Origin of the sequence: Rhodococcus sp. 5A-K4 (genome assembly GCF_046097995.1) — a bacterium.
Classification (GTDB): Bacteria; Actinomycetota; Actinomycetes; order Mycobacteriales; family Mycobacteriaceae; genus Rhodococcus_F; species Rhodococcus_F erythropolis.
Genome location: NZ_JBJURM010000026.1, coordinates 1 through 92,192, shown reverse-complemented (window position 1 = coordinate 92,192; position 92,192 = coordinate 1). Strand labels below are relative to the sequence as shown.

General features: G+C 62.1%; 89 protein-coding genes and 3 pseudogenes. 51 read left to right on the top strand and 41 right to left on the bottom strand.

Annotated features, from left to right (window positions below; translation table 11 throughout):
- Positions 1 to 59 precede the first annotated feature (59 nt).
- On the top strand, positions 60 to 278 hold the full coding sequence (locus ACKAMS_RS26880; RefSeq protein ID WP_149357610.1) for a hypothetical protein: 219 nt from the start codon (positions 60 to 62) through the stop codon (positions 276 to 278).
- A 214-nt stretch (positions 279 to 492) separates the two neighbouring features.
- Here ACKAMS_RS26880 and ACKAMS_RS26875 read toward each other — a convergent pair whose 3' ends face one another.
- Both ACKAMS_RS26875 and ACKAMS_RS26870 read right to left on the bottom strand, forming a co-directional pair.
- On the bottom strand, positions 493 to 1,098 hold the full coding sequence (locus tag ACKAMS_RS26875) for a restriction endonuclease (protein ID WP_161121803.1): 606 nt from the start codon (positions 1,096 to 1,098) through the stop codon (positions 493 to 495).
- 32 nt (positions 1,099 to 1,130) lie between these two features.
- On the bottom strand, positions 1,131 to 2,276 hold the full coding sequence (locus ACKAMS_RS26870; protein ID WP_161121802.1) for a hypothetical protein: 1,146 nt from the start codon (positions 2,274 to 2,276) through the stop codon (positions 1,131 to 1,133).
- A 208-nt stretch (positions 2,277 to 2,484) separates the two neighbouring features.
- Between ACKAMS_RS26870 and ACKAMS_RS26865 the strand changes: the two genes are divergently transcribed.
- The 5 genes from ACKAMS_RS26865 to ACKAMS_RS26845 all read left to right on the top strand — a co-directional run bounded on the left by ACKAMS_RS26865 (position 2,485) and on the right by ACKAMS_RS26845 (position 13,446).
- A complete protein-coding gene (locus ACKAMS_RS26865; protein ID WP_161121801.1) occupies positions 2,485 to 2,895 on the top strand; it encodes a hypothetical protein in 411 nt (136 codons plus the stop codon).
- Positions 2,892 to 3,299, top strand: coding sequence for a hypothetical protein (locus ACKAMS_RS26860; protein WP_161121800.1), 408 nt, complete (start codon positions 2,892 to 2,894; stop codon positions 3,297 to 3,299). Before ACKAMS_RS26865 ends, ACKAMS_RS26860 begins: the two co-directional genes overlap by 4 nt.
- A gap of 46 nt (positions 3,300 to 3,345) precedes the next feature.
- The gene (locus ACKAMS_RS26855; RefSeq protein ID WP_158171128.1) at positions 3,346 to 3,549 is read left to right on the top strand and encodes a hypothetical protein; all 204 of its coding nucleotides are present in this window, start codon (positions 3,346 to 3,348) and stop codon (positions 3,547 to 3,549) included.
- A 199-nt stretch (positions 3,550 to 3,748) separates the two neighbouring features.
- Entirely contained in the window at positions 3,749 to 4,432 is a 684-nt protein-coding gene (locus ACKAMS_RS26850) for a hypothetical protein (protein WP_161121799.1), read from the top strand.
- A 254-nt stretch (positions 4,433 to 4,686) separates the two neighbouring features.
- A complete protein-coding gene (locus ACKAMS_RS26845) occupies positions 4,687 to 13,446 on the top strand; it encodes a helicase-related protein (protein WP_161121811.1) in 8,760 nt (2,919 codons plus the stop codon).
- 112 nt (positions 13,447 to 13,558) lie between these two features.
- Here ACKAMS_RS26845 and ACKAMS_RS26840 read toward each other — a convergent pair whose 3' ends face one another.
- Positions 13,559 to 14,284 (bottom strand): hypothetical protein, encoded by a 726-nt coding sequence (locus ACKAMS_RS26840; protein WP_408989809.1) that lies wholly within the window; start codon positions 14,282 to 14,284, stop codon positions 13,559 to 13,561.
- A gap of 274 nt (positions 14,285 to 14,558) precedes the next feature.
- On the opposite strand from ACKAMS_RS26840, the gene ACKAMS_RS26835 reads away from it, so the two are divergent.
- The gene (locus tag ACKAMS_RS26835) at positions 14,559 to 15,665 is read left to right on the top strand and encodes a pentapeptide repeat-containing protein (protein WP_161121654.1); all 1,107 of its coding nucleotides are present in this window, start codon (positions 14,559 to 14,561) and stop codon (positions 15,663 to 15,665) included.
- A gap of 5 nt (positions 15,666 to 15,670) precedes the next feature.
- Here the strand turns inward: ACKAMS_RS26835 and ACKAMS_RS26830 are convergent, their stop codons facing one another.
- Entirely contained in the window at positions 15,671 to 16,240 is a 570-nt protein-coding gene (locus ACKAMS_RS26830; protein ID WP_161121655.1) for a hypothetical protein, read from the bottom strand.
- A gap of 19 nt (positions 16,241 to 16,259) precedes the next feature.
- Entirely contained in the window at positions 16,260 to 16,889 is a 630-nt protein-coding gene (locus tag ACKAMS_RS26825) for a hypothetical protein (protein ID WP_202427380.1), read from the bottom strand.
- Positions 16,890 to 17,145: 256 nt separating this feature from the next.
- Here ACKAMS_RS26825 and mobF point away from each other — a divergent pair, with 256 nt between their 5' ends.
- Entirely contained in the window at positions 17,146 to 21,423 is a 4,278-nt protein-coding gene (mobF, locus tag ACKAMS_RS26820) for a MobF family relaxase (protein WP_408989808.1), read from the top strand.
- A 62-nt stretch (positions 21,424 to 21,485) separates the two neighbouring features.
- On the top strand, positions 21,486 to 23,264 hold the full coding sequence (locus tag ACKAMS_RS26815; RefSeq protein WP_321188102.1) for a hypothetical protein: 1,779 nt from the start codon (positions 21,486 to 21,488) through the stop codon (positions 23,262 to 23,264).
- Between the two features lie 104 nt (positions 23,265 to 23,368).
- Here ACKAMS_RS26815 and ACKAMS_RS26810 read toward each other — a convergent pair whose 3' ends face one another.
- The 3 genes from ACKAMS_RS26810 to ACKAMS_RS26800 form a co-directional block, all read right to left on the bottom strand.
- Positions 23,369 to 23,536 (bottom strand): hypothetical protein, encoded by a 168-nt coding sequence (locus tag ACKAMS_RS26810; protein ID WP_202427381.1) that lies wholly within the window; start codon positions 23,534 to 23,536, stop codon positions 23,369 to 23,371.
- A gap of 64 nt (positions 23,537 to 23,600) precedes the next feature.
- Positions 23,601 to 23,972, bottom strand: coding sequence for a hypothetical protein (locus ACKAMS_RS26805; protein ID WP_161121658.1), 372 nt, complete (start codon positions 23,970 to 23,972; stop codon positions 23,601 to 23,603).
- The gene (locus ACKAMS_RS26800; RefSeq protein ID WP_161121659.1) at positions 23,969 to 24,445 is read right to left on the bottom strand and encodes a hypothetical protein; all 477 of its coding nucleotides are present in this window, start codon (positions 24,443 to 24,445) and stop codon (positions 23,969 to 23,971) included. The genes ACKAMS_RS26805 and ACKAMS_RS26800 overlap by 4 nt, the downstream gene beginning before the upstream one ends.
- Positions 24,446 to 24,577: 132 nt before the next feature.
- Between ACKAMS_RS26800 and ACKAMS_RS26795 the strand changes: the two genes are divergently transcribed.
- The 3 genes and pseudogenes from ACKAMS_RS26795 to ACKAMS_RS26785 all read left to right on the top strand — a co-directional run.
- Positions 24,578 to 25,078: a hypothetical protein gene (locus ACKAMS_RS26795; protein ID WP_161121660.1), complete on the top strand. Its 501-nt coding sequence runs from the start codon at positions 24,578 to 24,580 to the stop codon at positions 25,076 to 25,078.
- A gap of 48 nt (positions 25,079 to 25,126) precedes the next feature.
- Positions 25,127 to 25,384, top strand: a complete 258-nt coding sequence (locus tag ACKAMS_RS26790; protein ID WP_161121661.1) for a hypothetical protein — start codon at positions 25,127 to 25,129, stop codon at positions 25,382 to 25,384.
- Positions 25,381 to 25,563, top strand: a pseudogene (locus ACKAMS_RS26785) (recombinase family protein); the annotation flags it as partial. The gene ACKAMS_RS26790 and the pseudogene ACKAMS_RS26785, both read left to right, overlap by 4 nt.
- Positions 25,564 to 25,906: 343 nt before the next feature.
- Here the strand turns inward: ACKAMS_RS26785 and ACKAMS_RS26780 are convergent.
- The 26 genes from ACKAMS_RS26780 to ACKAMS_RS26655 all read right to left on the bottom strand — a co-directional run bounded on the left by ACKAMS_RS26780 (position 25,907) and on the right by ACKAMS_RS26655 (position 50,549).
- The gene (locus ACKAMS_RS26780) at positions 25,907 to 26,422 is read right to left on the bottom strand and encodes a hypothetical protein (protein ID WP_202427382.1); all 516 of its coding nucleotides are present in this window, start codon (positions 26,420 to 26,422) and stop codon (positions 25,907 to 25,909) included.
- 45 nt (positions 26,423 to 26,467) lie between these two features.
- Complete coding sequence (locus ACKAMS_RS26775) at positions 26,468 to 27,040, bottom strand: thermonuclease family protein (RefSeq protein WP_161121663.1); 573 nt, start codon at positions 27,038 to 27,040, stop codon at positions 26,468 to 26,470.
- 46 nt (positions 27,041 to 27,086) lie between these two features.
- Positions 27,087 to 27,899, bottom strand: a complete 813-nt coding sequence (locus ACKAMS_RS26770) for a hypothetical protein (protein WP_161121664.1) — start codon at positions 27,897 to 27,899, stop codon at positions 27,087 to 27,089.
- Between the two features lie 92 nt (positions 27,900 to 27,991).
- A complete protein-coding gene (locus ACKAMS_RS26765; protein ID WP_161121665.1) occupies positions 27,992 to 30,367 on the bottom strand; it encodes a DNA topoisomerase in 2,376 nt (791 codons plus the stop codon).
- A gap of 1 nt (position 30,368) precedes the next feature.
- Entirely contained in the window at positions 30,369 to 30,731 is a 363-nt protein-coding gene (locus tag ACKAMS_RS26760) for a hypothetical protein (protein ID WP_161121666.1), read from the bottom strand.
- The gene (locus ACKAMS_RS26755) at positions 30,728 to 31,393 is read right to left on the bottom strand and encodes a DUF4913 domain-containing protein (RefSeq protein ID WP_202427383.1); all 666 of its coding nucleotides are present in this window, start codon (positions 31,391 to 31,393) and stop codon (positions 30,728 to 30,730) included. The genes ACKAMS_RS26760 and ACKAMS_RS26755 overlap by 4 nt, the downstream gene beginning before the upstream one ends.
- Positions 31,393 to 33,447 (bottom strand): TraM recognition domain-containing protein, encoded by a 2,055-nt coding sequence (locus tag ACKAMS_RS26750; RefSeq protein ID WP_161121667.1) that lies wholly within the window; start codon positions 33,445 to 33,447, stop codon positions 31,393 to 31,395. The genes ACKAMS_RS26755 and ACKAMS_RS26750 overlap by 1 nt, the downstream gene beginning before the upstream one ends.
- 13 nt (positions 33,448 to 33,460) lie before the next feature.
- Positions 33,461 to 34,036 (bottom strand): hypothetical protein, encoded by a 576-nt coding sequence (locus tag ACKAMS_RS26745; protein WP_321188103.1) that lies wholly within the window; start codon positions 34,034 to 34,036, stop codon positions 33,461 to 33,463.
- Positions 34,033 to 34,611 carry a hypothetical protein gene (locus tag ACKAMS_RS26740; protein WP_161121668.1) on the bottom strand — a complete coding sequence of 193 codons (579 nt, stop codon included), beginning with the start codon at positions 34,609 to 34,611 and terminating at the stop codon, positions 34,033 to 34,035. The genes ACKAMS_RS26745 and ACKAMS_RS26740 overlap by 4 nt, the downstream gene beginning before the upstream one ends.
- 221 nt (positions 34,612 to 34,832) lie before the next feature.
- Positions 34,833 to 36,515, bottom strand: coding sequence for a peptidoglycan DD-metalloendopeptidase family protein (locus tag ACKAMS_RS26735; protein WP_161121669.1), 1,683 nt, complete (start codon positions 36,513 to 36,515; stop codon positions 34,833 to 34,835).
- On the bottom strand, positions 36,515 to 36,820 hold the full coding sequence (locus ACKAMS_RS26730; RefSeq protein ID WP_161121670.1) for a hypothetical protein: 306 nt from the start codon (positions 36,818 to 36,820) through the stop codon (positions 36,515 to 36,517). The genes ACKAMS_RS26735 and ACKAMS_RS26730 overlap by 1 nt, the downstream gene beginning before the upstream one ends.
- The gene (locus tag ACKAMS_RS26725) at positions 36,817 to 38,682 is read right to left on the bottom strand and encodes an ATP-binding protein (protein ID WP_161121671.1); all 1,866 of its coding nucleotides are present in this window, start codon (positions 38,680 to 38,682) and stop codon (positions 36,817 to 36,819) included. The genes ACKAMS_RS26730 and ACKAMS_RS26725 overlap by 4 nt, the downstream gene beginning before the upstream one ends.
- Before the next feature lie 8 nt (positions 38,683 to 38,690).
- Positions 38,691 to 40,169 carry an SCO6880 family protein gene (locus ACKAMS_RS26720; RefSeq protein WP_161121672.1) on the bottom strand — a complete coding sequence of 493 codons (1,479 nt, stop codon included), beginning with the start codon at positions 40,167 to 40,169 and terminating at the stop codon, positions 38,691 to 38,693.
- Positions 40,166 to 41,674, bottom strand: coding sequence for a hypothetical protein (locus ACKAMS_RS26715; RefSeq protein WP_161121673.1), 1,509 nt, complete (start codon positions 41,672 to 41,674; stop codon positions 40,166 to 40,168). Before ACKAMS_RS26715 ends, ACKAMS_RS26720 begins: the two co-directional genes overlap by 4 nt.
- Complete coding sequence (locus tag ACKAMS_RS26710) at positions 41,665 to 42,528, bottom strand: hypothetical protein (protein WP_161121674.1); 864 nt, start codon at positions 42,526 to 42,528, stop codon at positions 41,665 to 41,667. The genes ACKAMS_RS26715 and ACKAMS_RS26710 overlap by 10 nt, the downstream gene beginning before the upstream one ends.
- A 54-nt stretch (positions 42,529 to 42,582) precedes the next feature.
- Positions 42,583 to 43,197 (bottom strand): hypothetical protein, encoded by a 615-nt coding sequence (locus ACKAMS_RS26705; RefSeq protein ID WP_161121675.1) that lies wholly within the window; start codon positions 43,195 to 43,197, stop codon positions 42,583 to 42,585.
- Positions 43,197 to 43,559 (bottom strand): hypothetical protein, encoded by a 363-nt coding sequence (locus tag ACKAMS_RS26700; protein WP_161121676.1) that lies wholly within the window; start codon positions 43,557 to 43,559, stop codon positions 43,197 to 43,199. Before ACKAMS_RS26700 ends, ACKAMS_RS26705 begins: the two co-directional genes overlap by 1 nt.
- The gene (locus tag ACKAMS_RS26695) at positions 43,556 to 44,269 is read right to left on the bottom strand and encodes a hypothetical protein (RefSeq protein WP_161121677.1); all 714 of its coding nucleotides are present in this window, start codon (positions 44,267 to 44,269) and stop codon (positions 43,556 to 43,558) included. The genes ACKAMS_RS26700 and ACKAMS_RS26695 overlap by 4 nt, the downstream gene beginning before the upstream one ends.
- Positions 44,266 to 44,586: a hypothetical protein gene (locus tag ACKAMS_RS26690; protein ID WP_161121678.1), complete on the bottom strand. Its 321-nt coding sequence runs from the start codon at positions 44,584 to 44,586 to the stop codon at positions 44,266 to 44,268. Before ACKAMS_RS26690 ends, ACKAMS_RS26695 begins: the two co-directional genes overlap by 4 nt.
- Positions 44,583 to 44,858: a hypothetical protein gene (locus tag ACKAMS_RS26685; protein ID WP_321188104.1), complete on the bottom strand. Its 276-nt coding sequence runs from the start codon at positions 44,856 to 44,858 to the stop codon at positions 44,583 to 44,585. Before ACKAMS_RS26685 ends, ACKAMS_RS26690 begins: the two co-directional genes overlap by 4 nt.
- Positions 44,859 to 44,866: 8 nt before the next feature.
- Positions 44,867 to 45,145, bottom strand: a complete 279-nt coding sequence (locus ACKAMS_RS26680) for a hypothetical protein (RefSeq protein WP_011331190.1) — start codon at positions 45,143 to 45,145, stop codon at positions 44,867 to 44,869.
- A 24-nt stretch (positions 45,146 to 45,169) separates the two neighbouring features.
- On the bottom strand, positions 45,170 to 45,721 hold the full coding sequence (locus ACKAMS_RS26675) for a DUF6668 family protein (protein WP_161121680.1): 552 nt from the start codon (positions 45,719 to 45,721) through the stop codon (positions 45,170 to 45,172).
- Entirely contained in the window at positions 45,718 to 46,497 is a 780-nt protein-coding gene (locus ACKAMS_RS26670; protein WP_161121681.1) for a hypothetical protein, read from the bottom strand. Before ACKAMS_RS26670 ends, ACKAMS_RS26675 begins: the two co-directional genes overlap by 4 nt.
- Positions 46,494 to 47,642: a hypothetical protein gene (locus tag ACKAMS_RS26665; RefSeq protein ID WP_161121682.1), complete on the bottom strand. Its 1,149-nt coding sequence runs from the start codon at positions 47,640 to 47,642 to the stop codon at positions 46,494 to 46,496. Before ACKAMS_RS26665 ends, ACKAMS_RS26670 begins: the two co-directional genes overlap by 4 nt.
- Positions 47,643 to 47,698: 56 nt before the next feature.
- Positions 47,699 to 48,874: an insoluble domain protein gene (locus ACKAMS_RS26660; RefSeq protein WP_161121683.1), complete on the bottom strand. Its 1,176-nt coding sequence runs from the start codon at positions 48,872 to 48,874 to the stop codon at positions 47,699 to 47,701.
- Positions 48,867 to 50,549, bottom strand: coding sequence for a cutinase family protein (locus ACKAMS_RS26655; RefSeq protein WP_161121684.1), 1,683 nt, complete (start codon positions 50,547 to 50,549; stop codon positions 48,867 to 48,869). Before ACKAMS_RS26655 ends, ACKAMS_RS26660 begins: the two co-directional genes overlap by 8 nt.
- Positions 50,550 to 51,420: 871 nt before the next feature.
- Between ACKAMS_RS26655 and ACKAMS_RS26650 the strand changes: the two genes are divergently transcribed.
- From ACKAMS_RS26650 to ACKAMS_RS26605, 10 genes are all read left to right on the top strand, one after another.
- A complete protein-coding gene (locus ACKAMS_RS26650; RefSeq protein WP_161121685.1) occupies positions 51,421 to 51,903 on the top strand; it encodes a helix-turn-helix transcriptional regulator in 483 nt (160 codons plus the stop codon).
- 295 nt (positions 51,904 to 52,198) lie between these two features.
- Complete coding sequence (locus ACKAMS_RS26645; RefSeq protein ID WP_321188105.1) at positions 52,199 to 53,155, top strand: hypothetical protein; 957 nt, start codon at positions 52,199 to 52,201, stop codon at positions 53,153 to 53,155.
- A gap of 54 nt (positions 53,156 to 53,209) precedes the next feature.
- On the top strand, positions 53,210 to 53,908 hold the full coding sequence (gene fabG / locus ACKAMS_RS26640) for a 3-oxoacyl-ACP reductase FabG (RefSeq protein WP_161121686.1): 699 nt from the start codon (positions 53,210 to 53,212) through the stop codon (positions 53,906 to 53,908).
- A gap of 689 nt (positions 53,909 to 54,597) precedes the next feature.
- Complete coding sequence (locus ACKAMS_RS26635) at positions 54,598 to 55,800, top strand: replication protein (RefSeq protein ID WP_321188106.1); 1,203 nt, start codon at positions 54,598 to 54,600, stop codon at positions 55,798 to 55,800.
- Positions 55,797 to 56,393 (top strand): hypothetical protein, encoded by a 597-nt coding sequence (locus ACKAMS_RS26630; protein WP_408989807.1) that lies wholly within the window; start codon positions 55,797 to 55,799, stop codon positions 56,391 to 56,393. The genes ACKAMS_RS26635 and ACKAMS_RS26630 overlap by 4 nt, the downstream gene beginning before the upstream one ends.
- 522 nt (positions 56,394 to 56,915) lie before the next feature.
- Positions 56,916 to 57,632, top strand: a complete 717-nt coding sequence (locus ACKAMS_RS26625; RefSeq protein WP_161121688.1) for a ParA family protein — start codon at positions 56,916 to 56,918, stop codon at positions 57,630 to 57,632.
- Positions 57,625 to 58,080, top strand: coding sequence for a hypothetical protein (locus ACKAMS_RS26620; protein ID WP_161121689.1), 456 nt, complete (start codon positions 57,625 to 57,627; stop codon positions 58,078 to 58,080). The genes ACKAMS_RS26625 and ACKAMS_RS26620 overlap by 8 nt, the downstream gene beginning before the upstream one ends.
- Positions 58,081 to 58,388: 308 nt before the next feature.
- The gene (locus tag ACKAMS_RS26615) at positions 58,389 to 59,360 is read left to right on the top strand and encodes a DUF2637 domain-containing protein (protein WP_321188108.1); all 972 of its coding nucleotides are present in this window, start codon (positions 58,389 to 58,391) and stop codon (positions 59,358 to 59,360) included.
- A gap of 73 nt (positions 59,361 to 59,433) precedes the next feature.
- The gene (locus ACKAMS_RS26610) at positions 59,434 to 60,096 is read left to right on the top strand and encodes a TetR/AcrR family transcriptional regulator (protein ID WP_161121690.1); all 663 of its coding nucleotides are present in this window, start codon (positions 59,434 to 59,436) and stop codon (positions 60,094 to 60,096) included.
- Positions 60,097 to 60,328: 232 nt separating this feature from the next.
- Positions 60,329 to 61,147, top strand: coding sequence for a hypothetical protein (locus ACKAMS_RS26605; RefSeq protein WP_321188107.1), 819 nt, complete (start codon positions 60,329 to 60,331; stop codon positions 61,145 to 61,147).
- 88 nt (positions 61,148 to 61,235) lie between these two features.
- On the opposite strand, the gene ACKAMS_RS26600 is transcribed toward ACKAMS_RS26605, so the two are convergent.
- Complete coding sequence (locus ACKAMS_RS26600) at positions 61,236 to 61,838, bottom strand: recombinase family protein (protein WP_161121691.1); 603 nt, start codon at positions 61,836 to 61,838, stop codon at positions 61,236 to 61,238.
- 127 nt (positions 61,839 to 61,965) lie between these two features.
- Here ACKAMS_RS26600 and ACKAMS_RS26595 point away from each other — a divergent pair, with 127 nt between their 5' ends.
- Both ACKAMS_RS26595 and ACKAMS_RS26590 read left to right on the top strand, forming a co-directional pair.
- Positions 61,966 to 62,310 (top strand): hypothetical protein, encoded by a 345-nt coding sequence (locus ACKAMS_RS26595; protein ID WP_161121692.1) that lies wholly within the window; start codon positions 61,966 to 61,968, stop codon positions 62,308 to 62,310.
- Positions 62,311 to 62,362: 52 nt separating this feature from the next.
- The gene (locus ACKAMS_RS26590; RefSeq protein ID WP_161121693.1) at positions 62,363 to 63,085 is read left to right on the top strand and encodes a TetR/AcrR family transcriptional regulator; all 723 of its coding nucleotides are present in this window, start codon (positions 62,363 to 62,365) and stop codon (positions 63,083 to 63,085) included.
- A gap of 242 nt (positions 63,086 to 63,327) precedes the next feature.
- Here ACKAMS_RS26590 and ACKAMS_RS26585 read toward each other — a convergent pair whose 3' ends face one another.
- Together ACKAMS_RS26585 and ACKAMS_RS26580 are read right to left on the bottom strand one after the other, a co-directional pair.
- Positions 63,328 to 63,501, bottom strand: a complete 174-nt coding sequence (locus ACKAMS_RS26585) for a hypothetical protein (protein WP_161121694.1) — start codon at positions 63,499 to 63,501, stop codon at positions 63,328 to 63,330.
- Positions 63,502 to 63,594: 93 nt separating this feature from the next.
- Positions 63,595 to 64,497: a MurR/RpiR family transcriptional regulator gene (locus tag ACKAMS_RS26580; RefSeq protein WP_161121695.1), complete on the bottom strand. Its 903-nt coding sequence runs from the start codon at positions 64,495 to 64,497 to the stop codon at positions 63,595 to 63,597.
- A gap of 67 nt (positions 64,498 to 64,564) precedes the next feature.
- Here ACKAMS_RS26580 and ACKAMS_RS26575 point away from each other — a divergent pair.
- The 10 genes and pseudogenes from ACKAMS_RS26575 to ACKAMS_RS26530 all read left to right on the top strand — a co-directional run.
- A pseudogene (locus ACKAMS_RS26575) lies at positions 64,565 to 65,614 on the top strand (transposase); the annotation flags it as partial.
- 137 nt (positions 65,615 to 65,751) lie between these two features.
- Complete coding sequence (locus ACKAMS_RS26570) at positions 65,752 to 67,089, top strand: aromatic ring-hydroxylating dioxygenase subunit alpha (RefSeq protein WP_161121696.1); 1,338 nt, start codon at positions 65,752 to 65,754, stop codon at positions 67,087 to 67,089.
- Positions 67,086 to 67,685: an aromatic-ring-hydroxylating dioxygenase subunit beta gene (locus tag ACKAMS_RS26565; RefSeq protein ID WP_161121697.1), complete on the top strand. Its 600-nt coding sequence runs from the start codon at positions 67,086 to 67,088 to the stop codon at positions 67,683 to 67,685. The genes ACKAMS_RS26570 and ACKAMS_RS26565 overlap by 4 nt, the downstream gene beginning before the upstream one ends.
- A gap of 2 nt (positions 67,686 to 67,687) precedes the next feature.
- Positions 67,688 to 68,014: a hypothetical protein gene (locus ACKAMS_RS26560; protein WP_161121698.1), complete on the top strand. Its 327-nt coding sequence runs from the start codon at positions 67,688 to 67,690 to the stop codon at positions 68,012 to 68,014.
- Positions 68,011 to 68,718 (top strand): type 1 glutamine amidotransferase, encoded by a 708-nt coding sequence (locus ACKAMS_RS26555; protein WP_161121699.1) that lies wholly within the window; start codon positions 68,011 to 68,013, stop codon positions 68,716 to 68,718. The genes ACKAMS_RS26560 and ACKAMS_RS26555 overlap by 4 nt, the downstream gene beginning before the upstream one ends.
- Positions 68,719 to 68,744: 26 nt before the next feature.
- Positions 68,745 to 70,235 (top strand): glutamine synthetase family protein, encoded by a 1,491-nt coding sequence (locus tag ACKAMS_RS26550; RefSeq protein ID WP_408989806.1) that lies wholly within the window; start codon positions 68,745 to 68,747, stop codon positions 70,233 to 70,235.
- A gap of 30 nt (positions 70,236 to 70,265) precedes the next feature.
- Positions 70,266 to 70,586, top strand: coding sequence for a 2Fe-2S iron-sulfur cluster-binding protein (locus ACKAMS_RS26545; RefSeq protein WP_161121701.1), 321 nt, complete (start codon positions 70,266 to 70,268; stop codon positions 70,584 to 70,586).
- Complete coding sequence (locus tag ACKAMS_RS26540) at positions 70,583 to 71,845, top strand: FAD-dependent oxidoreductase (protein ID WP_161121712.1); 1,263 nt, start codon at positions 70,583 to 70,585, stop codon at positions 71,843 to 71,845. Before ACKAMS_RS26545 ends, ACKAMS_RS26540 begins: the two co-directional genes overlap by 4 nt.
- A 64-nt stretch (positions 71,846 to 71,909) precedes the next feature.
- On the top strand, positions 71,910 to 72,650 hold the full coding sequence (locus ACKAMS_RS26535; RefSeq protein WP_161121702.1) for a type 1 glutamine amidotransferase: 741 nt from the start codon (positions 71,910 to 71,912) through the stop codon (positions 72,648 to 72,650).
- Positions 72,651 to 72,966: 316 nt separating this feature from the next.
- On the top strand, positions 72,967 to 73,404 hold the full coding sequence (locus tag ACKAMS_RS26530) for a hypothetical protein (RefSeq protein ID WP_161121703.1): 438 nt from the start codon (positions 72,967 to 72,969) through the stop codon (positions 73,402 to 73,404).
- 308 nt (positions 73,405 to 73,712) lie between these two features.
- On the opposite strand, the gene ACKAMS_RS26525 is transcribed toward ACKAMS_RS26530, so the two are convergent.
- Positions 73,713 to 74,222, bottom strand: a complete 510-nt coding sequence (locus ACKAMS_RS26525; RefSeq protein ID WP_161121704.1) for a hypothetical protein — start codon at positions 74,220 to 74,222, stop codon at positions 73,713 to 73,715.
- A gap of 166 nt (positions 74,223 to 74,388) precedes the next feature.
- Between ACKAMS_RS26525 and ACKAMS_RS26520 the strand changes: the two genes are divergently transcribed.
- Positions 74,389 to 74,580, top strand: a complete 192-nt coding sequence (locus tag ACKAMS_RS26520; protein WP_161121885.1) for a hypothetical protein — start codon at positions 74,389 to 74,391, stop codon at positions 74,578 to 74,580.
- Positions 74,581 to 74,748: 168 nt separating this feature from the next.
- Here ACKAMS_RS26520 and ACKAMS_RS26515 read toward each other — a convergent pair whose 3' ends face one another.
- Positions 74,749 to 75,537, bottom strand: coding sequence for a hypothetical protein (locus ACKAMS_RS26515; protein ID WP_161121884.1), 789 nt, complete (start codon positions 75,535 to 75,537; stop codon positions 74,749 to 74,751).
- Positions 75,538 to 75,771: 234 nt separating this feature from the next.
- On the opposite strand from ACKAMS_RS26515, the gene ACKAMS_RS26510 reads away from it, so the two are divergent.
- The 3 genes from ACKAMS_RS26510 to ACKAMS_RS26500 are packed head-to-tail and all read left to right on the top strand — an operon-like array spanning position 75,772 to position 79,617.
- On the top strand, positions 75,772 to 77,475 hold the full coding sequence (locus tag ACKAMS_RS26510) for a Mu transposase C-terminal domain-containing protein (RefSeq protein ID WP_161121858.1): 1,704 nt from the start codon (positions 75,772 to 75,774) through the stop codon (positions 77,473 to 77,475).
- A gap of 4 nt (positions 77,476 to 77,479) precedes the next feature.
- The gene (locus tag ACKAMS_RS26505) at positions 77,480 to 78,391 is read left to right on the top strand and encodes a TniB family NTP-binding protein (protein WP_408989805.1); all 912 of its coding nucleotides are present in this window, start codon (positions 77,480 to 77,482) and stop codon (positions 78,389 to 78,391) included.
- Positions 78,388 to 79,617 (top strand): TniQ family protein, encoded by a 1,230-nt coding sequence (locus ACKAMS_RS26500; protein ID WP_161121855.1) that lies wholly within the window; start codon positions 78,388 to 78,390, stop codon positions 79,615 to 79,617. The genes ACKAMS_RS26505 and ACKAMS_RS26500 overlap by 4 nt, the downstream gene beginning before the upstream one ends.
- A 254-nt stretch (positions 79,618 to 79,871) precedes the next feature.
- Here ACKAMS_RS26500 and ACKAMS_RS26495 read toward each other — a convergent pair whose 3' ends face one another.
- A complete protein-coding gene (locus ACKAMS_RS26495) occupies positions 79,872 to 80,291 on the bottom strand; it encodes a hypothetical protein (RefSeq protein ID WP_161121854.1) in 420 nt (139 codons plus the stop codon).
- 187 nt (positions 80,292 to 80,478) lie between these two features.
- On the opposite strand from ACKAMS_RS26495, the gene ACKAMS_RS26490 reads away from it, so the two are divergent.
- From ACKAMS_RS26490 to ACKAMS_RS26470, 5 genes and pseudogenes are all read left to right on the top strand, one after another.
- Positions 80,479 to 81,645, top strand: coding sequence for a site-specific integrase (locus ACKAMS_RS26490; protein WP_161121853.1), 1,167 nt, complete (start codon positions 80,479 to 80,481; stop codon positions 81,643 to 81,645).
- Entirely contained in the window at positions 81,642 to 82,733 is a 1,092-nt protein-coding gene (locus ACKAMS_RS26485; RefSeq protein ID WP_321188122.1) for a recombinase, read from the top strand. Before ACKAMS_RS26490 ends, ACKAMS_RS26485 begins: the two co-directional genes overlap by 4 nt.
- A 167-nt stretch (positions 82,734 to 82,900) precedes the next feature.
- A complete protein-coding gene (locus ACKAMS_RS26480; RefSeq protein WP_161121852.1) occupies positions 82,901 to 84,229 on the top strand; it encodes a hemolysin family protein in 1,329 nt (442 codons plus the stop codon).
- A gap of 577 nt (positions 84,230 to 84,806) precedes the next feature.
- A pseudogene (locus ACKAMS_RS26475) lies at positions 84,807 to 85,847 on the top strand (hemolysin family protein); the annotation flags it as partial.
- Positions 85,848 to 85,959: 112 nt separating this feature from the next.
- Entirely contained in the window at positions 85,960 to 86,973 is a 1,014-nt protein-coding gene (locus tag ACKAMS_RS26470) for a hemolysin family protein (protein ID WP_161121850.1), read from the top strand.
- Positions 86,974 to 87,188: 215 nt separating this feature from the next.
- Here the strand turns inward: ACKAMS_RS26470 and ACKAMS_RS26465 are convergent, their stop codons facing one another.
- Complete coding sequence (locus tag ACKAMS_RS26465) at positions 87,189 to 87,563, bottom strand: hypothetical protein (protein WP_161121810.1); 375 nt, start codon at positions 87,561 to 87,563, stop codon at positions 87,189 to 87,191.
- A 594-nt stretch (positions 87,564 to 88,157) separates the two neighbouring features.
- Here ACKAMS_RS26465 and ACKAMS_RS26460 point away from each other — a divergent pair.
- From ACKAMS_RS26460 to ACKAMS_RS26425, 8 genes are all read left to right on the top strand, one after another.
- Complete coding sequence (locus tag ACKAMS_RS26460) at positions 88,158 to 88,295, top strand: hypothetical protein (protein ID WP_321188116.1); 138 nt, start codon at positions 88,158 to 88,160, stop codon at positions 88,293 to 88,295.
- A gap of 51 nt (positions 88,296 to 88,346) precedes the next feature.
- Positions 88,347 to 88,700 (top strand): hypothetical protein, encoded by a 354-nt coding sequence (locus ACKAMS_RS26455; RefSeq protein WP_161121809.1) that lies wholly within the window; start codon positions 88,347 to 88,349, stop codon positions 88,698 to 88,700.
- Positions 88,701 to 88,786: 86 nt separating this feature from the next.
- A complete protein-coding gene (locus ACKAMS_RS26450) occupies positions 88,787 to 90,406 on the top strand; it encodes a ParB N-terminal domain-containing protein (RefSeq protein WP_161121808.1) in 1,620 nt (539 codons plus the stop codon).
- Positions 90,407 to 90,457: 51 nt separating this feature from the next.
- A complete protein-coding gene (locus ACKAMS_RS26445; RefSeq protein WP_161121807.1) occupies positions 90,458 to 90,676 on the top strand; it encodes a toxin HicA in 219 nt (72 codons plus the stop codon).
- Entirely contained in the window at positions 90,673 to 91,062 is a 390-nt protein-coding gene (locus tag ACKAMS_RS26440) for a sigma factor-like helix-turn-helix DNA-binding protein (protein WP_161121806.1), read from the top strand. The genes ACKAMS_RS26445 and ACKAMS_RS26440 overlap by 4 nt, the downstream gene beginning before the upstream one ends.
- A gap of 36 nt (positions 91,063 to 91,098) precedes the next feature.
- Positions 91,099 to 91,326: a glutaredoxin family protein gene (gene nrdH / locus ACKAMS_RS26435; protein ID WP_161121805.1), complete on the top strand. Its 228-nt coding sequence runs from the start codon at positions 91,099 to 91,101 to the stop codon at positions 91,324 to 91,326.
- Positions 91,326 to 91,895, top strand: coding sequence for a DnaB-like helicase N-terminal domain-containing protein (locus tag ACKAMS_RS26430; RefSeq protein ID WP_161121804.1), 570 nt, complete (start codon positions 91,326 to 91,328; stop codon positions 91,893 to 91,895). The genes nrdH and ACKAMS_RS26430 overlap by 1 nt, the downstream gene beginning before the upstream one ends.
- On the top strand, positions 91,892 to 92,065 hold the full coding sequence (locus tag ACKAMS_RS26425) for a hypothetical protein (RefSeq protein WP_202427427.1): 174 nt from the start codon (positions 91,892 to 91,894) through the stop codon (positions 92,063 to 92,065). Before ACKAMS_RS26430 ends, ACKAMS_RS26425 begins: the two co-directional genes overlap by 4 nt.
- Positions 92,066 to 92,192 lie beyond the last annotated feature (127 nt).

The following is a 92,192-nucleotide window of genomic DNA, read 5'->3' as shown; positions in this document are numbered from 1 at the left end:
GGGCTCTCCGATCTTACGAATGACCGGATCAAACCCGCACCTAAGAAAGTAGGACCACCATGAACAACGAGATCACCACCATTGTTGCCCCAGTCGCACGAGCAGGAGCCGGTGCAGCAGTAGCCGGATTCGTACTCGGAACCCTGATCGGCTGGCTGTTCCTTCCGGACGCGATGAAGCCGTGGCAGCTCGGCATGATCTTGGCCTTGGTCTCCTTGTTGCTGGTTCTCCTCTGCGCTGCCCCCTACGTATGGCGCCGGTACAGCGGGCAAAGCTAGCAGCGCAATCCCTCGCGTTAGGCGCGGGATCCATTGAGTGGCTCCTGAAAGGGCGTCACTACTTTTTCGGGGGCATCCTGTGCCGCCGAGTATGAACGGCGTACCGACACCGCCGCACAGAACGCCCACGACACTTTGTTCTGATCCGAGCCACATCGAGTCGCCAGTCTGCCTGCAAGCGGACATCACGGACCCAGTAGGGACGAACAGGCCGCTATTTCTTCAGGAACCCGCCGATTGCGGCGACGATCAACACCAGACCGGCGCATCCGGGCAGGGCGAAAATATAGTCCAGAACTGGCACAGACAGATCGAAGGCAGCGAGGAATGCAACCGGGGAGATGAGTAAGACACCCCAGAAAAGCCATCTCAGATTGTCGTCGACAATGAAGCGGGGCGCACCGAGATCAGCCCCTCTCGATATCGAACGAGCAGCCGAATTGTAGGGCCGCACAGCACCCTTCGCGTCGAAAGTGAACAATGCAATGCCATTCCCCGCAGCATATTCGTCAGCGTGCGACGAGTACCCACCCAACGAGAAGAACAGCATCGACCTTCGATGATCGCGCCCCCGCGCACCATACAAGCGTTGAAGATCCGGGCGCCCGACCTGCGATTTGTGCATCTTCACCTGGGCAATCGCTCTCGACGACAGCACATCGATGCCGCCGTCCGGTCCCCCTGGTGTCGCCCGCGCGTCGGTGAACCCCATCTTTCGCATAGCTGAAGCCATCGCCAATTCAGCCTGTTGATGAGAGAGAGTCACGACAGCAGCGCCTCCTGATAAGTGAAATCCACTTATACACGGCCAGTCTGACATCTAGGAGCAGTTAGCCTGCCACCAGACGGCGGTCAAAGCCACTTCATGAAAATCAAATTCAGGTGCGGTAGATCCTGCGGCAGGATCACCATGAGGGGAATTCCAGTAGATGCAGCCAGCCTTTTCTTGTCGTGCATCTTCGCTGCGTACTCAGGTGACGCCATCATGCCGGCGGCTTCGACCATTGTTCCATCGCTGAGCTGCCAGTCTGCTCGCCGTCGGCCGGATGCGTTGTATTTAGGGTGGGCGGGCCATAGTGGTTCGGGCTGGTGCGCAATTCCATTTCGGGTCATGAAATTATCGATCTCGCACTCGAAGAGTGACCTGCACCAGTGCCCATCCGCTGCCCGCTTCTGTGTGCCCCGATATTGAATTAGCGACTCGCCACCGAAACCTGCGGCGTCAACATAATTGGCCCATGGATTGAGCCCGAGCCGTTTCAGATTTCCCTTATAAGGCAAGGCCATTTTGGCCGCCATGACGTTGTCTCGCTGGACGTCGGGAATGTCATAGGGGACGGATACAGTGGCTTCCCAGAGGGTAGGCACGAAACCTGCCACGTTCACGTAGTGCTGAAGCGCCGCGATCGCCGTCTCTTGGGTGTGTGGCCAGGTTGGCCACACACCCAAGTACGTTTCGCTACACATCAAACACCAGCGGGGTGGGCCGATATAGGTAACTTTCCAGGGAGTTATGGCATTCAAATGTGTGCGACCGCGACATAGAGGGCACCGGCGCTCGCGGAAGCGCTGCAATGGCACATCCTTTCGGTTTCGCCCGAATGCAATGACAGCGGTATTCGGGGCTTTGCATTCGACCATTCGTCCTGTGTCATAGCCGGTGGCTTCTACCAGGGGTTTGCACACGTCTTCGAGCTCGGGGAAAGCCTTAGCGGCGTGATCACCGAAGACATGCGGTGTGTAACCGCCGAAGGTTTGAGCCAGACGGGAGTAAAGCGAATCAGCCGCATCCGGCCATATCCCCGGTGGAAGTTGGTCAGCTGTGGCGCTCAGGTCTGGGGTGCCCCTGCCCTCAGGACCGGGGGAGTTGGACCAGATGGAATCGTAACGACTGCCGGAGATTCGCTCCCTGCGAGCCAGCATTTGGTCAAATCCAGGCGGGAGAATCAACCCAGCGTTGTTTCTGCCTGCGCGGGCGCCGCTATCGACATGTGCCATGCAGAGAGGGTAGCGACCTGCATTTTTCCGTTGCAGAGCCTGAAGCTACGGCAGCGCGTTCGTCGTCTATACGGCGCCAGCTTACTGGACGCATTCCAATTCATCCCCCTCTGATGGAGGGAGAAACCCCACCGCTTCTATTTTAGACTGGTACTAAATAGAGTATGGTCACAGCAGTCGAGTAGAAGGCAAAGGGGAGGGCAGAGCGGTGACCATTTCGTACACGGGCAGCGATCCGATTCAGAGCGCGGGAAAAGCGCTACCGATTCATCGTCCGATGAACGCCGGACACCGCCAGGCGCTCGCCCAGGTGGCGCGCGAGTTCTACGAGCGCACCGACCCGGACGCCGAGACCGATTCCCTGGCCTCGAACATCACCGTCGACGACGGAGACCTCATCTGGCACAGCGGCGGCGGCCACGACATTCTGTTCACCATCGTCGAGGTCTACGGCGAGCACGTGGTCCGCGCCATGGAGAAACGGTCGGGGTCCTGGGTTACCGTCACAGACCAGTGGGTCGACCCGAACAATGCGGCCAGTACAGCCGCAACGATCTGGCAGCTCATATCGCTGGTGACGAACACCAGCACTCCAACAGAGGGGGAAGAAAAGTCATGACTATCGAGGTCCATTTCGTCGGTGACGGCCCGGTTTCTTCGATGCGCTACTACCCAGACGCGGCGAGGCTCGACCAATTGGAGAGTTATCTGAGCAGAATCGCCGAGGGTACGGGCAGCGTTAGTGAATTCGATCGAATGATCGGCTACTCCGAACTCGGAAACTCCAACCGCCTGCGGACCGTGCTCGTCGACAATTGCCTTGAGCAGACCCATGGCGTCAATCTCGATATCGAACATCCGATTGTCGCGATGCTGGAAGATCGAGGAGGTCTCGAGCTGACAGGCGATCACCTTGAGATAGTCCAAGCGCTGCCAAGGTCGTTCAATATCACCGTCCCGTGGTCACAGATTGTCTCGGTTAACCGTTTCGCGACCCGCAAAGCAGTACCCGCCGACGAGTGAGCCAGTGCCCGGGGTACCTAACACCCGCTAGAGAGGTTGGTCCGTGATGGACGGCAACAGTTTCGCCATCGGAGTTTTCATCGCATTCAACGTGCTGTCCGTCGCGGGCGGGTTGTTCTGCGCACGCCGCTCGTACGTGCGTCACCGCCGACCCCTGCGTGCCTTCATGGCGGGTATCGGAGGGTTGTTCATCGCGCCGGCCGTGCTGATGGTGTTCGTCGCTCTGGCTCGTCCTCAGGTGCGTGGTTAGCGTCCCGCAAATTTGATAACGATCGGTACTTATCGCAGGTCAGGGCACGTTTTTGTCCCTACTGTGTAGTAAAATCGACCTCAGAAACTCCCCGTTTTCGTGCGGAGTTACGCCCTGGATGGGCGCAGTCGAGGAGGTCGAGTGGCACGCGAAGACGTCAACCAGGGCGCGTTCGAATTCGAGGAAGAAGGAGCAGACAATGGCACCCGTGAACGAGGAAACAGCGGGACCGCTCAGCGAGGAATCGACCGAGGCGGTCGAGGGGATCGACGTGACGATCGCGGACGAGACATTCCGGATTCTGGTGGAGTGGATCGGGCTGGACAAGGATTCGAGCGCGGACCGGGAAACGATCGATCGGGAAGCGCTGCGACTGCAGGGACTGACCGAGGTCGCAGCTCAGCCGCTGGAGCGGCAGGCGAGCGAGCAGTGGAGCCAGTCGAATCCGGGCAAGACCCCGACGTACTTCGACGTGGTCCGGGCGAAGGAAACAGCGTGGCGGGCAGCGCGGGAGATGGTTCTCTCCCAGGAGCTGTACTCACAGGTGACACCGCAGATCGTGGCTCAGATCGACCAGCTGGCGCAGGAAGCGGACAGCGAGATCGACGCCGAGCAGACCCGAGCGCGGGAAGCACACGACCCGGATCGGTGGAAGAGCCTGAACGTCGCCCCGCGACCAATCGCCGGCAAGATCGTGCACCGGGTCTGGCTGGAGAAGCCAGCGTGGTTCCGACAGTTGGCGAAGGCGCTGGTAGCGCAGCGGATCGAGGACGATCAACGCGTTCCGATGACCGCGCTCGATCCGATCGCGGACGAGTTGGCCGAGATGATCGAGAAGGAAATCCGGCTCAACCCGCCGAAGGATCCGAACGTACCGTTCTAGAGGCTCAAGATCAGTGGGCGCGTTCAAGTCTCGCCCTCGAAGAACTCGAACTCCAGGGCGACAAGCTCACCAAACGGCTCGCTGCAGCGCAGCGCGCTCTGGCGACGGCACGCGAGCGCGGACTCCCCGCCGGCATCGAAGCCAATCTCGCCAACGTCGCCCGAATCACCGGGCGACTCGACAGTCTCCGGACGCAGTGGCGGGTCCAATTCGCCGACGAGAACCGATTACGACGCGAAGTCCAGGCGCTCGGTGTGGACCCGCACGCTGTGCCTCGCGCCCTGGTCCAGGAAGTGTCCGGAGCCGATCGAACCCCGAAACCGAGCTGGCGCAGCGAACCGATCAGTTCCCGACAGGTCACCAAACTCGAAGAACTCTCCCGGCAGGCAGGCAAGCCGTTCGAGGTAGACCTGACGATCACCAAAGGTGAAGCGCACGATCTGATTTCGTCCATCCTGAGCGGCAACCTCAAGGAAGTTCAGCTCGTCGGACGCCCCCAAGGGCCACTACTCAACCCGCCGATCACGCCCACCGTGCAACCGCAGGTGGAACCGGAACCGGATGCAGCACAAGCAGATACCGCCGAAGCGGACATCGCGCTCCCGCCCATCCCTGAGCCTGCCGACCCCAAAGCCGAGGTCACGGCACGGATTCTGGCGATGCTCGCCGAACCGGACGCCGATGCGGACCTGCGCGCCGATCCGAACATCAACACCGCCGAACAGTTCCTGGCGTGGGCCGAGGGACACTTCACCGGCAAAGCGCAGGTAGCTCTGGCGGATCTGATGACCGATCGCCGGTCCCTGACCGACGAAATGTTCCTGGCCTGCCGAGGAGTGCTTCTCGATCGCGCCAGCTGGCATGAACTCGGTACCACCGCCGCGCAGGCGTACTGGCAGACCCGCACCGAAACCCCGGTGGAGAACCCGACGATCACCGCCGTCGTCGAGGCGGTCGTCACCGCACGTGAGAGCGACGAGCGTGAGGTCACCGAGGATTACCTCGAAACCGCGCAGCACGCCGCACAACAGGTGATCGAGGCAACAGAAACCGGCGTCGAGGACACCAACGACGAGGTAGCCGCACAGAGCGAGACCGCGATCGCCCAGCGGGAAAACCAGCTCGAAGCGTTGCAGGAAGCCCTGGACCTGGGTATCGCACCCGAAATCGACGACTGGGAAACCCGCGCCTACAGCCTGTTCAACCCCGATACGCCGCTCGACCTGCCCTATCCGGACTCCGATCCAGGATTCAGTGCCGCCCGCCGCAAGCTCAAAGGCGAAACAGCCCGCAGTGCACTCGATGCACAGTGGTGGCGAGGAGCCCGGCGCGCACAGAACGAGGCCGTCGCCGCCGACATGGAGCAGCTGTTCCAGGAGGCCGCGACCTCACCCGAGCTGATCGCGTCCACCGGCGGCCGCGATGCCCGCGCCGCCAGTTACGCGCACGACTACCGGAAAGTCTTCGCCGAGGTCATCACCGCGCTAGCGGAGAACGGCTCACCGCAGCGTCAGGCCGCAGCTCAGCTGATCAACCAGCTGCCCGAGGTCCACACCCCGGAATGGTTCACCGAAACGCTGGTCACCGCCTGGGAGGCCAACCATGCCGCCGAGCTGACCTGGTCACCTCAGGTCGAGGCCGAGTGGAAGAGCTGGATGCACGACCATCTCCTCGAAGATCCGGTCATTGCCACCTGGGCGGGTAAACCTCCGGTCACGCGGGACTGGATGCTCGGAGCGGGCATCGAGGTCGCTTTCACGGTGCTCGCCGAGGAGCGACCCGACCTTGTCGACGCAACGGCCGACATCCCCAGAGCCGCCCTCGAAGCGGAATTGCGCAGCGACGTCGTTCCGAATCTGTACCCGGCCGACGTCAAGGCGGAAGATCGCCACCCAGTGTTCGAAGAAGGTAGCGCGTTCAGCACACACAGTGCCGCGATCCGGCTGCGCTCGAAGAAACGGTTCTCGATCGAGTTCTTTCCCTCCCGAAACTTCTGGGAGTACCGGTTCGACAGGAGCTACAACACGTACTCCAGCGGCCGAGACCACCGTTTCGCGCTGGGTCGCGTACTCGAAGCAGCCAAACTGCCGATCCCCGAGTGGATCGAACGCGCCTACCGTCCGGTCGACGTAGCACACAAGCAGGTCCTCGCGACCGCGGTGCTCCTCGCTCGTGGACACGAGTTGTACTACATCAGCGCGCACAGCGCCCCGATGTGGAGCAACGGAAACAGCAGTTTCAACGCCATCGGATCGTCCCTGCAGCGCTTCGCCCGCCGTCAGGTTCTCGACGATCTTCGCCGGATGCACCCGGCCGAGATGTCGTTGCTCGAGGCCCAAGGCTTCGACATGGACTGGACCTTGCTGCACGAGGTCGACAAGCCGCTTTTGGAGGCGATGCACGCCGAAGGTGTTCCCGCCCAGCCGATGTTCGGTAACGATGTCATCGCCGGGGTAGCCGGGGCGGTCATCGTCGGTGACCCCGAGGGCACACACATCGAGCTCCGCCAGCCGGGATTCGGCTGGGACGGGCCGGTCACCCTCGACGGCCAGCACTACGGAGGAGTCAACACCTGGCGCGAAGCCATCGACGAGGCCCGCCAACAGCTACCTCGTAAACGCGCCGCAGAGAACCAGAGCGCACCGCTCCAGTCGCAGGTGGAGACCACATCCGAACGGGCAGTGGAGAAGACCACAGAGGTCGAGCCCGAACCCGAACGTGCCACCGGCACCGATTCTGCCGTCAAAGCGGACGCGGAAGCGGAAGTCGAGACGGACGAGGAAACCGCACCGGTTCCGCCGGCGGAAAGTGTTGTCGCCGACGACGGTGTGCTGATCGTTCCGGAAGAGCTGCACGGCGAACCGATCACCAGCCCCCTGTGGCGCAACGGCGGTTTGGTCCAGGCCCGCAAGGAATCCGGCGCAACGATCTGGATCTCCCCGGAGACCGCCGCCGAGTACGGATACCAGCCGACGCAGGCAGTGGCCGAAACCGACGCCGCACCGGTCGTCACGGTCGAGGAGACCGCAGACCTCGAGACCACAGTCGAGGAACCACAGCCACAGCTGCAGGAGCCGGCCCCTGCGCCGGTAGAGGCAGGTGAGGACTTCGCACTCGGCACCGAGGTACTGGTGCCTTCCGGCGCGAAAGCCCGAGTACGCGCGAACATCGCGGCCGCGCAACTCGTGACCGAGCTGACCGAGCAAGGACGTACCGCCACCGCAGCGGAGCAGGACGTTCTGGCTCAGTGGTCCGGGTGGGGCGCCGTCCCGGAGGTCTTCGACAACCGACCCCGCTTCAAGGAACGCTGGGCGAGCGAACGCGCCGACCTTCTCGCTGTTCTCGGTGAACGAGGTTTCGCGCAAGCCCGCGAGACGACCCTCAACGCGCACTACACCGACCCGTCGATCGTCGCCGAACTGTGGCGATCGGTCGAACGCGCCGGATTGCCCGAGAATGCACTGATCCTCGAACCCGGTTGCGGTGCGGGGCACTTCGTCGGAACCGCACCGGCCGGGGTGAACATGGTCGGCGTCGAAATCGAACCGATCAGCGCCCAGATCGCGCACCAGCTGTATCCGTCCCAGCAGATCCGTAACCACGGATTCGAGCGAGCATTCGCCCCCGACGAGACCTTCTCCGGAGCGATCGGCAACGTACCCTTCGGCAAGCACGGCGTCCCGGACCCGATCCACAACGCCGACGGTCACTCACTGCACAACCAGTTCATCCTCAAATCCCTGGCCCTGACCGCACCCGGCGGCTACGTCGCGGTGGTGACCTCTGCCTACACCTCCGATGCCCGCCGGCCCGATGTCCGCAAGAAGATCACCGCCGACGCCGACCTGGTCGGAGCGGTCAGGCTGCCCACCGGCGCGTTCGACCGGCAAGCCAAGACCGCCGTCGTGACCGACGTGTTGATCTTCCGGCGCCGCGAGGCGGGACAGGAGCCGACGCGGGAGACCGCGCAGTGGGCAAGCGAGGCGAAGAACATCGCTCTCGATGTCCGCGGCAAGGAAGGCGAGGAGAAGAAGCGGGCGGAGGAATACGGCCTCAACGCCTATTTCGTCGAACGCCCCGAGCGGGTCCTGGGCACGTTGGCGCTCGGACACGGAGCGAACGGCAACCGCAATCTGATCGTCGAGGCGAACCTGCGGGCACCGTTGGCGCAGCAGCTGCGCCGCCAGCTCGACCCGATCGTCGACCAGGCCCTCGAACAGGGACTCGGATTCACCGCACCCGCGCCGACGAGTCAGGTCGCCGAAGCGTTCACCAGCGCAGGGTTGCTGACCGACGCCGGTCTCGAGTCCGCGACCATCGAACCGGGAACCACCCGATTCGACGAGGTCAAGGGACAGTTCGAGCAGTTCAAGATCGGGCAGGGCTGGACGTACGTCAACTGCACCGGCAAGGACAAAGCCGAGCAGTGGAAGGTACTCATCGCCCTCGGTGAGACCGTCATGAACATCACCGACGCGAGCCGCTCGACCGAGTCCACCCGCGCCGAACGCGATGCCCTGCGCGCCCAGCTGAACAGTCTCTACGACGGTTATGTCGACCGTTGGGGGCCGATCAACCGGTTCACCCTCACCGAACCAGCGCCGCTGACCGAAAAGAAGATCGCCGAACGACTCGACAAGGCGATCGAACGGTGGCGCATCAAGATCGGCAAGGCCGAAGCCCGCGAGGAAGGTCTACCCGCCGATCAGGCCCGTCCGTACACCGGACAGGTACCCGAGGACATCCTCGAGGAAATGCAGGAAAAGGCCGCGACGGAGCCGGTTCCGCAGAAGAACCAGAGCCACCTCAAGGGCGCCATTGCCCGCGATCCCCGTGTGGGCATGGTCCTGGCGATCGAGACGTTCACCTCCCGTTTCGACGGCACCGACGCCGAGGCCGGCAAGTCCACGATCTTCACCGAGGACACCACCCCGTTCAAGGAACGCGCCGAATCGGCCGAGCACGTCGACGAGGCGATGGCGATCAGCTTCGACGAGCTCGGCTACATCTCGCCCGAGCGGATGGGGGAGTTGCTCGACTGCGAGGTCGGCGATGTCGTAGACCAGGCGCGTGGGCGCATGTTCCCGTCCCTCGATCAGCCCGGGGAGTGGGAGTTGGCGGAAACGTTCCTCTCCGGACACGTCCGCGACAAGCTCGCTGCAGCCCGGCGGCTCGCTGCCGAAGATCCCGAGCTGTACGGCGGTGCCGTCGAGGCGTTGGAGCGGGTCGTGCCCGTCGACGTCGATCCGGCGAACATCGGCGTCCGGCCGGGTGCGGCGTGGGTACCGATGGAGTATTACCGCGAATTCCTCGTCAAGGAGTTCGGTCTCGATCCCGCCGCGCTGACCACCGAGTTCGACAAGGTCTCCGGCACCTGGAACTTCAAGACCGAGCAGGACAACCGCCACGTCAACGCTGCCCGCGGCTACACCGACAAGTACGGCAGCTCCCGCTTGGCCGGTGTCGACATGTTCAACCTGATCGCCAACAACCGTGCGATCCAGGTCCTCAAGACGACGGAAGAAGAACTACGGTCACCCAAGCCGCGGTTCCATCCGGAACTGACCGCAGCGGCACGCTCGAACGCGAACGCGCTGCAGGAGCGGTTCGCGGAATGGCTCTGGTCCGACGGTGACCGCTACGTCAAGCTCGCTGCCACCTACAACGAACTGTGCAACTCGTTCGTCAAACCGAAGTACAGCACCGAGTTCAAGTCCTTCCCAGGTCTGAACCCGAAGTTCACGCCGTACAAGTATCAAACGGCCGCTGTACAGCGGTTCCTGCATGACGAGACGATCCTTCTCGATCACGTCGTCGGCGCCGGTAAGACACTGACGATGACGATTTCCTGCATGGAAGCCAAACGGCTCGGGCAGGTCCGTCAGCCGTGGGTGGTGGTTCCGAACCATCTGCTCTCGCAGTGGGGCAAGGACGCCCGCGAGGCGTACCCGAACGCGAAGATCCTCGTCGCGTCCGAGCTGGACGGCATCGAGGACCGGCAACGGTTCATCGGCCAGACCGCAGTCGGGGACTGGGACATGGTCATCGTTCCGCAGTCGGTGTTCGGGCTGGTGGCGATGAAACGAGAAGCGCAGCTCGAATACCTCGACAACGAAATCGTCGAGATGCGGGTCGCGTTGGACGCCGCGAACGCGAACGGATCCGAGTTCTCGGTCAAGCAGATCGAGAACGCGATCAAGGCGACCACCAAACGCATCGACGCGATCGTTGCTCAGAAGTCCTCCGACGAGGGTCTGAGTTTCGAGCAGTCCGGTTGCGACTTCCTGTTCATCGACGAGGCGCACGACTACAAGAACCTCTCGCGGCCCTCGAACTCCGCCGATCTGTCGGTTCCCGACGGGGCGCAGCGTGCCACCGACCTGGAGATGAAAGCGCAGTTCCTGCGCAACCAAGCCCGAGAACGCAACGCGAGGGCAGGGAAGCCGAATGCGCCGGCCAAGGCGATCGGGTTCGCAACCGGCACCCCGATCACCAATGCGATGTCCGAAATCTGGGTGATGACGAAGTTCCTGCGCCCTGATCTTTTGACCCGGACCGGGATGGGCCGCATCGACAACTGGGCCGGCACCTTCGCCAAGCCGGTCACGGCCGTGGAAATGAACATCACCGGCACCAAACTGCGGATGGTCACCCGCATGGCCGAGTACGCGAACGTCCCTCAGCTCGTGGCCATGCTCGACCAGTTCCGGGACGTGGTGACCTCCGACCAGATCGAGGTGCCGCTGCCCGAACTCGACGGGGGAGTGCCGACGATCCTCGAATTCGACCAGGGACAGGACGTCATCGACTTCGTCGCCGACCTCGACGAGCGCTTGGGCAACGTCAAGGGCGATGCGATGCACATCGACAACTCCCTCAAAATCTCCACCGACGGCCGCAACGTCGCCATGCACCCACGCTTGGCGAACCTGCCGTCACCGCCACCGGAGAACTCTCGCGTCGAGGTCGCCGCCGACGCCATCTGGGACGTTCACGCCGAGAACGCCGACGTGTTCATTCCGGCCGACAAGCACGGCCCCGACATGACCGGCGCGTTCCAGGTCGTGTTCTGCGACCGAGGAACACCGAAGGTCGGAGACAGCAGCCGAGCACGCAACGTCTACACCGAAATGCGGGACGCGCTGATCCGGCGCGGCATGAAGGCCGAAGAAATCGCGTTCATGCACAATCACAACTCGCCCAAGGCCAAAGCCAAACTGATGGAAGCGTGCCGCGACGGCAGGATCCGGGTGCTGCTGACATCGACGAAGAAGGGCGGAACCGGACTCAACGTCCAGCGAGCACTCAAACAGCTCGTCAACCTCGACCCCGCCTGGACGGCAGCGGACATGGAACAGCGCATCGGGCGCATCATCCGCCAGGGCAACACCTTCGACAAGGTCAGCGTCGTCAACGTCGTCGCCCGCCGCTCGTACGACGCGATGATGTACCAGTACGTGGCCCGGAAATCCGCGTTCGTCGCGCAGCTGCGCCGCGAAGACCTGCCCCCGACCATGGAAGACGTCGGCGGCGACCTGTCGTTGTCCTGGGCGCAGACCAAGGCAGCCGCCACCGGTGACCCGGTGTTCGTCCAACAGGTCGAAGCCGAGCAGAAAGTCACCATGCTCGAAGCGCAACGCAACGCCATCACCAACAACAACGCCGCTCGGCAGGCGACGATCCGGTCGCTGCAAAGCCGGATCGAGGCCGCGACCGAACGACTTCCAGGACTGCAGGAGCAAAGCGCCAAGGTCCAGGAGTGGCTGGGCATCGAAGACCGCACCAAACGTATCTGGAACTTCCCCAGCGGCCCGGTCCCCGACAGTGAAGTGCCCGACCTGCGCGACGCGCTCAAAGAATCCTTGGCCGCCGCCCGCGAGAAAGTGACCCTCAAACGGGACTTCCTACCGATCGCATCCGTCAACGGTGTCCCGGTGACACTCGGCTACTCGCACGCTCTCAGCGAGTTCATCGTCGACATCGCGGGGGAGGAGCGCTACCTCGCCCGCGACAAGATGACCGACCTCTTCACTCTCGACAGTGCGGCCAACGGCGTCATCCAAACGCTGCGCAACCAACTGTTCTCCGTCAGCAATCGCGGCGACGCCCTCGAACACCAACTGGGCAGCGACAAAGCCAAGCTCGAGGTCGCGATCAGTGAACCGGAACTGGTGTTCACCCACGACGCCGAACTCGAAGCCGCCAAGCTCGAAGCACACGAGCTCGGACTCGAAGTGAACTCCCGAGAGAACTCACCCGATGCTCTGCGGCAGGCACGCCTGGACACCGAACGTCGCCGCGCCGACGGCCAGTACCCAGGCTGGTCACTCGACCTCAACCCCACCGAAGGATGGGCATCCGAGAATGGCATGACCCGCGAAGCGGTCATCGCGACGGTGCCGGCCAAGATGGCCGCAGCGCGTAAGGAGTGGGAGGAGAACGCGCAGGCCCGCGAAGACAACGAACGCGCGCAGCCGTGGCAGAGCATCGACGCCAGCGAAGTCGAATGGCGCTACGGATTCGATCCGAACTCCGGGATGCCCGGTGCGCGTACCCACTGGCACGGCCGCCAATGGCACTGGGAAAGCTGGGATGGCACCGGCCAACACGACCGGGGCACCGCGAACAAGCGCGTCGACGCGTTCGCCCGCGCCTCGAACAGCGTCGACGAGATGGCCCGAGAACGCGACGTCCCGCGGGAAAAGATTCGCGAGGCGAACCTCGAACGCGGCGCACAAACCCGCGCAGCAAACGCAGCCGAGCAAGAGCAAACGAGCGTCGTCGACATCGCACCCAGCGACCAGAGTGCCGCAGCAGACGTGGAACAACCATCGACGGTCGACCAGTCCGTGATCGACGCAGTCAAAGCCGCCGGCGGAAGCCACCCACGCAAACTGCGCGACATCATCAACAACCACACAACCGACACCGAGCAAGGACCAGAAACGAACGAACCGACCTCACAGATCGAGCGCGACTACGGACTAGACGGGGACGGCGAACGCGCAGTCTGACAATGCAACACCCAGCTCCTCCTAGAGGTTACGTCAGCGAATACTGCTGTGCTGACACGGTGGCCGCCAGCTGGCGGCCACCGTGCACAACCACCTGCGGGGGTAGCGACAACTAAGCATTTCTAGCTCGGGAGAGGGCGCCGAAGATATAGTTCGTCCCCCATACCGGGTCGAGCAGAGGAACATCACGCGTAGCCCAATCGACACTCAAGCCAGAAATTAGAGGCTTCAATCGGGCATGATCTTTCTCAGGTGCGAAGACTGCGACTACATCAGTAGTTGCGAAGCGAAAGTCGCCACGATGTCGCCATTCCCGCTCCCAGAAGAAATCTTGTTGCTCAGTCCGTAGCTCCATGAACGGCGTCATCCGAAGAATGTCCATGGATTCAGGCGGATAGTCCGCCGGCGTTTTCGCGCGAGCGTCACGATACGTCTGAATGAGTTGCCGCATCGCTGCCGCAATTGATGGCGCGGGGCCCTGCTCGTCCAAGTACCAGATCGGATGACAACCTTGTGCTCTTGCGAAATTCTTCGCAAACACCACGCCATATGGCTGGAAGTCCCAGGACCTACCCGCAATGTCTCGGACCATCATCCAGGAGTGCTCAATCGGGGTATCCGTAAAGCACACCACACGCTGGGTGACTGTAGGGGATGAAATCGTGACCGAGTCGAAGTCGCGCGCGAGTCCCCACGGTTTGCGCGCGGACAGGCACAAGCCTCCCAGAATGCTCATAAGAGCGGCCTCGGCGTCGGCAGGGGTTCCCTTGGTGAAGTGGTGCAGAAAAGTGCTCAGGTCTGAGCGCCGTTGCAGTAGATCCCTAATCAGGTCGGCCATTCCGAAAAGCTAGCTTGTCGATCGGTGTCGTCTCTTAACGGGTGTGTAACCAAACCAGAAAAGAAACGACGAAACGAAGCGGGGCGTAGTCGAACGGGGCGTAGGTCGTGTTGTGGGAAGCAGGTATTTTGGATCGCGATTGACCGAGGTCACCAGAAATGCTCCCAGCACGTCAGCCGGACAAGGGCAAGCCGATCTGGAGGATTTAACAAGCGAATAGATCGCGGGAGATTTCGTGTCTAGCCCCTCTAGAGGAACGCAAAAGGAACAATCCATGCCGAAAGATACGGACGTTTCCAAATGGGTAACCTACCCCGCACGAGCTGCCGTAGGCAGCGTCGTGGGCGCGGGGATCTTTCTGCTTGGTAGGAGTTTCGAGGTCCCTGGGTCCTCTGAATTCTGGGATCTTGCAGCGCAACCGCTCGCCACAACGGTTGCTGGGGCGGGCGCCATTGCTGCGGGTCTCTTGGCACTCCACAACGGCGCCAAGACCCGGTCGCTCGACGCCTCGCACCATAGCGATACGACCAACCGGAACGAAGTCGCCGATCTGCGGTCGCGGTATACAACCGCTGCGCAACAGATGGGTGACAACGATTCCGCTGCGATTCGTGAAGCCGGCATCTACGCCATTTCAGCGTTGATCGACGATTGGTTCAGGTATGGGGCGGATTCGAACCAGCACGCACTGGCGCTCAATCAGGCGCGGTCTTGTATCGGGCTTCTGTGTTCATATCTTCGAGCGAACCGTGACATGGGCGAGTTTCGCTATGACGACAGCTACGACGTCTTCGATAGCTTTCCACGCGCCGAGCTTTCGGTTCGCAATACAGCAGTGGCAGTCCTGCGGGAGCGGATCGCAGGGTGGCGTGCAATAAACGGAGCCTGGTTCCAGGACGATAGAGGAGCGTCGCTGCCGGTGCTATCACTGGATCTGAGTGGAGCGAATCTACGAGGGGCGAATCTAACTGGAGCGAACCTTCGAGTGTGTCGAATGGTGGGGGTCGATCTTCGACATGCCAACCTGGAACGAACGAAACTTTCGTACGCCGATATGCAAGGCGCCCAACTAGAACACTCTGTGCTGGTTGGTGTTGATTTCGTCCAGACAGACCTCAGGCGGGCGGACTTCTCAATGGCGAGATTGACCGATGTCGACCTCAGTGGCGCACGAATCAATTCCGCGAGTTTCACAGGAACGACCATTGTCGGAGCGAATTTCGAGGCGGTCCGTGGTCTTGAGTGGGCCAAAATTCCCGAAGACCTTGTGTACACGGATGACACCAAGTGGCCGAATGCTTACGACCCGCCAACGTCCGCGATCAGTCGAGCGGCGATCACACAGATGGACGTCAGGCGCGAAAACGGAGCAGTTGACTGAGCTTGCTAGAACAACGTGGATTGCCCTGGCCCTGGGTCGGTCTTTGCGCGGAAGAGCGCCTTTTCGTCGTAGCCATATCGGAGTGCTTCGCGGATAGCGACTGAGCGGTCGTAACGTGCGCGGCCGCTGCCGTCGAGCAGTGTGTGGCCGGACAGTCGGCCGAGTGCGATGGCGAATCGAACATTCTCGGCGTACGTGGACTCGACGAGATGTTTCGGTCCTACCCGTACACAAAGAGGCTCGTTGCACTTGTGCTCGCACACCACGCCCTCGTCGAGGAGGCCGTGTGTCAGCTCCACGGAGAAGCGGTGGGCTAGGACGGTGCGTTGACGATTTTTTCGTTGGTAGTTGAAGCGGCCGTATCCGTCCGGAGCGCTGATGGCGCCTACCCAATACCAACAGGTTGGGGACTTCACGACCTTCGACCAGAAGCGGGCGATGTCCTTCTTGGCCGGTGGCAGTGAGGCGTCCACATACCGGCGCGCGCGGGCCGAAGTGGATGTTGGTTCGTCGACAGGTGTGTGGCCGTCAGATTGTTCTGACGGCCACAATCCTGGTTCCGAGTCTTCGGTCACCGATCACTCTTTTGTTGTGTCACGCGGACGCGAGAGTGGGGGAGTCGGCGGGCTTCTCTGCGGCCGCTTCGCTGTCGGCGGGCGTTGCGCTGGCCGGTGCCGGTTCTTCCTTTTGGTCGGCCGCAGTGGTTGCTGATTCGGTGGGTTGCTTCGCGGAGATGCCGGCCTTTTCGAGTTCTTCGGTCGACGAGGCGATCAGTTCCTTGGCAGCCTTGTTCGTGATTCCGAGAACGGTCGCCAGATCGGCGTTTGATCCGCCGAAGGAGAACTGAACAACCGCTTGCGCATATTCGAGAGCGAGCGCGTCTTCGGAGCTTTGCTGGTTCTTCTGAAGCTCTGCGAGCTTGTCCGCGGTGTCCTTCTTGGTCTGCTCGATCTTCGCTGCGGTGTCAGCTTTCAGCTTTTCGATCTTCTTGTCCAGAGATTCCTGCAGTGACTCGATCCGGCGTTCGCCGGCAGCCTCGACGCTGCTCGACTCACGTTCGAGGCGAGCGAGTTTCTGGGAGACCGCGTTGAGCGGTTTCGCGAGGTTCTCGATGCGCTGTTGCGCCGCGAGGGCCTTTTGACGGGCTTCCTTCACGTTCTGTTCAACATTTTTGACTGTGTGTAGTCGACGGGATCGGGTTGCTGCTTCATTTGTGGACGCCATGCCACGAAGTGTATCGGCTCGCGCCGTCCGTGGCCGAGGTTCTTGCACCGTGCGATGCCTCCTGGTGGTCAAGCAAGATGCGCATCAACAGACTCCGAGCGCATCCCAAAAACCCGAAAATCAAAGACCAAATGCCTAACACCCTCGCCGAAGGCGAGAAAGAACCGATGCCTACGGCATCGAAAAACAAGGGGCTACCTGCGGTAGCCAAACAAACTCTTACACACCTCTTGCACCAGGGGTGCGAACTGGCACAATGGTCATCATGATGACCATCCACAAGCTCTCAGCTGGGGATGGCTATACCTATCTGACGAAGCACGTCGCCGCCGGTGACGCCACCGAGTCGAAGAAGAAGGATGTCGTCGATTACTACAACGCCAAGGGCACGCCGCCCGGGCGTTGGTTCGGAAAAGCGACGACCCGCGCCGGTGTGGCGGTCGGCGACGAAGTCACCGAGAACGCGATGCGCGCTGCATTCGGCGCGGCGCGCAAGCCCAACGCTTTCGACACCATGCCGCCAATCACCGCACCGCAGGCTGATCGCTTGGACTGGTCCGCCTCGACTGCGCTCGGTTCGGCATTCAGCTCGTTCACCGAATCTCAGGAGTACGTGCACGAGGTCGAAGAACGCTGCAGCGACTACAAACGCGCTCACGGTGAATATCCGGATACCGCCGCGAAGGACCTGATCAAGCACGACCTGGCCGTGAAGCATCTGACGAAAGTTCAGGCACCGAAGTCCGGTCTGATCAGCGAACAAGAGGTAATGAAATTCATTACCGACAGTTACAACAAGATGCGTCAACCGGTCGCAGGTTACGACCTGGTGTTCACACCCGCGAAGTCGATTTCGCTCCTGTGGGGACTCGGTGATCCCCGTGTGAAAGAAGCGATCGAGGCCGCCCACAAACAGGCCGTCGACGAGGCTCTTGGCTGGATCGAAGACGAGGTCACTTACACCCGGCGCGGCAAAGCGGGTGCCCGGGTGATCAAAGCCGAAGGGCTGCTTGCGGCTCGTTTCGACCACTGGGACAACCGAGTCGGTGACCCCAACTTGCACACGCACTGCGCAGTGTTGAACCGGGTCTTCGCCGAGGACAAGTGGACCACCATCGACGGTCGCATGTTCTACCGTTCAGCGGTCGCAGCGTCCGAACGCTACAACACCCGCGTCGCGGATTTGGTCGCTCGCAAGCTCGGAGTGACCTTCGCTCCCCGCGCCGATACTCCGGTCGGTAAGCAACCGGTGTACGAGGTCGAAGGCATCCCGATCAGCCTCATCGAAGAGTTTTCTCGTCGTCAGGCCATCGTCGACCGACAGGCCGAATTGGCCAACGAGTACCTGGAGCGACATGGCAAGAACCCGCCGAAGAAGGTCCAGTACGCACAGGCGCAACAGGCCACGCTCGACACCCGCAACGCCAAGAACCCGCCGCGTAGCATGGCGGAACTTCGTGCCGAATGGGACGAGCGTGCCCGTGCCATCGTCGTCGACACATCACCTCAAGAGTTGGTCGACCTGGCCCAGACCGGCCACGACAAGCGGCCTCCCTTCGGGCCGGCCGACCTGCCCGAACTGATCAGCACCGTCGAAGAAGACCTGTCCCGCAAAGTCGGTACATGGACCGTGTACAGCCTGACCGCCGAAGTGCAACGTCAGGTCCGTGCGTTCAGTTTCGCCGACGATCTAGACCTCGACGTCTACGTGAAAGCGGCGGTCGAGACCTTGGTGAAGAACCATTGCATCCCGGTGTTCACCGAGATTTACAACGCTCCCGACAGCCTGTCCGAACGCGTCGAGGGCGGCCTGGTTCGGTTGCACACGGTCGACCGCACCACCATGCGGTACACCTCCGAATCCGTCCTCGCCGCCGAGAAGTACATGCGCAACAAGGCCGACGCCGCGAGCGACCTCACCGTTCCGGATCGCGTCATCCGCCGCCAGATCCGACGCATCGAAAAGGAGACCCGCAAGGAAATCGACGTCAAGGACTTCGCCCTCGGGAACGACCAGATCGCCATGATCGAACACTTCCTGACCGCGAAGACTAAGGTCGCCGTCGCTGTCGGTGCAGCAGGGGCCGGCAAGACCACCGCCGCCAAAGTTGTCGCCCGATCCTGGGAACAAACCAACGGCAAAGTCATCGCACTCGGACCGTCCGCCAAAGCGGCCGACGTGCTCGGCGCCGAGATCGACGTCGAAGGCCGCACCATCGCCGACATCCTCACCCGCGATCAACACGGTCTGGCGACCGGAATCGAGAAGGGCGATCTACTCCTGGTCGACGAAGCCGGAATGGCCTCCGCGCGTAACCTCGCAGACCTCACTCGCATTGCAACCCAATCCGGTGCCGTGGTGCGACTTCTCGGTGACCCGCTGCAGTTGGCATCAGTCGAATCCGGTGGTGTTCTGCGCGATCTGGCCGAACGCACCGACGCACCATTCCTGTCGAAGATCCACCGATTCAAAACTGTCGGCGAAGCAGCAGCCAGCTTGCAGCTGCGCGACGGCGACGAGTCCGCACTCGCCTGGTACCAGAAAGAAGACCGCATCCGTGAAGCGATGAAGCACGAGCTTCCGGACAAGGTGTTCGCCGCCTACGTCGCAGACGTCGAAGAAGAGAAGGTGACCTTGATGGTCGCCCCCACCAACGACCTGGTGCGTGAACTGAACCTCAAAGCCACCGCGTACTACCGCGACAAGGGCACCGTGACCGGCGACGGCATCCTTCTCGCCGACGGGCTCGAAGGATCGCTCGGTGACGTCGTGGTCACCCGTAAGAACAACAGCAAATACGTCGTCAAGGACGATCAAGGCAAGCGCACCGGTCGCGTCAACAACGGCGATCTGTGGACGATCGTCGAAGTCGGTGTCGACGGGTCTTTGCGCCTGGAGAACAACGTCAGCGGCGGCCGCGTCGTCGTCGCGGCCGACTACGTCGCCGACAACGTCCAACTCGGCTACGCCGCTACCGTGCACCGAAGCCAGGGTATGACCGTCGGCGCGTGCCACGTCCTGACCGACTCCGGCATGGACCGCCAAGGGTTCTATGTCGCCATGACTCGCGGCAAGCAGAAGAACATCGCCTACGCCGCATCGGATGAGCTTCCCGACTGGGACTTCGAGCACCGCCCCGACGAGCATCCCGGCGCACTCGGCGTGATCACCGGAATCATCGCCCGCGACGGATCGCAGCGCACGGCGCACCAGATGATGGAAGAAGCACAGGCACACGCGGAGTCCTTCGAAGCGATCAAGCAGTCCTACCTCTCCGCTGTCGGCGCGCTCTACGAAGAGCACACCTCGGCGCTGCTCAATGAAATCCTGCCCGACCGCCAGTTCACCTGGGTCCATACTTTCGGCGGCTGGGACTCCATCGTCGAATCCGTCGCCAAGGCCGAAACATTCGGATGGGACACCCGCCGACTGCTCGTCGACGCTGCCAACGTCATGCGAGAGAAGGGCAAGGCCGGCAAGATCGACGAGCACGACAACGCTCCCGGCAAGATCATGGCCGCAGCCCTCGACTCTGCGATCAAGTCCCAAGAAACACGGCAACGATCCGACGAAGTCGCCCGATACCGCGTCCCCGCGCTCACCGACGCCGTCGCAGCGCAGGACAAGATCCTCGGCTCCTACGCCCGCGCCAACATCGAACAGATGCACGCCTTCGTCGACACCTACGTCGAGAAGGCCACCCGCGAACAAGCCCCATGGATCGTGGCCCTCGGTAACCCCGGAAACGATCCCCGCAAGCAGGCGCTGCTCCACACCGCCGCTACCGAAGTGGGACTCTCTCGCGTCCTGAACAATGTCGGCGACGAGGTCACCGACCCCTACGCACACCTGAGCGAGATCCGCGCCGACATCGTGGGCAAGCAGATCGAACAGATCAAGGCGAAGCCCGCGGCCGCGACCGTGTACTCGTCCTACTCGACCGGTGACCTCGCTACCGCTGCCGCATCTGCAAAACGCCGGATCTCCGACACCCGACAAATGCTCGGACAGGCCAAGCGGGAACTCGCACGTGCAACCGAGGACTCCTCCCTCGGCGCCGTGAACTCCGTGATCGCCGAAGTCGAAGCCGACGCCCAGAAGATCGCCGAAGTCCGCCGACTCCGCGACGCCTACGACCGCATCCAGCGCGATCCCACTGCGACCGCCGCCCAGCGCGATCAGGCCCGCACGGCCATGACCGACGCCGAAGCGGGAGCGCCGGCAGAGCAACGATGGGGAGCGATCGAAATCTCGGCCGCCGCGAACCGCGCCAACCAGGGCCGACGCGAGCGTGCCGGCAAGACCGACGACCGCGTGATCGGAGCACTGAACACCCGCATCGCCCGCCTGGAGAAAGTGCTCGCATCCGATCGTCAGCGGCTCGAACTGCTGGAGAAGGAAAAGCTCGCCCGCCGCAGCAACCCGACCACACAGCCCGACCGGCCACGTCCACGAACCGAGGACACCGACCTACACCCAGAACAGGAGCCGCCCACCATCGACCGCGGAACCGACAACGGACCGGAACTGTAAGAGCAGACCAAACATCAAAGTCCTCGCCCCACACCCGGCGAGGGGGGAACGAGGAAATGATCATGGCCGAGAACAATCCGCTCGACTCCGGGACCGCCGGAAGTGCCGAGCCTGACAGCTCTCAGGATTCCCTGGACGACGCCGTACGTGCCGTCGGCTACGACGGGAGCGGCGATGGTCGGCTTCCCGACCTTCTGCGTGAAGCGGGTTACGACCCGTCAGTGTGGGATCCTGAACCCGAATACGAGGCTGAGCGGTACAACGACTACATCGCGGACCAGGAGATCCCCGGTCCTACCCCACGCGCGGGCGGCCCACTCTGGATTGGCGAGGAGATCGTGCGGCTCGTCGACGAAGCCAACAAAATTCCCGCGCAGCTTGCCGACATCGTGGAAACGCACAACCTGCGCAACGCCGACTGGCTGCTGCTCCCCGGCATCGAAGGCGGCGGGTGGCTCCCCATCGCACCGTACCCCGGCGAGTACGGCAAGCGAGAAGAATCCATGCTCGAAGCCGTCAACGCCATCGTCGAACGCTCCGTCGACGCAGTCGACGCGGCGCGCCTTGTCGACTACGCGTGCGCAACCAACATTCTTCGCGAAATCGACCAAGCTCAGGGAACGAACTATCTCCATTCGGTCGAGGGTTATCGTCAGGCCGCGATTGCTCGCAACCGCTCCGTCGAGGCTGACAGCGGCATCTCTGCCGATTCCGCAGTGCAGGAAACCGTGCAACCGACGGTCGAGATCGGCAACGATCCCGGCTCCGGACTCCCTCCCGCCGATAATCCTTTCGTCGCCCGTGAATTCCGCTTGGATCAGCTCGATCTCTCCTCGGATGATCGCGAGGCCGAAGCCGACGCCGCCGTTTCCGAATCTTCGGTCGACCTCGACAAGGAACCCGCCCGCGAGGTACCTGTCGATTCCGGCGTACGCGTCGACCCGATCGCCGCAGGCGCAGCCCGGCCGGGAACACAATCGGTCCCGCAACCGGATCAGCGAGTCCACGACATCGCGTCGTGGCTGCACAACGCCAACTTGAGAGCCCGCGCCGGCGAAGCCGTCAAACCCCCGAAGCCGATCAAAGAGGTTCTCGGGCACTTCAAGAGCGCACCGATCGACCAGACCCGAATCCAGATCCTCGCCGCTGCCGCCGCTGCCCGGACCCTCGAAGGCGAACAATCCGCCAACGCACAGCGCCTGAACAAACTCGTCGTCGAGACTCAGACACGGCTGAACGCGATCCGCGACCACGAGCGCCGAACAGCCGCACTCGAACATCGGGAGAAGGAAACACCCCGCGAGAAGATCGCCGAGTGGGATCAGAATCGGATCGACCGTGAATCGGCCAATGACCGCAACGTCTTCAACGCCGCGGCCGCTGTGGCCGCCGGTTACGTCGCCGCACGCGGACTACCTGCCCACGATCAGCTCGCGCAGCTGGCCGACGAACAACTCGGACCCGTGCCCGAAGCGCCGGCGCCCGCGCCCGACAAGACCCCACAACCGGAAAAGCACAGCGGACCGTCCAAAGCCGGACAGATCAAAAACGTTCTCGACTCCGCAGGCCGGGGGCTTGCCCAGGCCGTCGGACCGGTCGCCGGCGACGACGAGGTCGCCCCGAACCTCTCCCCGGTCAACCTCCATCAGGTAACCGAGGAGCTCGCGCAACTGGCCGCCTCGATCGCACCAGCGATGAAAGCCGCCATGGGCAGCCACCCGCGATCGGTCAAAGAACTGCTCAACATCGTGCAGACCCCGGACGAGGAAAGCGATCTCGCGTTCGAGCAGCACACCGGACTCGGTGTGGAACGAGAACGCGAAACCGAACACGCGGTGTAACCGAGCGAAAAGCTCTACAGACAACACCAACGCCGTCCCGAACCGGGGCGGCGTTGGCTCTTTTCAGAATGCGACCGAAACACGGCCGTCAGGGCATGTGGAAGTTAAGTGGTGATCGGGCCGCGTTCCCTCGTAGTCTCGAGCGCTGCAAGCCTGACGATCTCCGGCTTCGACCGCCTCTTCAACTTGTCGTCGATGATCAACTTGGTCCGCGCCGCGTTGATCTGCGCGTCAGTGACGCGCGCAGCACCTGAGGGTCGAGAGTCCGTCATGAGTGATCGTCACCTCCGAGCAGGGAGAAGGAACGTGCGTCCGCCATCTGCGCTGTTCACAGACCTACGTCTCGGTTTCCTTCGGGTGCGCTGTTTCGCACCGCTCGAGAAACACTCGCCCGGCCGTCTTCGCCCTTGTACCTTTCGGCGCCGGTTCGACGTAGAACCAAATGCGCCCGCCGTCGGTGACCTTGTACTGATAACGGGCGTACGTCCGTCCATTGCGAGTTAGGTACGCGAAGTCGGCCTTGAGTTGGTACAGACGCGCTGTTTCCGTCAGCGGGTCGCACGTCAGCGTGTTCCACGCTTCGGTCGTGGCATTGCGCGCCGTTGCGAGTAGATCAGTCCACCCCTTCTGCGCCTCACGTGTATCGAAAAAGATTTCCCATTCGGTTCGCTTGAGTGGCCGCGGAACCGGCGACTCACGCTTGCTCACGCGTCGAGGCCCGGTGCCGGAACCACCTCGGGCTCATCGAGATACTCGAGATCCGTGCCGTCCGCACTGAGAGACGGATCAGCGTATGCCTCTGCTGTCGCTTCCCAAGCGTTGAGGAGTGCAGACAAGCGGCCGAAACGATTGACGGCGATGCAGGCGCGGGCTGTGTCGTGGAACTCCGAAATGAACTCCGCATGCACCTTCTTCGGCAACAGTCCGATCCACGGCAGCGTCACCGCCATGTTCTTGGCGACACGCTCCAGTGCCACTTCGTCGAGGGAGGCCGCGAAGAGTTGGCCGACAATTCCGAGCGTGGACAGCTCCTGCTGACTGTCCGATTCCTGAGTCAACCGAAGAGATGGCGCCTGCCTGCGAGTCAACACGACCTCGCCGGCATCTGCGAGAACACTGAGGACATCCTTCGGGGATCGGAGCAGTTCGGAAAACGTGGCGGTTGCTGCTGTCTTACTCATGTGACCATTATATCAGAACTAGTTCAGAACTACCATGGTAAAGTGATGGACGGAACTACCGACGGGCAGCACAAGCGACCCGAGTCTCAGCAATTACCAGGACACTTGTTCCTGCGATCTAGGGTGAATGACATGGCAACAGTGACGGCAATCTCGGGAGAGATCCAGGTTCGCCTCGCTGTGCGCGTTCAAGCCCGCCAGTTCGAAGCGCTGAGGGCAACTCCCGGGTTCGCACGGATGCTGGACACGATCAGGCAGATCCGCGAAACCATCCGGATCCCGGAGACCAGCCTCCTCCAGGCACACCAAGCGGTTCTTGACTCACTTGCGTCGATCCAGCCCGCCAACTTCGTACTTCCTCGGCGAACGTCGGGTCTTGATCCTTGGCGCATTGGTTTATCCGAGCCCAAGTCGGTTGATGGACTTGACGTTCTCCTCGCGGGGTATCGCAATGCACTCCGGGCGAGGCTTGACCCCGGCATCGGCCGAATTCTGGCGCTCCTCACCCTCACCCGCGATCAGCACGGCAAAACGCCGGGCCAGATCGTCACTTCACACCCCGCGGTCACGCGTGGCCCCAACGTCTGCAGGTCGATTCTTCGATCATCTGCGGACTTGGTTGTGGGTGCCTAAGGGCACTTTGTAGTCCGCAGCAAACTCCCTAGCTGCAAAGGAACTACATTGCTCACGCAACTCTCTTCTCTGACCACGCTTCATCCACCCCTCATCTGGATGTCTGTGCTGTTCGCGGCGCGTCCTGTCCTGATGTGTGTGCTGACTGCCCTTCGTCTCGTCGTGGTCCTCTGTCTGACAGTCAAGGCGGTCAATCTGACGCTCTCGACATCAGATCCTGCGCGTGCCGAGCGCGCATCAGTCGTTCTCGCCGCACTCCTCCCCGTTCTCTCCATGGGACTGTTTGGACGTGGGGGCGACCGATGAACACCACGACTGTGGCCGCCAGGCGAGGCCGGAAACGCCTGTGCTCGGATCGCACTCTGGAGTATGTCGTGGATCTCCGCCGCGCCGGCGTGAGCCTGCGTGGGATTGCGGTCAGGCTCAACGACGAGGGCGTACCGACGCCCAGCGGCGGCGACCGGTGGCATCACTCGTACGTTGACCGACTCCTCCACACGCACGGTGGGCGGGCAGTGCTGGAAGCGAGGTCTGCCTTGTACCCGGTACCGCCCACTCTCGCCGACCTCACCCCACCAGGGGCGCAGGCGATCGCGCACACAGAAAGGGTCGCCGCATACTGCCGATCCGAGAAAACTCTCAGACCAGGGAGGATGAAGGACTCTTCGCCCTCCGAGGCAGATGCGGCGACCTCTTTCTTGTCGCCCTCGCAGCATAGGACAATCCGCCGACACGAAACCGGCATCTCCGCCGCTGACCTGTGTCAGTGCGGGGAACAGTTACGCGTAGTGGGAGCGCTATTCAGCTCACGCTCTGCCGGTTTCGGTATCAGTTGTCACCTTCCGTCACATGGAGGCCCCCGCATACCGCCTGGACGGCCGAGGGCTCGAACGAGAGGATCGCGATGTGACGCCCTGGTCGGCGGACAGGTCTCTCCGGCTGGTGGTGCGGGTGCGCCTCGGGGTGGGTGAGGTTGCGGACTCGGACGTTCAAGAGTCGGGCGAGTGCGACTGTTTGGCCCCAATTGGGATAGAGGCGTCCGAGTTCCCAGTTGTCGACAGCGGGTTCTTCGGCGTCACAAGCGATGTCAACTTCGGGGCCGTTATGCCGGCCGCTGTCGAGTCGGCGGGTGATGTACCAGGGAACGAGCTTGCCGGTTCGCCACAGTTCACGTTCTCCGTCGTCTGGCTGTGCAAATGGCTCCGGCGCGGGAATTCCGAACAGGATGTTGCGACACCGTTCGTGTTCGCTCTCTGAGACTGCGGCCGGCCGGTCGTGGGCCGACACCGGCAGATAGGGCGTCGGGCGGGTGCGTTTGCGTAGGAACTTGAGCACGAGTGTCATCTCTCCTAGATGAAGGGTAGGACGGTACGAACGAAGTGGCGGGGGTCAGCTTCCGTTGCACGGAGGACCCCACAGGCCACCCTGACGGGATTGGGCATTCGTCTGTGCGGCAACGATATCCGCGCTTTTGCTCAGCGGCGTGGTGTAGCTCGGGTACTCCCGCGCCATTCCTTCACTCACCGCCAGAACGCCGTAATCGGTGCCGTCCGCAAGAGTGATGTACCGCAGCGCTCGACCGAACTTGTCGACGTCACCGGCCGCCGGATCCATGACGAGCCTGACCTGAGCGCCGTCCAATATCTGGTGTGCCCACTGGCTTGCTTCCGGTCCCCAACATTGCACGGGTGCATCCGGTTTCACCGTTTCCGGGGTGTCGATGCCCAGCACCCGAACGCGGATCTGCGAACCGTCGACGAGTTGGACGTCGGCGGTGTCGCCGTCGACGACATGGACCACCTGCCCAGGGGCGCCCCGCTCCAGCGCCGGAGGCGCGAGACCCGGCATGTCGAGTTGGCAGCCCGCCAGTGCGAGAGCGGCACCGAACCCGGACGCAGCCGCCGTGGCCACCCGCCGACCGGGCCAGCACCGTGCCGGTGTCTGGCCGTTCATGGAAGTCATGGAGCGCCTTTCGATCCGAGGGAATGAGGAGACGGGCCGAGGGCAGTCAGTCGAGGATCCAGAAGTCCCCACCCCACCCGCCGAACTCGATGCCGCCGAGAGTCGCCGTCACCTCAGCGACGAGGTCAGGATGTTCCCCGATTCCGTCGCTACCGATCGCCGCAGGTAGTAAGGCAAGCGCACCGTCCATGTCGATCTCCACGGTGGCATCGAAGCATGCGGTGAGTCCGGCCGCGTCGATCATCCGAAACGCTGCGACGAGCATCTCCCAGGTGAGATGCTCCTTCGTCCATCCGTCGCTGACCAGGACCGATAGATCGTCTGGATGCTCGGCAATCAGGGTAGGCCAGTCGATCGGCTCCCAGACCCGTCCCAAACATAGTGACGGAGAATCCGGATAGATGAGATGTCCTGCGGTGGCCTCCCGAAACCAGGCAGGAACATCAGCGGCAGAAGTGAAGGTGCCGACAGTGAACTTGTCTGCTTCGCGCCACTGGATGTTTTCTTCCAGCGCGTCGAATCGGTCGTGCGCGGCGGGCGACCATCTGCCCCAGTAACTGGTCTCCTCGTCCTGACCGGCGGCGAGCAATTCGAGTACAGAGGCGGCGCATGAGGTGCACGAGTCTCCGCGATGGCGAACGCTTTCGATCCCGTCGAACAGTCGGAATACTCCGTCGTTGTAGGTGACGCGCGGGTCGCGGACCGTTCCTTCTGCAGGATCGACGATGTCGATCATCGTCCTGCTGACTCCGTCTCCGGTCAGGAAGATCCACCAGGCCTTGTCGCCGGCTTTCCAGTGATCGGTGCTGCGCCAGGGTTCTTCCGAACCAAGTGCAGGGATAGCGGGTGAAGTGGTCATAGCGGTTCCTCGTCGGCTCAGAAGCGATTTGTCATCCGGATCGGTGGGGTCGTTTGTCCGCCGGGCAGCGACTCTCTGCCCGGCGGCTGCTGCTACCTGCTGACTTTGCGTTTCCTGGGCTTGGTTGCGGGCGTTCGGTTGTCGAATTTGAGGGTGAAGCCGAAATTCTTGTAACCGTTGTGAGTGCTCACCGCCAGCGCGCCCTTGGCGGTGTACTTCTTGCCGCTCTTCCCGATGGCCTCGAATTCGATGGTTTCGCCGGCCAACAGCTTTGCCAGTTCCTGCTCGGTGAAGTCTTTGCCCGACCAGTGCTCGTTGGCTCCCCAGCCGCGACCCTTGAACTCGACTTTCTTGCCCTTCCACAATCCGCTGACCAGGTCCGTTCGCGGCGGACGTTCCTCGAACTGAGGTTTGAAACCGACGAACGGGTAGCCCTTGTCCGTCACCCCGGCTTCGAGCGCGCCCTTGCAGGTGAACGGCTTTCCCGACTTCGGGCTTATCGCCGTGATCTCGATGATCTGACCGGCAAGGAGTGCGGCCACCTCAGAATCGGTGAACCTGTGCCCGCAGAACACACGCTTGGCGGTGGTGGCAACGGCGTCGCCGTGGGTGAAATGCAGTGCCGGCGGCAAGGTGATGTTCTCGACCGGTGCGCGTGTCACTCCGGCCTTGGCCATTCTCTCTTTGAGTTCGGCTGGCAACCTGCGTGCGTTCGCCTTCATCTTCTCAAGGTCGTGGCGCACCAAGTCCTCGACAAGGGCGAGAAAGTCGGGCGCTGATGCTGTCCCCGACTCGATCTGAGCCATTTGATCGAAAACGTTCTCGGTGATACTCAGGTCACCGATGTGCGTACCGGGCAGAATCCGGTGGTTTAGTTCACCGACGACGCTGAGCGTGATCTTGCCGCGCTGCTCGCGCATCAGGGCCTTGCCGGTGGCGTTGTTCGTGACTTCCGCGTAGGTGCTCGTCCGGGTAGCACCGGTACCTACGCTGCGCTTTTCCAGCTGCTTCATCAGCCACCCCATCGTCGGGTGCGGCGGCCGCGTCGGAAAGCCCTCGTGGACGAACGGTTTCGCGATGGTCCCGAGAGCCGTCGCACCCGATGCTGTCTCGTCTTCGTCTTCGTCGTCCTCGGCGACGAACACGCCTTTCCAACCGAGCACCGCGGGGACGTTCAGCGAACCGACGAAACTCGGATACTTCTCGACGTGCCCGCGATGCTGGTCGTACTCGTAGTCCGGGGCGAGCATCGTCAGGTAGTTCTTCGCCAGGAGCTCGTAGATTTCCTTGCCCAGTGCACCGAATTTCGTCTCCACCGCAGCCAAATTCGGGGGGACGTTCGGGCCGGGACGGTTGGCACCGTGAGCGCCGCCGGACTTGATGTGACTCTTGCGTGGTCCGCGGTGACTGAGCGCTGCCGGATCCACCCCGACGACGCTGGCGATCTTGTCGACCAGCGGGAGCAGCTCGTTGAACTGTTCGACCGAGATGAACTTGTCCTCGGTACGCGGGTAGGACACCACCTGCGCCTCGTACATCCTCTGATACGTCTCGAGGACCTTCTTGGCTTCGAATCCCTTCTTCGACAGCAGCGACGAGAGTGCTGCCAGGTCCATCAATTTCGGTGGCCCGGTCTTCTTGCGGGTGGTCCCGTCGTGGACCACCGGTGAGGACTCGAGGCCACCGGGGACGGCGCTCTTGTTCTCGAACCTGTCGATGTCGGGGTCGGTGTAGGTGACATTGTTCTCGTCACGAAAACGGTTCTCGTAGAACGCTTTCTTGACATAGTTCTTGTGCGCGTCGAGGCCGTCTCCGACGATCACGACCATCGCCGACTTGAGTCGACCGTTGCGCACAACGGTGCTCGAACCGGACACTTTCGTCGCCGCCCGTGTGAACTGCATCGACAGCATGTCCCACTGGTCGCGGAAGTCCGCCTTGCGGTAGTCGCCTTCGGACTCGATCGAGGTCACCGCGCGGCGAGTAGTGAACGCCTTCCGTAGCGACGCCGGGGTTTCGTCGAGAAACTCCATCCGCTCGAGCTTCTTGCCTTCCAGGCCCAGGTACTCCACGATTTCCCATCCCAGCAGCGAACCTTCGCCGGTCGGGTCGAGATCGGCGGCGTTGCAGACGGTCTCGCACGTCGACAGGGTCGCTTTGAGTTCGGCGAGCAGGCTCTTCGCATCGGGGTCGGTGATCATCTTGCCGCCGGAGACCTTGCGCCTGACCTCGCGCTCCCAGCGGAAGTCGCCGGCATTCCACGGCAGGTGTTCCAGATCCCAGCTCTTGTACCGCTCCGCCAGCGGGGCCGGCACCATCGTTGCGGGGTCCTTCAGCTCCAACAGATGGCCACGAGCATTCACGATCACGTAGTCCGTGCCGTCGAATGTGCCACTCATACCGCCCAATGCGGCCGCGAAGTTGCGTGCCGCCGAGGGTTTCTCGGTGAGAATGCCGACTTTCCCCATGCTATTTCCTCTGTTCCTGATGTTCGTTGCCCTCGTTCGCCAGAGCGCGCCGGGTGCCGTCGGTGAGTTCGTCCATCCGATCGCACAGTCGCGTCACGCTGGCAGGGCTGGTGAGGGCAGGGCTTTCTCTCAAATGCCGCTGCCATGCCGTCATGACCGCGCTCGCGGCCGCCGTATCGCTGCCATCGGCACAGCGCAGAATGTTCTCCAGCTTCGTGTCATCAGCGACTTCGAGCGCAGCGCTCCGGACGATTTCAGCCAAGTAGAGCGCAGCCCACTGACAACCTGGAGTGTCCGCCAGATCCCGTAGCGACTCGATAGCGTCCTCGACCGGGCGCTTGAAGTTCTCGTCGATGTCGATCACGCGTCACCCCCGTCACCGATGAGGTCGTCGAGCAACTCCCGCGGTACCGGTTCGTACTTGAGCGCGGGGTGGCCCATCCACGAGCCGTCTTCGGTGGCGTCGGACATCGGGCCGTTGTCTCCGTCGCAGATCACGCGGAAATGCGCGTCGAAGTGCTGAATCCACCAGGCAGACATCGCCGAAGGCCCGTCGGATGCACGGGCTTCCTCGTACGCGAACCAGAGCGCTTTCAGGCGGCCGGCCACTTCGGGGTAAAGCGCCCATCGGGGATCCCAAACGTTTCCGCTGCTTCCGCCGCCCATGCCCATCTTTCGGCGAACGACCTGCGTGAAGAACTGTTCGACGAACTCCACGACGTTGGCGTACGCGGGTTCGATCTCGCCTTCTTCTCCGACGATGGCCGATCCCCCATGCGGCGCGGGATCGGAGAAGACCATTGGCTCCGGATCTGTCGGACCTGGACCCTGACCGTCATCGTCGGCGGCTTCCGCATCCGGTTCGGCGTCTGCGTCAGGTTCGTCGGGTACACCCCACCCCGCTCCGACACCATCGTCGTTGTCGGTGTCCGGTTCGGATTCTTCGACGCCGTAGTCCGATGGGTCCTCGTAGTTGGTGTCATCCTGGGTCGACCAATCGTCGGCTGTGGATGCGAAATCGACCATCAGTTCGGTCCTTCCCCGAAGAACTCGGACTCGAAAATGTCGTCCAAGTTCGATGTTGCTGCGACTCGCGGGGCGGGTGCGGCTACCGGATGGACCGGCAGCTCGACCAGGGGTTCGTCAGCGACGACGGGCTCCTTCTCGATGACGACGCGGGGAATGGGGCCGGTGATCGCATCATCAGCGACCACGGGGCGATCGGAGATTCCGAGAGGCAGTGCTTTCTGCTCGACGCGGTGGTTCCCGGCCTTGCATTCGTCGACGGACCGCTGAATGTCTTCAGCGAAAGGCGTTTTCCCCCAGTAGTTCTTCTCCACCAACAGTGGTTTGCTGCCCGCAACGGTGACGATCGCACGGGTGCGAGGCAGGGCCTTGAGGTCGTCAACGGTGAGGATCTTCTCTCTCACCTCTGAGGTAGAAATCGTGGTCTGCCCGCCGCCCAACATTCCGGCACTGCGACTGCGGGACTCGGTCAGGACGAAATGGTCGCCGATGTCGTTGGAGAGCGAGGTCAGGAAGTCCTGGTCGTCGACGTTGCCGCCGTACCACATCATGTTGGCGGCATCGCACATCGTTTTCCACTGCGCTTCTCCCCATACGGTTTTCGCTTGCGAGGCCGACTGCAGAATGGTGAAGAGGTTGATACCGCGGCTACCGAAGTGGGTGTACCAGCCGGGGAGCTTCTGCAGTTTGCAGATGTTCGCGGCCTCGTCGAGGACCACCGTCGCCGGGATCGGTACGCGGCCGTTGCTCTGTTGCGCACCGTATTCCTCGAGCGCGTCGCCGAGTGCTCCGACCAGTGCCGTGGTCAGCGCGGACGCCGAACCGGCGCCCTCCTTGCTCATGGCGTAGACGGTGTCCGTGCTCCGTACCACCTGGTCGACGTCGAGCTCGGGGAGGTTGTGAACCGCCCGTCCCGGAGCGATGGTGATGTTGCCGTCACTGTCTGTGCCGATCGTGATGCGGGTATTCGGCAGGATCGCCTGCTCGTAGCGGGGTTCGTCGAGAGGGTCGAGGTACCGGCGCGCCATGTCGTAGAAGCCGTCTCGCTGCTTCGCGTTGACTGCTTGCTTGGAGCGCATGGTGTTCGCTCGGTCGCCGTAACCGTTCTGCGCGAGGATTCGCACGGGAACCTGGGATTGCGTTTCGCGAAGCCAATCCATCACATGGCGCATATCGCCTCCGACAAGGGCAGCGGCAAGAACATACGAGGCGAACAAGTCATGAGAGGCAGGGGTGAAGTAGGCGTCACCTCGGGATTCGGAATCGGTTGCTGCCGAGATGAAGTAGTCGCACACCACCTTCGCCGAGGGAAGGTCGTCGACGCGGCGAAGCGGGTTGAACCAGAAGCTCGCCGGTTCGCGTCGGTTGCCGGTGGTGACACCTTGTAGGTCGAGGAGCCATACCCGGCCCATCTTCTTCCTCACAAGGAGGGTGTGGGTGTAGACGTCCGGTTTGTTGGAGGTTCCCAACAGGAACCCGAGGGCGTAGCACATCGCCGGAATGGCCAGTGCCACAGACTTTCCCATACGTGAACCGGCGATGGCGATGGCGACCCATTCCCATGGCATCCTCAGTTCGAGTTTGCGGTGAACCGTCAGACCCATGACGATTCCCCGGTACCCCGGGTGGGATTCGCTCGCAGCCGGTGCGAGCCGCGCCGTCTCTGCCGCTTGATATGTGGGATTGGTCTGTTCGACGTCGCGCGGATCGGTCATCGTCTTCGCGTATTTGTCGAGGCGCCGTTCGGCGCCCTTTTCCTGGAGCCTGTCGAGGAGACCGAATTTCTTGAGCAGGTACAGCACCCCTGCAGCGAGCGCGATGAGGAACACGACTTCACCGATCAGGACCCCGGTGGCGCCGTCGGGCCAGGTCCACTTGCCCGTGCCGAGGTTCAGTGTCAACCCGACCGGATGCCACACCTCGTGTTCACCGCCGCCGAGGTTGTAGGCGATCACCGGCAGGAACGATGCAGCGATGACAGCCAGCATCGCGACCAGGACAGTGCCTTCCTTGTTTCCGCTGGTCTTGGCACGAACACGGCGCATCTGAGACATGGTCAGTTCTCCTTCACTGGTAGCGGTAGTCGGTCAGACGCCAACCGTCGTCGGTGCGGGTGATGGTGGTTCGCCAGGTTTGCGCAGCGAGGTTGGTGCTCGATCCCGCTGCGTGCAGCACTGTCTGCCGGCAGCTGACGTCGATGACGACAGTGCGCATTCCTTCCGGTGCGGCAGGAGTGCTCTCCGCTTTCGTGCAGGACGCGGTCAGTGCGTCGCCTGATTCCTTCCAGGCCGCCCACTCGCGGTCCGGGCGTATGCCGGTGGCGCCGCCGTTGTCGTTGTCGACGGTGGCCGCCAGGTCGCCGCCCAGCCAGGGCCGCGCGCGACGCAAGGCATCGGATTTGCTCTCGTCGACGGCGGGTTGCCACGACAAGATCGTTTCCATTGCGGTGGTGGCGGTGCCGACCTCGTCGAGGTGCGCTGGGTCGTACGGGTCGATGTGCACGTGATCGTCACTGCCGCCGTGCTCACCGCCCCGGCCGTCACCGGACGACGACCCACAACCCGCCAGGACCGCCGTGGTGGCAATCAGCCCTGCGATCAGGAGTTTCTTCGGCACGGGCATGGATCGGGCAATGCTCGTCATTTCGCGCTCCCACTTCTCGAAACTGTGGGGACGTACACGGGATCCGACAAGCGTCCGAAGTAGACGCCGGTGACGGAGGGATCTTCGGCCCATGCCGTGAGAATCCGGGTGTGTGCCTCGTGCTGTGCTTGTCGTTCGGGTTCGGTGACGTCACGGGGAGACCGAGGACCGTCGTCGATGACATAGGCGGTGGGGATATAGGGGCCGACCTGCGAGTGGGGAGCGCAGCAACGAGTGATTGCGATGATCTGCTCAGCTGGGACAACGCGGTCCGAATCGGTCAGATCAACGACAAGCTCACCGGTCGCGGCCTGCAGGGCAGCGCTGAATTCGGCGAACGTGTACACCTCGCCGACAGGGGAATGTCCGTTGTTCTTTGGGAAGCGATAGTCGGCGAGAATGCCGAGCTCCCATTGCCCGCAGGGTGGAGGGTCGATGCCGGGCCGCCCTGAGACGTGACGGCGTACGGACTCGCCGACGCCGGGGGGCTGATGCGGAACGTACCGCTCCTGGTCGCCCTGTGGCGTTGTCGGTGCCGGCGTCGGCGTCGGATTCTTGCGGAAGAGTTGAAACATGCTGTGAGGGCTCCTTGTTCGAAGTGCTGGGGCTGACATCGGTTCAGGCGTCGAGGTGGCACCCCCAGCCGACTCCAGTTGAAAGAGAAGGGCGCGCACCGACCGTCAGTGCCGAACGCCGCAGCGTTTTCTGCATGGTCCTGATCCCCCGTTTCCTGCGGTGAAGGTCGCGCATGAGAACAAACTCGATTCTATGTTATACCGGTGTCAAATATAGACGGCTATTTGTTGATGGCTCGGTACTTCGCCTCGTTCGCGATGATCTTGTCTGCGTATGGCCTGGTCTGAGTGATGTAGTCGCTGTACATGGTGGGGAAACCGCCTTCGCGTTGGACTGCGCCTTCACCGGCGTTGTACGCGGCCAGGTACAGCTCTGTCGGTCCGTTGGGAGCCTTGACCGATCCGTCGGAGATCCAGGCGTCGATGGTCTTGGCGATGGTGCACATGTAGTCGCCTTGAGCCATGACGGCATCGGAAATCTTGTTCCTGTCACCGGAGCCGGCGGGGCCGATTTTCTTTCCTTGCTCGTCGACGGCGTACCCGTACGTCGCCCACGTGGAGTCGATGAACTGGGTGTAACCACTGGCGCCGGCCGAGTTGTAGCCGTGCTGCTGGAAGCCCGATTCCTGTTCGATCTGCGCGGCGAGGAGCGACGGTTTGATCTGCGGGCAGATCGCCCCGGCGCGTTCGAGCCACGGCGCGAATTCCGGTGGTACGGAACCGGCGGCGAGACTGTCTCCGAGCCCTGTCCCGGGGATGGTGCAGTCGACGGCTGCTTTCGTGGCCTGTCCGGAGCCTCCGGGTAGCGATCCCCACTGCATCGAACCTTCGTCGAATCCGCCACCGTGAACGGTGATGTGGACGTGGTTCATGTGGTTTTCGTTGTCGCTACCGCGGTCGTCCATCTTGTTCGGCGTGCCGCCGACCGGGTAGTACGTCTGACGCCAGATGGCGTAGTCGACGTTGAAGAACTCGGCGTTGCCCATCACGTAGTTGAGGACTTCGTCGCCGGTCGCAACGCCGGTGCCGGAGCTGTAGTCCGGAATCATCGCGTCGACGGCCTGGCCGCTCGGGTGGTCGGAGAAGCCACCACCGTCTGCGCGCCAACCACCGAGGGTGTCGAGTCGATCACCGAACTTGAGATGCAGAGCGCGGATCAGACGTTTCGTATTGACCTGCATGTTCTGCTCGGAACCGGCAGAGGCAGGCAATGCCTGCGCCAGATCCGCGCCGCCCGCTGCCGAAGGCGCCGACGGGGCAGGAGGTGCGCGAGGCCCGGAGGTACTCGGCGTCGTCGAGTCAGCCTTCTTCTCCCCCGGAGCGGGTGAGGAGTCGTACTGCGGTTTCGGATCGACGGCCGCGCCGCCGGTTCGCCCACCAGGCCAGATTTCGAAGTGCAGGTGAGGTCCGGTGGACTCACCGCGGTTGCCGATGGTGGCGATCTGCTGACCTGCACGGACCTGTTGGCCGGCCTCGACGACGTACGTGTCGATATGCCCGTACACCGTCGAGGTCAGTTTCCCGTCGATGACGTGATCGAGAACAACCCACTGCCCGAACCCGGATGCGGCACCCGCGTCGGCCACCGTGCCGTCGGCGGCCGCGTAAATCGGCGTACCGATCGGCCCGGCAAGGTCGATGCCCTTGTGCTGGGTTCCCCACCGCTCACCGAACGGTGAGGTGAACTCCACCAACGCCGGATCGACAGGCTTGATGAACGAGCCAGGCGGGGCGATCATGTCTCCGCTGACCGCCGACGACCCCGTACCGCCGAGGCAGTCCGTCGCCGCTTGTTGTTCTTCCTCGTCTTGGAAGAGGATCGCCAGGCCCACGATCAGGAACATCGGGATCGCGACGAGCAAGGCGATCACGATCATCAGCAGTGACTTGTTCTCCGACTCCATTACTTCGCCGAACCCGCCCGCTGACCGCCGACGCCCAAACGAGCCTCGCGTCGACGATTCAGCTCTGTGGCGGCCGCCAACTCGAGTTCGAGTCTGCGCACCACTTCCAACGACGGTTGCGGGCGAAGACCGGACGCGTTGACCCAGCCGCGGACGGCGGTCTCGGACACGTCGAGGACCTTCGCGACCGATGCACATGCGGCGGTGAACGAGTCCCCCGCTTCGATGCATCGCACGGCCGTAGCGATCGCGTCACTCTTGGTGTCGTCGTCGACGATCCGGTAGCGGCGGCGCTCAGTGTTCATGCGGCGAACCCCTGGTTGCGGTCCTTCGTCGCTGCTTCGAGGCGTTCGTCGGTGTTGTGGATTCCCGACGCACGTTCGGCCGGCGTCACCCACACCTTGAACGGAGCACCGGGACGGTTTCCCTCACCGAGCTTGAGCAGGAATTGCCCGGTACCTGCGGCGAGAGGACCAGCGATCACCAGTTGCTTGTCCGCCGAGACGACACCCGCCCTTTCCGCCGCCTCGCGAATCTTCGCCGCAGCCCGGCGGATCCGGGCATTCTTCTGATCGATCGGCGAATTCAAATCGGCGTCGTTGCTCCAGTTGGTCAGCATCGACTTCTCGGTCTGCGAGAAGTTCATGACCTTCTCCAAACGGCTGATCTCCACATCGGGGACCGGGCCGATGATGCGGGCGCGGCACCGCTCGAACAGTCCCAATGCGCCGGCCTTTTCGAGGTCCTCGATCGAGTGCGTGACGAAGGTGATCGCCACACCGACCACACGCTGCAGGCGTAGCAACGCGTCGATACGGCCCGCCATCATCGGACGCTGGAGCACCTGCCACAGCTCGTCCATCAGCACGTGGAAAGCGAGGTTCGGGCCCAGACCCGCGTCGGCGAGCACGTGCGCCGCTTCGATCGTGGCGAACGCTTCGTTCCATCCGGACAACAGGACCGAAGAACGCATCATCTCGTCGTCCTGCGGGACGCTGGACATGTCCAGGCACATCGACGGCTTGTTGACGTCCAAGCGGACGGTGGACTGACCGTTGAAGACCTCCCCGAAGCGGCCCTTGACCATCGCCCGCAACGTGCGCCGCAAGCCTTGAATCGCAGCCAGATACTCCTGCTCGTCGTCCACGACTGCGTCGTCCATCAATTCCTGGTTGCCCGAGACCAGCAAGGCAATCAGGTTGTCCAGGATTGCCGGGTTCGTGGGGCTGAATCCCGCCCCGCCCTCCTCGTGCGGTGTGTAGAGCAGGCGAATCGCGGATGCGAGCACCGTCTGCTCGAAGTCTTCGAGCCGCTTTCCACGCACGATCTCGCACAACGCGCCCGTGATGTTTTCCTGCCGCGCGTGCAGCGCGTACTGCGTCTGTTGACGACGAAGCTCCTGAACCGCGATTTCCTCGTCGATCTCGGCGAGAATCTCGGCGTCATGCTCGAACCTCGCACGAGTACGCAGATCGTCGATGTGGCGACCGAGGTCGTCGATCGCGGCACCGATCGGACCGGGATCGAGTGGATTGATCCGTCCGATGCCGCCGTAGCCGACTTCGGTGACCTGACCGTCGACGGCTTCGGTGAGCTTGCGGCCGTCAGGCTTGACGTCACCTGGCCACAGCACCCGCACACCGGCCGCGATGTCGCCCAATGCGATACGGCGGAGCAGTGTCGACTTACCGAACCCGTTCAGCGCGATGATCATGCACGCCGGAGCGCTGATCGCTTTCGCTTCCTTGGCCGAGAGCGGGTCGAAGCACACCGGCGCCCCTGTCGCGAGATGCGGACCGAGCGGAGTGCCGAGCACCGGAGCGTTGGCACCGACGATCCACGGATACAGGCCAGCGATCTGAACGTTGGTGCCGCGGTATTCGACCGGCGGCATGACCGTGGACATCCTGCCACCGCCCGGCCCGGCAAACCCGCGTGCGTCGAGCCCGAACACCTGTCGGTCGGACGAATCTTCCCGCGCCCGTTCGGATGCGGTGATCGTCGCCCGGCGGCTGTACTGCCGACGCACGAGCGTCGACAGCCACGCCTTCTGGATCGGGTTCGTCGCCGCAGCTTCCCGAGCTTCGAGCTTGGACAGGTCCTCGTCGGTGAGAACGCTGATCTTCGGCGGTTGGGACGACTTCGAGAGATTCTTGTGCTTTACCATGACGACCCCTACACGCTGACAAACGACGGAATGGACGTGTGCTCAGGCGCGATGACACCGATCCCCATCGACACCCAATAGGCCGGGGACTGCCAGCAGAACGATCGCCGGATCGAGAGCTGACTCTGAATCGACAGGTCTCGCACCAGGTGATCGATCCGCGGAACATCCGAACTGCCGGCAGGCTGCGTGACCGTGATCAGAATCCCGAACCGTGTCAGACCATGCCCGCGAGCAACCTCCATCCGGGACTGCTCCGTCGCAGCGACCTCGAGCTTGGCCTTCGCCGTCACGATTCCGCGACCGGTGTTCATCGCCGACGTCGCGTCGCGGTGATCGCGATTGACGATGTCGGTCGCATCAGCAGCCGAATGCGGCCGGTAGACGATCGCGACCCGCTTGAGAGGCACCGCAGGATTCACATCGCACAGACGCTTGAGAACACTCTCGTGAATCGCTGACTTCGGTGCCTCACGCATCTCCCACGTCACCGACACCGCGCCGTCATGTGTGAGTCGGTCCTTGCCCGCGATCTGAGTACGAGGACCACAATCAGCCCAGGTCAGCCCGGTACCTTCGCCGGAGAACAGAGCCTGCTCGATACTTTCCAGCGATGCCGGATCTACCGTGCGGCGGACCATACCGATGATTTCGTCGGCGCTCATCGGCGTGCACGGCACACCAGCACGAGCGCCTGCGGCGGTGATCTGCGGCAGACGGCGCGCGATCTCCACAGCCTGCTCGGAGGGGTCCTTCTTCCGGTCCGCGGTCTGCGCCTTGAACGTGATCGAAATACGGGCGCCGAGACGGATACCGCCCGTGGTCAACCCCTTCGAGAGCTGGTACATCGAATCGCGAGCCAACTGAGGTGCGTCGCCCCGGACCTTCTGGGAGACCGTCTCGCGCAACTCGATTCCCGTGTTCGGCAAGGTCTCCACGACTGCGACCAGGGCCATGATGTCGGAAGTCTCGCCCATCATGGTCAACATCTGAGACCAGTTGCCCACCGCCTGATCGAGCACCGCCTGATCGAAGTTCTCACTGCCCTGCGGGTGCGCGTCCAGTACCACGGTGTAGCCGTCGACCTGCGGCATGTGAAGCATCCCGAAGGGGCGATTGTTCGCGTCGATCTGCTGGTACAGCTCGGTATCGGCGAGCACTCCCGGCGGCCGGTACTTCCCGCCGGGGATCCTCGAGAACGTGCCCGAGCTGTAGACATGCTCCCCGCGCTTGACCGAACGTCTCCACTGCCACATCAGAATTGCCCTTTCATATCCGCTTCGTCCGTCTCTCTCGATCAGCAACGGCACGAACGCAATTGCGAACACCACCGCAAAACCCATTGCCCACAAAAAGCCGATGATCAAGCTCGACAACAGGAGGACAACCACCGCGACGATCCCGATGATCGTTGTTCCGAACGTCGCGCCCGCCATACCTGTCGAGCGGGGGCGACGCCAGTTTCCGTACATCCGGTACTCGGTCATCGTTCGAACCCTCCGTTATTGGCTGGTGCGGCGCCGACCAGCGAGTCGTTCGCCGAATCGTGATCACGGGAACCTTCATCCGCGCCGCCGGCACCCGACGACATTCCTTGACTCGTCGGCGTGCCCTCAGTCCCGCCCTGCACACCACTGCTGGGCGGGGTGCCTTGACTGGTGGGTGTTCCTTCGTTGCCGCCCTGCGCATTTCCCTGGCCGGGTGTGTCGCCGCCCGCTGTGCCGAAGTTCGCGGGCGCGCTCACGTTGGCCCCGCCAGGAGGGCCTTGCGCCCCATTCGCACCGCTCGTTGCCGCAGCAGTGCCTCCGCCTGCGCCCGCGGAAGCTCCGCCGGTGGCGATCATTCCGCCGACCTTCGCGCCGACCGCAGCGGCACCTGCAGCAGCAGCCAAACCGCTGCCACCGCCGCCCATCGCGCCTACAGCCGGTGTGACCAAGCGCATCAACGACGGGAGAACCAACGCTGCAGAGCACAACAGCAGTGCGCCGATCAGCGCTGTCATCGCGCCGCCGTTCTCCTCCCGAGAGGGAGCGGATTGCATGAAAAGCATTGCCGCGACTCCGATCACGAAGGAACCGACGGGCTTGAACAGCAGGAATGCCAGTGTCCAGGCGACCATCTTCTCGTACGCCTGTGACCCGATTTTCGTGCCGCCAGCGGCCCCGGCAATCGGAATCGCAGCGCAGATGACGACCAGCAGTCCCATCCGCATCAGCAGCAGGAACGCCATGACCAAACCGCCGAGAATTCCGATGAAGCCGATGACGTACAGCAACGCCGAACCGCCCGGAGTGGCGTAGACGCCGATTTGAATCATCGCGTCCACCAGCGCATCCGGGTCAGATCCGACTGTGCCGTCGATGAACCACCGAGACACGTTGTCCGAAACCCGAGTGCCGAGAACAACGAAGAATCCGATCGACCCGGACAGAATCGTCGCCCGCGCTAATTGCTGAACACCTTCGGTGGAGATGTCCCGGATCGTGCCGGATCTGGCCATCATCAACCGGATTCCGAGGAACATCACCGAGACAGTCAGGAACGCGATTTGGATGTAGTACGTGTATTCGGTGATCCGTCCGAGGGTCTCCATGAACGAGGATTCGTCCTGGCCGGGAATGGTGATCCACCAGCCCAATGCGAACTTGAGGACTGATGCGCCCGCGTCACCGAAACTCAGACCCGCAGTCTCGAACGCCCCGGTCGCGGCCTTCTTTATCAGAGTCTGCGGTGCAGTTGCCACCGCCTCGATCGCGTCGCCGCAGTTCGGCACATCAATGCCGGTAATAGCTCCGAAGACGTCCAAGCCTTGTGAGGCGCCTGGGATCGCTGCAGTTAGCCCGCAATCGGCCGCATTCAGAATCGTGCCGCCCACAGATGGCTCGTCGTCCTGGGCAAATGCAGCAGAAGCCGATCCAAGGAGGGCAATGAAAGCGATGACTACAACCAGAACCACTCGCTTCGCGTTGGAAACGGCCCTGTTCACCACCATGATGTCCACCCACCCGAGAAGTCGGGCAGATCCTGAACGTCGGCTCGTCCCTTCGGTGGGATGACAGCGGACCAACCAATTCCGTCGCGCCACACGAGGTCCAGCCACATGTCGCGGTTACTCATGCGTCCTGAATCGAGCTGCACTGTCGCCCCGAGATGGACGCGGGCAAGATCGTCGTTGTAGTCGACCTTGATCATTTGCAGCACGCGCGAGGGAAAGTTGTCTGGTGCTGCACCGGGCTGCCCAGAGCTGTTGAACTTGATCAGCTCAGGAAGGGTGTTGTTCGGGTCGGACACCACGCCGGCGTCCTGCAGCATCTTCACCCGGGTGTTTCCGGTTGCCAGGTAACTGAAGTAGTGAACTCCCGCCAAGCCCGCACCTTGAGCGGTACGGGAGAAGCCGGTGGCCACGCCGCTGTCACTGAAACCTGTCGGGCCGTCGGACGTCGAGAACGGAAGGTGCATGTTCTCGTGGACCTGCTGGAGCATGATCCCGGACGGCGCAGTCGTCGCCGCGCGCCCCGTCGCTGGGGCGGACTGCCGCAAGATGACCCCGTTCGTGTTCAACGGGACATAAACCACGCGGCCCTTCTCGTCGAAGAACGGATCAGTCGCGAACTGGTCCTGTTCGACTGCCTCCGTCGCGCCATTGCCCTGATCGCCTGCCGGAACCAATGGTTCGTCACCGCCGCGCACCGCAATGACAATCGAGAAGATCAGGCCGGCCACGAGAATCACGACGAAGATCGAGCCTCCCATCAGCCAACGGAGAGAGAGGTCTCGTCCGGAATCGGAGCCCGAATCCGTGGGCGCCGACTCTTTCGGCGGTGCCTCGGTGGGGTGTTCACTCATCAACTCGTCCGTTCTTGATAGGATGGGTGCTAAATAGAATAGCGTGTTGCGGCATCATTTCCGCGTTCCTTCCAAATCGACCATGTCGGAAGGAATTTCCGTCAACTCTTTTGCGCCTACCGCGTTCTCCGGAGTGGGAAGGTCGAGCTTCCAATCGGTCTCGACCCAGACGACGTTCGTACGGGTGGAAGCCAACGAATCGTCGGGGAAACGCTGGACGACATCGACTGCAGCGTTGCTCTCGCTGTAGTTCTCGAACCGGTAGCCAAGGATCGACGGAGCCACTGATGGATCGATCGACCCCGTCGCCGTGATCAATGCCCGATTGACGGCAAATGCGTCACGGCCCTCGCCGGGGGCTGCGACGACCGGAAGCACTTTCGACCAGGAGATATCCGACGCTGTGGACAACTGCACGGACTGGCCGATCGCAGCCAGAGCTGCGCCCTGTGGCGTGTGGGAAAACCCTGTGAGCGGTTCCCAGATGCCGCTACGGGGACCGTCGGCCACACCGATCGGTACCGATATCCCGTTCAGGCTCGACCACGACGAGATCTCCGGTGCCGCAGTCAATGACACCTCCGGGACGTCGTTTTCCTCCGGTGAGCTGCCACACCCTGCCAACACCAATGCCGCCGCCGCAACCGATACACACGCAAGAACTCGCATTACTTCTCCTCTTCCAGCGGGGGGTACTTCTGCTGAATGTCGTTGACCAGACTTGGTTTCTCCGGTGGTGGACCCGAGTTCTCCGGGATACGGCCCGCGTCGATGAGGACGACTGCGATTCCGATCGCGGCGGCACTTGCCAGAACCCATCCGGCAAGTGCTGCCGCGAGTTCCGCGATCGTTGGAGACTCCAGGCCCGCAGTGTGTTTGTGGTCCCACGCCATACGGGCGCCGACGAACATGATCTTCGCGATGCAGACCGCTGCCGCGATTCCCGCGATCCATCCGAATGCCGTGCTGATGTCCTTGACTACGTATTCCGGCAGTTCGACTGCCGCCAGGACAGCCACCGAGGCGCTCATACGGGCGGCATTTCGATGACGGCGATCGCGATCGCCACAGCGAGCATCCCACCCACCGCTAACATTCCCGCCGCGAGAGAGGTCCGGAAGATAATCCACAACTGGCCGTTGATCTTCCGCCGCCGGGGCATGGTCGGACCGTCCACCGACCAGACCGCCAGCGTGAACAACCCGAACACCAAGGCAAGAGTCACCAGAAGCATCACGAACCACGCACCGTTACTCGCCACACGGTCCGCGACCGCACCACCTTCGATCCACTGATCGCGGGGAGGCGCATCGGCCAACATCAAATTCAGGAACCGCTCCGGCCACGCCATCAGAATCGCGGCCACTGCCAGGGACGCGGCGGCAACGACTGCGCCCGCGGCGTACACCCAGGGGCTGACGTATCCGCTGACCCACCGCGCCGACTGCCGCGACATACGGATCACTGCGGCTTCCGCGACGTGGACATGGCCGGGCTCGTCCTTAAATGCACGAGGCTTCCGGCGTTCCTGATTGACAAAAGCCTGTGTAATCCGGCTCGCTGCCCGGTGAAACGCTGCCTGACGATCATGATGTTCGACCGGAACTCCGTCGGCGGCGAACGTGTATTCCTGGACGTCGCGGATCTGCTGCTCCCACGCCCACTCGTCGCCGGGCGAGTACAGCAGCCCGCGTCGACCTTCGGGAAGCGAAATCGGTTTCTGTAGTTCGGTGTTGGTCACGATGACGTCCTTTTGGGGTTGCGGAAGTAGAGGCGTACCGAGTGCGCGGTGGCAAAGATGGTTGCGGCGGCAGCGATAACGACGACTGGCCACATCACCCACTCCAACTGACCGAGCATGTCCTTGCAGAGAGTGGTGCTGCCGGCGGCAACAGTGGCGTAGCACTGCGCTGGAGGTACGAACGGTTCGCGGGCGCGCAGCACGAGTAACACCCCGATAGAGACAGCCGTGAACAGCAAGACCGTGGCAGGGCGGAGTATCAGCAATCCCACTGGGGTCTGCGCGCCGCCGCGCTCACGAGTTGTTTTGGCGCTCATGACGACACCAGCTGCAGAATCAACAAGGCTGTACCGGCGATCAGAATGCCGCCCCCTTGACCGACAACGAGCTTGAGGGTGTAACGCGGAGCGTTGCGATCCTTCTCACGTAGGTACCGGCGACCTCGTGGGGTGACGAACATGCCGCCGATGACTGCCATGACCGCCACGCAGGCGAACAGAACGATCCACAGGATCCAGGTCAGGATATTGAGGAACGGCCCCGGACCGACGGGAGGAGGGACGATGATCAAGTCTGACGTGGCGGTCATGGCGGACATCAGGCGGTGACCGCGTTCAGGATCGTGGTCGCGGATCCAGCGATCACCGCGCCAGCGAGGGAACCGATCAGCATCTTCACGGCGTCACTTTCACCGCGGGACCACTTCTCCCACGCGAACTTTCCGCCGGAAACGATCACGGCCGCAACGCAACCGAACAGAACGATCCACAGGACCCAGTTCAGGATGCGGAGAAAGCCGTTCGCTCCTGGGGGCAGTTCGGCGTTGACGTTGAAGTCCACCGCGAGGATCGCGGTGTCGTAAATGGTGTGAACCATGGGTTTTCCTTTCGGGGTGGGAGTTCAGTGCCCGGAACGCAGGTCGGGAAGTGAACGCTGAATTTCTGTGAGGATGCCGATGCCGGCAGCGATCACATCCGTAGGAACTGCATTGGTTCCCTTGGTCTGTTCGGGCAGCCCGTCGAGCGGATGCCAGCGAGGGAGAGCTGTGAGAGCGGCGGCCGCGAGGAACTTGTGCCATTCGATCCGCCAGTGCGCTCCTGCTGCAGCGGAAACGATGTCGCGGTACTGACGCACGCTCTTGTCGAGCGTCGGCGAGGCCGCAACTGTGACCAGACCCAACAGCCGGGAGGACAGTTCGCGTTCCTTGTGACGGACGATCAGCTCGTGGGCTGCCTTGAGTCCGTCGCTGGTCTCTCGGGCGACGATCACCACGTACGGCGACTCCGCCTCCACGTTGGTTCCGCACGGCCACTGGCGGTCACTGTCGCCGGTGAAGCTGAGCCACTGTGCCAGCGTGGACACTCCGGCACCGCCCTTGGAGCCCATCAGCCACACCGCAGGGCCGGGACGGTCCAAGGTGATCGGAGCTTCGAGAACATCCCCTGCGCTCATGCCATTTGTCCTTTCTGATCGGAGCTCTCGGCTGTAGCAGGGGCTTTGAGGCTGCCGAGAACGTCGAGTGCGTCCGTCCACGCATCGAGGGTCGAGGCAGCGAGTTCGCGGTGGTCGATCACGCCCGGACGAGCGAGAGCCGGATCGAACGGGACCTCGACGAAACCTGCGATCTGTGGAGTCAGGGCCGCCTTAATCGGCGCCAAATTGACTGGCGATCTGGGCATCTGGTGAGAGATGACCACGATGGTGTCTTCGAGGGTCGCAGCGCCGTATGTCGCCATCAGCCACTTCATCGCCTCCCTCATCCGGCTCAGCGGTTCGGTGCGCGCCGGAGCGACCACGACCAGCGCGGCACCGGACTCGATCAGCGGTGAAAGCCGCGGAGACCGAAGGGCGGTGCCCACGTCGTAGACGCGGGCCGTGTCGCGGCTCTGAAGCAGCATGTCCACCAGCGCGGGATCTTGGCCCTGACTGACCGGCGAGCGTCCCACGACGAGCATCCCCGAGCTGGTCTCAGCCATGTGTGAGCCGAAGACATCGATCGAGCGGGAGGCGTTGACTGCACGGAAACGGCTGCGATCGAGCAGGTTTCCGCCGTCGCTGGTCGAGTCGACAGCGGTGACGTCCTTGCCGGTGCCCAACCGTAGGGCGGTCGCCAGGCCGAACGTGGTCGTAGTGGTCGATGCGCCACCGGACCCGGCGACGACCATTGCCGACACCTTCTCCGGCTCAGCGACTTTCGGTGCGCGTCTGATAGGGACGACGTTGCTCATGCGGGGATCTCCTCGAGTGCGGCGATTTTCAGACCTGAACCGGCATCGGCGACGGTGATGCGCTGCTTGGTGCTGCCTTCGGTGCCTGCTTCGGTACGCAGGAGCAGCTGAACCTCGAACACGTTCGGGGTCGGCGTAGGCGAGATGGTCAGGCAGTGCTCGGTACCCAGCGCGGCAGCAGCGTCGATCGACGCCTGCAGAGGCGGGAGCGGTTGCGGGGTGACGTACATCGACGACACCTTCGCCGCGTCACGCTGGACGTAGTACGCGTAATCGAACGCCTGAATCAGCCCAGGCCCGGAAGTTTGATCACCGGCACCGTTGCCGACGACCTTGCCGCCGGCCGACGAAGGAGAGCACCACGCCGGAGTCTCCGCGATCGTGGGGCCGGCGGTCTTCGCCGAGGACGGAAGCGGCGGCGCCGCAACCTCACCCCCGTCTTCGGACCCGCCGAAGACCACGGCCGCGCCGCCGACGAGAACCGCCAGCACAGCAGCAACGGCGCCGCCGAGCAGCCACGGACTACGCGAGCTGTCCGACGAGTCGCGCACCGTCTTGACCTTCGGAGGCTTGCGCGCCTTCGGAGCTTTCGGTTCCGGAGCGATCTGCTCGGTGGGCAGCTCAGCCGCCTCGACTGCCGTTCGAGCAGGTCGCCGCGGGATACGGCCGGAAATGCCGCGACGCGTGGACTCCGGAGCTGTGAGCGGACCGCGAGGAATGTGTGCGCGAACCCAATCCGGCGCCCCGGCATACGGATCGTCCTCGTCGACGCCGAGCGCAGCGGGACTGTCGCCATCGAAGGCTGCTTCGGCGGTGGTGTCCTCCGCTGCGCCGTAATGCTCGACGACCGGATCCACCACAGCGTCAGGGACATACACCGGAAGAACCGTGGTGACGTCCTGATCGACGGGGAAGCCCCCGACCGGCAGAGGTTCGCTCTCGTACTCGACCGGTTCGACGTCGATACCGACGAGCGGAAGCATGACATCGTCGTCGCCGGCATCGTCATCAGTTGTGTAGTCGATCTCGTAGTTTTCCTGCGGCACAGGGAAATCCACGTCACCGCGCATCCCGATGTCGTCATTCCCGTAGTGCTCGAGCACATCAGGGAACAGTTCGTTGTCCGTGCGATTGTCCGTCGCCATTTTTCCTCCGAAGTAGGTCGGCGAGGGCAGGATCAAGTCCTGCCCTCGCCAGTGGCTCACGCCGGGATACCGGCACCGATGGCGTCGGCGATCATTCCGAGCGGCAGACCGGGGACGGCCGTGTTCGCCTGGAAATCGGTCACTGCCTGGTCGAATGCAGCCACAGCACCAGCGCCGCCGGGAACCGAGGTGACCGCGTCGCGGATCTGCTGATCGACAACCGGTGCAGAAGCGACGGTGTTGCGAACCGTGTCAGCGGCAGCGGTACCGACCGGCGGGCTGGCCGACCACTGATCGAGAACGGCTTCCGTCTGCTCCGTGATCGCGGGCTGATCGACGTCCGGGATCTCGAAGTCAATCGGCTGCCCCAAATCGCCTGCACCGTAGGCAGATGCAGCGAGAGCGCCACTCGCGCCGCCGACCACTGCGCCACCGATAGCAGCAGGCACACCGAGCACAGCAGCGCCGATACCCGCGCCGGTCGCGGTACCCACGACGCCTGCGGGCACAAGGCCGATCGGGCTCAAGATCGGTGTGAACAGGCCGACCGCCGAAGTGCCGCCGATGGTTCCACCGACCAACGCGCCAACCGTGGCCGCGGGAACACCAGCCGCGGCGGCACCTGTAAGAGCACCAGCGGCAGCGCCACCAACCTGCGCGGCGGCGAGACGTTCAGCCTCATCGGCGTCGATGCCGGTCGAACGCCAGAAGTCGGTCACCTGAGCTTCGATGACAGCGGTCTGACCGTTGGTCTTGTCCGCAGTGTCCTTGGTGATCCAGTTCGGGCGATCAGCGAGGTAGCGGCCGAAACGGATCTTGTCCTCGGGTGCCTGAATCGGTGCTGTGAACGTCTCGAGCTGCGTCGGAAGGTGAATCGAGCTGTAGTCGATCGGCGCAACATAGTTGTCGTTGTTGCTGTAGGTCGGCGGAACGTACTCGTTGGTGTTGTAGTCCCAGTTGTCGAGCGGCCGCGTCGGCTGCTGGGTGTACTCGACCGGCGCCGGAACCCAGGTCTGAACCGGAGCAGGAGCCGGTGCGGTGGTCGTGACGCCGCCCTGCGTGGGAGGAGCCGTTGTGGTCACACCGCCTTGCGTGGGAGGAGCTGTCGTGACGCCGCCCTGTGTCGGTGCAGCGTTCGCGACGCCGCCGAAACCGGCGACCATGACTGCAGCGGTGATCGCCGTAGTTCCGGCGACCCTCACGATCCGGCCCTGTTTAGTGTGCTTACCCATGATTTTCTTTCCCTTCGGTGGATGAATCTGTAGTCAGGCCGGTCTGTGGTTCCGTCGACGTGGCGACGGTGGTGGAGGTTGCCGCCGACGGCGTCGAGGTGGAGCTCGACGACGTGGCGGAGGTTCGAGAGGTTGTCGGTGTGGCCGACGGCGTGGTGGTTCGAGTGGTGCTCGTCGACGACGTGGTCGACGAGGTCTTCGAGCTGGAGGAGGAAGAGCCGCCGGTCTTGAGGTCAGCGGCCGCAGCGGCGAACAGCTTCGCCACGTAGTCGGTCGGAGCAAGGCCGGTCGAGGTCGCAGACGCCGATCCGTACGAGCCGTGAGCGGCCTGGACATTCGAGTACTTCGTCAGCGCGGCCAGGTCGAACAGATCCTTGTTCGCGTTCACTTCGCCCTTGACCAGGTCGAAGGTCTGCTTGACCACGCGCTGCGTAGTGGCCGGCGGAATGAGGTTGACCACCGCGTCGACCGTCTTCGCGGCGATGATGCCGAAGGCCGCAGCCGGATTCGCCAGACCCACCGCAGCAACTGCCGCGATCGTTTCGGGCGTGATGACCTTCTTCGCGACCGTGACCACGGCATTGACCGCAACCAGGCCGACCTTCATCAGCGCGGAGATTGCTTCCTTGCCGGTCGGCGGAGTGGCCCGAGGATCGGAGCTTTCCGCCAATCGCTGCGAGAGCGTCTTCTTCGGTGTGATCGACAGGTTCTCGATCGAGTTCTTCGGAACCGAGATGTCCTCGTTGATGACATCGACGGCGGTGTTGAACGCAGTCGACGCGAGCGCAAGGCCGATGCTCTGCACTGCGACGAACGGGTCGCCGCCGACTTCTGCCTGACCTGCGACGTTCGCGACAGCGCGAGCGATGGGAGCGTTCGGCGGTGCGTCACAAGCGAGGTCGCCGGTCTCGCACCACATCGACACCCGGCCACTCAGCGAGCCGAAGCTGGCGGCGGTATCGGCTGTCGGACCGATACCGCCACCTGTCGCCGTCGTGACCGTGACCGCAGGCAAAGCCTTCACCGCTGTGCCCGACGTACCGGGAACCGGTGACGGAGTGGTCTGCGAAGTACCGGGGAAAACGCCGGAGCCCGTCGAGCGGGTCGGCGACCCGAACAAGGCGCCTGCAGCGATCTTCGCCGCAGGTACAGAGCTGATCTCGCCCTTGCCGACCTTTTCGAGGAAATCCGAGGCAGCGTGCGCGCCCTGGCTGTAACCGACCACCGCGAGCTTGGTGGAGCCGCACGCACTGATGACCTTCTCCGCAGCAGCCTTGAGGTTGTCCTCCGCCGTACCTACCGACACGGCGTACGACTCTTTGCCGCCGGGAACCGCGCCGCCGAACCCAGCCGGGTACGGAACGTATGCCCGATCAACGGAAGCGCCGAGTTGGCGCGCTTCCTCCATCAGCGGGGACATGACGTTCGAGAGCATCCCGGTATCGGCCTTCACCGGAGCATCCGGTGACGACTGCCCGGTGCCCTGCATACCGAGGACGTACAACTCGGGGCAGTTCGAGACCAACTGATCGAGCCAGCTGGTCTCTGCCTGTGCAGGAACGACATTCGCACCCACACCCACAGCGACTGTGACTGCGCAAACAAGCGCGGACGCAGCCACGCGGCCGAGAGGCCGGCGGATGCTCACCGTCGGTGAACTCTGATCCTTCTTCATCCGAAACCTTCTAATCTGGTTGTGGGCCAAGGTCTTTACCTCGCGATTCGGGGTTCGCGTCAGTCGGGCAGATGGCCCTTCACGAAGCGCCGAAAGATGCTGGAAGAAGTGGGAAGTTGTGTGTGGCCCACGGCGCACACACGGAAAAATCCGGAAACCGGAGCATTGACGCAGACGTGTCCAGGCCTGCGGCCTGGGCATTTAACGACGCTCGCGAACAGTGGGATGCAACGCTTGGAGGCGCCCATCTGCTCTCTCCTGGATGAGGGCGAGATGGGCGCCGTGTCGACCTGCCCGTCTGACGGTGCATGGGTCACCGGATTAGCGGCCGACAATATTCCGACCCCATAGCGAGGCCGGGTCAAGGGGGTGGCGTCCGCCCGGTCGCCAAACGATGCGATCTGGGCGGACGCCGCGCGGTTGACCGGCATAAATGCTTGTGCTGAAGCATTGTTCGCCGGAACCGAGTTCAAGGGGTTACCGAGATCGGACTCAGTAACATGCGGCTCCACCGGAACGATGTCAAAAGGTGTTGCAGTAGGCCGATTCACGTCAGCCGCCTCCACTTTGCGGTCTACGACGGACCGCATAAGCTCAGAAGCCTGTGGTCCACCTGGGTGTACGCGTATGCCTATGTGTGCCACAGGCAAAAAGGGCCCCTGGATGTGGAACCGGACGCCAATCAGGAGTCCACTTCCAGGGGTTTTGCGCTCAACATCCAATGGATGTCAGCGCGTCAGCGTCAGATCGTCACAACTTCCCTTCCGTGTTTACCGTCACCGGTATAGTTCTTCGATAGTGCGAGGGGGGCATCTAAATATAGCCAACGAAAGATGTCCACATTCGCAAACCGTACTGGGAAGGCGGCACAGTGTCTAGCGATGAAGACAAAAACCCGGGCGGCTTGATGAGCCGTCGAATGATGCGCGGGTTCTCTCCGGCTGCCCTGAAGAAGGCTCGTGAGGCCAGAAAAGTCGGCCGCGCCGCACTTGCTCGCAGTGCAGGTGTAAGTAGTTCGACGGTTCGGCGGTGGGAGAACGGCCAGGTCTCTCCTGGCGTGGACCTGCTGGCGCAGGTAGCCGTCGTACTCGGCATCGAGATTTCCGATGTCGTATTGGTGCCTGTCGATACCCGCTACCCAGGAGACTGGCGCGTACTCAAAGGTCTTACTCAGATGCAACTTGCCGCTGCGGTGGGCGTCACTACCGAAGTGATTGGTGCCATCGAACGTGGTGAAAGAGTCGTTCCGTATGTCATCGCGGCGAAACTTGCGAAGAAACTGGGTATCTCGGTCGAGGAATTGGTGGCGGCGAATCGTCGCGCGCATGATCGCGGGCTCGACGAGCCGGCCTGAATCGATACTCGGTTCAGTAGGGACGAATCTACTCACGTCGCGATCTAAAACCGGCATCATTTGACAGCTCCCCCCTTTTTTTGGCAACCGGAAACAGACCCACAGAATGTGGGCCTCTGCTTCCGGAAGGGAGTCGCTCACCGACCGGTGCTGTGACAAGGCGTAGCCATGTCGCCGCTCAGTAAATACCGGCGAAACGGATCCGCGCAAACTTTGTGAGCACTGCCACAAACCAATCAGTTTGTTTAAGTACGTACCGGTAGGTTTCGATTCGCATGCCGCTTATGCTGGTCAAATGGCGACAAAGGGAATGTGGCTTGCCGTCGACATCATCGGCACGGCCTACGGAAAAGACGTGTTCATCCACTCAGCGGGCGGCGAGCGAGTTGCGTCGACGCTCCCACGCTGTGCCGGCCAACTTGGGCTCGGCAAGAAGGGAGAGATGGTCGTCGAGGCTGTTGTCCGGTCTCTTCTCGCAGGCAAAGAAGTCCCGAAGGTAGATGGCCTCATTGTCGAAAGTCACCAGATCGATGCATCCGACGGAACGCCGGTCGCCCTGATCGTTTGGATCGGTGAGAACGAACCCGAACCCCGGCCGACCTACAACGTGTGGGTTCTGGACATGTCCGCGATGACGACGCGAACCAGCGGCGACGACCCGTCCATGATTGGAGACGGACGTGAAGCGGGCGAGGAACGCCACGTCCAATATCTCTTCACCTGGCTCAACCCAGAAGACGCCTGGGGCATGGTCGGCGGCTACTACGACGCCCTCACCGGCGAAGACGGCATGCTCATCCAGAGCTACTGGTCCCTCCGTCCCGATGGCGCAGAATTTGTTCATATGTGGTCGTCCTGCCGGCTACGTCTGACCGACGACGGAAACCAGCGCACGCTCTACGGGCTCACGCTTCGCCTCCAAGAGCGGGAACTCGAAGCGAACATTGCATCGCTGGTCAAGTACAGCAACGCCACCCTCATGCTCGTGGAAGCGCGCAACCGAATCCCGTTGACAACGGTCGGCAAGCACGCACCACTACGCGAATCGCAGGTTGCTCAAGTGCTCGACCAGATCGACCTCGAACAGCTAGCCAGCCACAACGACCCTGATAGCGGCGCTCAAAAGGTCCTGATCGACGGCGAGCCCTACACCGCAGCGACATTCGAGTTGCACTCCGCACGAGCCCGTGAAAAGCACGGCGATCCCGTCGCCATCATTCTCCTACTCGAGGATTCAGCAACGTCCGCCTAACAAGGCACCGAACGCCTCATTCCACAGTCATACAAACCTTTTGGAGAAATCTCAATGCGCGTACTCGTAACTGGAGCCAACCGAGGAATCGGAGCCGCCATTGCGAAACAACTTGTCGTCGAAGGTCATACAGTTTGGGGCACGCACCGCGGCGCCCCAGTACCCGAAGGTGTGCACGGGGTCGAGTGTGACGTCACCGACGACGCATCGGTCGACAACGCTTTCACCTTCGTAGAGAAGGAAGACGGACCCGTCGAGGCCGTGATCGCCAACGCCGGCATCACAGACGACACCCTGATCATGCGAATGACCACCGATCAGTTCACCGGAGTTGTCGACACCAACCTCACCGGAGTCTTCCGTGTCGTCAAACGAGCTTCCCGGAACATGCTCAAGAATCGGGCCGGCCGCATCGTGATCATCGGATCTGCCAGCGGAATGTCCGGCATGCCAGGCCAAGTGAACTACACCGCTGCCAAAGCCGGAGTCATCGGGATCGCTCGCTCACTGGCACGAGAACTCGGCTCACGCGGCATCACTGCAAATGTTGTCGCGCCTGGTTTCACGGAAACCGATATGGCAGCGGAGGTAAGCGACACCGTGGTCGAGAAGGCCCTCTCGCACATACCCCTGGGTCGCTTCGGAAAGCCCGAGGAGATCGCCGCAACCGCTGCATTCCTTCTGTCCCCCGGGGCCGGATACATCACGGGAACCGTGATCAATGTCGACGGTGGAATCGGGATGGGGCACTGACCCAGATGCGCCTGTTGAGCGGTCAGCTGAGCGGTTCCACCATGCGCCAGCTTGACCGCTCGACAACCCGTCACAGCCGAACGTTGCGAGAACGGTTTGCGGCGTGTCGAAGGACCACCTCGAGTTTATGATGGCAAAATTCGCCGCATGGCGAAAATTGGAGCGAGACCAGGGCGACCAGCTCTGGGTCGAGACAAGGTGCTGCCGTGCCGCGTTGAGCCCAGGGTGCAAATCGCTGTCCGGAAGGCCGCCGAGTCCGCTGGGCTCAGTGCGAACACCTTCTTGAACCGGTTGATCGTCGAGGATCCTGCTGTTCAGCAAATGCTGAAGCAACTCGAAGAGGCGGAGGAGGCTTCGACAGACGCAGCGTAATTAGCCGAAACGTACAAATTCATACGCATGGCAAACGCTAGCTAGACAGACAAAAACCCTGACACTCGTGCTGGAGTAATCAGGGCTGTGTCTTAACTTGCAGTGAGTTGACAGCTCACTCATTTTCTAGCGGTGCTGCTTTCCCCGAAGGGACAGTCTTGGTCGACTGGTCTCAGGGTACATCGCGCTCTGATGAAGTTTCAATAATTGATCCGCGTGTCTCAGCGATGGAGTACACGCGCACACCCCTACAACGTCCGTATTGCGGTAGCGGCCCTACGCGGCGCCGCTACGGAACAGCTCGTACACCCCGCAGAATGCCGGGACACCTGTACGGGCACCAGTGCCATTCGCTGACCCCGGCGTACCTCAACGCTCTAGGTGGTCGCGAGGCAGCGTGCCGCCGCTACTGCCAAGTCCGCCTTGAACTCGACGAGGGCGCGCACGCCGGCCTCGCTTACTGGCAGGGACAGCAGCACTGGGTCGAGGTGATCGTCCGCGAGGCATACATGGCGGAATACAACACCATCCGCCCTCAGCTCGTCGCCAGCACCGGTGGAGGCATCAGCCTCAAGACACTCCTGAGCGTCGCCGCCGCAATGGCGGGAGCCGCCGACTTCAAAACCGGACGCAACTCACGGCTGTCGATCCCGACCCTCATCGAACGCACTGGCAAGAAGAAGCGAACTGTTCAGCGTGCCCGCGAGACTCTCAAACTGCTGCGTGTAGCCACCGAGGTACTCCGCGGCCGGCTTCGCCGTAGAGGCGAACGCTTCGGCTCGCATCGCTTCCAGGACAAGGGCCGAGGATGGGCATCTGTCTGGGCATTGCACCCACGGAAACCTGTGGATAAGACCCGCATCGTCGTCGACGGTTCTATACAGATGGCACCCCACCCCCGCAGGGGTCAGTTTTGTATCCCTTCCTCTCGTAGAGAGGTTCTAACTACAAAACGATCTGTGGATAAACGAGCCGCTTCGCGGCGCAAGGAGTCCAAGGCGGAGGTCGAGAAGGCCGAAGCCACCAGGAAAGGCCTGTTGCTCGCATCCAGATGGCTCAGCAATCCACGAACTCCGGTCTGGGCGCGGCGGCACACCCCCCGAGGGTGGGCACCCGCACTGACCGAACCAGCCGCACACGGTTGGACGGCCGCGGATCTCAACGACGCGATCGACGCCTGGAGCAAGGCCACACGGATGGCACCGGCCCCGAAGCACCCCATCGCGTTCATGCGCTGGCTGATAAAGCAGCAGGATCTCGCCTTCGCCCCGCACGTTCTCGCTCAGATAGCCGCTGACCAGGAAAAAGCCGAACGCGAACGCCAGGCAGCAGCGTTCGAGGCGGAACGGGGCCGGTACGCATCAGCCGCTGCCGAGGACTCCCCCGGCCGCCAAGCTGCCCGTTTCGTCGCCCGCCGAGCGGCCGACAGCGCCCGCATCCGAAAGACCCAGGCATCCGCGCGCGAGAATGAAACCTCGCCCGTGTGGATCACCCATCTGTCCGATCGAGGTAAGCGATGAACGGAAAACGCCCGGCCGCAAAGCCGCCCGTCAGACGCCGGCCGCTCTCCCCTTGCCAGACCGTCCCCCAGATCCACGAACGGTTGCGCACCGGCGCAAAGACGATCGTCGTCGACCACTCCAACGACAAACCACTAGAACTCACCGACACCGAGCTGCCCGACGGCATCACGATCCGCATCGTCGGCGTCTCACGGGTCATCATCACCCGCCTGACACCCGAAACGAAGCGCAGTGCCCAGATCGTGGCCACCGACGCCGCACGATCCCAAATCTTCGGACACACAACTCTCTTCGCCTACGGGAACGCCCACACCGACGCCTTCGACACCACACGCGTCCGCGCCACCAACCGCGCCACCAACAACCTCGTCGACGACTCCTACGGCGAAGTCGGAGAAGACACCACCACCTACGCCTACGACAACGCGACCGTCCACGCCTACGACCAAGCTGCAGTGCACGCAACAGACCACGTGTCCCTCGTTCACCACAGCTCCACGCCTGCCGAGGTCGAACACGGAGTGACGGTGTTCGGCCCAGCACGAAACAACATTCGCGTTCGGGCAAAGGGTGAATGCAGCAGCCAATGATCGACGGCGGTCATCGCGCGATCGACAGAGCCGAGCTTGCGACGGAACGCCTCTCGCAAGGCCCGGCGGATCTCCCTCCATCCCGGAGGATCCGACAGGCCAACAGCATTATGCAGTTACAGCGCTATAACGCGATAACTCCGCAAAACTGGCGCTATAACCGGAAAACGCCATAGGCGCATAGCGCCCTAGCGTTACAGCGTTAGAACGCTAGAGCGGCATAATGTTCAGCCGTTCTACCAGCGACATCATCCAAAATGGATGGTCGCATTCGCCATTGGGTGTCGCGGGAGAGAGAGCAGATGGACGGTGAACCGTTATGGCTGACTGCCTGGTGCTATCGCTCCACATTGGCTGCCAAAGCACGGTCAACGCCCGCATAGCGTTCTAGCGCTAGAACGCTGCTATGTCGCGTCTTGGGTTCGGCCATCGTAGCGCTGGCGGGCTGTAGCGTTATAGCGCTAGAAAGTCGTAACGCTTTAACGCTTGACCGTTGTAGGGCTATGCAGTTACGATCCTGGAATGGCAAAGATCATCGTCCTTCATTCACGCAAGGGTGGTGTCGGTAAATCCACCATCGCCTACGAGTTGGCCTACCTCCTTGGTGCGCCACTCGTCGACACCGAACATGACGGTGGGGGAGTGACACGCAAGTTCGGGTACAGGCACGAGGAGCGCCTCCGGGCTCCGATGCTTCAAGCCTTCGAGTCGGGGAAGACCCCGAAGTTACTCAAGGGGCACAACAAGGCTCGACTCTTGCCTGGGCACCCGGATCTGTACGTGTATCCGCCGTCTGAGGAGCTGATGGCCGAGTCGCTGCTCCAATGGGCAAGCGACTGGGGGGATGAGTACGTCGTCGTCGACACTCACCCCGGAGCCAGTAGCACCGCTCACGGAGCGATGTCGGTTGCGGATCTCGTCCTGACGCCGACAGCTCTCAGGACGCTCGATTTGGACGGAACGGAACAGTTCGTCAAGGAAGCCGCCGACTATCCGTTGGCTATCGTCCCGAACTTCGTTCCCCGCACCCCGCCTCAGGCGGAAATCGACCGACTGCGGCAGATCGTTTCCGGCACACCTGTGCAGGTCACGCCGTTCGTGCCAGCGGTTCTCACTGTCGGGACGAGAAAGAAGCGCATGGCGATCACCGCCGAAGATCCTCCTTCGAGGTCCCTGCAGCCCGTTGCGGACGCGATGACCAAGATTGCCGATTTCGTGAAGGGATATGTCCATGAATGACCCGATGGACGGCCTTGCCGCCCTCGATGCGAAGCGGAAAAGCACCGGCCGCCGCCTTCCGCCGCCGCGAAACGCCCCGCGCACACAACCTGTCGTCGCGCCGGCACCGACGACAGTCGAAACATCGCCTGTCGTCGAATCGCCCCCCGCACCCAAGCCTGTCGCGCCTGTCGCGCCTCCGGCGCCGAAAGTGGCAGTGAAGCCCAGTCAGGTTGAAGCTCAGCCGTTGGAGAAGGCTTCGATCTACCTCGATCCCCAGAGCGACGAATTCCTCGAATCCGCACGCATCGCAGGACGTCGATCCAAGCCTCGCGTAGATGCATCACGAAGCGCCGTGGTTCGTCTCGCCCTTGCCCGATTGGCCGAACAAATGACCCCTGAGCAGGTCGTTCGAGAGCTAGTGCTTCGGGCGCCCGCCCATACGGGAGAGGGCCGGCGACGGTATTAAGGGTTATAGCGCTACAGCGCTGTAACTCCGAAACGCTGAAACGGCATGCCTCCAAAGAAAAACCCTGGCAGTGCTACAACACCGCCAGGGTCGATGACCACAGACAGGACCTGTGACCACATGCACAAGCATATCCGCGGGCTACTCGATGCCGCACTCGAAATCACACCGGCGGTGGGGGAGTGGTCGCGATGAGCACACCTCGAACCGGTTCGGCTGATACAGAGAATCACTCAGAAGAGCCGCCGCACGAGATCCGGACCGCAACCAATTTCAGCCTCCGGGCGGCACGAATCCAGCTAGGCGCGTTGCTCGCAGCACTGGCGCTGGCGATCGTCATCGCACTCGGCATCACCACGGGCGCATTCGTTCTTTCCTTTGCCGTGCAAAGAGACCTCGCGAGACAAGCTCTGATCCCGGAACACCTGACCTGGATTTTCCCGGCCATCGTCGACAGCGCCATACTCGGCGCCACTATCGCGATCGTCATCATCAGCAAGCTCAACATGAACCGCCGCGACCGAGGCTTCTACATCGCGCTCGCAGTCAGCGTCGTCGTGATCAGCATCCTAGGAAACGCCTACCACGCCTACCACGCAGCAATCGCCGCACGTGAGTTCATCGCTGGAGGCGGAGATCTCGGATTCACGCCCCTCGCACCGGCGATTGCCGCTGCGATTGCGATCATTCCGCCTGCCCTAGTGCTCGCCTTCACCGAAGGAATTGTCATCCTCGTCAAGGCAGTGGGGATGGCCTATGCCGCCTACCGCGCGATCGTGGAAAGAACCGTCATGGGTGACGAGGCACCGGCGCTAGTGATGACCACCGCAACCGCTACAAATGCAGGCAAAAATGATCCGGTCGATGACCATCGCCTGCACACCGTTGAGGCACGCCCGCTCGCGCCGCAGGCGCAACCGTCCGGAAATGACTTTCCGGCGGAGCTCGACGCGGCCGAGGCTCACGTCCCGGCGCCGTCACACATCGACGCGATAGACCTGGAAACAGCGAAAGCCACCGTGCTAGAGCATTCGAGGAAGCATTGGCAGGGTGTAGCAGCCACCATGCGTGCACGTCAGCTCACGACCAGGCCAACCGATGAGGTCGCCGAGATGCTGCGTATGCGATTCGAAGAGGAACAGTCCCTGCGAACGATCGGAGAACACTTCAACGTCACTCACTCGACCGTCAGCAACATCGTCCAGAAGGCCGAATCCGTGGTGAACGACGCACCGGCCGACCATGACTGGACCGATGCACTCATTCCGACGTACGCCTGACCCATCCAAAAAGGTGACCCTGACGGTGCGCTAACACCGTCAGGGTCGATGACCACAGACAGGACCTGTGACCATGAACGATTCTATCGACCGCACATCTGCCCTCAACCCGGAACACGCAGGACGGCCGCTGATCCAGCGGCGAGCGAAAGAAACCCGAGAGGGAATCCTCGAAGCCGCCGCAATCCAATTCAGCCGAACCGGATACGCAGGCACCAGCATCAACGACATCCACCGCAACGCCAACAGCACCAAAGGTGCGATGTACTTCCACTTCGCCAACAAAGAAGCCATCGCCCATCAATTGCTGTACCGCTGGTCCGAGGCGGTATCGGAAACCATCGCAAAAGCCGAAGCAACAGGCCAACCCGCCGACCGGCAGCTCCTGATCGTCTACCGAGAACTGGCCCGCAGGGTCGAAACAGAAGTCATCACCCGCGCCGGCCTCGTTCTCTGTCTTGATTCGACGATCACCGACGCCTACATCACCTACGAAGACTGGACCGAGGACCTCACGCCACTGGTGATCGACGCAATCCGCTCAGGCGCACTCGACTGTGCCGAAAGCATGTCCCGCCTCGCAGAGAGCCTCTGTGCCGGATTCATTGGTGCAGTTCAGGTAGCAGTCAGCCTCGACCAACCTCAGACCATCCGTCGACGCGTCGACGATCTACTCCTGATGTGGTGTGGCACCGACCCTGCCACCGTCCGCAAGATCGAAGGAGCGACGCTGTGAACACCTCCAACTCACCGCAGAAGCCTCGCCCGACCTCGTACACCGAAGACCTGCACAGGAGGCTGTTCTCCGATTTTCAGGTGCCACCCGTGGCCCTGACCGAACAACGTCCCCGCCGTTAGATGCCGACACACGTGCGCCGTCTAGCGAAACCCGTTGACGGCGCACGTGTTAGGTAGTCGGCGATACCCTGCTCGTACTGCGCGTGCCGAGAGTGAAGAAGACGATGACCATGCCTGAGACAGACACCGCACGTACCTGGGTCCTCGAACGGACCCGATACCCCCAACGGTCCGCCCGCACCACCGCAGTCCTGGACTGGAGCGCGGTCAGTCCGTCGACGCAATCCGCCGTCGCGGCACTCTCGACCACGATCGTCGACCCGAACGAACTCCTCGCCCCGCCAAGCTGGTGGCGCGCCCTCACCGGAAAACCCCGCGGCTACGCCCAACTGACCACCGAGCAACGCGAGGAACTCAGGCAGGCGTACTCGGCGTTGCATTGGCCGCTACTCGAAGAAGGGACGGAGACAAGGCTCGTCGTGATCGCGGAAAATCTTGTCGCACGCATCATCTCCAACCCAGCCTGGGCACACCCCCTGCTCGACGGACACCGCTCCGTTCTCGGCTTCACCATCGAACTGCACATGATCGCGGCCGCCGCACACGAACTCCTGCGCCTGCGGTCCACGACACCAACCCTGCCGGCAGACGACGGCACCGACCAACTCGCCAAAGCGAGGGCAGAGTGGGACCGCCGCCACGTCGTCGCCGCACGCGTCGAAGCCGCCCTCGTCGACCGGGTCGCCGCGCTACGCGCCTACGAACAAGCTCTCACCCCGATCGCAGCCGCCCTGAACAATCTGCAGTCAGTGACCGAGCTGGCAGCCGGAGCCGCGGACGTGGACCGGATCTTCGGGCAGATCATCGGATCCGACTACGCCGCCGGCCACACCACTGCCATGCGAGAGGACATCGACGACGTCCGCGCCGGTCTCGAGGCCCAGGTCGCTTACCTCGACAGTCTCATCGGCCCCCACCGCAACGCCTGAACACACGACAAAGCGAACAGCACACAAACGCTCTGCCGCGACACCACTCCGTGATGCCTTGCCCTCTAAGGGATTCTGGTTGTGTCAGTCAGTGGTCGGGAGGTGGCTCAGGTGAGGATCGAAGGGTTCTCTCACGTGTGAGGTACTGGTAGACCGCAGGTTGAGAAAGAGAAAAGCGTTTCATCAGCTCTGGGACGGACAATTCATGCCGTTCGTACAGGTCGAACATCTCCGCTTGCTGCTTCGGAGTGAGTTTCGGCTTACGTCCCTTGAACGCACCCGAGGCTTTCCGCTGGGCAACACTCTCGTGCAGCCGCAACCGCAGTAGACCGGATTCGAACTGCGCGAACGTCGTCGACAGCATCGAAAACACGGTCTCGCCGATCGGGTCCTTCGGGTCGTGCACGACACCGTCGAACATCAACAACACGTCACGCCGGGACAGATCAGACGTGATATCCGAAAGATCCGGCACCGAACGCGCCAACCGGTCGAGCGAGGTGACGACCAAGGTGTCACGAGAAGACACCGCGCCGAGTGCCGCTGCAAGTGCCGGCCGCGGCCGATCAATACCGCTCAGACCATGATCGACGTGAATCTGCCCCGGCTTGACCCCTAGTTTCACGAGTTGGTCACGCTCGACCTGCTCATCGTCACCAGACGATGCGCACCGTGCGTAGCCAATCAACATCTCACCATCGTATTCTACGAAGAACCCCAATCAAGTGTAGACGTCGACAGTGGCGGGCATCCGCTACATTGAACGCGGTTTCACCAGGTCGTAGGCGATCGCCGCAGCATCGTGAAAGGAGCTGACGATGTCCGTAGTCCCACGCAAAGTCATCCGCAAGAAGCTCCTGCACACCGCCGTACTCGACAAAATCGAACGCGAACACCTCAACCTCGACACCGATCAGGTCCACAACAGCCTGCACCGACTGCGCCAGCACGTCACCGGCGCCTCACTGACCCGATGCCTCGACCAGTGGGAACACATCGTGCGCAACAACGACATCGACGCCGTCCGCGAGATCGACGCCTCCGACACCGAGACTGCCCGCGAAATGCGCAACCTCTCGCCCCTGTCGGTTCTACTCAGCGAACCGGAACGACTGCACGTGATCGACGACCTTCGCACCTGCGAGTCGACGAACGGCTGCTGATGTGGTGCACACCTGATCCGGTTACCGTCCGCATGATCGAAGGAGCATCACTATGACCAGCCCCATCGAGTCGGCGAACACACAGGAAGACACCACCGCGAGAACCCGCCCCCGGATCGGCCGTGCCCCCGGCAGCAAGAACGCGGCGCCCCAGGCTCGTGCAGTGCGAACACGGGACGCGATCATCGCCGTTGCGGCCCGTCACTTCGACACCGACGGGTACGGCCACACCAGTATGAACACCATCGCTCACACTGGAAAATTCGCCAAAGGCGCGATGTACTACCACTTCCCATCCAAAGAAGCGATCGCCGAACACCTAATCTCGGACTGGAACCTCACCCTCGACGACACCATCAGCGAAGCACTGGCGACCGGTTCGAGCAGCACGGCAGGGGAGAAGCTGACAGCGATCTTCACATCCCTCGCACAGCACATCGGCGAAGACACCAACCTGCGGGCCGGCATGAAACTCACCCCCGAACCCACCATCAACAACGGCGCAGCCTTCGCACACTGGGTCGACGCCATCAGCGACATCATCGAAACCGCCATCACGGAAGGCGAACTCACCGACACCCCCACCACACACCGCCTCGCCTGGAACCTGTGCGCCGGCACCCTCGGTGCCGCCATCGCATCAGCAACCTTGAGAGAAGACGTCGACCTCGTAACCCGCGTCGAAGACGCCGTCACAGCCCACACAAAGGCTGCAACCCATCTTGATAAGGAATCTACAGCTCGGAGACAACCCGAGGTGTGCCATCCTGAATGAGATCGTCCTGCAGGAGTTCCGTGTGACAGGAGAACCGTCCGGTTGAGTTCTTCAATACGGCTCGTGCCGCCGAGGGCGACATGACACCCGACTCGACTTGTTTGAGCAGATCAAACAGCTCTCGGAGGAGTGTCGATTACCAACCCATCAGGGTCGGCGAATGAATCGAGTTGGTCGTTCGCGCCAGCAAAGATTTCGGGTCGGCTTTCGGGGCCTTGTGTACGGAAGATGTTGGCGGTGTACTACATACTTCCTGCATCATTCCCGTGCCGACGCTCGTAGGCCCAGCGGTGTTTCATCACATCCATGAGGTCGTTGGACTTCGTTCCCTTGGCGTAACCCTTCACTTCGACTATCGCACTCCAGTCGTCCTCGGACACCAGGAGGTCGGCGGTCTTCGCGACTCCTTCGCTCACGAGTGCGTCAAGATCGACATCATCGACCAGATGATCGCAGATCAGGCCAACAACTCGACAGTGCCATTGGATTCTCGGCTCTCGTGCATCGACTCAGCTAATCCCCGGAGTGGAGCGCCTCCCTCGCTCCTCGGCGAGATGCAGATCCTCAAACTGCGCTAGGCGGTCTCGTGCCGGCTCCCCTAGCTTCTTGGCAACGAGGGACACGAGCAGTTCCGTGAACATGAAGCCATGGGACAGCGAGTCGAAAGGGCCAGGACCTGAGTGGCTGGTTGCCAGAACCGAGTGGGCATGCGAGACGAGGGGGGAGAGGTAATTGTCTGTCATCAGAACAAGCTGTGCGCCCCGCTTGACGGCGGCCACACCCCAGTCGATCGTTGTATGTTGATACCTTCGGTAGTCGAATACCATCGCCGTGGTGTGTTCGCCTACGTCCATCATCGACGCCATATACTCGGCCGAGGTGGGAAGAACGAGCACGACGTTGGGCCGTAACATCCGCATGTACTGATGAAGCTGAATCGCGAGCACATTGGTGAATCGACCACCGAGGATAACAACAGTACTCTCGAGATCTGCCAGGGATGCAACCGCTCTTGCGAGGTCGTCAGCCAACATCCCGTTGATCGTGGCTCGAACGCCGTCGACATACCAGTTTGCTGCGGCGATCAACTCCGTTTCGTTGACTGACTCGCCGTTGTCGTCTCCACCGGACGGATACACCGTTACCGGCGAGAACAGTCGCATCTGCACTTCGTCGCGCAACGCGTCTTGGAAGGCCGGATAGCCCGGGAATCCGAGCTTGTGGACCAACCGCAGAGCGGTCGGTGTGCTGACTCCAGCCTGCGCGGCGAGTTGAGCCACCGGAACGAGGCCAGCAGTGGGGTACAAGTTGGTGAGCGCAGCCACTACCTTGAGTTCTCCACGTGCCAGTGTGTGGCGAACCTTGCGAATTCGCGCGGCGACAGTGTCATCGATGATGTCAACGTCCGTCATGATCGTCAGTCTAACCACGGGCTTTGCCGTGGCCTGCCCGCGCCACGGATGTAGTCCGGACGGCCGGTATGAGAAAGCGCTGCCTAACGATGAAACCCGATTGCGTGCGGTGTTCGACCAGCGTGCAACGCATGGAGCCTTGTTGATCGTGGTCGGCCAGTACAACACGATGGGCGCATTCCCAGTCACCCTGGCGCGCGCACCAAGTGGCATATCGACCGGTCTGTCGATGCGCTGAATCAGTGATCCGTATCCCCGGCAAGCCAAAGACCGACGCTCGCGACGCTCATCATCACCGAGCTCGGTGTCCTCTTAGGTTTCGACGATGACAGAGCAGGCGAAGCCAACCGCATCGGCAACCGAACCCGTGGCCTGGTAACTGGTATTCACCCGGCCTTGGAACGCGTCCCGGGCCCTCGGACCGCCCACCCTGCGGTGCTGGAGATCTTATCTCGGCGCGGTGGACCGATCGGAATAAGAGAGGCCGCCACGCGCAAAATCACAACGAACGCCACCAGACATGTACCGCGCATCGGCACCTGGCTGGTCGTCGACGTCCGCGCCGCACTCGGGACAGAAACCGTCAACCTTCTGGAAACGACAGCCTCCGAGATCGTGTTATTGAGACTGGTCGACTCATTTAAAACCATTCATTAGCAGCAGAAATCAATCAGCAACGACGTGGAGAGGATGCTCGATGACCACCCTCTTTTCGTGGCTTTGCCCCCCACTTCGGGGCGGGGCCGGCCCACGAATCCTGCTCAAGGTCGGTGACGGTTCGGCCATCGCGTCAGCCGCTCACCTCGGTCGCCCACACCGGTCTCGCACCCGCTACCCACCGCTCGGGAAATTCAATCCGCCGGGAACACCCCGCCCGATTGGGGAATCGAAAACTCAAACGCGCCCTGTTCCTGTCGGCGTTCACCGAGTTGCAAGACACCGTCAGTCGCACCCATTGCGGCCGAAAACGAGCGAAGGAAAGAAACACGACGCCGCCCTCATCTGCCTCGCCGAACGCCGCTGCGATGTCCATCACCCTGTCGATCGCCGCCACAACTGCCGCTTGACGAAAACTATAGAGACTCCTTCTCGTGAATGTGGTATACGCGCGCGCTAATAAAACGACGGATAGAAGATCAGGAACGCTTTGGAGTGTGATCGCAAAGCGCAGCAAAATTTCTATGTACAAAATGATACGTTGTGTTAGTGTTGCATATCATATGATACGAGCTTGAAGGCTGAAGAGGACGTTTCATGACCCAGCAGGACAGCACAAAAATCCACAGCCCAACGATGCAGCGCGCCACTACGACAACCGGAGATTGGTCTGATCTCATTCAGAGCGATCGCATCCATCGCACTCTCTACACCGATCCTGCGGTGTTCGACGAGGAGATGGTGAAGGTGTTCGGCGGTCAGTCTTGGGCCTACCTGGCCCACGAATCGCAAGTGCCGGAAAGTAATTCCTTCCTCTCCACGCGTATGGGGTTGCGCCCGGTGATCGTCACCCGCGATAAGTCGGGTGCGTTGCATGCGGTGTTCAACCGTTGCGCGCACCGGGCGGCGACGGTCTGCCGCGAAGAATCCGGGACGGCGAAGAGCTTCCAGTGCCCGTACCACGGTTGGACGTTCCGCAACACGGGAGAACTAGTTGGTGTCCCCTGGGCGCATGGGTACGCGAACCTTGACAAGTCGAAGTTCGGGCTTACGGTGGTCACCCGTGTGGCGAGCTACCGGGGATTCATTTTTGGCACAATGAACGCCTCGGCGCCCAAAATCGAAGACTGGCTCGGCAATGCCAAACCATGGCTTGACTACTGGATCGACCGTTCACCCACCAGTGAGGTATTCGTGCGGTCAGGTGCCTATCGGATGGGCTACCGCGGCAACTGGAAGCTGGCTTTCGACAATGCCGGCGACGGTTACCACCCGTCTTTCTCGCACCGGTCGCTACTTGAGATGGCTTCGCGGATGGGCGATGCCAAGGACATGTCGTACTTCGGTAAGACACCCGATGACGGCCCCATGAAGGTCTATTCCCTCGGTAACGGGCACAGCGTCATCGACCAACGCCCTGTCTACGACGGCCCCGGAAGTTTCTGGGAGAACCAGCGACCTCAGCCTGGGCGGGAGATTTTTGAGGAATCTATCCGCGCCCAGTACGGAGACGACGCTAATCGACTGCTCGATCTCGCCATCGGGGCTCAAATCAATCTCAGCATCTTCCCAAACCTGTTGTTGATCGGAAATCAGATCCAGGTTGTTGAGCCTATGTCTGTCAATCGCACCCAGCTGACCTGGCACGCCACTGCGATCGGAGGCGTGCCTGAATCGGTAAACACTATGCGAATGCGCTCGCAGGAGGACTTCCCGGCCTTCGGTGAGCCTGACGATCAGGCCAATTTCGAGGAGGCACAGCGCGGGCTGGCTGCTCCCGAGGCGGAATGGATCTACATGAATCGAGGAATAGGTGTGGCCGATTGGCAATCTCTCGATGAGAAGGGAGTCATCGTCACCGCCGCCACTGACGAGATTCACATGCGCGGCTACTACGACGAATGGCAGCTCCGGATGCGAGGACAGAACCAATGAAGATCAGCCACCTACCCGACAGGTATGCCGACACATCGGCGCACTCATATCACGTCGATGCCGACTGGTACGACGAACTGGATCGCTACCGAGAAATCCTTGTGGACGACTGGCCGGCGGCATCCCTTGAAGACTGGCACGAAGCGCAGTCGTTCCTGACCAGGGAGGCCGTACTAATCGATGAGGGACGATTCAACGATTGGCTCGACCTCTTCGCAGGCGACTGCCTGTACTGGGTCCCGGTCACCCCCGGCGGCGGAGATCCGCGCACCGAGGTCAGCCATGCTTTCGACGACCACCGTCGACTCACGGATCGGGTGTACTGGTTGCGCACCGGCCTGGCCTACAGTCAGCTTCCCGCCTCGCGTACGCGCCGTCTGATCACCGGAGTCGAGACCACCGACCTCGATGACGAAATCCGAATTATTCGGTCAAACTTCCTCATTCATGAGTTCCGTGCCGGCGTGGCCAAGACGTACGCCGGTTGGTACGGACACGTCCTCCAACGGAGGAACGGTGGGTGGCGGATTCGCGTCAAATCGGTCAATCTCATCGATTCCGAGCAGTACCACGAGAACCTGACGTTGGTGTTCTGAAAATGGGCGCACCCTTTGCAGACGACCGCGATCCCGAGTCTGGTCCCGACTCAACCGAGCAGGCAAAGGAGGTCCTCGCGGTTCGGCGGGAACTGGCGCTCGTAAATGCTCGCCTCAAACGGATCGAACGTGACCTCGCGTCCACGCGTCCTCTCATCGAAGCTGTTCGCGGCCTGAAGGTCTGGGACTACACGCCGTACACAGTCAATCCGGGCCAAGATTGGGTAGCAGTAGATCGTACTGCCGCCGAGGAACTGCTGGCCGCCTTGGCGCATATCGACCATTGGACGCCTTGGCATACAAGGCTCGAACCGAGGCCGCCGTCATGAGTCGAATCCTTACCGTGATCTCACACATTGATGATCCATCGATCGGAATCCTTGAACGCTCTGCTCGGTCGGCGGGTTGGACGATCGCCATCGTCCGCCCGTTTCGTGGAGAGGTGCTGCCATCCCCCGAGGATCTAGACGCCCTGACGGTGCTTGGTGGGCCGCAAAGCGCATATGACACCGCAAACCATCCCTACCTGAATACCGAGATCGACTTCATCGCGCGCACACATCGACGGGGAGTTCCGATCCTCGCCATTTGCCTCGGTTCGCAACTACTGTCTGAAGCTCTAGGCGGACAGGCAGCACCTGGCACATCCGGGCTGGAATGTGGATTCATTCACGTCACCGCAGCCACAACCGAGTTGCCGTTGCAAGGACGGTTCTTCTCGTTCCACTCTGACACTGCAATTCCCCCCGCCCACGCCGAACGACTTGCCAGGAGTGACCGCTATCTGCAGAGCTGGCGGGTCGGAAGCTCACTGGCCATTCAGTTCCACCCGGAACTCGGCGCAGTAGGCATCGGGGAGCTTCTCGCCATCGAGAGCGAGAAGCTCGCCCGATTCGGCGTCGACGTCGGTGCTATTCGCGCCGAACTGGCCGAGGAGTCAACCTCTCCCAGTCCGGGCGACTGTCTCCTCGACGCTTGGTTCGCCGCACTGCCCGACTCTATCCCCGCGCATTCACTCAACTCTTCACTCTGAATCATCACCCGTTACCAGGAGGCACCATGTCCACAGCGAAGTTCGTAGAAAAGCAGGGCTTGTACGGGCCCGCCGAAAAGCGAGCCGCCGAACGGGCAATCGACACAATCCAGCGCGAAGGCATCGAAGTCGTGCGTGTGGCCTGGCCTGATCAGCACGGTCTTCTTCGCGGCAAGGCCCTGACGGTCCCGGCCTTCATCTCTGCCCTTGAGTCCGGAAACGCCATCACAATGGCTCCGTTCTTCTTCGACACTGCCAACTCCATCGTTTTCGACCCGTTCACCGCCGACGGCGGCTTCTCGATCGACGGTCTCGGTGGAAGTCCCAACGTCATCATGGTGCCGGACCCCGGAACATTCACGATCCTGCCGTGGGCCGACAAGACAGCACTTGTCTTCTGCGATCTCTACCTGGCTGACGGACGGCCTTTCCCGCTGGCACCCCGAACAATCCTTAAGAACACTCTGACCAAGATGGCCGATGCCGGTTACCATCTCGTGACCGGCATCGAGATGGAGTGGTACCTCACCAAACTCGTCGACGATGGCCTGGAAACCGCATCGCTCGGCGCCCCCGGGACACCGGCGGATCCACCGACAGTTGCCCCGGTCGGTCGAGGCTACAACTACCTGCTTCTAGACCACCTAGACGAGGTGGACGACACGATCCGGCCCATCCGAGAGGCGCTGGACGCAATGGGACTACCGATCCGTTCGTTCGATGACGAGTGGGCACCGAGTCAGTTCGAAACGACCTTCGATGTTCTCGAAGGCATCGCTGCGGCAGACGCGGCCGCGTTGTTCCGTACGGCAACGAAGCAGATCGCAAAGCGTCACGGCCACATTGCCTCGTTCATGTGCACCCCGGCGATCGAGGGGTTCTACGCGAACGGGTGGCATCTGCACACCTCAATTGTGGATGCGACAACGGGGGAGAACCTGATGGTTCCGCGCGATGATGCCCCGCTTTCCGAGCTCGGTTGCCACTACGTTGGTGGGACCCTCGCGCACGGAGTCGCTGCGTCGGTGTTCACCACACCCACCATCAACGGCTACCGGCGGCGGCGCCCCTACTCGCTCGCCCCTGACCGCGTGACCTGGGGGAAAGACAATCGTGCGGCGATGATGCGGGTTATCGGAGGAACCAATGATCCAGCCTCACACGTGGAAAACCGGGTCGGAGATTCCGCGGCAAACCCGTACCTGTACATGGCGGCGCAGGTTGCGGCTGGACTCGATGGGATCATCAACCGCACCGATCCGGGATCGCTCAGCGAAGACCCCTACAGTGCGGACGTCGCCAAGCTGCCGCCCACACTTTCCGAGGCGATCGACGCACTTGATCGAGATGCCTTCTTCCGCAGGGAATTCGGTGATGGTTTTATCGATTACATGGTGACAATGAAGCGTAGCGAGGTCACTCGGTACGAAAAGTGGCTCGCCGACAACCCCGACGAATCCACGTATGTCAACGGTGTCACCGATTGGGAACACCGCGAGTACTTCGAACTCTTCTGAGTTGATAGAAAGACTAGAGAGGAGCTTGCGGTGCCCAGAATTACGTTTGTCAGTCCGGACGGGGCCAAGCACGACGTCGACGCCAAGCTCGGCGCGTCTGCGATGGAGACCGCTGTGAAGCTTGGTGTGCCCGGCATAGTCGGTGAGTGCGGGGGAGGGTTGTCCTGCGCGACATGTCATGTGTTCGTCGAACCGAGTCAGATCGAACTCACCGGTACCGCCGGGGACTTCGAGGAGGAAATGCTCGAGGACGCGATGACGCCGGCCACACCATGCAGTCGGCTGTCCTGTCAGATCCGCATGACAGAGGAACTAGGTGGCCTCATCCTGACGATTGCGGCAGAGCAATGACTGGCCGCGTCCTGATCGCCGGAGGCGGCGAGGCCGGTCTGAGCATCGCGACGACATTGCGAGACCTGGGATACGGGGGCGACGTATGTATCGTCACAGCCGAGGACACGCCGCCTTACCAACGACCGCCGTTGTCAAAGGAATTCCTCCACCACGATGCTGAGTTGACCTCCGTCCAGTTGCGCGCACCGGAGTTCTTTCTCGATCGCGGCATCGATTTACTGCTCGGCCGAACAGTAGAAGCAGCCACTTTGAACGACTCGGGCGGGCTGGCTGTTTTGGACGATGGGACGGAGATCGCCTTCGACAAGCTTGCGCTGGCGACAGGATCGACGCCGCTCACGCTACCGGTTCCGGGTATGGATTTGCCCGGCGTCGTCTCCTTACGCACGCTCGCTGACGCCAGCCGGCTACGCAGTGAACTCGACCGCGCGCGGAGAGTCGTCGTTGTCGGCGGCGGGTTCATCGGACTGGAGGTAGCCGCGACAGCACGCAATCGGGGGCTCGACGTTTCCGTCATACAAGCTGGGGATCGCTTGATGTCCAGGGTGGTCGCCGAACCAGTGTCGTCGTTCATCCACGAGTACCACACGACCCAAGGTATCCGAATCGTTTTAGAAACCAAAGTGACTGGGGTCAATGCCCAGAACGGCCGTGTGGATTCGGTGGAGCTGCACAGCGGCGAGTCGATTCCGGCGGACCTCGTTGTCGTTGGCGTCGGTGCGGAACCCGTAACTGGTCTTGCTGAAAGGCTCGGCCTCGCTTGCGAACGGGGAATTGTCGTCGATGCCCACGCGCGAACCAGCCATCCAGCGGTAGTGGCAGCAGGAGACTGCACCGTGCAGCCACACCCCAATGGTCGGAACCGGCTGATCGCCATCGAATCGGTCAACAACGCCACGGAACAGGGACGAACGGCGGCATACACCTTGCTGGGCCGATCCCCAGGCACACGTGGCGTGCCTTGGTTCTGGTCCAACCAAGGTGCATTGAAGCTTCAGATCGCAGGACTGTCTGATGGATATGACGACATCATCGTGCGAAGAGATAGCACCGAACGGCTGACCGTCCTCTACTACCGCATGGGCGATTTACTTGCGGCCGACTCGGTCAACAATCCACGTGATCACATGGCGGTCAAACGCGCCCTTGCTGACGGCAACACCATCGATCCGGTGTGCGCCGCAAATACCGCCGTACCGCTCAAGTCTCTGATTACTCATCGAACGGAAATAAAACATGCTCAGAGAGTTCCGTGACGCCTGCACACCGCACATTAAAGAGAATGGAGCTGATCAGAGCCCTCCGATAGGGGGGCCGTTGGTGAGCAGCAGCGCGCTGGCAATCGTCCACGGTATCGACGAGATCCATCGGCGCGATGCGCTCGGCACTCTGCTCCCCGCATTGCAGCGCAGAGGATTCGATGTGGTTATCAGGTGCGCGGACGACAACGCCTCCATCCTTCCCCCTCCCGAAGAATTCACCGTGATTATGGTGATGGGGTCGCACGACTCGGTGTACGACGAGTCTCTTGAATGGATCGATCGGGAACGCCACTATTTGAGGACGGCGATCGACTCTGAGGTTCCGATCTTTGGCGTGTGTTTCGGGGCGCAGATCCTCGCTTGTCTGGCCGGTGGATCGGTAGCGCGCAGTAAGCATCCCGAACACGGCCCCACCGCAGTTCAAACTGTCGACCCCGACCTTGTCGGGGAGGGGCCGTGGCTTGAGTTCCACCACGACACGATCACCGTTCCGGACGACGTCCGGGTTGTCGCGAGAAACAACGCCGGCGTACAAGCATTTACGTACGGCCCGCACCTCGGGGTGCAGTTCCATCCGGAGGCCAGCCCTGAGTGGATGTCCGCATGGTCATCCAGCATTCCTGATCTTGAGCTCTACCTGACAAGCCACGGCGTGAAGCTCAAAGAATTCGCGAGCGAAATTGTCATGAACGCATCTACGGCCGCACGTGACTGCGATCGTTTATTGGATCGGTTCCTGACACGTGCCGTTGTCGCTCATGCCAAGCCACTGCGCGACCTGCGCACAGCTGATATGTAGGAAAGATTGTCATGGGGCAGGTTGAGGCGGCCTCAGAATGTCAGTCCCCGAGGCCGCCTCTCCGTTTCGGTCGACGGCACTCTGACGAATTCGTGATTCAGCGCGCACTCAGAATTATCCAAGGCTGTTTCAAGAGATGACGACGGAGAGCGATGCCCTGCCCGAGTACCTCCTCGACTTGCGGAGGCTGCCTGAACCTGATTGTTGCGGCTCCCTCAGGATCCGCTCGACCAGGTTTGGATCGTTGCGCCGTCCATTGTGCAGTTGCAGCACCCCACGACTTTTCGTCTGATCTTGGTTCGACGCCCCGAACCGGATGTCGACCGAGGGGCTGGTCCCGGCGATGCTCCTGGATCAGACCAGCGGCCTGCTCAACTTCGACGCCCTCATCGAACTCCTCGCTAAAGTCAGCCCGTCAACGATCGGGCACATGCGTGATAGCGGGTTCGCGCCGAACCTTCAACCTGTCGTCCGACTGGCTCGGATTGTCGGTACTGCGCTGACCGCGCAACTCCCAAGCCTCGACTCGGCCGCGTTGCACTATGCCGTCGACATGGTCGAGTCCGGGTACGTTCTCGTCATAACTGGCTCGGACTCCACGCGGGCATGCCTTGAAGGTGTCGTTTCGCTTGCCGCCAAGTACCGGGGTGTGTCGGGAATGGTCGTCAACGGCCGCGGCACCGACTACCAGGACGGGTTGGCCTTGGGGGTCCGTTTATGGATCGTTTCTCGGACACGAAGCGGGCCCAAGTGAGAACTCTTTCGATCTGCGATTCACGAATCAGGATGGTTCTGGGTCGTTCGGCTCTGGAGGTGGCAGCCTTCAGGGCATCGAAACGGTCCGACGCTGAGTCGCATTCGTGCTCCCCGGGACGGTTGCATTCGTTGGTCGAGGTCTGCAACAATGTTGTTGCCCGAAGCATTAGCTGAGGGAAGCGGTTCGCGTAGGAGGTCTCCGGGGCGTAAGTACCCCTGCAGGCAGCCCTGAACGATGGTTTCCAGCCTTGCGCGCCCACCACGACTGATGATCCCGGCCTCGGTAACGAGACCGGGATCTCGTCGTTAGAGGTACTCCACCGTGATGCGGTGTGAGATGTCGCTCTTGAACGTTCCCCCACGTCCCCATGCCCAAGCGTGCACGTCCGGAATCCACAGCAACGGATTGCCCGAGCCCGCAGGTTCGTGGATGTACTCCATCGTCGGGGAACCTCCCAGCACGCTCCGGATCACCCGCCGGTCCTCGGAGTCCTGGGAGCAGGATTCGATGACAGCGCGAGTGGTTCCCAACTCCTGTAGCCGGGTGAACGTACCGGTCAGGGCCATGTCGCGAGCGACGCGTGTGGCGCATTTCTTCTTCACCACGAACAAGTACGAGTGGGCCTCGAGCTCAGCGACCGCTTTGACGATGCGGCCGGCGTCCTTGCCGACGTTCTTCATGTGGATGCGGGAGCTGCCTTTCGGGCGAATCCGATTCAGCTCGCTTTTCAAGGAGGCGACATCACCGTTGGTGACGGTAGCGGCGCACATCATGAACGACCCTTTGCGTCCGGATTCGTCGATGAAAGCGTGCATCGAAACATTCTGGCACTCCGATGCCTCGCTCAACGCACACGCACCCCGAGAGCCCGAAGCTGATCGGGCAGAGAGATGAGTGCGGTGCCGGCAGAATCACCGTGGTGACCCCACGACAGCCACCACGTGACGGCGATGTAGCTGATTGCCGTATTAGAGTCGCGTCATGGTCCGCCGCAAACCCACCATTCCTGAACGTAAGAAGCTTGCGGTTGCCGCCGTCGAATACATCGAGCATTACATTGAGGCCCAACCTGATGCCAGCGCATACGACCTGGCTTTTCGAGGACTCGGCAAGATCGGCTGGTTGCACGCGCAAAGCCGAGACGGCATTGCCCCCTATGCAGCATCGTGCTGAAGCAAAGGCGTTGTCCCGTATTCGGATTGGACGGACGTGGAACTTCATGAGGCCGAACTGAAACGCGGCGAACAGTCTCGACACAACCGGGTTGTAGGTCTCAGATCGACTGCTCGACTGCGTGCCGAACGAGATGGCGGAGCGCCCCTGGCAAATGAGGGCGAGGTGTCATCGCCAGATCCGCACCGGATGCATCTCGTAGTGCGGCATACCGGTCCATGCAGGTACCTGACCCTCGTTTGTCGGAGTGAATGCCACATCTACGAATTCGCCAAACGACTTTTCGTCATGGGTCACAGTTTCCACTTGGATCCAGACGTATTGACCGTCAAGCTCGAAATCGCCTATAAAACGGGGTATTTCGTCGCCACGTTGTAGGCGGCCGAGAGATTTCGCGGGCCACCACCGTCGAGCGCCATCGACCAAGCATTCTGCTTCCTCTGCGTGGTGGCGCAGGTCCGGGACGGTCCCCTTCATCCGGGCCATCACGATCATTTGAGGGAGATCCAGGCTATCGATTCCGGGAAATCTGCGGACGACGTCTCGAATTTGCTCCGCAATCGGAATCCGTGCCCGGCGAGAGCCTTCGAGAAGCGCATCGCGCTCGAACTCGTCGATCAGACCCGCCTCGTACTGCGCGTCGGGTGATGCCGATCGGTGTAATCCGACCTTGATCCACACTCCGTCGAGGTATTTGGTTTTGAGATCGGCGATCTCACCAGGTGTTTGCGGGACATCGCTGTGCCCCTTCCATAGCGTCCGGGCCAAAGTAGTGCGCGAGATCCCAAGCTCCCGCGAGGTTTGGCGGAGCGACATTCCGAGGTCGTCTCGGCACGCATCTGTCGCACTGACCGCGATGTGGTCGCGGACTGCGGTCCAGGCCTCCGCTTCGAGTCGAGCGATTGCGTGGGCAGCCAGTGTGGCTTGTGCGTTCTGCCGAGCCTCTTCGTCCTTCATTCGTCCCACCTTAGGCCACAAATACAAATATGGCCCATCTGTGCCAAACTATCTTGATTGGCTTCGGATGGGACGTTTCACTACTGATCGTTTCTCGGACACGAACAGACCCCGGGCGATTCTCATTTTCAGAAATCGACTGCACCGTGTCCTGCGATTTCGGCCTTGCGTGCAGTTGTCTTCTGACATTCTGTGTTCAGAAGTGCAGTGCACTCGGCAGCTGCGCTCGAGGCCATGCTGCGGAGGCGTGTGGTGGATGCGGAGAGAATCAGCATCGTCGAGAGCGGCGTACTGACAGCGTCGGATGAGCAGTGGGAGCTGGCCCGGTCGAGGTTCGCGGTCTTGGCGCCGTTGGCAGGGGTGGACACTGTCGGTTTCACGGCTGCCGACGAGGCAGCCGATCGGTTACAACTCTCACGCCGGCAGGTATACAGCCTGATCGATCGGATTCGCTGCGGATCAGGGACTGTCACCGATCTGCTGATCGCACCGCCTTCGGGTGGCCGCGGCCAGGGCCGGGTCAGTGCCGAGGTGGAGGCCGTGATCGCCGATCATCTCGCGAAGGAGTTCTTGAAGCGGCAGAAACTCAGTGTCGCAGCGATCCACCGCCGAATTGCGTTGGCCTGTCATCGATCAGGATTACGGGTGCCGGCGCGCAATACGGTGGCAACGCGGATCGCAGCGATGCATCCCGGAACTGTAGCCAGGTTGCGTGGGGGTCAGGATGCTGCGCGGCCGCGCCAAAGCGCCGGCGGTGTCCCTCCGCCGGTGGAGGCGGTCCTCGAGCAGGTGCAGATCGATCACACCGTGGTGGATCTGATGATCGTCGACGAGCACGACCGCGAACCGATCGGCCGCCCGTATCTGACCATCGCGATCGACGTATTCAGCCGATGCGTCCTCGGTTTCGTGGTGACGCTCGAACCGCCGTCCGCGGTGTCGGTCGGGTTGTGCCTGGGGCGGGTGAGCTGCGACAAGAACAGCTGGCTGGAGGCGATGGGGTTGGCCGGGCAGGTGCAGTGGCCGATGGCAGGAAAACCGCGCCGGCTCTATCTCGACAACGCAGCGGAGTTCAAAGGTGAGGCACTACGTCGGGGCTGCGAGCAGCACGGCATCGATCTCGGATACCGCCCACCGGGTCGCCCGCATTACGGCGGCATCGTCGAGCGCATCATCGGAACCGCGATGCTGCGCGTGCATGAACTACCCGGCACCACGTTCTCCGATCCCGGTGCTCGGGGCAGCTACGATTCGCAGGCCGCAGCGGTGCTGACCCTGACCGAACTGGAGCGATGGCTGGTTATTTCGACATCCTCGTACCACGCGAGCCTGCATTCGAGCCTCGGTCAGAGCCCGGCAGCGAAATGGTCCGACAGCGTCACCTCACTCGGAAACCCTCCGCAGGTGGTGGTGAACGAGACTGCGTTCGTCGTCGACTTCCTTCCGGTGATCCGCCGGAGATTGACCCGCACCGGATTCACCATCGATCATGTCCAGTACTTCTCGAACACGCTCAAACCGTGGATCAGTCGCCGAGAGCAGTTGGGTACATTCGTCATTCGGCGTGATCCCCGCGACATCAGCCGAATCTGGGTCCTCGAACCCGACACCGGTGCGGGGTATGTCGAAGTGCCGTACCGGACGCTCTCGCATCCGGCGGTCACGTTGTGGGAGCACCGCGCAGCAACCGCCCGGTTGCGTGAGCGGGGCCGCACACAGATCGACGAGAGTGCGTTGTTCTCGATGATCGAGCAGATGCGTGAGATCACGACCGGGGCGAAGAAGGCGACCCGCACCGCGCGGCGTAACCGCGCCCGCCGCCAACACCTACCCGTCCCGGCAACAACATCACCTGGGGCGATGAGCACTCCGCCGCCGGACGATCCCACCGCTCCCAGTGATGTCGTCGCGGCGTTCGACGACATCGAACAGTGGTGACTTCATGACCGGGCCGGCAGACGATGATCTGACCCATCTGCATCACGCGGCACAACCACTGGCGATGCTCCCTGCGGCGCAGCGTATTCGGCATGTTCGGGCCGACCGCTGGATCGGCTATCCCCATGCCCTGGCGGTGATCGAACAGCTCGAGGTTCTGCTCGCGTGGCCCGATCGAGGGCGAATGCCGAACATGCTGCTCGTCGGTCCGACGAACAACGGCAAGTCGATGATCATCGAGAAGTTCCGCCGCGCTCACCCGCCGGTCAGCGTCCCCGACCGCGAGCAGATCCCGGTGTTGTGTGTGCAGATGCCTTCGGAGCCGTCGGTCAGCCGCTTCTACGTGGCATTGTTGGCGGAGTTGGGGGCACCACTGCGGCCGCACCGAAGAGTCCACGAGCTCGAGCAACTGGCACTGACGTTGCTGCGCACCGGTGTGCAGATGCTGGTGATCGACGAACTGCACAACCTCCTGGCCGGCCGCGACGGTGTTCGCCGCGAATTCTTGAACCTGCTGCGCTACCTCGGCAACGAACTACGAATCCCACTAGTGGGTGTCGGGACCCGCGAGGCCTATCTGGCAATCAGAGCCGACGCGCAACTCGAGAACAGATTCCATCCGACGATTCTTCCGGTGTGGGGCAACAATTCCGACACCCGTTCGTTGCTCGCGAGCTTCACGGCCAGCTTTCCGTTGCGCAAGCCCTCACACCTGACGTCGGAGGAGATGGCCGGATATCTCCTGGCCCGTAGCGACAGCGAAGGCACCATCGGGGAGCTGTCCATGCTCCTCACTGCTGCCGCGGTCGCCGCGATCGAGACCGGCGAAGAAGCGATCACCCACCACGTTTTGACGATCACCGACTACACCGGCCCTAGTGGGCGGCGCCGACAGTTCGAACGCGACCTGGCATGAGCAACGGGGTCGAGGAAGTGCAGCGATGGCCCCTGCACCCCCAGCCTCATGCCGGTGAAGCACTGACCTCCTGGCTTCGCCGAATCGGAAACCTCTACGGGATCAGCAACATCGCCCAGCTCGTGAGCGAACTCCACCCCGATATCGCGGCGTCGGATCTCGATCGAGACATCCCCGATGCCGCGGCCCGAATGCTCGCTGCCCGCAGCACCGTTGCGCTCGATCAGCTACAGCAGATGAGCCTGTCGGGCTGGGTTCCGTGGCTGCTCGACAGCACCGACCCCGCGCGATGCGACTTCGACACCTACGTCCATCAACTCTCGGTCCTGATCCCACCGCATCTTTCGAAGGGTGATCGCTCCCGCCGCGCTCCGACCGAACCGGGATGGCTGCCGTGGGTCACCGACACCCCCAACGACCGGGTATGCCCGGTCTGTATCGGTGCCGGCGACGCGGACACGGTCGTCGATGTGAAATTGATGTGGCAGCTGGCGCTGGTGGCGAGCTGCCCCGAGCATCGCTGCCGACTCGAACCCTGTCATGTCGTACCTGGTCAGGTCGTGTTCTGGGACAGAAGTGTCTGCCCTCTCGGTGAGGACCTGCGCCCCACCCCGGTGCACAGTACGGTCACCGCCCTCGATCGCCGCACCACCGCTGCCCTGGCAGAAGGCAGCGCGGCGTTGCCCCGAGCTCGTGTGCACGCGGGTCTGTGGTTCCGGATGCTGCGCACACTGATCGACGAGATCTGCATCCCGCTCAGCAAAGCCGGCACATATGCCCGCGATCTTCGGCTGATCTGGGAATGCGTCGATGACCGGCCACCGCGTGCCCTCACGCGCCCGTTCGAATACCTGAATCGGGCTGATCAGAGTCGGATCCTCGCCGGAGCCGCTGCCGCGATCACCCTCGTAGAAGACGGGACGATCACCGCGTACGGAACACACGGCGATCTACTCAGCCCCTACCCGGCTGATGCAGTCTTCGCCGGACCACCCTTCCCACCTTCGGCACCAGTGCCGACGGCGCACACCGACACCGCATCCAGTGCGTGGAAAAAGTTGCCCGCGCTGATCGACACCGTTGTTGCCGCAGCCCGCGAGAATGCCGACACCGCCCGATCCTTGCACGCATTCATCTTGCTCGGAGCCCGCACCGACCAGCAGATTCGCAGAATCGACGACACGTTCAACGAGCTGGGCATCGACATCGGCAACCACGATCGATAACACGATGACCGCGCCGAAACAGACGCTCGGCGGGCAGCTCTGCGTGTCACCCACGATTGATGTGCGGTGACCGACGAGAAATGTCATTCCCGCACCGTCTCTACCAAAAGCGCAGTTCAGCGCACTTGTTTGCATTCGAGACAAGAACCGGGGGCTACGGACGCGTTTCCCGACGAGGTACGCCGGCCAGAGGGTTTTGGTCGGGTCGAATTGGTAGCCGGTTCCCGAAGGTCGATAAACGCAGGTAGGCGTTCTCACGTACCGGAGTTGTCGTGATCTGGCGCAGCCTCTGCCCGTTCGAGCTTCTCGATGCGGTTTTTGAGTCGGTCGATCGTCATGCGCACACTCCAGATGAGTTCGACGGTGCTCTCCTGCATCGGTCGAATGCCCATGACGTCGTACAGCTCACGCCATAGCCTCTGCTGAGACGCGAGGTAGCCGGCGTACGTCGATTCCAACATCAGCAGCTGAACTTCTGCCGGGACCTGTTTCTTCACATCCGGTCCGTACGGCGGCGGCTGCTGACCTCTCCAGGGTGACCACTGTGACTGGATCTCGACATCGGTTGTCTTGGCCAGTCTTTCCAGTAACTCGCGGCACGCGGCAGGTGAGGAGAAGACGGTTTCAAGGCATCGGTGATAGTCCGGGGGCACCATCTGCTTGTGTTCTGACATCGGTCATCGCTCCCGCTTACTCCGTCCGGAGACGAAGAGGCCGAGCTTACACGCGATCCGTCGAAGCAACACGGACTCTGAAAGATACCGACACCCGAGCATTGGTCCGATCTTGTCTCGAGAATCGCTGCCCACGGAAACATTTCGTCAAGCAGACATGTCAGGGGGCATCGCTACTGTTCCGGTTATGAGGAATGCGCAGCTCCCCGGCCGCCACCGCACGTCTGCCCCCACTGCCGTGGGCACTGCGGCGGTGTTCCCGGATCTGCCCGACGATGTCGCCGCCCGGATCGGGCGATCGATGGAATCGGCTCGCTCCGATGGGACTCGGCGGGCGTACGAGTCAGCGTGGCGACGGTTCGAGCGCTGGTGCACCGCCAACCGTCACGGTTCATTGCCGGCGCATCCGGTGACCGTCGCCGCGTATCTCGTCGCGGCCGCCGACACCCTCACCACCACTGGGACCCGCGCTTACGCCCCGCCGACGTTCGCCAAGTGGGTCGCCGCGATCGCCGACCGCCACCGACGCACCGGCCACGAGTCCCCGACCTCGCACGAGATCGTGCGCGGCACCCTCGCCGGGATCCGCCGCGACTACGCCGCCGCCGGTGATCGGCCCCGCAATCCGCGGGCACCGTTGCTGACCGCCGACATCACCACCATCACCGCCGCCGCCCGAGATTCTGTCGCAGGTTGGGCGGACGAGGTTCTCGAACGCCGCGACAGCGCCCTGATCCTGATCGGCTACACCGGGGCGTTCCGCCGCAGTGAACTCGTCGAACTACAGTGCGGGGACGTCACACTCGACCGCCTCGACGGCGTTCATGTTCGGCTGCGGCGCTCGAAAACCGATCAGGACGGCACAGGCACGGTACGGGCTCTGCCGTTCACCACCCGCCACGAACACTGCCCGCCCTGCGCATGGGCACGGTGGGCGCAGGTCGTAGCAGCATTCGACACCGGCGGCCGTGTCGGGGTCATCCGAACACTGACGAAAACCGGTCCATTCGACGGACATGTGTGCCGCGGCAACCTTCCCGGGGCGAGCGTTCGGGCGCCGTTGTTCCGGTCGATCCGCAAAAACGGCAACCTCTCCGACACCCCGTTGTCCGGGGCAGCGGTCCATGCCGCGATCCGCCGCCGCGCCACCGCAGCCGGCTACGACCCCGCCGTGGTCACACAGTTGGGTGGGCATTCGCTGCGGGCGGGTTTCGTCACCCAAGCCTTCCGCAACGGCGCCGACGCCCACGCCATCATGCGCCAGACCGGGCACACCACCCCCGCCATGGTCGAGGTGTACGCGCGTGAGAACGCACCCTTGATCGGCAACGCGGTCAACGATCTCGGCCTGTGACCACCCACGTCGATGCAGGCGAGGACATCATTGCCGAGTCGAGCACCGTCGACAACACCGACAACATCACCAGCGCTGCCCATCTCACACCCCAACCTCCGGATTCGCAGCTCCCGGCGCGGGATCGGCACACCTGGAGGTTGTTCGCGGATTGGTGCGCTGCCCACGACCAATTGTCGTTGCCGGCATCCTCGGAACTGCTGGCCAGGTTCCTCTCCGCCCACCTCGCGGGTACGGCAACGCAGCGGCGACGTATCTCCGTCATCGACACAGTCCACCACCGCCACGGCTTCCCAGCGCCCGGGCGCAGCGAAGACATCCGCGCAGCCCTCGACGAGACACGCAGGGCACGCCGGGGTGATCTCGCCGCCCGCGCCGGTGAGGTGATCTCGAGGCTTCCTGAAACGGGTTGGCCGGCAGGGTTGTTCGCCCGCCGCGATGCCATGATCCTCACCCTCGCTGCTACCGGTCTGACGTACACGCAGATCACGGTGCTACGCATCTGCGACGTCACCGCCGATCCTGTCACCGATGCCCTGCATGTCGACACGATCGACCGTGCGCGAGCGGCGACCCCGCTGGGGCTCGTAGCAGCCGGGGTATCCCCGGTGCAGGTGCATCGGCGGTGGATGGAAGTTCTCGGATTCTCGGACCGGTATTTCAGCACCCACATGCTCGCGACGTGCATGGATACCGGCGACGGTAGCGAACTCGCCGGCCACGACGGACGCATCGACCCGGCCGATCAGCGGCCACTCCTGACCCCGATCGACCGATGGGGCCACACCCCACTGACCGCCACGCCGCTCACCGCTCGCGCGGTAGCCGACATCACCGCCGCGCACCTGACCGGTCAAGCACCGCGACACATCCGTCCACCCGTACGGAAAAACCCCGAAAGTGAGAGTCCCACAATGCAAGCGGCTGATGTCGAGCCGCTCGGCGACGACTACTACGAACACGGAATCGCAGCCCGCAAACACGCTCACGACACCCTCGGCAGTGTCACCTCGGCCCTTGACGAGATCGAGGACCGAGCCGACCGACTCCTTGCGGAGCTGCTCGAACTCATCGACGGACCTTTGTGAACACATCGTTGAAGTTTGTCGATGCTGGTCGTGCTTCTCGATATCGGGGCGACGCCCGGATTTTGCTAAACTGGAGCATCTCGACTCGACTTCAGTCGACTCCTCCGAGGAGGAAGGGATATGGACACCAGCGACAAACCCGGGCCGCCTCAATGTAGGCGGCCACGATGAACGAGATTGTCGTCAACAGTGCACTGGTATTGGTTTTCGTTCTGATCGGCGGCGTGTTCGCCGCCACCGAGATCGCTCTGGTGTCATTGCGCGAAGGCCAGATTCGACGGTTGGAGCAGCGCGGCGGGCGTAGCGCTCGGACGGCGGCGCTGGCGCGTAATCCAAATCGGTTCCTCTCCGCGGTGCAAATCGGTGTGACGGTCGCCGGTTTTCTCTCTGCAGCATATGGCGCTTCCACGATCGCACCTGCTGTAACTCCAACTCTCGAATCATGGGGGCTGCCGCCTGCGGCATCGTCGATCACCGCTCTGGTCGGCACCACCCTGGTGATTTCGTATCTGTCACTGATCTTGGGTGAGCTGTTTCCCAAACGTATTGCACTGCAACGTGCCACCGGAGTGTCATTGCTGACTGCGTCGGCGTTGGATCGGTTTGCGACAGTGATGCGGCCTGTGATCTGGTTTCTGTCCGTCTCGACCGACGTGTTGGTGCGTCTGGTGGGCGGCGACCCGAAAGCCAAGGGAGAAGTTATTACTCATGAAGAGTTGCGTGATCTGCTCATCAGTCACAACGCGATCGCCGAGGACGAGCGGCGGATCCTGTCCGAAGTTTTCGATGCCGGCCATCGATCATTGGTCGAGGTGATGAGGCCCCGGACCGATATCGATTTCCTGTCCGCTGACACCGCGTTGCCGCTGGCAAGGCAACAGGCATTGCAGTGGGGGCACAGCCGTTATCCGGTCGCCAACACTTCGTATGACGACATCGTCGGGTTTGTGCACCTCCGCGATCTACTTCTCGCCGACGAGCACACAGTTGCCACTCTCGCCGATGTGTGTCGGCCCGTTCTGCACTTGCCGAGCTGTAAACCTGCGTTGGCTGCCCTGACGGAGATGCGCCGAGAGAATCTTCAGATCGCTATTGTCGTCGACGAGTACGGGGGTACGGCGGGGATCGTCACCCTCGAAGACATCGTCGAGGAGATCGTCGGCGAAATCAGGGACGAGTACGACGATCCCCCCGTCCCTGATGTATTACCGATCCCGAGGCGTCAACGGGTCGACGGTCTGCTTCTCGTCGACGATTTCGAGTCCGCCACCGGGATCATGCTGCCTGCAGGTCCGTACGACACCGTGGCAGGTTTTGTGCTGCACCGACTCCAGCGTGTCCCTCAACTCGGCGATACCATCGTCTTCGAAGGGCACCGACTTACCGTCAGCGCCCTCGACGGCCGCCGCATCTCGGGCATCCGGGTCACCCACCCTCATACCCGGGCCCAGGCAAGTGCCGGGTCTCGATCAGCGAGCGCGGGACAACGCGTGTGACCGGTGGCCGATTGCTGCCATAGCCGGTCTCGGCGGAGGAAGGAATGAGATGCTTGTCGGCCCCGGTATCGAATCCGGCAATCTCCGGTGACGATGGATCGCCGTTACCGCGATCGGCGCACTGTGCGTCATCGGGTTTGCCCCCGCAGTCCTGGTCGCCGCTGCGGTAATCGGCGGAGTCGGACTACTGGTTTTTCACCTAATCCTGCTACGGGAGGTAGGTGCTCGTGCAGCGTCGATCAGCGTGGGATTGCCGATACCGGCGGTTCCACTCTCTATCGTGCATGTGGTCAATCTGATGTAGCACCTTGACCTCACGCTGCACCGTTGACAACCCCGGCGAGACGGCTGGTGAGGGTGTCGGCTATCCGCGTTGCCGAGATCACGTGCGTCGCTCCGGTCGTCGCGGACGATTTTTTGGGGAATCCGCATGCCGGTGGGAACTTTCCCGACAAGGTAAACGTAAATTAAAGGACGAAGTATCTTCCGCATCGACAGAGAGACCCATGGACAGTCACAGACCCAGGCCGGACACACCCCACTACGTCACCGCATGTGATGGAGAGGTGTCCGGCTCATGACGATCGCCCTGACACTGCTCCTCGGCGTGCTGGTCGTTCTGTTGATCACCGCGGTCACCGGCTACTTCGTCGCCCAAGAGTTCGCCTACATGGCCGTGGACCGATCCCGGCTCAATTCACTCGCCCAGACGGGTGATTCGGGTGCGCAGCGGGCTCTGGCGGTCACTCGCCGCACCTCATTCATGCTTTCCGGGGCCCAACTGGGCATCACGGTCACCGGTCTGCTCGTCGGCTACGTCGCCGAACCTCTCATCGGTCAATCGCTGGGAACGATCTTCGGTGGCATCGGTATTCCCACCGCCGTCGGGCTCGGGATCGGCGCTGTCTTGGCGTTGCTGTTCTCCACCCTGGTCCAGATGCTCTTCGGTGAGTTGTTCCCGAAGAACCTGGCCATCGCACGCCCCGAGCCGGTAGCCCGGTGGCTGGCCCGCTCGACCACCCTCTATCTGAAACTGTTCGGCTGGCTGATCTGGATCTTCGACCAGTCGTCGAACCTGCTGCTCCGCGTCCTCAAGATCGAGCCGGTGCACGACGTCGAACACTCCGCCTCCGCCCGCGACCTCGAACACATCGTCGCCGAATCCCGCGAAACCGGAACTCTGCCCGCCGAATTGTCGACGATGCTCGATCGCATTCTCGACTTCCCGACCCGACCGGTCGAACACGCGATGATCCCACGCACCCATGTCGACACCGTCCGCGCCGACGACTCCCTCGACCACATCCTCACCCTCATGGGGCGAGGGCACTCCCGATATCCCGTCGTGGGAGCGGATTCCGAGGACATCGTCGGCGTCATCCACCTCCAGGATGTTCTCGACCTGACACCGACCACTGATCTGACCGTGCGCGCACTCACCCGCCCCGCACTGATCCTCCCGACCACACTTCCCCTGCCGAAGGCTCTATCCGAACTCACCGACAGCAAAAACCAACTCGCCTGCGTCATCGACGAATACGGCGGATTCGCCGGCGTCATCACCGTCGAGGATCTCGCCGAAGAACTCGTCGGCGAGATCACCGACGAACACGACCCCGCCATCAACTGGTCATCGATGTCCTGACCGTCGAGCGGCACGTCCCCGCGTCACTACGACTACGCCTCGACACCACATCTGTCGATGACGCCGCCACCGCGGAGGAGAACCGATGAGCAATCCCTGGATCATCATCGCCATCACCGTCGCCCTCATCGCACTGAGCGCCTTCTTCGTCGCCGTCGAGTTCGCCCTCATCTCCGCCAAACGGCACCGCCTCGAAGACGCCGCCCCCAACAGCCGCTCCGCCCGAGCCGCACTGCGCAGCGCCTCCGAACTGACCGTCCTGCTCGCCGGCTCACAACTCGGCATCACCGTCTGCACCCTCGCGCTCGGCGCGATCACCAAACCCGCCGTCCACCACTGGCTCACCCCCGCCTTCTCGAGCTGGGGCATGCCGCTGTGGATCGCGGACGTCGCCGGGTTCGTTCTCGCACTGATCATCGTGACGTTCCTGCATCTGGTCGTCGGTGAAATGGCCCCGAAATCGTGGGCAATCGCCCACCCCGAAAAATCAGCAACCCTGCTCGCGATCCCGATGCGCGGCTTCATGTGGCTCACACAGCCACTACTGCAATGGCTGAACTCGATGGCCAACTGGCTTCTGGTCAAAGTCGGGGTGAACCCGGTCGATCACGTCGGCAGTGGTCAGGACCCCGCCGCCTTGCGGCACCTGGTCGAACACTCCACCAACGTCGGAGCCCTCGACGCCGGATACTCAGCGCAACTTTCTGGCGCCCTCGACATGCAGACCCTGACCGTCCGCGATCTCCTACGAAGCGACAAGGAACCGACCTCCGTCACCACATCCGCGACAATGGGCCAGGTGCGAGCAGTCTCGAAACACTCAGGACACCTACGAATCCTCATTCGCGACAACGGTATTCCCCTCGGAATTGTGCATGTCCGCGACACCCTGGTCCAACCCGACCACACCCGCGCCGAAGACATCATGCGACCGGCCTTCACCCTCGCCTCCGATACGCCCGTCCACCTCGCCCTGGCCTCGATGCGCGAAAGCCGCAACCACCTCGCTGTCGTCACCGACGAAGGAACAACCACCGGAATCATCACCCTCGCCGATGTTCTCTCACGACTGTTTCCGAGACCCGAGGCAGCGGTCTGACCTCAACCCACCACCTAGCATCCGACTCGTGGACAAGTGCTTTCGTCGGGAGTGTCCTTCGCTCGTGGCGGTGCGCCGGATCGGGAAGGACATAGTGATGTGCTTCCAGCTAACGTGCAGTGGTCTTCTGAAAAATGCAGTCGTCTTCTGAAACTGACAAAAAGGGCCGGTGAGCAATGCGCTCACCGGCCTCACGCGTACGAACTCGACCTATGTCACCACTCCTGGACGATGTCGACGGTGCTGCGCCAGATCGCGGGGTTGTTCACGCTGAACGAGACCTGACCTTGGTGGTTGGCGGTCTCGTCCACCAGTTGACCAATGCTGGCGTGAACGACGTTATCGGGAGTCTTGTAGATCGAACCCTGTCCGAGGTACACGCCCCAGTATTCGTTGGGGATTCCGTCGAGGAAATCAGCGGTGTTGGTGTCGGCGATGAAACGCGTCTCGTTCTGATCAAACCGAACACCGACATAACCGTCTCCGGAATACGGCGTAGCGGCAGAAGCGGCACCCGCCCCGAGGAGGGCCACAGCACCGGCCGCGACCGGGACCAACAGCGCAGCTACAGCCATACGTGAACGGGACATGAAAACCTCCTGTGACGCGAAGGCTGCATCGGCCGCAACCAACTTGATGTAACTGACGGTAGCGCAAAACGTGATAACCGAAAATTTGCGACAACATGATGTCGGTCACGTCGACAGTAGCGCGAAACCCTCGCAATCTGGGCATTCATACGTTATGACTAGGCGAAACAAGGCTGATCGTCCCTAAGTGCGGATGCGGAAACGGTCCGCTTGCTACTTTCAGCTCCAAATGAGTAAATGCCTGGCACTCAACCCGGTCGGTCGGATCACCTACTGCATCCGCCTGCCCGGCGGCCCGGCCACCTGCGGTGTCCCCCAAGAGGATGCTCCGCTGCGCTCCGCTCTGTAGAAGCGAAAAGATCCTTTTTCCTTTCTGTCCTTCCGATCCTGATCGACGGCGGTCCCGGCGCAACCCCTGGCGGCTTCGCCGGCCTCCGGCTCCGAAAACTTTTTCAAAGACGCTTCGCTGAAAAACTTTGCGGCCCAAGCATTGCGCCGTGCCCTCATACCGCCGATCCGGAGCTCCATGTCAGAACGGAAAAAAAATTGTCAGGGGCCACCGAGGGGTCCGGACACCAACGGAAGGTCAAGTCAGTGAACGGTTACGACTTCGAACAAGGCAAAGACTACGACGCCGCGACCATCCACTACGCCGGACTGGCCTGCGGGTGCGGTGACTACTCCTGCCCTCGGATGCACGACAGCGCCGCACGGTGCGTCAACTGGGAGTAACGACGCTTTTCCTGATCACCGAATGTCGAACCAACCGAGAAAGAGGAAAACATGCACAGCACACACGATTTCATCGTCAACGGCGTCATCGCCAGTAGCCCGGATGTCGCCCGCGCCGAACTGGCAGGCGAAGAAACCGACAATAGAAAGGTGGTCAAAGTGTTTGACCTGCACGCTATTTGCGAAGCGTCCGACGCACTGGGTGGGCTGTTCCGCGCAGACGGGGAGTTCACCGAAGCGATCGCAGAGCACTGTGCCTGCAGTGAGGTGGACGTGTTCGTTGCCTTGCTCCAGGCGCTCAGCGACTACGACAACGCTGCAGCCCTGCTCTCGCACCATATTGAGACGGACCAGTGCGAAGCGAAGCATCCGAACGCTGCCGAAGTCCAGGCCGCAGCAGCCTGACCACTGACATACCCCGGAACAGCAAGACACCGGGCAGCGACTATCTGCCCGGTGTCTTGGTTCCGAATCCTAAGAGAGAGAACGCCATGACCGCAATTCACACCGGACCCCGAGTAGTAGACGTCGAAGGTGAGTTCTTCGTCCGACTGGACCCGAATGCGCTCGACATCGGCGCGAACGTCCGAGATTTGGTCGACTTGTCCGCCACACCGGATTTCGTGGAGTCGATCAGTGAGCACGGTGTCCTGGAAGCGATCAGCGCCGTGCAGCTCGCAGACGGACAGATCGTGGTCCGTGACGGCCAGCGACGCACTCTCGCGGCGAGGGAGGCCGGCATCACCTCGATTCCGGTCATCGTGCGCACTGACACCACGTCCGACGAGCCTGAACGCAACATCGAACGGATCACCGCGCAGATGGAGGCCAACGACCAGCGGTTGGCCTTGACGCCTGGTCAGCGGGCCGCAGCCGCTGCCGAACTGCTCGACTTGGGGTTGTCGGTCACCAAGGTCTCCAAGAAGGTCCGCGAAGACAAGATGTGGGTCGAGCACGCGGGGAAGATCGGCAAGTCCGCCGCCGCCCGCAACGCCGTCGACGGGGAACAGCTCGACTTCGAACAGGCCGCAATCCTGGCCGAGTTCGCCGGTGACGAGGACGCGGAGCAGCAACTGCTCGACTGCCACTGGTACGAGTTCAGGGCGGTTGCGGAGGAACTGCGGGCAGAGCGGATCGAACGGGCAGCATTCGAGGTGGCGGCAAAGCCATACCAGGACAAAGGATTCACTGCCCTAGCCCAGCATCCCGGTTACGGAACGGTGCTGACCATGGGTGATGTGAGAATGCCCGACGGTAGCGCGGTGACGATCGAGGACGTGGAAGCAAACGCGGCCCACTGGTCGGTGGTGCTCTCGCAGACTGAATACGTTCGCGACAAGGAAACCGGTGAGCCGGTCGACGAGGACGACGTCGATTGGTACACCCGCGAGAACACGGACGCCGAGGCGGACGAGGACTATCGGCACTTCAACACTGTCCGAGTCGAAACCACCTGGAGTACTGAGTACCTGTGCAACGACCCGGAAGCAGCCGGATTGCAGCTCTCACCAGTGATGGCAGCGGTGCGAGCCGGTAGCGGGCCAGACGAACTGACCGGCGGGGCGCTCGATCCCGAAGGCGAGGCAGAACGTCAGCGTCTCGAGAAGTTGGCCGAGGCGAGGCGCACTGAGCTGGAGAGGGCGGAGAAGGACCGCCGAGAGCGCAAGATGGTGCGAGTTCTCAACGTCAAAGCCGAGGCCGCGACCGTTGTCCGACGCGAGTTCCTGCGCAAGCTGTTTGCCGCCAAGACGCCACCGAAAGAGGCAGCCGCGTACGTCGCGACCACCCTCGCCGCCGACATGCACCTGTTGACCGAATACCGGGCCAACGCCGTGTACAAGGAATTGTTCGGCACCAAGGACTCGTACGTCTCCGGGTACGTGAGCGATCAGGTCGCCAAATCCAGCGCAGGCCGCGCCCAGGTTCTCACCCTGGCGTTGGTTCTCGGAGCTCAGGAATCCCGGTTGGAAAAGGATGCCTGGCGATCGAAGCCGAAGAACAGCGACAGCTACCTCGCGTTCCTCGAGGAACAAGGGCACACGCTGACTCCGGTCGAGGAAATCATCCGTGGCGGCAAGTTGCCCGAACAGGTCGCTGAACTGGACGAATAAAGTTGTGTACCCCCATTTACTTGTATTGTGTAGGGGGGTACACTTATTCTTATGACGAAGCGAACGGAACTTCTCAAAGAGATACGAGCATTCGCGAAGGACGCGGGACTCGACATCGATGAGACCGAAGGCGGAAACCACACCAAAGTGGTGATCGGAGGACGACGCACCGTCGTTGCCCGGCACTCGGAAATTCCCGAGTTGACCGCCAAGGCAATCCGCAAGCAGCTCGGAATGACCGAGCCACGTCAGGGAAAGGGCAAGAAATGAAGGTCACAGCACACGCAGTCCGATCAGGCGACTGGTGGTCGGTCGATGTACCCGAGGTCGACGGACTGTTCACCCAAGCCAAGCGACTCGACCAAATCCCGGCGATGGTCGCAGACGCAGGGGAATTGCTCACCGACATTCCGGCAGGCCAGTTCGAAGTAACCCTCGACTACGACTTCGGAGACCCAGCAGCACTACGGGAAATCGCCGATGCAAAACAGCTCAACGCCGCCGCGCAGCGAGCAGTCGATGAAGCCTCACGTCGATCGAGGGCAATCGTCCACAAGCTCCGAGATCGAGGACTCTCGGTACGGGAAGTCGGCGTCATGCTCGGCATCACCCCGTCGCGCGTATCGCAGCTCAGCAAGGACAAAGCCACCGCCTGACCGTCAGGCGTGGGGGATAGGGGAGGACAACTCATCATGGCCGTCACCGTGTACAGCAAGCCCGCGTGTGTTCAGTGCAACGCCACCTACCGTGCCCTCGACAAGGCCGGTATCGACTACGCGATCATCGACATCACCGAAGACGCAGAAGCGCGGGACTACGTGATGGGACTTGGCTACCTCCAAGCACCCGTTGTCGTTGCAGGAGAAGAACACTGGGGTGGGTTCAGGCCAGATCGCATCAAGGCGCTGGACGCGGCCTGATGAGCGAGACCACCCCCGAACGCCGACAGGAGCACCCCACGATGACCACCCTGACGCTGGACCCGCACGACAACATCTCGAGCGATGACATGGACTACGACCCACGTCTGGACGTCGAAGCGCAACTGCTGTGCGCCCTGCTGTGGGCACAACCTGCCGAAGCCCGCCGAGTGGCCGGCACTGTGACCGCGAGCGACTTCGACCGGCCCGTCTATGCCTCGTTGTACGAGAAGATCACCGAACTCGTCAACGCTGGAAAGCCCCATGACGCAGCGCAACTCGCGATCGCACTGGGGAAGGAAGGAATGACCGCAGGCCACAAGGGGAAGCAACTCACCACCGCGTTGGCGGACATCACCACACTCGGTGCGACCGCCAACGTCGAACACTACGTCGACTCCGTGATCACCCAGGCATACCGCCGCGCATTCCACCTCGCAGCACGAGCGATGACCGAAGCCGCCGAACAACTCCCGGAACGCGACCTCTACGAGCACATGTGCGCTCACGGCCGCCAACTCCGGGCTGCAACCGAACGACTGACCGCGATCAGGGGAGGACAGCTGTGAACACCGACGACGATGAACGAGACGCCTGGCAGATGCGCAGCGACGGGGCGAGCTGGGACCAGATCGGCATCGAAATGGGTTGCTCAGGTGCGGCCGCACAGACCCTCGCCGCCGAATACGAACGACGCACCGACATCGCCGCCCAGAACGCCCAAGACACCCTGTTCTGACCCCGCGGCACTGCAATCCCTGTCGGACCTACACGGCACACTCATCAGAAACGACAGAAAGGACATCTCAATCTTGTTGTCAAGCAGCAACGACTCCCGTGGCGGGAGGTGAATCATGGTAAATGGT

Bases quoted from the DNA above. Each gene is read 5' to 3' on its own strand.
- ACKAMS_RS26880 (WP_149357610.1), top strand. From the start codon at position 60: ATGAACAACGAGATCACCACCATTGTTGCCCCAGTCGCACGAGCAGGA.
- ACKAMS_RS26875 (WP_161121803.1), bottom strand. From the start codon at position 1,098: ATGTCAGACTGGCCGTGTATAAGTGGATTTCACTTATCAGGAGGCGCT.
- ACKAMS_RS26870 (WP_161121802.1), bottom strand. From the start codon at position 2,276: ATGGCACATGTCGATAGCGGCGCCCGCGCAGGCAGAAACAACGCTGGG.
- ACKAMS_RS26860 (WP_161121800.1), top strand. From the start codon at position 2,892: ATGACTATCGAGGTCCATTTCGTCGGTGACGGCCCGGTTTCTTCGATG.
- ACKAMS_RS26855 (WP_158171128.1), top strand. From the start codon at position 3,346: ATGGACGGCAACAGTTTCGCCATCGGAGTTTTCATCGCATTCAACGTG.
- ACKAMS_RS26850 (WP_161121799.1), top strand. From the start codon at position 3,749: ATGGCACCCGTGAACGAGGAAACAGCGGGACCGCTCAGCGAGGAATCG.
- ACKAMS_RS26840 (WP_408989809.1), bottom strand. From the start codon at position 14,284: ATGGCCGACCTGATTAGGGATCTACTGCAACGGCGCTCAGACCTGAGC.
- ACKAMS_RS26835 (WP_161121654.1), top strand. From the start codon at position 14,559: ATGCCGAAAGATACGGACGTTTCCAAATGGGTAACCTACCCCGCACGA.
- ACKAMS_RS26825 (WP_202427380.1), bottom strand. From the start codon at position 16,889: ATGGCGTCCACAAATGAAGCAGCAACCCGATCCCGTCGACTACACACA.
- mobF (WP_408989808.1), top strand. From the start codon at position 17,146: ATGGTCATCATGATGACCATCCACAAGCTCTCAGCTGGGGATGGCTAT.
- ACKAMS_RS26815 (WP_321188102.1), top strand. From the start codon at position 21,486: ATGGCCGAGAACAATCCGCTCGACTCCGGGACCGCCGGAAGTGCCGAG.
- ACKAMS_RS26810 (WP_202427381.1), bottom strand. From the start codon at position 23,536: ATGACGGACTCTCGACCCTCAGGTGCTGCGCGCGTCACTGACGCGCAG.
- ACKAMS_RS26800 (WP_161121659.1), bottom strand. From the start codon at position 24,445: ATGAGTAAGACAGCAGCAACCGCCACGTTTTCCGAACTGCTCCGATCC.
- ACKAMS_RS26795 (WP_161121660.1), top strand. From the start codon at position 24,578: ATGGCAACAGTGACGGCAATCTCGGGAGAGATCCAGGTTCGCCTCGCT.
- ACKAMS_RS26780 (WP_202427382.1), bottom strand. From the start codon at position 26,422: ATGACACTCGTGCTCAAGTTCCTACGCAAACGCACCCGCCCGACGCCC.
- ACKAMS_RS26775 (WP_161121663.1), bottom strand. From the start codon at position 27,040: ATGACTTCCATGAACGGCCAGACACCGGCACGGTGCTGGCCCGGTCGG.
- ACKAMS_RS26770 (WP_161121664.1), bottom strand. From the start codon at position 27,899: ATGACCACTTCACCCGCTATCCCTGCACTTGGTTCGGAAGAACCCTGG.
- ACKAMS_RS26765 (WP_161121665.1), bottom strand. From the start codon at position 30,367: ATGGGGAAAGTCGGCATTCTCACCGAGAAACCCTCGGCGGCACGCAAC.
- ACKAMS_RS26755 (WP_202427383.1), bottom strand. From the start codon at position 31,393: ATGGTCGATTTCGCATCCACAGCCGACGATTGGTCGACCCAGGATGAC.
- ACKAMS_RS26750 (WP_161121667.1), bottom strand. From the start codon at position 33,447: ATGTCTCAGATGCGCCGTGTTCGTGCCAAGACCAGCGGAAACAAGGAA.
- ACKAMS_RS26745 (WP_321188103.1), bottom strand. From the start codon at position 34,036: ATGACGAGCATTGCCCGATCCATGCCCGTGCCGAAGAAACTCCTGATC.
- ACKAMS_RS26740 (WP_161121668.1), bottom strand. From the start codon at position 34,611: ATGTTTCAACTCTTCCGCAAGAATCCGACGCCGACGCCGGCACCGACA.
- ACKAMS_RS26735 (WP_161121669.1), bottom strand. From the start codon at position 36,515: ATGGAGTCGGAGAACAAGTCACTGCTGATGATCGTGATCGCCTTGCTC.
- ACKAMS_RS26730 (WP_161121670.1), bottom strand. From the start codon at position 36,820: ATGAACACTGAGCGCCGCCGCTACCGGATCGTCGACGACGACACCAAG.
- ACKAMS_RS26725 (WP_161121671.1), bottom strand. From the start codon at position 38,682: ATGGTAAAGCACAAGAATCTCTCGAAGTCGTCCCAACCGCCGAAGATC.
- ACKAMS_RS26720 (WP_161121672.1), bottom strand. From the start codon at position 40,169: ATGACCGAGTACCGGATGTACGGAAACTGGCGTCGCCCCCGCTCGACA.
- ACKAMS_RS26715 (WP_161121673.1), bottom strand. From the start codon at position 41,674: ATGGTGGTGAACAGGGCCGTTTCCAACGCGAAGCGAGTGGTTCTGGTT.
- ACKAMS_RS26710 (WP_161121674.1), bottom strand. From the start codon at position 42,528: ATGAGTGAACACCCCACCGAGGCACCGCCGAAAGAGTCGGCGCCCACG.
- ACKAMS_RS26705 (WP_161121675.1), bottom strand. From the start codon at position 43,197: ATGCGAGTTCTTGCGTGTGTATCGGTTGCGGCGGCGGCATTGGTGTTG.
- ACKAMS_RS26700 (WP_161121676.1), bottom strand. From the start codon at position 43,559: ATGAGCGCCTCGGTGGCTGTCCTGGCGGCAGTCGAACTGCCGGAATAC.
- ACKAMS_RS26690 (WP_161121678.1), bottom strand. From the start codon at position 44,586: ATGAGCGCCAAAACAACTCGTGAGCGCGGCGGCGCGCAGACCCCAGTG.
- ACKAMS_RS26685 (WP_321188104.1), bottom strand. From the start codon at position 44,858: ATGACCGCCACGTCAGACTTGATCATCGTCCCTCCTCCCGTCGGTCCG.
- ACKAMS_RS26680 (WP_011331190.1), bottom strand. From the start codon at position 45,145: ATGGTTCACACCATTTACGACACCGCGATCCTCGCGGTGGACTTCAAC.
- ACKAMS_RS26675 (WP_161121680.1), bottom strand. From the start codon at position 45,721: ATGAGCGCAGGGGATGTTCTCGAAGCTCCGATCACCTTGGACCGTCCC.
- ACKAMS_RS26670 (WP_161121681.1), bottom strand. From the start codon at position 46,497: ATGAGCAACGTCGTCCCTATCAGACGCGCACCGAAAGTCGCTGAGCCG.
- ACKAMS_RS26665 (WP_161121682.1), bottom strand. From the start codon at position 47,642: ATGGCGACGGACAATCGCACGGACAACGAACTGTTCCCTGATGTGCTC.
- ACKAMS_RS26660 (WP_161121683.1), bottom strand. From the start codon at position 48,874: ATGGGTAAGCACACTAAACAGGGCCGGATCGTGAGGGTCGCCGGAACT.
- ACKAMS_RS26655 (WP_161121684.1), bottom strand. From the start codon at position 50,549: ATGAAGAAGGATCAGAGTTCACCGACGGTGAGCATCCGCCGGCCTCTC.
- ACKAMS_RS26645 (WP_321188105.1), top strand. From the start codon at position 52,199: ATGGCGACAAAGGGAATGTGGCTTGCCGTCGACATCATCGGCACGGCC.
- fabG (WP_161121686.1), top strand. From the start codon at position 53,210: ATGCGCGTACTCGTAACTGGAGCCAACCGAGGAATCGGAGCCGCCATT.
- ACKAMS_RS26635 (WP_321188106.1), top strand. From the start codon at position 54,598: ATGCCGGGACACCTGTACGGGCACCAGTGCCATTCGCTGACCCCGGCG.
- ACKAMS_RS26630 (WP_408989807.1), top strand. From the start codon at position 55,797: ATGAACGGAAAACGCCCGGCCGCAAAGCCGCCCGTCAGACGCCGGCCG.
- ACKAMS_RS26625 (WP_161121688.1), top strand. From the start codon at position 56,916: ATGGCAAAGATCATCGTCCTTCATTCACGCAAGGGTGGTGTCGGTAAA.
- ACKAMS_RS26620 (WP_161121689.1), top strand. From the start codon at position 57,625: ATGAATGACCCGATGGACGGCCTTGCCGCCCTCGATGCGAAGCGGAAA.
- ACKAMS_RS26610 (WP_161121690.1), top strand. From the start codon at position 59,434: ATGAACGATTCTATCGACCGCACATCTGCCCTCAACCCGGAACACGCA.
- ACKAMS_RS26605 (WP_321188107.1), top strand. From the start codon at position 60,329: ATGCCTGAGACAGACACCGCACGTACCTGGGTCCTCGAACGGACCCGA.
- ACKAMS_RS26600 (WP_161121691.1), bottom strand. From the start codon at position 61,838: ATGTTGATTGGCTACGCACGGTGCGCATCGTCTGGTGACGATGAGCAG.
- ACKAMS_RS26595 (WP_161121692.1), top strand. From the start codon at position 61,966: ATGTCCGTAGTCCCACGCAAAGTCATCCGCAAGAAGCTCCTGCACACC.
- ACKAMS_RS26590 (WP_161121693.1), top strand. From the start codon at position 62,363: ATGACCAGCCCCATCGAGTCGGCGAACACACAGGAAGACACCACCGCG.
- ACKAMS_RS26580 (WP_161121695.1), bottom strand. From the start codon at position 64,497: ATGACGGACGTTGACATCATCGATGACACTGTCGCCGCGCGAATTCGC.
- ACKAMS_RS26570 (WP_161121696.1), top strand. From the start codon at position 65,752: ATGACCCAGCAGGACAGCACAAAAATCCACAGCCCAACGATGCAGCGC.
- ACKAMS_RS26565 (WP_161121697.1), top strand. From the start codon at position 67,086: ATGAAGATCAGCCACCTACCCGACAGGTATGCCGACACATCGGCGCAC.
- ACKAMS_RS26560 (WP_161121698.1), top strand. From the start codon at position 67,688: ATGGGCGCACCCTTTGCAGACGACCGCGATCCCGAGTCTGGTCCCGAC.
- ACKAMS_RS26555 (WP_161121699.1), top strand. From the start codon at position 68,011: ATGAGTCGAATCCTTACCGTGATCTCACACATTGATGATCCATCGATC.
- ACKAMS_RS26550 (WP_408989806.1), top strand. From the start codon at position 68,745: ATGTCCACAGCGAAGTTCGTAGAAAAGCAGGGCTTGTACGGGCCCGCC.
- ACKAMS_RS26540 (WP_161121712.1), top strand. From the start codon at position 70,583: ATGACTGGCCGCGTCCTGATCGCCGGAGGCGGCGAGGCCGGTCTGAGC.
- ACKAMS_RS26530 (WP_161121703.1), top strand. From the start codon at position 72,967: ATGTCGACCGAGGGGCTGGTCCCGGCGATGCTCCTGGATCAGACCAGC.
- ACKAMS_RS26525 (WP_161121704.1), bottom strand. From the start codon at position 74,222: ATGCACGCTTTCATCGACGAATCCGGACGCAAAGGGTCGTTCATGATG.
- ACKAMS_RS26520 (WP_161121885.1), top strand. From the start codon at position 74,389: ATGGTCCGCCGCAAACCCACCATTCCTGAACGTAAGAAGCTTGCGGTT.
- ACKAMS_RS26515 (WP_161121884.1), bottom strand. From the start codon at position 75,537: ATGAAGGACGAAGAGGCTCGGCAGAACGCACAAGCCACACTGGCTGCC.
- ACKAMS_RS26510 (WP_161121858.1), top strand. From the start codon at position 75,772: ATGCTGCGGAGGCGTGTGGTGGATGCGGAGAGAATCAGCATCGTCGAG.
- ACKAMS_RS26505 (WP_408989805.1), top strand. From the start codon at position 77,480: ATGACCGGGCCGGCAGACGATGATCTGACCCATCTGCATCACGCGGCA.
- ACKAMS_RS26500 (WP_161121855.1), top strand. From the start codon at position 78,388: ATGAGCAACGGGGTCGAGGAAGTGCAGCGATGGCCCCTGCACCCCCAG.
- ACKAMS_RS26495 (WP_161121854.1), bottom strand. From the start codon at position 80,291: ATGTCAGAACACAAGCAGATGGTGCCCCCGGACTATCACCGATGCCTT.
- ACKAMS_RS26490 (WP_161121853.1), top strand. From the start codon at position 80,479: ATGAGGAATGCGCAGCTCCCCGGCCGCCACCGCACGTCTGCCCCCACT.
- ACKAMS_RS26480 (WP_161121852.1), top strand. From the start codon at position 82,901: ATGAACGAGATTGTCGTCAACAGTGCACTGGTATTGGTTTTCGTTCTG.
- ACKAMS_RS26470 (WP_161121850.1), top strand. From the start codon at position 85,960: ATGAGCAATCCCTGGATCATCATCGCCATCACCGTCGCCCTCATCGCA.
- ACKAMS_RS26465 (WP_161121810.1), bottom strand. From the start codon at position 87,563: ATGTCCCGTTCACGTATGGCTGTAGCTGCGCTGTTGGTCCCGGTCGCG.
- ACKAMS_RS26455 (WP_161121809.1), top strand. From the start codon at position 88,347: ATGCACAGCACACACGATTTCATCGTCAACGGCGTCATCGCCAGTAGC.
- ACKAMS_RS26450 (WP_161121808.1), top strand. From the start codon at position 88,787: ATGACCGCAATTCACACCGGACCCCGAGTAGTAGACGTCGAAGGTGAG.
- ACKAMS_RS26445 (WP_161121807.1), top strand. From the start codon at position 90,458: ATGACGAAGCGAACGGAACTTCTCAAAGAGATACGAGCATTCGCGAAG.
- ACKAMS_RS26440 (WP_161121806.1), top strand. From the start codon at position 90,673: ATGAAGGTCACAGCACACGCAGTCCGATCAGGCGACTGGTGGTCGGTC.
- nrdH (WP_161121805.1), top strand. From the start codon at position 91,099: ATGGCCGTCACCGTGTACAGCAAGCCCGCGTGTGTTCAGTGCAACGCC.
- ACKAMS_RS26430 (WP_161121804.1), top strand. From the start codon at position 91,326: ATGAGCGAGACCACCCCCGAACGCCGACAGGAGCACCCCACGATGACC.